General features: G+C 43.1%; 107 protein-coding genes and 7 tRNA genes (2 of these 114 cut by a window edge). 42 read left to right on the forward strand and 72 right to left on the reverse strand.

All coding sequences use genetic code 11. The features are described from left to right. From BT127_RS06785 to nudC, 3 genes are all read left to right on the forward strand, one after another. Window positions 1–1160 carry the 3' portion of a Y-family DNA polymerase gene (locus BT127_RS06785; protein WP_075424410.1) on the forward strand. 358 nt of this gene lie to the left of the window's left edge, so 1160 of the gene's 1518 nt are visible here — the last part of the coding sequence; its start codon lies off the left edge, out of view; it ends in the stop codon at window positions 1158–1160. 130 nt (window positions 1161–1290) lie between these two features. Further along, entirely contained in the window at window positions 1291–2679 is a 1389-nt protein-coding gene (locus BT127_RS06790; RefSeq protein ID WP_075424277.1) for an MATE family efflux transporter, read from the forward strand. A 4-nt stretch (window positions 2680–2683) separates the two neighbouring features. Beyond that, the gene (nudC, locus tag BT127_RS06795) at window positions 2684–3514 is read left to right on the forward strand and encodes an NAD(+) diphosphatase (RefSeq protein ID WP_075424278.1); all 831 of its coding nucleotides are present in this window, start codon (window positions 2684–2686) and stop codon (window positions 3512–3514) included. A 64-nt stretch (window positions 3515–3578) separates the two neighbouring features. Here nudC and BT127_RS06800 read toward each other — a convergent pair whose 3' ends face one another. The 5 genes from BT127_RS06800 to BT127_RS06820 all read right to left on the reverse strand — a co-directional run bounded on the left by BT127_RS06800 (window position 3579) and on the right by BT127_RS06820 (window position 9392). After that, the gene (locus BT127_RS06800; RefSeq protein WP_075424279.1) at window positions 3579–5756 is read right to left on the reverse strand and encodes an HD domain-containing phosphohydrolase; all 2178 of its coding nucleotides are present in this window, start codon (window positions 5754–5756) and stop codon (window positions 3579–3581) included. Window positions 5757–6017: 261 nt separating this feature from the next. Beyond that, window positions 6018–6944 carry a SufB/SufD family protein gene (locus BT127_RS06805; protein WP_075424280.1) on the reverse strand — a complete coding sequence of 309 codons (927 nt, stop codon included), beginning with the start codon at window positions 6942–6944 and terminating at the stop codon, window positions 6018–6020. Between the two features lie 14 nt (window positions 6945–6958). After that, window positions 6959–7687 carry an ABC transporter ATP-binding protein gene (locus BT127_RS06810; RefSeq protein WP_075424281.1) on the reverse strand — a complete coding sequence of 243 codons (729 nt, stop codon included), beginning with the start codon at window positions 7685–7687 and terminating at the stop codon, window positions 6959–6961. A gap of 142 nt (window positions 7688–7829) precedes the next feature. After that, on the reverse strand, window positions 7830–8678 hold the full coding sequence (locus tag BT127_RS06815) for an undecaprenyl-diphosphate phosphatase (RefSeq protein WP_075424282.1): 849 nt from the start codon (window positions 8676–8678) through the stop codon (window positions 7830–7832). 51 nt (window positions 8679–8729) lie between these two features. Then, the gene (locus tag BT127_RS06820) at window positions 8730–9392 is read right to left on the reverse strand and encodes a Crp/Fnr family transcriptional regulator (protein WP_075424283.1); all 663 of its coding nucleotides are present in this window, start codon (window positions 9390–9392) and stop codon (window positions 8730–8732) included. 110 nt (window positions 9393–9502) lie between these two features. Here BT127_RS06820 and nrdD point away from each other — a divergent pair, with 110 nt between their 5' ends. Both nrdD and BT127_RS06830 read left to right on the forward strand, forming a co-directional pair. Then, window positions 9503–9766 carry an anaerobic ribonucleoside-triphosphate reductase gene (gene nrdD, locus BT127_RS06825; protein WP_075424284.1) on the forward strand — a complete coding sequence of 88 codons (264 nt, stop codon included), beginning with the start codon at window positions 9503–9505 and terminating at the stop codon, window positions 9764–9766. Between the two features lie 65 nt (window positions 9767–9831). Beyond that, the gene (locus BT127_RS06830; protein ID WP_075424285.1) at window positions 9832–10383 is read left to right on the forward strand and encodes an NADH peroxidase; all 552 of its coding nucleotides are present in this window, start codon (window positions 9832–9834) and stop codon (window positions 10381–10383) included. 56 nt (window positions 10384–10439) lie between these two features. Here the strand turns inward: BT127_RS06830 and BT127_RS06835 are convergent, their stop codons facing one another. The 9 genes from BT127_RS06835 to BT127_RS06875 form a co-directional block, all read right to left on the reverse strand. Continuing rightward, window positions 10440–11066 (reverse strand): response regulator, encoded by a 627-nt coding sequence (locus tag BT127_RS06835; RefSeq protein ID WP_075424286.1) that lies wholly within the window; start codon window positions 11064–11066, stop codon window positions 10440–10442. Beyond that, entirely contained in the window at window positions 11063–12673 is a 1611-nt protein-coding gene (locus BT127_RS06840; protein WP_075424287.1) for a sensor histidine kinase, read from the reverse strand. Before BT127_RS06840 ends, BT127_RS06835 begins: the two co-directional genes overlap by 4 nt. 95 nt (window positions 12674–12768) lie before the next feature. Further along, window positions 12769–13455 carry an ECF transporter S component gene (locus BT127_RS06845; RefSeq protein WP_082334937.1) on the reverse strand — a complete coding sequence of 229 codons (687 nt, stop codon included), beginning with the start codon at window positions 13453–13455 and terminating at the stop codon, window positions 12769–12771. Next, window positions 13452–15083, reverse strand: coding sequence for an ABC transporter ATP-binding protein (locus BT127_RS06850; RefSeq protein ID WP_075424288.1), 1632 nt, complete (start codon window positions 15081–15083; stop codon window positions 13452–13454). The genes BT127_RS06845 and BT127_RS06850 overlap by 4 nt, the downstream gene beginning before the upstream one ends. Next, on the reverse strand, window positions 15056–15934 hold the full coding sequence (locus BT127_RS06855) for an energy-coupling factor transporter transmembrane component T (RefSeq protein WP_075424289.1): 879 nt from the start codon (window positions 15932–15934) through the stop codon (window positions 15056–15058). Before BT127_RS06855 ends, BT127_RS06850 begins: the two co-directional genes overlap by 28 nt. Window position 15935: 1 nt before the next feature. Continuing rightward, complete coding sequence (locus BT127_RS06860; RefSeq protein WP_175541928.1) at window positions 15936–17741, reverse strand: DUF4430 domain-containing protein; 1806 nt, start codon at window positions 17739–17741, stop codon at window positions 15936–15938. A 61-nt stretch (window positions 17742–17802) separates the two neighbouring features. Continuing rightward, window positions 17803–18762 carry an NPXTG-anchored protein gene (locus BT127_RS06865; protein WP_075424291.1) on the reverse strand — a complete coding sequence of 320 codons (960 nt, stop codon included), beginning with the start codon at window positions 18760–18762 and terminating at the stop codon, window positions 17803–17805. A gap of 398 nt (window positions 18763–19160) precedes the next feature. Then, window positions 19161–20852, reverse strand: coding sequence for a DUF2130 domain-containing protein (locus BT127_RS06870; RefSeq protein WP_075424292.1), 1692 nt, complete (start codon window positions 20850–20852; stop codon window positions 19161–19163). Window positions 20853–20915: 63 nt separating this feature from the next. Then, the gene (locus BT127_RS06875) at window positions 20916–21734 is read right to left on the reverse strand and encodes a TrmH family RNA methyltransferase (protein WP_075424293.1); all 819 of its coding nucleotides are present in this window, start codon (window positions 21732–21734) and stop codon (window positions 20916–20918) included. Between the two features lie 274 nt (window positions 21735–22008). Between BT127_RS06875 and cysK (BT127_RS06880) the strand changes: the two genes are divergently transcribed. Then, entirely contained in the window at window positions 22009–22935 is a 927-nt protein-coding gene (gene cysK / locus BT127_RS06880; RefSeq protein WP_075424294.1) for a cysteine synthase A, read from the forward strand. 46 nt (window positions 22936–22981) lie between these two features. Here cysK (BT127_RS06880) and BT127_RS06885 read toward each other — a convergent pair whose 3' ends face one another. From BT127_RS06885 to BT127_RS06900, 4 genes are all read right to left on the reverse strand, one after another. Beyond that, the gene (locus tag BT127_RS06885; RefSeq protein ID WP_075424295.1) at window positions 22982–23419 is read right to left on the reverse strand and encodes an RrF2 family transcriptional regulator; all 438 of its coding nucleotides are present in this window, start codon (window positions 23417–23419) and stop codon (window positions 22982–22984) included. Between the two features lie 160 nt (window positions 23420–23579). Further along, on the reverse strand, window positions 23580–24632 hold the full coding sequence (locus tag BT127_RS06890) for a dockerin type I repeat-containing protein (protein ID WP_075424296.1): 1053 nt from the start codon (window positions 24630–24632) through the stop codon (window positions 23580–23582). Between the two features lie 22 nt (window positions 24633–24654). Beyond that, window positions 24655–25695, reverse strand: a complete 1041-nt coding sequence (locus BT127_RS06895; protein WP_075424297.1) for a dockerin type I repeat-containing protein — start codon at window positions 25693–25695, stop codon at window positions 24655–24657. 22 nt (window positions 25696–25717) lie between these two features. Further along, on the reverse strand, window positions 25718–26758 hold the full coding sequence (locus BT127_RS06900) for a dockerin type I repeat-containing protein (RefSeq protein ID WP_075424298.1): 1041 nt from the start codon (window positions 26756–26758) through the stop codon (window positions 25718–25720). A 625-nt stretch (window positions 26759–27383) separates the two neighbouring features. Here BT127_RS06900 and BT127_RS06905 point away from each other — a divergent pair. Continuing rightward, window positions 27384–30506, forward strand: coding sequence for a leucine-rich repeat protein (locus BT127_RS06905; protein WP_075424299.1), 3123 nt, complete (start codon window positions 27384–27386; stop codon window positions 30504–30506). Window positions 30507–30604: 98 nt separating this feature from the next. On the opposite strand, the gene uvrB is transcribed toward BT127_RS06905, so the two are convergent. Continuing rightward, window positions 30605–32566: an excinuclease ABC subunit UvrB gene (gene uvrB / locus BT127_RS06910; RefSeq protein ID WP_075424300.1), complete on the reverse strand. Its 1962-nt coding sequence runs from the start codon at window positions 32564–32566 to the stop codon at window positions 30605–30607. 208 nt (window positions 32567–32774) lie between these two features. On the opposite strand from uvrB, the gene BT127_RS06915 reads away from it, so the two are divergent. Continuing rightward, complete coding sequence (locus tag BT127_RS06915) at window positions 32775–35192, forward strand: hypothetical protein (protein ID WP_075424301.1); 2418 nt, start codon at window positions 32775–32777, stop codon at window positions 35190–35192. A gap of 80 nt (window positions 35193–35272) precedes the next feature. Here the strand turns inward: BT127_RS06915 and BT127_RS06920 are convergent, their stop codons facing one another. Further along, on the reverse strand, window positions 35273–36016 hold the full coding sequence (locus BT127_RS06920; protein WP_075424302.1) for an SDR family NAD(P)-dependent oxidoreductase: 744 nt from the start codon (window positions 36014–36016) through the stop codon (window positions 35273–35275). A 232-nt stretch (window positions 36017–36248) separates the two neighbouring features. On the opposite strand from BT127_RS06920, the gene BT127_RS06925 reads away from it, so the two are divergent. The 5 genes from BT127_RS06925 to BT127_RS06945 all read left to right on the forward strand — a co-directional run bounded on the left by BT127_RS06925 (window position 36249) and on the right by BT127_RS06945 (window position 43195). Further along, window positions 36249–36866 (forward strand): flavodoxin family protein, encoded by a 618-nt coding sequence (locus BT127_RS06925; protein WP_075424303.1) that lies wholly within the window; start codon window positions 36249–36251, stop codon window positions 36864–36866. A gap of 96 nt (window positions 36867–36962) precedes the next feature. Further along, the gene (locus tag BT127_RS06930; protein WP_075424304.1) at window positions 36963–37412 is read left to right on the forward strand and encodes a hypothetical protein; all 450 of its coding nucleotides are present in this window, start codon (window positions 36963–36965) and stop codon (window positions 37410–37412) included. 214 nt (window positions 37413–37626) lie between these two features. After that, entirely contained in the window at window positions 37627–38664 is a 1038-nt protein-coding gene (locus BT127_RS06935) for a phenylalanine--tRNA ligase subunit alpha (RefSeq protein WP_082334939.1), read from the forward strand. Between the two features lie 12 nt (window positions 38665–38676). Further along, entirely contained in the window at window positions 38677–41115 is a 2439-nt protein-coding gene (gene pheT / locus BT127_RS06940) for a phenylalanine--tRNA ligase subunit beta (RefSeq protein WP_075424306.1), read from the forward strand. 163 nt (window positions 41116–41278) lie between these two features. Beyond that, window positions 41279–43195, forward strand: coding sequence for a cellulase family glycosylhydrolase (locus tag BT127_RS06945; protein ID WP_075424307.1), 1917 nt, complete (start codon window positions 41279–41281; stop codon window positions 43193–43195). Between the two features lie 32 nt (window positions 43196–43227). Here the strand turns inward: BT127_RS06945 and BT127_RS06950 are convergent, their stop codons facing one another. Then, window positions 43228–43965 (reverse strand): N-acetylmuramoyl-L-alanine amidase, encoded by a 738-nt coding sequence (locus BT127_RS06950; RefSeq protein WP_075424308.1) that lies wholly within the window; start codon window positions 43963–43965, stop codon window positions 43228–43230. A 181-nt stretch (window positions 43966–44146) separates the two neighbouring features. Here BT127_RS06950 and BT127_RS06955 point away from each other — a divergent pair, with 181 nt between their 5' ends. The 8 genes from BT127_RS06955 (at window position 44147) to BT127_RS06990 (ending at window position 52134) form a co-directional block, all read left to right on the forward strand. Then, complete coding sequence (locus BT127_RS06955; RefSeq protein WP_075424309.1) at window positions 44147–45607, forward strand: glycosyl hydrolase 53 family protein; 1461 nt, start codon at window positions 44147–44149, stop codon at window positions 45605–45607. Window positions 45608–45774: 167 nt separating this feature from the next. Next, entirely contained in the window at window positions 45775–46041 is a 267-nt protein-coding gene (rpsO, locus tag BT127_RS06960; protein ID WP_075424310.1) for a 30S ribosomal protein S15, read from the forward strand. Between the two features lie 164 nt (window positions 46042–46205). Beyond that, window positions 46206–48320, forward strand: a complete 2115-nt coding sequence (locus BT127_RS06965; protein ID WP_075424311.1) for a polyribonucleotide nucleotidyltransferase — start codon at window positions 46206–46208, stop codon at window positions 48318–48320. Window positions 48321–48380: 60 nt separating this feature from the next. Next, window positions 48381–49169, forward strand: coding sequence for an HAD-IIB family hydrolase (locus BT127_RS06970; protein ID WP_075424312.1), 789 nt, complete (start codon window positions 48381–48383; stop codon window positions 49167–49169). A gap of 12 nt (window positions 49170–49181) precedes the next feature. Further along, the gene (locus tag BT127_RS06975; protein ID WP_075424313.1) at window positions 49182–49538 is read left to right on the forward strand and encodes a CidA/LrgA family protein; all 357 of its coding nucleotides are present in this window, start codon (window positions 49182–49184) and stop codon (window positions 49536–49538) included. Then, window positions 49535–50227 carry an LrgB family protein gene (locus BT127_RS06980; protein ID WP_075424314.1) on the forward strand — a complete coding sequence of 231 codons (693 nt, stop codon included), beginning with the start codon at window positions 49535–49537 and terminating at the stop codon, window positions 50225–50227. Before BT127_RS06975 ends, BT127_RS06980 begins: the two co-directional genes overlap by 4 nt. A gap of 98 nt (window positions 50228–50325) precedes the next feature. Next, window positions 50326–50991 carry a dTMP kinase gene (locus BT127_RS06985; protein ID WP_075424315.1) on the forward strand — a complete coding sequence of 222 codons (666 nt, stop codon included), beginning with the start codon at window positions 50326–50328 and terminating at the stop codon, window positions 50989–50991. 321 nt (window positions 50992–51312) lie between these two features. Next, complete coding sequence (locus BT127_RS06990) at window positions 51313–52134, forward strand: sugar transferase (protein ID WP_082334941.1); 822 nt, start codon at window positions 51313–51315, stop codon at window positions 52132–52134. Between the two features lie 106 nt (window positions 52135–52240). Here BT127_RS06990 and BT127_RS06995 read toward each other — a convergent pair whose 3' ends face one another. From BT127_RS06995 to BT127_RS07010, 4 genes are all read right to left on the reverse strand, one after another. After that, a complete protein-coding gene (locus tag BT127_RS06995) occupies window positions 52241–52711 on the reverse strand; it encodes a peptidylprolyl isomerase (RefSeq protein ID WP_075424316.1) in 471 nt (156 codons plus the stop codon). Between the two features lie 48 nt (window positions 52712–52759). Further along, complete coding sequence (locus BT127_RS07000) at window positions 52760–53302, reverse strand: hypothetical protein (protein ID WP_075424317.1); 543 nt, start codon at window positions 53300–53302, stop codon at window positions 52760–52762. A gap of 91 nt (window positions 53303–53393) precedes the next feature. After that, window positions 53394–55103 carry a GDSL-type esterase/lipase family protein gene (locus BT127_RS07005; protein WP_075424318.1) on the reverse strand — a complete coding sequence of 570 codons (1710 nt, stop codon included), beginning with the start codon at window positions 55101–55103 and terminating at the stop codon, window positions 53394–53396. Between the two features lie 24 nt (window positions 55104–55127). Beyond that, window positions 55128–56813, reverse strand: coding sequence for a putative bifunctional diguanylate cyclase/phosphodiesterase (locus BT127_RS07010; protein ID WP_075424319.1), 1686 nt, complete (start codon window positions 56811–56813; stop codon window positions 55128–55130). A 232-nt stretch (window positions 56814–57045) separates the two neighbouring features. Here BT127_RS07010 and BT127_RS07015 point away from each other — a divergent pair, with 232 nt between their 5' ends. The 3 genes from BT127_RS07015 to BT127_RS07025 all read left to right on the forward strand — a co-directional run bounded on the left by BT127_RS07015 (window position 57046) and on the right by BT127_RS07025 (window position 61171). Beyond that, window positions 57046–58665, forward strand: coding sequence for a spermidine synthase (locus tag BT127_RS07015; RefSeq protein WP_075424320.1), 1620 nt, complete (start codon window positions 57046–57048; stop codon window positions 58663–58665). A gap of 142 nt (window positions 58666–58807) precedes the next feature. Further along, window positions 58808–59734 (forward strand): cysteine synthase A, encoded by a 927-nt coding sequence (gene cysK / locus BT127_RS07020; protein WP_075424321.1) that lies wholly within the window; start codon window positions 58808–58810, stop codon window positions 59732–59734. A gap of 33 nt (window positions 59735–59767) precedes the next feature. Beyond that, window positions 59768–61171, forward strand: coding sequence for a sodium-dependent transporter (locus BT127_RS07025; RefSeq protein WP_075424322.1), 1404 nt, complete (start codon window positions 59768–59770; stop codon window positions 61169–61171). A 48-nt stretch (window positions 61172–61219) separates the two neighbouring features. Here the strand turns inward: BT127_RS07025 and gltX are convergent, their stop codons facing one another. Next, a complete protein-coding gene (gene gltX / locus BT127_RS07030) occupies window positions 61220–62671 on the reverse strand; it encodes a glutamate--tRNA ligase (RefSeq protein ID WP_075424323.1) in 1452 nt (483 codons plus the stop codon). 202 nt (window positions 62672–62873) lie between these two features. Here gltX and BT127_RS07035 point away from each other — a divergent pair, with 202 nt between their 5' ends. Together BT127_RS07035 and BT127_RS07040 are read left to right on the forward strand one after the other, a co-directional pair. Beyond that, window positions 62874–63536 carry a metallophosphoesterase family protein gene (locus tag BT127_RS07035; RefSeq protein ID WP_075424324.1) on the forward strand — a complete coding sequence of 221 codons (663 nt, stop codon included), beginning with the start codon at window positions 62874–62876 and terminating at the stop codon, window positions 63534–63536. Between the two features lie 59 nt (window positions 63537–63595). Next, window positions 63596–64075, forward strand: coding sequence for a TspO/MBR family protein (locus tag BT127_RS07040; RefSeq protein ID WP_175541929.1), 480 nt, complete (start codon window positions 63596–63598; stop codon window positions 64073–64075). A 203-nt stretch (window positions 64076–64278) separates the two neighbouring features. Here BT127_RS07040 and BT127_RS07045 read toward each other — a convergent pair whose 3' ends face one another. Genes BT127_RS07045 through rsxC form a run of 7 tightly spaced genes read right to left on the reverse strand, consistent with a single transcriptional unit; the run spans window position 64279 to window position 69578 of the window. Further along, entirely contained in the window at window positions 64279–64725 is a 447-nt protein-coding gene (locus tag BT127_RS07045) for a hypothetical protein (protein WP_075424326.1), read from the reverse strand. A 19-nt stretch (window positions 64726–64744) separates the two neighbouring features. After that, the gene (locus BT127_RS07050; RefSeq protein ID WP_075424327.1) at window positions 64745–65554 is read right to left on the reverse strand and encodes an RnfABCDGE type electron transport complex subunit B; all 810 of its coding nucleotides are present in this window, start codon (window positions 65552–65554) and stop codon (window positions 64745–64747) included. Window positions 65555–65566: 12 nt separating this feature from the next. Beyond that, complete coding sequence (locus BT127_RS07055; RefSeq protein WP_075424328.1) at window positions 65567–66145, reverse strand: electron transport complex protein RnfA; 579 nt, start codon at window positions 66143–66145, stop codon at window positions 65567–65569. After that, the gene (gene rsxE, locus BT127_RS07060; RefSeq protein ID WP_075424329.1) at window positions 66142–66828 is read right to left on the reverse strand and encodes an electron transport complex subunit RsxE; all 687 of its coding nucleotides are present in this window, start codon (window positions 66826–66828) and stop codon (window positions 66142–66144) included. The genes BT127_RS07055 and rsxE overlap by 4 nt, the downstream gene beginning before the upstream one ends. After that, window positions 66815–67348, reverse strand: a complete 534-nt coding sequence (locus BT127_RS07065; protein WP_075424330.1) for an RnfABCDGE type electron transport complex subunit G — start codon at window positions 67346–67348, stop codon at window positions 66815–66817. Before BT127_RS07065 ends, rsxE begins: the two co-directional genes overlap by 14 nt. Beyond that, window positions 67338–68288, reverse strand: a complete 951-nt coding sequence (locus tag BT127_RS07070; RefSeq protein ID WP_075424331.1) for an RnfABCDGE type electron transport complex subunit D — start codon at window positions 68286–68288, stop codon at window positions 67338–67340. Before BT127_RS07070 ends, BT127_RS07065 begins: the two co-directional genes overlap by 11 nt. 12 nt (window positions 68289–68300) lie before the next feature. Continuing rightward, a complete protein-coding gene (rsxC, locus tag BT127_RS07075) occupies window positions 68301–69578 on the reverse strand; it encodes an electron transport complex subunit RsxC (protein WP_075424332.1) in 1278 nt (425 codons plus the stop codon). 356 nt (window positions 69579–69934) lie between these two features. Between rsxC and secA the strand changes: the two genes are divergently transcribed. From secA to guaA, 8 genes are all read left to right on the forward strand, one after another. Further along, on the forward strand, window positions 69935–72697 hold the full coding sequence (gene secA, locus BT127_RS07080) for a preprotein translocase subunit SecA (RefSeq protein ID WP_075424333.1): 2763 nt from the start codon (window positions 69935–69937) through the stop codon (window positions 72695–72697). Window positions 72698–72755: 58 nt separating this feature from the next. Further along, window positions 72756–73739 carry a hypothetical protein gene (locus tag BT127_RS07085; protein WP_075424334.1) on the forward strand — a complete coding sequence of 328 codons (984 nt, stop codon included), beginning with the start codon at window positions 72756–72758 and terminating at the stop codon, window positions 73737–73739. A 63-nt stretch (window positions 73740–73802) separates the two neighbouring features. Continuing rightward, complete coding sequence (locus BT127_RS07090) at window positions 73803–74561, forward strand: class I SAM-dependent DNA methyltransferase (RefSeq protein WP_075424335.1); 759 nt, start codon at window positions 73803–73805, stop codon at window positions 74559–74561. 10 nt (window positions 74562–74571) lie between these two features. Continuing rightward, entirely contained in the window at window positions 74572–75459 is an 888-nt protein-coding gene (gene hslO / locus BT127_RS07095) for an Hsp33 family molecular chaperone HslO (RefSeq protein WP_075424336.1), read from the forward strand. Further along, entirely contained in the window at window positions 75456–76112 is a 657-nt protein-coding gene (locus BT127_RS07100; protein ID WP_075424337.1) for an XAC2610-related protein, read from the forward strand. The genes hslO and BT127_RS07100 overlap by 4 nt, the downstream gene beginning before the upstream one ends. Before the next feature lie 15 nt (window positions 76113–76127). Next, window positions 76128–77378, forward strand: a complete 1251-nt coding sequence (gene hflX, locus BT127_RS07105) for a GTPase HflX (protein WP_075424338.1) — start codon at window positions 76128–76130, stop codon at window positions 77376–77378. A 99-nt stretch (window positions 77379–77477) separates the two neighbouring features. After that, window positions 77478–77566 (forward strand) — tRNA-Ser (locus tag BT127_RS07110). Window positions 77567–78076: 510 nt separating this feature from the next. After that, window positions 78077–79627 (forward strand): glutamine-hydrolyzing GMP synthase, encoded by a 1551-nt coding sequence (guaA, locus tag BT127_RS07115; protein ID WP_075424339.1) that lies wholly within the window; start codon window positions 78077–78079, stop codon window positions 79625–79627. Between the two features lie 165 nt (window positions 79628–79792). On the opposite strand, the gene BT127_RS17165 is transcribed toward guaA, so the two are convergent. From BT127_RS17165 to pyrH, 28 genes are all read right to left on the reverse strand, one after another. Next, a complete protein-coding gene (locus BT127_RS17165; protein WP_318257189.1) occupies window positions 79793–80203 on the reverse strand; it encodes a hypothetical protein in 411 nt (136 codons plus the stop codon). 123 nt (window positions 80204–80326) lie between these two features. Continuing rightward, window positions 80327–80575 carry a GIY-YIG nuclease family protein gene (locus tag BT127_RS17170; RefSeq protein ID WP_318257190.1) on the reverse strand — a complete coding sequence of 83 codons (249 nt, stop codon included), beginning with the start codon at window positions 80573–80575 and terminating at the stop codon, window positions 80327–80329. A gap of 2 nt (window positions 80576–80577) precedes the next feature. Next, window positions 80578–80718 (reverse strand): hypothetical protein, encoded by a 141-nt coding sequence (locus tag BT127_RS16765; RefSeq protein ID WP_175541930.1) that lies wholly within the window; start codon window positions 80716–80718, stop codon window positions 80578–80580. 20 nt (window positions 80719–80738) lie between these two features. After that, window positions 80739–81077, reverse strand: a complete 339-nt coding sequence (gene hisE, locus BT127_RS16250; protein WP_082334942.1) for a phosphoribosyl-ATP diphosphatase — start codon at window positions 81075–81077, stop codon at window positions 80739–80741. A gap of 3 nt (window positions 81078–81080) precedes the next feature. Beyond that, window positions 81081–81425: a phosphoribosyl-AMP cyclohydrolase gene (gene hisI, locus BT127_RS16255; RefSeq protein ID WP_082334943.1), complete on the reverse strand. Its 345-nt coding sequence runs from the start codon at window positions 81423–81425 to the stop codon at window positions 81081–81083. Between the two features lie 9 nt (window positions 81426–81434). Next, on the reverse strand, window positions 81435–81836 hold the full coding sequence (locus tag BT127_RS07130; RefSeq protein WP_075424340.1) for a GNAT family N-acetyltransferase: 402 nt from the start codon (window positions 81834–81836) through the stop codon (window positions 81435–81437). Next, window positions 81829–82230 (reverse strand): cytidine deaminase family protein, encoded by a 402-nt coding sequence (locus BT127_RS07135; protein WP_075424341.1) that lies wholly within the window; start codon window positions 82228–82230, stop codon window positions 81829–81831. The genes BT127_RS07130 and BT127_RS07135 overlap by 8 nt, the downstream gene beginning before the upstream one ends. A 5-nt stretch (window positions 82231–82235) precedes the next feature. After that, window positions 82236–82991 carry an imidazole glycerol phosphate synthase subunit HisF gene (gene hisF, locus BT127_RS07140; RefSeq protein ID WP_075424342.1) on the reverse strand — a complete coding sequence of 252 codons (756 nt, stop codon included), beginning with the start codon at window positions 82989–82991 and terminating at the stop codon, window positions 82236–82238. Window positions 82992–83004: 13 nt separating this feature from the next. Continuing rightward, a complete protein-coding gene (locus BT127_RS07145; RefSeq protein WP_075424343.1) occupies window positions 83005–83199 on the reverse strand; it encodes a hypothetical protein in 195 nt (64 codons plus the stop codon). A gap of 1 nt (window position 83200) precedes the next feature. After that, window positions 83201–83926 carry a 1-(5-phosphoribosyl)-5-[(5-phosphoribosylamino)methylideneamino]imidazole-4-carboxamide isomerase gene (gene hisA / locus BT127_RS07150; RefSeq protein ID WP_075424344.1) on the reverse strand — a complete coding sequence of 242 codons (726 nt, stop codon included), beginning with the start codon at window positions 83924–83926 and terminating at the stop codon, window positions 83201–83203. 12 nt (window positions 83927–83938) lie between these two features. Then, on the reverse strand, window positions 83939–84625 hold the full coding sequence (locus tag BT127_RS07155) for a tyrosine-protein phosphatase (protein WP_075424345.1): 687 nt from the start codon (window positions 84623–84625) through the stop codon (window positions 83939–83941). 82 nt (window positions 84626–84707) lie between these two features. Continuing rightward, the gene (locus BT127_RS07160; protein WP_075424346.1) at window positions 84708–84944 is read right to left on the reverse strand and encodes a hypothetical protein; all 237 of its coding nucleotides are present in this window, start codon (window positions 84942–84944) and stop codon (window positions 84708–84710) included. A gap of 34 nt (window positions 84945–84978) precedes the next feature. Then, the gene (gene hisH, locus BT127_RS07165) at window positions 84979–85584 is read right to left on the reverse strand and encodes an imidazole glycerol phosphate synthase subunit HisH (protein ID WP_075424347.1); all 606 of its coding nucleotides are present in this window, start codon (window positions 85582–85584) and stop codon (window positions 84979–84981) included. Further along, window positions 85584–86168, reverse strand: coding sequence for an imidazoleglycerol-phosphate dehydratase HisB (gene hisB, locus BT127_RS07170; protein WP_075424413.1), 585 nt, complete (start codon window positions 86166–86168; stop codon window positions 85584–85586). The genes hisH and hisB overlap by 1 nt, the downstream gene beginning before the upstream one ends. Window position 86169: 1 nt before the next feature. Further along, window positions 86170–87228, reverse strand: coding sequence for a histidinol-phosphate transaminase (gene hisC / locus BT127_RS07175; protein WP_075424414.1), 1059 nt, complete (start codon window positions 87226–87228; stop codon window positions 86170–86172). Between the two features lie 33 nt (window positions 87229–87261). Then, window positions 87262–87570 carry a hypothetical protein gene (locus BT127_RS07180; protein ID WP_075424348.1) on the reverse strand — a complete coding sequence of 103 codons (309 nt, stop codon included), beginning with the start codon at window positions 87568–87570 and terminating at the stop codon, window positions 87262–87264. A 1-nt stretch (window position 87571) separates the two neighbouring features. After that, window positions 87572–88858: a histidinol dehydrogenase gene (gene hisD, locus BT127_RS07185; protein ID WP_075424349.1), complete on the reverse strand. Its 1287-nt coding sequence runs from the start codon at window positions 88856–88858 to the stop codon at window positions 87572–87574. After that, complete coding sequence (hisG, locus tag BT127_RS07190) at window positions 88858–89487, reverse strand: ATP phosphoribosyltransferase (RefSeq protein WP_075424350.1); 630 nt, start codon at window positions 89485–89487, stop codon at window positions 88858–88860. Before hisG ends, hisD begins: the two co-directional genes overlap by 1 nt. After that, window positions 89484–90680, reverse strand: a complete 1197-nt coding sequence (gene hisZ / locus BT127_RS07195; RefSeq protein ID WP_075424351.1) for an ATP phosphoribosyltransferase regulatory subunit — start codon at window positions 90678–90680, stop codon at window positions 89484–89486. Before hisZ ends, hisG begins: the two co-directional genes overlap by 4 nt. A 91-nt stretch (window positions 90681–90771) precedes the next feature. After that, window positions 90772–95106: a PolC-type DNA polymerase III gene (locus BT127_RS07200; RefSeq protein ID WP_139275463.1), complete on the reverse strand. Its 4335-nt coding sequence runs from the start codon at window positions 95104–95106 to the stop codon at window positions 90772–90774. Window positions 95107–95109: 3 nt separating this feature from the next. Continuing rightward, window positions 95110–96147 (reverse strand): flavodoxin-dependent (E)-4-hydroxy-3-methylbut-2-enyl-diphosphate synthase, encoded by a 1038-nt coding sequence (gene ispG, locus BT127_RS07205; protein WP_075424352.1) that lies wholly within the window; start codon window positions 96145–96147, stop codon window positions 95110–95112. A 33-nt stretch (window positions 96148–96180) separates the two neighbouring features. Next, window positions 96181–97095 (reverse strand): ribonuclease Z, encoded by a 915-nt coding sequence (locus BT127_RS07210; RefSeq protein ID WP_075424353.1) that lies wholly within the window; start codon window positions 97093–97095, stop codon window positions 96181–96183. A gap of 1 nt (window position 97096) precedes the next feature. Continuing rightward, window positions 97097–98155 carry a M50 family metallopeptidase gene (locus BT127_RS07215; RefSeq protein WP_075424354.1) on the reverse strand — a complete coding sequence of 353 codons (1059 nt, stop codon included), beginning with the start codon at window positions 98153–98155 and terminating at the stop codon, window positions 97097–97099. A gap of 51 nt (window positions 98156–98206) precedes the next feature. Further along, window positions 98207–99349 (reverse strand): 1-deoxy-D-xylulose-5-phosphate reductoisomerase, encoded by a 1143-nt coding sequence (locus BT127_RS07220; RefSeq protein WP_075424355.1) that lies wholly within the window; start codon window positions 99347–99349, stop codon window positions 98207–98209. 108 nt (window positions 99350–99457) lie between these two features. Next, complete coding sequence (locus BT127_RS07225; RefSeq protein ID WP_075424356.1) at window positions 99458–100327, reverse strand: phosphatidate cytidylyltransferase; 870 nt, start codon at window positions 100325–100327, stop codon at window positions 99458–99460. Further along, on the reverse strand, window positions 100327–101067 hold the full coding sequence (uppS, locus tag BT127_RS07230; RefSeq protein WP_075424357.1) for a polyprenyl diphosphate synthase: 741 nt from the start codon (window positions 101065–101067) through the stop codon (window positions 100327–100329). Before uppS ends, BT127_RS07225 begins: the two co-directional genes overlap by 1 nt. A gap of 9 nt (window positions 101068–101076) precedes the next feature. Beyond that, a complete protein-coding gene (frr, locus tag BT127_RS07235; RefSeq protein ID WP_075424358.1) occupies window positions 101077–101631 on the reverse strand; it encodes a ribosome recycling factor in 555 nt (184 codons plus the stop codon). Between the two features lie 34 nt (window positions 101632–101665). Then, window positions 101666–102373: a UMP kinase gene (gene pyrH / locus BT127_RS07240; protein WP_075424359.1), complete on the reverse strand. Its 708-nt coding sequence runs from the start codon at window positions 102371–102373 to the stop codon at window positions 101666–101668. Window positions 102374–102656: 283 nt separating this feature from the next. On the opposite strand from pyrH, the gene BT127_RS07245 reads away from it, so the two are divergent. The 3 genes from BT127_RS07245 to BT127_RS07255 all read left to right on the forward strand — a co-directional run bounded on the left by BT127_RS07245 (window position 102657) and on the right by BT127_RS07255 (window position 103594). Next, window positions 102657–102745, forward strand: a tRNA-Ser gene (locus BT127_RS07245). Window positions 102746–102790: 45 nt separating this feature from the next. Continuing rightward, a tRNA-Ser gene (locus tag BT127_RS07250) sits at window positions 102791–102880 on the forward strand. Between the two features lie 81 nt (window positions 102881–102961). Further along, on the forward strand, window positions 102962–103594 hold the full coding sequence (locus tag BT127_RS07255) for a glycerol-3-phosphate acyltransferase (protein ID WP_075424360.1): 633 nt from the start codon (window positions 102962–102964) through the stop codon (window positions 103592–103594). Window positions 103595–103697: 103 nt separating this feature from the next. On the opposite strand, the gene BT127_RS07260 is transcribed toward BT127_RS07255, so the two are convergent. Both BT127_RS07260 and BT127_RS07265 read right to left on the reverse strand, forming a co-directional pair. Then, window positions 103698–104855 carry a hypothetical protein gene (locus tag BT127_RS07260; protein ID WP_075424361.1) on the reverse strand — a complete coding sequence of 386 codons (1158 nt, stop codon included), beginning with the start codon at window positions 104853–104855 and terminating at the stop codon, window positions 103698–103700. A gap of 11 nt (window positions 104856–104866) precedes the next feature. Continuing rightward, window positions 104867–105430 carry an RNA polymerase sigma factor gene (locus BT127_RS07265; RefSeq protein WP_075424362.1) on the reverse strand — a complete coding sequence of 188 codons (564 nt, stop codon included), beginning with the start codon at window positions 105428–105430 and terminating at the stop codon, window positions 104867–104869. 221 nt (window positions 105431–105651) lie between these two features. On the opposite strand from BT127_RS07265, the gene BT127_RS07270 reads away from it, so the two are divergent. Further along, window positions 105652–107634, forward strand: coding sequence for a hypothetical protein (locus tag BT127_RS07270; protein ID WP_075424363.1), 1983 nt, complete (start codon window positions 105652–105654; stop codon window positions 107632–107634). A 44-nt stretch (window positions 107635–107678) separates the two neighbouring features. Here BT127_RS07270 and BT127_RS07275 read toward each other — a convergent pair whose 3' ends face one another. Then, the gene (locus tag BT127_RS07275; protein WP_075424364.1) at window positions 107679–107981 is read right to left on the reverse strand and encodes a DUF6514 family protein; all 303 of its coding nucleotides are present in this window, start codon (window positions 107979–107981) and stop codon (window positions 107679–107681) included. A 129-nt stretch (window positions 107982–108110) separates the two neighbouring features. Next, a complete protein-coding gene (locus BT127_RS07280; protein ID WP_075424365.1) occupies window positions 108111–108929 on the reverse strand; it encodes a DNA-3-methyladenine glycosylase family protein in 819 nt (272 codons plus the stop codon). 204 nt (window positions 108930–109133) lie between these two features. Between BT127_RS07280 and BT127_RS07285 the strand changes: the two genes are divergently transcribed. Further along, the gene (locus BT127_RS07285; protein WP_075424366.1) at window positions 109134–110054 is read left to right on the forward strand and encodes a TPM domain-containing protein; all 921 of its coding nucleotides are present in this window, start codon (window positions 109134–109136) and stop codon (window positions 110052–110054) included. 46 nt (window positions 110055–110100) lie between these two features. Then, complete coding sequence (locus BT127_RS07290; protein ID WP_075424367.1) at window positions 110101–110790, forward strand: GTP pyrophosphokinase; 690 nt, start codon at window positions 110101–110103, stop codon at window positions 110788–110790. Between the two features lie 54 nt (window positions 110791–110844). Here the strand turns inward: BT127_RS07290 and BT127_RS07295 are convergent, their stop codons facing one another. The 6 genes from BT127_RS07295 to BT127_RS07320 form a co-directional block, all read right to left on the reverse strand. Beyond that, window positions 110845–111636: a class I SAM-dependent methyltransferase gene (locus tag BT127_RS07295; protein WP_075424368.1), complete on the reverse strand. Its 792-nt coding sequence runs from the start codon at window positions 111634–111636 to the stop codon at window positions 110845–110847. 132 nt (window positions 111637–111768) lie between these two features. Then, window positions 111769–111842 (reverse strand) — tRNA-Cys (locus BT127_RS07300). Window positions 111843–111847: 5 nt separating this feature from the next. Further along, a tRNA-Gly gene (locus tag BT127_RS07305) sits at window positions 111848–111923 on the reverse strand. A gap of 4 nt (window positions 111924–111927) precedes the next feature. After that, a tRNA-Asp gene (locus tag BT127_RS07310) sits at window positions 111928–112001 on the reverse strand. A gap of 2 nt (window positions 112002–112003) precedes the next feature. Beyond that, window positions 112004–112079 (reverse strand) — tRNA-Val (locus BT127_RS07315). 123 nt (window positions 112080–112202) lie between these two features. Further along, window positions 112203–112835 carry a class I SAM-dependent methyltransferase gene (locus tag BT127_RS07320; protein WP_075424369.1) on the reverse strand — a complete coding sequence of 211 codons (633 nt, stop codon included), beginning with the start codon at window positions 112833–112835 and terminating at the stop codon, window positions 112203–112205. Between the two features lie 138 nt (window positions 112836–112973). Here BT127_RS07320 and BT127_RS07325 point away from each other — a divergent pair, with 138 nt between their 5' ends. Beyond that, entirely contained in the window at window positions 112974–113546 is a 573-nt protein-coding gene (locus BT127_RS07325) for a TetR/AcrR family transcriptional regulator (protein ID WP_318257194.1), read from the forward strand. A gap of 14 nt (window positions 113547–113560) precedes the next feature. Then, window positions 113561–114076: a cysteine hydrolase family protein gene (locus BT127_RS07330; protein WP_075424370.1), complete on the forward strand. Its 516-nt coding sequence runs from the start codon at window positions 113561–113563 to the stop codon at window positions 114074–114076. A 59-nt stretch (window positions 114077–114135) separates the two neighbouring features. Here the strand turns inward: BT127_RS07330 and BT127_RS07335 are convergent, their stop codons facing one another. Continuing rightward, window positions 114136–115343, reverse strand: partial view of a pectinesterase family protein gene (locus tag BT127_RS07335; RefSeq protein WP_075424371.1) — the 3' portion only. Its footprint extends 2203 nt past the window's final position; only the last 1208 of its 3411 coding nucleotides appear in the window; its start codon lies off the right edge, out of view — the gene reads right to left on this strand; its stop codon occupies window positions 114136–114138.

The raw sequence follows: 115343 nt of genomic DNA on the forward strand, positions 1-115343 counted from the left end.
AGGTCAGTTCCCGTATATACAATATTTACCTTAGACATATTTCTCCCGATGATATACACGTCTATTCCATAGATGAAGTATTTATCGATGCAACAGAATACCTTAAAACTTACAGAATAACTGCTCATGAGCTTGCTATGATGCTGATAAGGGAAGTGCTTAAAGAAACGGGTATAACCGCTACTGCAGGTATCGGTACTAATATGTATCTGTGCAAGATAGCTATGGATATAGTGGCAAAGCATATGCCTGCGGATAAGGATGGAGTTCGTATTGCAGAACTTGATGAACGTTCATACAGGGAAAAACTGTGGGATCACCGTCCACTGACTGATTTCTGGAGGCTTGGACGAGGATATGCTGAAAAACTCGAAAAATATGGTATATATACCATGGGAGATATCGCAAGATGTTCTTTGGGACGAAAATACGATATTCTTAATGAGGACCTTCTGTATAAGCTGTTCGGAGTCAATGCGGAACTGCTTATCGATCACGCATGGGGTTGGGAAAACTGTCTTATCAGTGACATAAAACAATACAAACCCGAGAGCAGCAGTCTGAGTTCGGGACAGGTACTTAAATGTCCATACAGCTTCCATAAAAGCCGCATCGTTATCCGTGAAATGGCTGATGCACTTGCGCTCGATATGGTAGAAAATAAACTCGTCGCAGATCAGATAGTCATAACAGTCGGTTACGATACCGCAAGTCTGAATACGGGAATAGAATATAAAGGTGATATCGAAACGGACTATTATGGCAGAAAGATCCCCAAAACTGCTCACGGTTCGATAAATCTCGGAGAGTATACCTCATGTTCCAATCTTATGATAAATGCTGTTACTGAGTTTTTTGACAGAATAGTTGATCCCGAACTGATGATACGAAGGATGTATGTAGTCGCAAATCACGTAATACGTGAACAGGATATCCCCGAAGCTGAACCAATCCAGCTGGACTTTTTTACGGATATCATCGAAAAGCAGCGTGAAATCGTACTTCACAGAGAAAAATCCTTAAAGGAAAACAGCCTTCAGAAGGCGATAATAAATATAAAAAACAGATACGGAAAAAACGCTTTGCTTAAAGGCATGAACTTTGAACAGGGTGCTACCGCGATCGAAAGGAACGCTCAGATAGGCGGACATCTTGCGTGATATCCATATTATTCTACATATAAGGTTACTATTTTTGGTATTATTAACAACTATGTCCTGAAATGTTGCAATTATCGTTAAAATGCAGTATAATTATTAAGTTGTAAAAAATAATCAAGAAGGTAATAATATGGAGAAAAAGAATAATCAGCTTGGTACAGAATCAGTATCAAAGCTAATGATCAGGTTTTCGATACCGAGTATCATCGGTATGCTGGTCAGTGCATTGTATAATATTGTGGATCAGGTGTTTATCGGACAATGCGTCGGTACAAACGGAAACGCGGCTACTACTATAGCCTTTCCTTTTACTACTGCATGTATGTCACTCGCACTTCTGTTCGGTATAGGCGGAGCTTCATGCTTTAACCTGACAATGGGACGAGGCGACAAAAAAAGAGCAGGTTACTTTGCGGCTAACGCTATAACTATGCTGATACTCAGCGGTGCTGTTGTATCTGTTATAACACTGCTTTTCCTGACTCCCCTGCTGAATTTCTTCGGAGCAGACTCGGATTCTCTCCCGTACGCACAGGAGTATGTCCGTATAACCGCAATAGGATTCCCGTTTCTTATTCTGACGACCGGCGGAGGTCATATTGTACGTGCGGACGGAAGTCCTAATATGACTATGGCATGTAACCTTACAGGCGCAGTAATAAATACGGTTCTTGATGCGATATTCGTAAAATTCATGGGTTTGGGCATGACAGGTGCCGCAGCTGCTACAGTCATAGGACAGGTCGTATCGGCTATAATGGTAATAGTTTATATGCGCGGTTTCAAGACTGTTCCCCTCACGCTCGGACACTACAAGCCGCAGTTTTCCGCAGTTAAAAGAGTTGCTTCCATTGGAATGGCTTCATGCTTTAATCAGCTTGCAATAGCTATAGTTCAGATAGTTATGAACAATTCGCTCAATCATTACGGGGCACTTTCGATATATGGTGCTTCCGAAGCTAAAGCTTGTTCGGGAATAGCACTTAAAGTAAATATGATAGTATTCTCGATAGTTATCGGTCTCGCTCAGGGTACTCAGCCGATAGAGAGCTATAACTATGGCGCTAAACAGTATGACAGAGTCAGAAAAGCTTACCGTCTTGCAGTATGTGCAGGTATGGCAGTTTCACTCGCAGCATTTGCAGCATTTCAGTTATTCCCGAAGCAGATATTCGCTTTATTCGGCTCAGGAAGTGATACTTACCTTGAGCTGGGCGTTAAATTCTTCAGAATATTCCTTTTCTTCACATGGATAAACTGTCTCCAGCCTATAACATCAACTTTCTTTACCTCTATAGGCAAGCCGATAAAAGGTGTTTTCCTTTCATTGACAAGACAGATACTGTTCTTCATCCCGTTTCTTCTTATCCTGCCGCTGTATTTCGGTATCAACGGAATAATATATACAGGTCCTATCGCAGATGTACTGTCCGCTATAGTGGCTATATCAATGGCAGCTTATGAGTTCAGAAAAATAAAAAAGCTTGAATCACAAGAAAAATCATCAGTAAAGGAGTAGTATAATGCTTCAGGATATTCATCCACATAATCTCGATATTGCCTATTCGGCTGACTATCATCCCGACGAAACAAGTATAATTATGCACTATAAAAACGGTAAGGTGCTTGCTTGCACTGATAATGAACATCCATTCCTGTTTTATTCTCAGATAGAAAAACCGCAGAAATGCGTATATCTCTTTTCTGTAGATGATACAAAGTACTTTCTTGCCGAAGATGAGGACGTTATTGCTCCGGGAGGTTATATCTATCAGGATATCAAAAAGCTCCGTCACAAGGAAGGTATGCTAAAGGTCAACATAATGGTCATGTTCACTTCTTATCACCTGTGGAGCTGGTATACAAATAACAAGATATGCGGATACTGCGGAGGTAAAACAGTCACAGACTATAATGAACGTGCCCTGTTCTGTAAGAATTGCTGTCGAGTTATATATCCTCGCATAAATCCTGCAGTTATAGTGGGAGTAATAAACGGCGATAAGCTTCTTGTAACAAGATACGCTAAGAACCGTGGTGTGTCTTACGATGCACTTGTTGCCGGCTTTACCGAAATAGGAGAGACATTTGAGCAGACTGTAGCTCGTGAAGTCCATGAAGAAGTTGGACTTAAGGTAAAGAACATCAGATACTACAAATCCCAGCCATGGGGATATTCAGGAGGTATACTTGCAGGTTTTTACTGTGATCTGGATGAAAGCGAAGAGATCACAATTGACAAAACTGAACTTAGCTGCGCTGAATGGAGAACTCGTGACGAAATAACAGGTCAGCCTGATGATCTGAGTCTCACTAATGAAATGATGATGAATTTCAAGAACAACATGAAATGAAAAATTTTCAGATATAAAAAGGGAAGAAACTGCTTAAGTTTCTTCCCTTTTACTTTTCAGATATTCACTGTGATTCGTCAGATGTCATGCGATTGAAGCGTCCTGTTTCATCTGTAAGGAGCTTAAAATTATTGGCAACTTCTTTAACTTCCGCTTCTTCACTTAAAAAAGCCTCTACAACAAGCGGATCAAAATGTTTTCCAGAACCTTCCCTGATAATTTTCATTGCTTCGTCAAAAGTAAAAGGATCTTTGTAGCTTCGCTTTGAAACAAGTGCATCAAAAACATCAGCAACTGCCATAACTCTTGCGGAAAGAGGAATATCTTCACCTGAGAGTCCATAAGGATAACCTGTGCCGTTCCATTTTTCATGGTGATACGCCGCAAGATTCCGGGCTTCTGAAAGATATCCGGAATTCGGAACAAGTGAAATCGCCTGAGAGATGATGTTATGTCCTGCCGTAGTATGCTTCTTCATTATCTCGAACTCTTCATCAGTCAGCTTTCCGGGTTTATTAAGTATAGCATCAGGGACCTGTATTTTTCCAATATCATGAAGAGGAGCTGAATGAACTACATCCGATATGAACTGATCTGTAAGTTCATCGTTATAATATCCCTTCTTACGAAGTGAATTCAATATTATCTCTGTATAACGGGCTGTTTTACGTACATGAGCTCCTGTATTCTCGTCGCGGCTCTCAACTATATCAGCAAGAACTATGATCAGTGCATTCTGCATCTGAGCAAGTTCCTGAGTCTTTTTCTGAACATCCGCAACGTACTTCATACTGTCATCCGACGTCTTTGCAATAGCGTGATAAAGATTTTCAACTTCATCACCTGTGTGTATTTTCAGATCATGAATACGTTCAATACTGTTTACACGGGCATTTTCACTGTCATAGGCAAAAGTACCGGTACTTAAAGCGATTGAATTAACAGGAAGTACTATGTGATACTCAACGAGCCATCTTACAAATACGAAAATAAGTATGAAGAACCCAAGGAAGAGTGAAAGCATCTCAACAAAGAATTTTCTCTCAATAGAACCGATCATGTCCATTGATACATCAGCGGCTGCATAGCATACACAGTTTCCGCTTTTATCCAGAACAGGCTTGTATACTGTTAGAAGCCATCCGAACTGATCGTTTGATATTATAGGATCTATTTCCTTGCCTTCGAGCAGATCTGGGACTAATGGAATGAAAGTTTTATCAAATGAAAGCAATTCACCGTGCTCAGAACCCATATCTTCTCCGTTATCCACATCGAAAACAACCCGACAGCCTTCCTTTTCTATTTTGTAGACATAAAGATACTTTATATCAGTTGAACTCTCTCTTATCCTTGTGAGAATCTTTTCAGTTTCGATATATCCTTCCGAAGACTCGCCGTTTTTTATGTATTCATCGACCATTTCTGTATCGATAGTACTTGCCGCAATATTGGCTGCTCCTTCTGCTATTTTGATATGGTCCTTAATAAGAGCGTTACGATAAAGCTTCATACTTATGCCTGTAGCAGCAACAGAAACAGCTATAAGAGAAATACTGAGTGCAAGCATTATCTTTGTTCTCAGCGATATAACTCTGAAATTCGTCTTTTTAGCTGCTTCGGAGTCTTCTTCGGAAAGCGGAGTCTGCATCCATCCGATAAACCGGCAGCTTCTCTTTAAGGATCCGGGAATAATACGAAGGATTATCAATGCCATGATAACTGAGATAGTCTTATCTAACAGGTCAACAAGAACATTGGAAATAATCAGAGCAGTCCGCTCATTCATTATTCCCGTATCATACAGCATGGATTGAAGAATTCCGCTGTCATTCGGTACATCATCAAGATAAATAGGTATAAACGAACCTATTCCGCCACCGATAAGTGCGAAAACGATGATCGCTGCAATTGTTTTGAGAGGCTTCTTGAAGAATCCTTTTTTTGTTAAATATGAAGCTGTTACGGAAATAAGTACATTCAGAACACCGTAATACAATGCCGAAGTATCCGATATACTTTTAAATATATTAGTCGAAAAACCGACTATAACGCCCGGAAGAAATCCGCCGATTATCGATGCTACGATGGTTCCGACTGTATCGAGATAAAGAGGTGCTCCGCTTTTCTCAGCGATAGTTCCGAAAAAAAGATTAAGAAAAATGCCGATCAGGCACATCAAAGCAGTTATAAGATTCCTCTTTTTTACAGAAAGTATATTATTAGTATTAGAATCACTCATTTGTTTTCCCTCATTAACTGACATTACTATATGTTATATGTCTGTTTATATATTTCTTTATTACATTATAACTCTTAGCTTTCAGTAATTCATCAATTATTTGTTAAAAATGCAAAGAGAATTAAAAAAGTATATAATATACAATAAATTTCCAAACTAATAAAAATCACCAGATTACTGTATTTGATTAAAAAAACAGCCTGACAAGTATCTCCTTTAGAATCGGAGTTCAAACCTGTCAGGCTGAAATATTATTATCGCTTATTTAAGGAACCCGTTGATTATCTGCTCTTCAGCTTCAGCTTCGGTAAGTCCGAGAGTCATCAGTTTTGTAAGCTGTTCTCCGGCGATCTTTCCGATTGCCGCCTCGTGAACAAGTGCAGCGTCTATGTTATTGGCTTCCAGTGAAGGCACTGCAAGTATTCTTCCGTTATCCATAATTATAGAATCACACTCTGTATGTCCGCTGCATGCTGCGCTACCAACAATACACAGATCAAGCTTCTGATAAGAGTTGTCTCTTGCTACTGAACGTGAAACAATGTCTGCACTCGAACCGTCCCCGTTAAGTTCAACCTTATATGTACTGAAAGCTTTCTGCTGACCGTGAGTCATAAGTCTCTCACGTATAATAAGCTTTGCATCTTCTTTAAGTTCGGCAATGGTGGAACGATCAGTAGAATCTACTCCCTTAATCTGTACCATTTCCATTTCCATTGTGCTTCCGCAATCCATATGAACTTCTGTAACAGGATCAAGGATACGTTTTCCGCTTCCGTCGCCTGAGCCATAGTGTTTTTCTACGTATCTGATGCGGGAATTCTTGCCGATGAAGAATCTGTGTATACCGTTGTGCTGCGAATCCTGATTTCCACAGTTGTCAATTCCGCATCCAGCAACAATCAATACGTCACAATCGTCCTCAACAAAGAAATCGTTGTATACCGTTTCCTTGATACCACTTTCACTGAGAACCACGGGGATATGTACGCTTTCGTTCTTTGTGCCCTTCTTTATGGTAATATCGATACCATTTCCCTCTGGCTTGGACTGGATATCAATATTTGCAGTAGTGTTTCTGCCTATGGACTGACCGTTTGCTCGAAGGTTATATGCGCCTTCCGGAACATCATGAAGATCAGCAACTTCCTGGAGCAGTCTCTTCTGTACAGCATCTATTTCTTTCATTTCAGAACCCTCCCTTAAGACAGCTTTTTACAGAGATCAGAAGCATATTGCGTTCCGATTATTTCAGGAAGTATCTTTTCCTTTGTTCCCTGCTTTATTATCTTACCGTCAGCAAGAACAATTATCTCGTCTGCAATATTGAGTATACGCTCCTGATGAGAGATAACTATTATAGTTCTGTTGCTGTCAGATGACTGCATCTTCTCGAAGATGCGTATGAGGTTATTGAAGCTCCAGAGGTCGATACCTGCCTCGGGTTCATCGAATATGGCAAGCTTTACATTTCTTGCGAGTATGGTTGCGATTTCGATTCTTTTGAGTTCTCCGCCTGAAAGCGAAGCATTGACCTCACGCTTTATATAGTCCTTTGCACAAAGTCCGACTTCTGAAAGATACTCGCAGCCCTCTGAGAGCGAAAGACTTTTTCCTGCGGCAATATTGAGCAGATCAAATACAGTTAGTCCTTTGAATCTTACAGGCTGCTGAAATGCAAAACCTATACCAAGCCTTGCACGTTCGGTAATATTCATATTTGTGATATCTGTACCGTCAAAAATGATATTTCCGCCTGTAACGTTTTCGATTCCCGCGATCAACTTGGCAATGGTGGATTTACCTCCACCGTTAGGACCTGTGATTACTATGAATTTATTATCATCAAATTTAAGACTTATATCATTTATTATATCAACAGTTTTGCCTTCGTTTTCAGCACTGAATGATAAGTTTTTGATTTCAAGCATTATAAAACTCCTCTCTTGCTTTATACTTCTATAATTATACACTTATGTAACGAAAAAATCTGTTGCTATTGCAACAAATAAACCTCGGTTAACTAAATAATATCACCATAAAAAACGGCAGTTTAAAACTGCCGCGTTATATTTACTTAACTGCAAAATAAATAAGTACCAGTATTCCGAGTATTATTCTGTACCAGCCAAATGCCTTGAAATCATGTTTTTTGATGTAGCTCATAAGGAACTTGATAACAAAAAGTGATACAAGGAATGCAACTATCATACCTGTTGCAAGTATTGCTATCTCATGTCCGCTGAATCCTCCGTCGTACTTAACAAGCTTAAGAAGACTTGCACCGAACATTACAGGTATTGCAAGGTAGAATGTGAACTCAGCCGCAACAACTCTTGATATACCTATGAGAAGTGCTCCGACTATTGTTGCTCCCGAACGTGAAGTTCCGGGGAAAACAGCTGCGAGCACCTGGAATGCACCGATAATAAGTGCCGACTTGTATGTAAGTCCGTCAATAGAGTTAACTTTAGGCGTTCTGTTCTTGTTCCAGTTTTCAACGATTATGAATGCTATACCGAATACGATAAGAGCAATTGCAACAACCCACGGATTATAGAAATGTTCATCTACCCAGTCATCAAGAATAAGTCCGATAACTGCGGCAGGAAGACATGCCACGATAACCTTGAACCACATAACGAATATATCGGTCTTTACCATTTTTCCGAATGGTGTTTTGTTAAGCGGAGCGTTGTTGTTTTTTCGTCCAAAGGGCCAAAGTTTGTTCCAGAATATGACAACTACTGCAAGTATTGCGCCAAGCTGTATAACGACATCGAACATTTCCTTGAATTCTGAACTTACTTTCAGCTTTAGCAATTCGTCAACAAGAATAAGGTGACCCGTACTGCTTATTGGCAGCCATTCTGTAATACCCTCGACTATACCGAGGATTATGGCTTTGATTATCTCTGACATTTCATTAATTATCCTTTCTAAAGTAAAATACCAGTTAATTATATCACATATTTATACCTGTGTCAACTTTATAAGCTTGAATTTTCTCTTTGAAATTGTCAGAGTTCCGTTTTTTTTCAATTTTGCTATCTCACGCTGAAGTGCGCTCCTGTTCACGCAGAGATAATCCGACAGCGCAGTAGTGGAAAAAGGGATCTGAGGAACCTTACCTGAGGGGGTATTGTCCTCAGTTATCTGTAAAAAACTGATAAGTTTGTCCTCAATGGAACGCTGACTCAGCACCTCGATTCGTTCACTGAGAGATATGAGCTTTTCGGACATGAGCTTCAGCAGATTCTCAACAACACGTGAGTGGCATGAACAAGCATTTTCACAGCGCTTCAGTATCTCCTCACGCCTGAAGAACATTATCTCACAGTCTGTATCGGCAAATATCTGTATTACATTTCTATGAGAACCTGAAAAAGTAAAGAATTCACCGAAAACTCCCTGTTCATTAAGAGTTTCGATAATTGTCCTTACTCCATTGATATCATATCTTACAAGACAAGCCGAACCTTTCAGTATTATACCAACTTTACCTCTGAAATCGGACAAATCAGCAATACAGCTCCCCGAGCGGTACTTCTTTATCTCTGTATTGAAGCATGTTATCATTCTTTTACAGTCTTCATTATCTATCCCACTGAAAAGGATGTTATTTTCTGGTAACATAAATTTCACTCCTTGTTGCAATTGCAACAGTATTTTTTACATTTCTATGATACAATATACTCAAACAAAAGTCAAGTGTTTTGTTGGTTATTTTTTTGGAGGTGTTCTTAATGAAGGTCAACGTTATAGGTGAAAAGATCTCTCAGCAGGAGATCGATGCGTATATCGACTATGGAAAGAAAAAGTACAGTGATAAGGATATCACAGAAATGACTGTAAAAACTGACGGCGATTATGTTGATCTGCAGTTCAAATTTGCTGATATTCCCTTTGACAGAATAAGAAGGATCACAGGCTATCTTGTGGGAACTCTCGACAGATTCAATAACGGCAAGAGAGCTGAGGAGCACGACAGAGTCAAACACACGGTATAAGATGCAGGGAGACTGCTCCCTTGAAGTCTATATAAAATATTTTTTAATAATCGGAGGTAACTATTATGGCAAAGTTTGTATGTTCAGTATGCGGATATGTTCACGAAGGAGATGCACCACCTGAGAAATGTCCTCAGTGCGGAGTTCCTGCATCAAAGTTCAACGAGGTAAAGGAAGAGGGCGAACTCGTTTTCGCTTGCGAGCACGTTCTCGGCGTTGCTAAGGATTGCAACGATGCTGAAATATTAGAGGGACTTCGTTCAAACTTCAACGGCGAATGTTCAGAAGTAGGTATGTACCTTGCAATGGCAAGAGTTGCATACAGAGAAGGCTATCCTGAGATCGGTGCATACTGGGAGAAGGCTGCTTATGAAGAGGCAGAGCATGCTGCAAAGTTTGCTGAACTTCTCGGCGAGATCGTTTCCGACTCTACAAAGGTAAACCTTGAAAAGAGAGTTGCTGCAGAGCATGGTGCTACAGAGGGTAAGCTTCAGCTTGCTAAGAAGGCTAAGGAGCTCGGTCTTGATGCTATCCATGACACAGTTCATGAAATGGCTCGTGATGAGGCTCGCCACGGTAAGGCTTTTGCAGGTCTTCTTAAGAGATATTTCGGCTGATAAGTATACATTTAAATAATATGAGGGACTTCTTTAACGGAAGTCCCTCTTTTGTGTTATACGATATTGTTCTTTATTGCAAAAACTGCCAGCTGAGTTCTGTCCTTAAGATTTAGCTTGTCCAGAAGTCTTGATATACCGTTTCTTACCGTACCTTCCGCAAGAAAAAGCTTTGATGCTATTTCCTTATTATCGCAGCCTTCACATATAAGACGCAGAAGATCAGTCTCACGTTCGGTTAGATCAAAGTTCTTAGGCGGCTGCTGTACAACAACGTCCTGCTTTATCGATCGGAATATGTTGTCGCAGAATACGTTTATACCGCCGGCTACAGCCTTTATTGAATTGATTATCTTTTCGTTATCCATCTCTTTTAGTATGTATCCGTCCGCACCGCTTGAAACTGCTTTATCAACGGTCTCTTTGTCGTCAAATGTAGTCAGTACCAGAACTTTTATATCCTCAAAATTGTCCTTTATCTTCCTTATTCCGTATCCGCCGTCATATTCAGGCATCCGCATATCCATTAGCACCACATCAGGATGCATGCGTATACATAATTCATAGGCTTCCTTTCCGTTTGAAGCCTCCCCTATTACGTGTATTCCGCTGTCCTGAGAAAGAATTGCTTTAAGTCCGCTTCGCAGTATAGGTATATCATCGGCTATGATTACATTTATCATATTTTCACTCCTTTATTTATCGGTATTTTTATAACAGTTGAAAAACCTTCTCCTTCAACAGATGTGAATCTGACTGTTCCTCCGAGTTTTTCTGTACGTTCCCTTATTCCTCTGAGGCCGTTGTTTTCGTGTATCTCACCGCAGCCTCTGCCGTTATCCAGTATGTACAGTTCCAGTCTGTCATCAAGGAATTTCAGAATTACATCTATCCTGCTTGCATCGGAGTATCTGACTGTATTGGTAACAGTCTCGCGAAAACTGTCATATACTTCTCTTATACAAAACGAATATCGCTCGTCCTCCGTACCCTGTATGCACAAGTCTGTTTCAGTATTTCTCAGAGCGTCAAGAACAGTCCTGACTGCACCCGTTATACTCGTCATGAAGCTGTCCTCACGCAGATTATTTATGGTACATCTTAGCTGTGTTACACCGCTTCTTGAAAGTCCGTCTATCTCGGAAATGTACTCCTGAGTTTCGGAAATATCGGTGTTCTTATCTGAGATTCGCTGCTTAAGTATCCTTGCAAGGGAACTGATCATCGTAAAAGTATGTCCCGCAGAATCGTGCATTTCCTGAGCTATCCTGTTACGTTCCTGTTCGAGACTCAACTTCTTTTCAGCAGCTGCAAGGTCATAGAATTCGGTTATATCGTTTATCGTAACCACTTTTGCGACCTTGTTTCCGCTTTTCTCACATACATCAGAGAATACTACATTGTAGTACCCTGCACCGATATGAATATCAGCCGACTCCTTTGAATCTGTATCGTTTTCAGTATATTTGCCAAGGGCTTCGCAAAAACTGCTATAATCATTATACTGACCTTCAAGGAATTTCTCCGCATATTTGTTTCTGAACGACATTACGCCATCATTATCGAATACAAGCACTCCGCTTTTTATGTTATTGATAGTGTCATTAATAGCGATTCGGTTGATGTTCAGAAGTCCGTATCTGCTGAGTGCGAGAATGATCATCAATCCCGAAAAAGCGAAAAACAGCGGAGTAAGTTCGATACCGATATCTATGACATGTGTCAGCGTAAGTGTATTTATCGCAAGCGGAACAGCTGTAGAGAGTGTAAGAAGAGCCGCCTGACTTGTAGTCTGTTTGCTTTTCTGTGTCTGCTTCAGGCACAGAAGTGTTATTCCGGAGATTATGCACACGTAATAAATGATCTGGAAAATATAAAAGAATACTGCATACTCTATATGTCCGAATTCAAACATTGAATAATACAGTCCGTGTATAGGATTTGAGAGTACGATAAGGACTGCTGAAACAGATATGACAGGCAGTACGTACATAAGCTGTTTGTATTTTGCTCCTATTCCGGAAAATTCTGCCGAAAACATAAGCCATAGCGGTCCGAAGAAAGCTATTCCGACGTTTCCTATGAGATAGCTTATCCAGAGCTGATGTGTACTTTCGGAAAACAGTATAAGGAACTGAGAAATAAGCCATGCCACTACAGAACACTGACATAGTACGAATATACGTGTCATTCTGTTATTATTGCCCTTCCTAATTACCCATGTAATGGTTCCGCTCATACAAACAAGTCCGACAAGCAGCAGAATGACCGAAAATGCAGTTTTTACCATATCTCACCTCCTGATATTATAGATAATTATACCACATTCCTTTTGATTTGTAAATGATTCTTTGATTAAAAGCAAAAGGAGCGCTGATGCACTCCCTATACCCCGTATTTGATTTTGATACGTCCCAGTTTTTCACCGAAAGGTTTGGCAAGCACCACCAGAAACATTACATTTGATATCATGTATGAAAGAGTGTATGGAATTGCTGTTACGAGCGCTGAAAGATACAATCTGGTATCAAATCCGTTATTATACCACAGAACCGTCCATATATCCATGATAAAAGAGTAAGCTATACCTGCTGCTGCACCATAGATCAGAAGAAGCAGTTTATTGCGTTTAAGCGGTTCGGAAAGAAATCCTGCTATTAGCCCGATAAGTCCCCATGCAAGCATCTGGAATGCAGTCCAGGGACCGTGCCCAAAGTAGATGTTTGAAAGTATGGCAGTCATTGCACCTACAAGAAAACCTGATTCTCCGCCGAGATACAAGGCTGTTATTATTGTAAGTGCTGTTATTGGCTTAAGAAACGGAATAAACCTGCCAATAAAACAAAGTGCGGTCATGACCGCAGTAATAACAAGCCTTCTTGTACCGACCGATTTTTTTTCAAATCCTGATATAAAAACCATTAGTGCAAAGAAAGCCGCTGCAAGCGAAATAATTATATGTTTTTTCCTGTCAAATGCGATAGAACCGAAAAGCGCCAATGCAGGTATCACGAAAAACGGGACGGCTACGCGTATAAAACTGCGTACAGAACGATTCTTTATTACTATCATCCCGTTCTCCTTCCGTTTAACGTGCAGATCTCGACTGCATCTTCAAGAGTGACAATTTTATCGTAGACTCCGCGTGTTATCCTGCTTATAGCTGTAGTATAAAAAGTGTTCTCTGAGAAAAAGTCATCAGGCGTTCCCGAAGCTGCAATACGGCCATTGAAAAACATAGCACATCTGTCACTTGACATTGCTGCAAATTCAACATCATGGGTAACTGATACAACAGTAACATTTTTTTCTTTAAGATCATGAAGAACTCCTGATATTTTCTGCTTTGCAGCTGCATCAAGTCCCTTTGTCGGTTCATCAAGCAAAAGGAGATGCGGATTGGCTGCAAGCACTTTTGCAAGAGCAAGAAGCTGTTGTTCGCCGCCTGAAAGATCATATGGATGCTTTTCAAGCAGGTAAGAAAGATCAAATGGCAGATTTTTAATATCTGTACCAGAATCATCAAGTTCCTCTCTTACAGTATTTTTAAGAAATACAGTCTGGACGTCCTGCGGAAGCATTGCAAGACCATTCTTATAGAGTGAACGATTTTTGTATTCTTTGGTTTTCTTTCCGAAAATACGTATCTGTCCGTTGTATATCTTAACAAGATCGGCTGCCGCTTTCAGAAAAGTTGTCTTTCCTGCGCCGTTTCCACCTAATACGCTGAAAAGTTCTCCTTTATATACCGTAAGATCGAGTCCTTTGAGAATATCCCGTGAATCTCTGCTGTATCTGAAGGAAACGTCCTTGAATTCCAGTGCTTTTTCATCGCTGTGTCCGTATTTTCTCTGAGGCAGTGATCTTATTTCGTTTTTGTAATTGAACTCAATATAATCCTTGCCTTCTCTTATCGTCAGCGGTGATTCACTGCCGTTGTCAAGCTTATAGTAAAGCCTGGCAGCTGAGGGCATTCCCAATTGTACCTGTGGTAACTCTCTTATATATGGCGCTGCTTTTTTCGGTTCGTCAAAGTAAACCACCTTACCTTTATCCATTACCATAAGTCTGTCGCAAACGGGAACAAGTTCTTCAAGGCGGTGTTCAGATATTATTATCGTTATCGAAAACTCACGGTTAAGACGTTTGAGTGCAGCAATAAATTCAGAAGCTGCGATAGGATCGAGCTGTGAAGTTGGTTCGTCCAGTATAATGATATCAGGATGAACTGCAAGTATAGACGCAAGATTAAGAAGCTGTTTCTGTCCGCCTGAAAGTTCTTCCGTGTTCTTTTCATACCACTCTGACATTCCGAAGTAACTTGCTACTTCAGCTGTGCGTCTTGCTATCTCATCACGTTTAAACCCGAGGTTTTCAAGTCCGAAAGCAAGCTCATGCCAGACTTTATCCGTAACTATCTGCTGTTCAGGCCTCTGCATGACGAAACCGATGGCTGAAGCAGATGTTCTTTCATCCAGCTCATCAATATTTTTTTCGTTGTACTCTATCACGCCCTCTTTATCACCGAGTGGCGTAAGTTCGCGTTTAAGCATACGAAGAAGTGTAGTCTTTCCGCTGCCTGTAGCTCCGCAAAGTACAATGAACTCTCCCCTGCTGACAGAAAAAGTTATATCATCCAGAGCTTTGTTTCCGCACTGCGGATATGTGAAGCTCAGACCTTTGACATTAAGTATTTCCACCTGATATTCCCCCTTATCTCTATATATACAGGAAGCATCAGCAATATCCCGTACGCGATCGATCCGATGAGACCGATCGTATCATGTCCCGAATAAGAAACCGACGGATAAAAATTGAAATCAAGATGTCCTGAGGCACTCACGTAAATTACAATGATAAACAGCAATATATCGGTAATAAGCAATACGATGTCACTCCTTCCGAATCGGTAGTCCGAGAAGTTGGTTCTTTTACCTGTACCGTAACCTCTTGCTGACATACTGTCCGCAGTTGTTATGCCGTTTTCAAGTGCCCATGTAACTACGATCGAGAAAACCCTCATGTTGCTCCTGATATCATCTATGATATTGTCATCGCTATATAATCCCATTGCTTTCTGTGCATCCTTTACTCGCTCTGCCTGATTGCGGAACATCGGTATGAACCTGAGTGCCATTGATAAGATCAGGGACAGTTTAGGCGAGAAGATACCGAAAACATAGAGCAGTTTATCGCTTGTCATTATCTGAGTGAACGACCTGAACCAGTAAAGAACGCCTACGATCATCATCGCCGAGTTGATACCGTAGAGGAACGCCTCCAGCGTTACAGGATTGTTATTGATGACAAAAAGTACTGTTACTCCGTTATGCGAAACAAGCGGATTTGCAACTGCAAGTATTACGAATAACATGGCGAAAAACAGGTGCGACCTGATATGCTTCTTTCCGTTTCGTATAATATAAAAAAGGATACCGGTGATAAACGTCAGAAAAACAACAACAGGATGAACACTGAACATGGCTATTACAATGACTGATAAAAAGAAAACGGTTATTACAAAAGGCTCGTATTCTTCAAATCTACGCATCCTATTCTTCCTCCAGATCGTAACCGAGTTCGCAGGTATACAGCCATTCTATCTCATCACCGTCTTTAAGGATGTACTCTCCGCAATTGACTGAGGGTGAAACGCCGTTTACGTGGTATATCCAACCCGACAACTCCCCGTACTGCATTTCATAGAGATAGTTTATAGCGGAAATATATACCATTCCATGTGCATTTCCCGCACTTCCCGAGTTCTCAACCTGTATTCCGTAAACCTGAGCGGCTTCGTTAAGGATATCATATACTGTATCGCCCTCTTCGATATCAAATGAAGTGACGTCAAGTATAGTTCCGTCCTCGGGAATATACTCCGAATCAGCCTTATCCTTTATTGTATCGCATCTTATTGAAAGTGTGACCGTACCTACCGAGTCAGTTTTGACGGTAGATGTACCATTATAGTAGTCGCTTGCAGACTGAATGTCGGTGAAATGGATAAAAGCCACTACGCCAACTGCAACTGCTCCAACTGCGATAAAATTCTTCGGATGACGTTTTCCAGCAGCAAATAATACTGCGCTTATGAGAACTGCTGCTCCGCAAGTTATGAGCATAGCAATACCTTTGTAACCTCCGCTTCCTGTGTTTGGAGTAATTGCAGAAGTTACAATACTGTTTGTGCGGAATGTTGTGTTTGTTGAAGTTTTTGCAGTGAAATTCAAAGATGTTGTATTTACAGTTGCAAGAGTACTCTGATAAGAAGAGCTTACTAATGTAACTGATGAGCTAACAGTTGTCGGTGAAGTTTTTTCCGTTTTTGCTGTTGTTGAACGAACCGATTCCTGGTTTTTTTCATCGCCTGATGCATCCGTTTCAGATACAGTTACTTCACTGCTGTCTGTATTCCGGGGTTTGTCGTTAATATCACTGTTTTTATCCTGAACAGGCTTCTTTCCGTCACCTGTATGGTCATCCATTACATAAAGCGGACTCTTGCCTTCGGACATACGGATATATGATACAAGCGAATACATTGCCTGAACAGTTGCACTTTCATTCTGAGGTCCACCAAGGGTGTGACAGAAGCTTCCATCGGCATTTCTGAACTTAAGAATACCGTCTATGACAGTATTGCCGTTTTTTATGAACCTTTCATCAGACTGACAGTCAACTCCCATTGAAGAAAGCGCCAGAAGTACCTGTGCCGCACTTTCGGGATTATCTGTACCAAAGCTTGTATAACCTCCGTCATCGTTCTGTTGCGAAGACAGGAAATCGAATCCTCGTTCAACCGCATCATATACGTCCTGACGTTCAGCGTGTGGAGCGAGGGCGGTTATCGTCATAGCGGTAACGTCGATATCGCCGTACTTGCCCATTATAGCCCAGCCGCCGTCCTCAAACTGAGACGAAAGTAGTTCATTGACAACAATGTCCGTATCGTACAGGTTTCCCGTAAATCCGTTGTTAAGTAAATGAAGTCCATATATCCAGCTCATAAGTCCAAGCTGATCGATCGAATCGTCTATAGTACGTGATATATACTCATTTGTACTGCCTGAAGCTATAAGTGCAAGTGCAAGTTTTTCCCTGCCTGTAGCTGAAGATACATTCGTATTTTCAGCATATCTTTCCAGTGCATCACGGTAAGAAGACATATCATAGCTTCCGTACTGAGCGATAGTTATTGCATACCACTCAGATGAAGTGCCTGCGCCGTTTGTGACAGGTCCGTCAATCCAATCCTGTATGTCACTGCTTCCACTTTCATCAAGCTTATATGAAACGATACCGTCGACGAGGGATCGTATCTCATCGACGGTATGCTCTGATGCGGATGCGTTCATTCCGACGCATCCAATGCACATTAAAAATACAGTAAATATTATTACGGACCTGCTGAGAAAATTATTCCTCATTGCGGCGTCTTGATACTAAAAATGCAGCTGAGGATACACCGATAACTGCCATTACTGCGCCTACGCCGTTGTCGCCTGTCTTAGGGCTTGATGACTTTGAAGTTGTCTTGGCTGTAGTTTTGGCAGTTGTCTTTGCAGTGGTTTTAGCTGTTGTAGTTGTGGTCATTGCTGCTTCTGTTGTAGCCTCTGTAGTTTCAGCTTCTGTAGGTGCTTCAGTCTCCGGCTCTGTAGGAGCTTCTGTAGCTTCCTGTACTTCGCCTACTACTGCAACAGATACAGGTGCAACGAGATTGAGTGTCTCGGATTTTGCGCTGATTATGTATTTTCCGTCATTGTCGATCTTTATTGTTACATTACCATCCTTATCTGTAACAAAATCTGTTGTTTCACCGTTTAATGTGATAACTGCTCCCTCAACCGCTTCGGAAACAGGGTTGCCGTCCGGACCAAATGAGATATGTTGGAGATTAAGAAGAATATCTGAGCCTGCATCATATTTATGATCAGCTACATCAAAGAAGCTGTATGTATCGGAATATGTTTTTGTATCTGTGTATATGTAACCATTGAGATAATCGTCATTTTTTATCTCATCATTAAGTGACATTGCCATGTTGTTGTTGAGATAGAAACCATAGCTTCCTCCATTCTCAACGCCCCAGAGCTTGTCGAGCCATACGCCTGTATCAACCGCATGTGATGCATAACCTGCTTCTGCTCCGCCTTCAAAGAATTTATCATGAGTTGTGATAAATGCATCATTTATGGTGAGCTTACCGTCGTTATCTGCGTCAGAAACAGATACTTCTTCCTGTGCAACTACGATAGCACCCTTGTCATCAACGATGCTGACCTTGACGTTAACTGCATTATCTTCTGCAAATGCGTTTGTTCCTGCAAGTGATGCTGCCATTATAGCGGCAGCTGTAAAAGTGATCAATTTTTTCATTACATACCTCTCCTTAATAACATGGAAACAAATACGCTGAAGAATTTGTCAGGATGTACCCTGTACAAAAAGAAAAGCTTTTTTGCTGTACACAAAAAAGCGCTATTCCGCTGTAAAAACATCGGAACATAAAAATATACGGCTGCGCTTTTCGTTTCCAAAAACGTTTTGACCTGCTTTGTCTGACGAGCGACCCGACTCGTGCATACGCACTCACGGTAGTGAACGCTGCGACGGATTTTCACCGTACTTCCCTCTTTCAGATAGCTTTTTTAATAATGTAAATTATAGCACCATTTTTCAGCGATGTCAAGCCTGAAAATACCTGTTATAGGATTATTTGCGTAATTTGTTGAATTATAATAAAAAGAGTACAGCTATACCGTACTCTTTTTAGGTTATTCCTCATTATCAAGCTCATCAAACATGTTGATCATAGTCGGATTGTCCTTAGCCAGCGATTTGATTGTGAGCTGTGACTGTGCCTTATCATTTGCAAGTCTCAGATTATTCAGGGACTTCTGAAGATTATCCTTTACCTTGTTAAGATGATCTATAGTCTTGTCGATCTCTTCTATAGCTGTGTTGAACTGCTTTCCTGCAAGATTATAATTTCTCGAAAAATCAGTCTTGAATTTGTCGATACGCTCTTCAAAGTGAGTTATATCTATCTCCTGATTCATCTTTTCAGCAAGAAGTCGTTTATACTCCATAGAATTCAGAGCTGCATTTCTAAGTACAGTTATCATTGGTATGAAAAACTGCGGACGTATAACATACATTTTCTCAAAGTCATACGATACATCCACGATACCCTGATTGTAGAGCTCACTGTCAGCTTCAAGCATGGAAACAAGGACTGCGTACTCGCACTTTTTGTTTTTCCTGTCCTTGTCAAGCTTTGCGAAAAAGTCCTCATTCTTGTGCTTTGTAGCTGTTGTATCCATTTCGTTTTTCATTTCAAACATAATGGATATAAGTTCGTTGCCGCTTTCGTCCTTTTCGCGGTATATGTAGTCGCCTTTGCTGCCTTCCTTTACATCGTTGTCCTTACCGAATTCAGCGTTTCTGAAAGCAGTGGCTCTGATCATATTAAAGGAGTTCTCGCAGTGCTGTTCAAGCGTTTCGCCTATCATTTTTGTAGACATTTTCGTTTTCAAGTCCTTATAATAGTCGATACTCTCCTGCTGAAGTTTGAACTTAGCCTCATATTCGGCTTTCTGTGCAATAAGGCGGTTTTCGACCTCTGATACAGCGGTTTTCAGTTCGAGCTCATTCTTATTTGCAGCATTTTCCTTCTCCATGTTAAGGCGGAGTATTTCTTCACGTTTGCTGCTGAGTTCTCTTTCAGCATCAGACAGCAGTTTGTCATACTTCTTTCTTTCAGCATTTAAAGCGTCATTAACAGCTATGGTTTTGTCAGCATCCTTCTGGTCTATTGCAGCTTTTGCACGTTCAAGCTCAATATTAAGTCTGCTGATCTCTTCGTTCTTTGCAGATACAGCCTTACCGACTTCCGCAGTCTGATTTGCAGCAGCAGACTCCGCAAGATTTTTAAGTTTTTCTTCAAGCTTTACTATCTCGCTTTCCTTCTCTGCAACAGCTTTCTGTACCTGATTATCAAATTCCAGTTCTTTTTGTTCAATCTCCGCTTTAGCTTTTGCAAGTTCGATATTGAGTTTGCTTATCTCATCATTTTTTTCGGAAACCGCTTTTCCAACTTCTGCTGTCTGATTTGCAGCTGCTGACTCAGCAAGATTCTTAAGTTTCTCTTCAAGCTTTACTATCTCGCTTTCCTTCTCTGCAACAGCTTTCTGTACCTGATTATCAAATTCAAGTTCTTTCTGTCCGATCTCTGCTTTAGCCTTTGCCAATTCGATATTCAGTTTATTTATTTCGTCGTCCTTTTCTGCCTTGGCTTCGCTTAATTTCAGTTCAACTTCCTTGCGGCGGTTTTCTTCCAGCATTTCAAGCTGCTTGTGTACTTCCTTGTCAAATTCCTTAGTGCGGACCTGATTCATAATATCAGCGTAACCCGAATTATCAAGTTCAAAAGATTTTCCACAGTGCGGACATATTATCTCATTCATATGATTCCCTCCCTTATGGGTATATATTTATATAGTATATTATAGGACAATCTGTCCTAAATGTCAAGCATTATTTAATCCGAGCTGCCAGAAGGCAACCGCACTCGCAGCTGCAACGTTAAGCGAATCAACTCCATGTGCCATTGGTATGCATACTGTATAATCAGCTGTATTTATCGTCTCGTTTGAAAGTCCGTCACCTTCAGCGCCAAGTATGACAGCAAGTTTTTCTTCGGACATAAGATTCCTGTCATTGATATTTACCGAATCTTCACGAAGTGCCATTGCTGCTGTTCTGAAACCAAGTCTGTGAAAGAAATCGGTATCAACGGTATCGGAATCAAGATAAGTCCATTCGATCTGGAAAACCGTTCCCATACTTACACGAGTTGAACGTCTGTAAAGAGGATCACAACATCCTTTTGTAAGAAGCACAGCTTCCATGTTCAGTGCTGCAGCAGATCTGAATATAGCTCCTATATTAGTGGGATTAACTACGTTTTCAAGTACAGCAATACGGGTTTTATTACGGCAAAGTTCCTCAACGAAAGAAAAATTTTTCCTTCTGAAAACGCAAAGTGCTCCTCTGATAAGCTTGAAACCCGTAAGACTTACTATAGTGTCCGTATCTCCTGTATATAAAGGTATGTCTCCGCACAGTTCAAGCAGTCCGTCATTATCACGGCTGATATCATCACGCTCCATAAGCAGCGATATTGGTTCATAACCTGCGTTAAGTGCGCGGATAATTACTTTCGGACTCTCTGCTATAAAAACTCCTTCCTGCGGTTCAAACCAGTGCAGAAGCTGCGGCTCAGAGTTACATGAAAAGAACTGTAATTCAGGTGCATTAATGTCGTTTATTTCTCTTATTTCAGGCATAATTATCCTCCGTCTTTCCAAAATATAATTGGCATAAATATATTATAACATATATATCACCTATCATCAAGAAAAAATATTCAGAAAAGGTATTGACAAACCGATAATTGGGTGATATAATATATACATATCAAACAGATAGGAAATATGGGTATAAAAATCATGTATAAGTCAAGGAGATGTATACTATGTTTATTTATTCTTCACGATGTTGGCACTAATTCTGACAAAAGCTCACATCATTTAAAAAATATTTCAAAAGGAGTTAATTATTATGGCTATTTATAAGAATATAACAGATCTCATTGGAAATACACCTATTCTCGAATTAACAAATACAGAGAAAAACAACGATCTCGAGGCTACTATCCTCGCAAAATTAGAATATTTCAATCCCGCAGGCAGTGTAAAGGACAGAATCGCCAAGGCTATGATCGATGACGCAGAATCTAAGGGACTTCTCAAAGAAGGAAGCGTTATTATAGAACCTACAAGCGGTAATACAGGCATCGGACTTGCTTCTGTTGCAGCTTCACGCGGATACCGTCTTATCATTACAATGCCTGAGACCATGAGCGTTGAGCGTCGTAATCTGATGAAGGCATATGGTGCAGAACTCGTTCTTACCGACGGCTCAAAGGGCATGAAGGGTGCTATCGCTAAGGCTTCTGAGCTTGCTGAAGAAATTCCAGACAGCTTTATCCCCTCTCAGTTCACAAACCCTGCTAACCCTGCTATCCACCAGAAAACTACCGGCGTCGAGATCTGGGATGCAACTGACGGAAAAGTTGATATTTTCGTTGCAGGCGTTGGTACAGGCGGTACACTCAGCGGTGTAGGTGCATACCTTAAATCCAAGAATCCTGATGTAAAGATAGTTGCTGTAGAGCCTAAGAGCTCGCCTGTTCTTTCTGAAGGCAAAGCAGGTCCGCATAAGATACAGGGAATCGGTGCAGGCTTTGTTCCTGATACTCTCAATACAGAGATATATGACGAGATCATTACTGTTGAAAATGAAGACGCATTCGATACAGGCCGTTCGATAGCAAGAAGCGAAGGCGTTCTTGTCGGTATTTCGTCAGGTGCAGCAGTATGGGCTGCTATACAGCTTGCAAAGCGTCCTGAGAACAAGGGTAAGACTATCGTAGCACTTCTTCCTGATACAGGTGAGCGTTACCTGTCAACTCCTATGTTTGAATAATAATAGTAAAGGGACTGAATCATCAGTCCCTTTTTTATATATTGTTTTATATGCAGTAATCGAATCCGCTCTGTTCGGATATCTTTTCAACTATTTCACTTATCGTGATATTATCAAGATAATCTGTTATTGTTTTGAAGAGACCTTCCCATATATATAATGTAGAACAGCTCTCCTGTCTCGGGCAAGTGTTCGGATTATCGTCAAGACATGATACAGGCGCAAGGCTTCCTTCTGTTGCTCTGAGTATATCACCTACACTCAGCTGCTCGGGAGATTTTGCCAGCGCATATCCGCCTTTATTTCCGCGATTAGTACGCAGAATACCGCTTTTATTCAGCATCGGCACTATCTGTTCCAGGTATTTTTTTGATATTTCCTGACGCTCTGCAATATCCTTAAGTGAAACGAAACCGTCATCCTGATGAAGGGCGAGGTCGATTATCATACGAAGAGCGTATCTTCCTTTTGTTGAGATCTTCATGGCTGTTCTCCTTATAATGATGTTATAATACTATTATACCATAGGTTTAATATGTTTTCAAGTCTTTTCTTGGAAAAAAGTCGATTTTTTAAAGAAAACGGGACTCTGTCAGCAGATAATCGCTTACAGAGTCCCGAATTTATATAACTATATCATGATTTTATGGATTTGGTTTATTTGCTACTGCCTGTCTTAAAAGAATGAGGTCGAAAGCATTAACTTTCTCGTCATCGTTCATATCAGCATAATAGAACAGGCTCTTGTTGAAGTCATTGTTGTTCAGGAGATATTTCTGGAGCGCAACAAGATCTGCTACAGTCAACAGATTATCAAAGTTGAGATCGCCTTTGAGTACATCTGTGCTCTCCATTTTCCAGATGCCCTTTTCAGTATAACCGTCTATAGTTCCATCTGTTATAATACCATTGAATACGGCGAAATCAAAGTTATTCGGTCGTTCAATCCATTCATTTCCTTTTATGTATATTTTTCCAGACTTTTCATCTATATTTCCTTTGAAGTAATAGCTGCCGTCAACAGCAAACTGAGCATCAGCTTTATCGGAAGGAGATATGATGCCGGTTCCTTTTATTTCGCCGTTATCAGTTATTTCTGTAATCGAGAACTTTATATTTCTTCTGACTATATCGTCGTCCCAATATCCGTCATATTCTCCATACCAGTTGCGACTAACTTTTGAAATATCTATAGAATAATCAATGCACTCATCTGACGCCTTCTTGATTGTAAATGTTTTTTCTTTATTGTCTGCAAGCAATCCTGTTATCGTTTTTTCTTCGGGATCATAGTTTCCATTGAATTCAGAGAATCCCCAGCCATTTACATTAATTATCCAATCGGTTCCTTTTAGTTTAAATCCTCCTGTCTGAAAATCGAATGAACCTTTAAAAAAATATCTCTCATTTTCAGAAGATGATATATTCGCTATACCACTAAAAGTGCCTTTTTCGTCACACTGATCTACGCTGAAAAGAATAGTTCTTTCAACCAAGGTATCATTAGAACCACCTGTATTTCCAACATATGAACCTTCCCATACACCGATAATTGTTTCTGCACTGTAGGAAGCAGTTTCGGCAGTCTCTTCACTTGTTGTTGCAGTGTCTGCTTCTGCGGCAAAAGCTGTGAAGCTTCCGCATGATAACATCATTGCGGCTGCTGTAACTGCACTTAAAAAAACTCTCTTTTTCATTATTCTTTTCCTCCTGTGTATGTTACGGTCTCTTTGCTACTGCCTGTCTCAAAAGAATGAGGTCGAAAGCATTAACTTTCTCATCATCGTTCATATCTGCATAGTAGAACAGGCTCTTGTTGAAATCATTTTCAGTCAGGAGATATTTCTGGAGCGCAACAAGATCTGCTACAGTCAACAGATTATCAAAGTTGAGATCGCCTTTGAGTACATCTGTGCTCTCCATTTTCCAGAGTCCTTCTTCGGTATAACCGTCTATAGTTCCATCCGTTATAATACCGTTAAATACGGCAAAACTAAAGTTACTGCTCGGGCGATCTATCCATTCATTTCCTTTGATGTATATTTTTCCCGACTTTTCATCAATATCACCTTTAAAGTAATAGCTGCCGTCAACAGCATACTGAGCCTCAGCTTTATCAGAAGGAGATATGATACCTGTTCCTTTTATTTCGCCATTATCTGTTATATCAGTAATCGAGAACTTTATATTTCTTCTAACTGTAATATCACCATCAGTTCCATCGTATTCTCCATACCAGTTACGGCTCATTTTGCCCAAATCAACAGAATAATCAATAAAGCTATCGGATGTTTTCTTAAGAGTGAATTCTCTTCCGCTTTCTCCGTCTATAAGACCTGCGATCTGTTCGAGTTCAGTATCATATTTTCCTCCGAATCCAGCGAATCCCCAGTTAGAATCATTAAATATCCATTTAGTTCCCTTAAGATTGAAATCACCCGTTTCAAAATCAAAAGTTCCCGAAAAATAATACCTTTCATTTTTTTCAGATGTAACTATGGCTATTCCGCTGAATGTTCCATTTTCATCACACTGATCTACGCTGAATGAAATTTTTCTTTCAACTTCCGTGCTGCCTGTAGTACCTATGTATGTACCTTCCCACACACCAATAATTGTTTCTGCACTGTAGGAAGCGGTTTCGGAAGTCTCTTCACTTGTTGTTGCAGTGTCTGCTTCTGCGGCAAAAGCTGTGAAGCTTCCGCATGATAACATCATTGCGGCTGCTGTGACTGCACCTAAAAATACTCTCTTTTTCATTATTCTTTTCCTCCTGTACATGTTATGGTCTCTTTGCTACTGCCTGTCTTAAAAGAATGAGGTCAAAAGCGTTAACTTTCTCATCATCGTTCATATCTGCATAGTAGAACAGGCTCTTGTTGAAATCATTTTCAGTCAGAAGATATTTCTGGAGCGCAACAAGATCTGCTACAGTCAACAGATTATCAAAGTTGAGATCGCCTTTGAGTACATCTGTGCTCTCCATTTTCCAGATTCCATTTTTTGTATATCCATCAATAACTCCGTTTGTTAAAATACCGTTAAAAGGAATAAACTCAAAATTAGGATCGGGTTTTTCAATGAATTCGGTTCCCTTATAATAGATTTTTCCGGATTTTTCATCTATTGTACCGGAAAAATAATAACTGCCGTCTAATGCATATTGAGCCTCTGCTTTATCAGAAGGTGAAATGATCACAGTTCCTTTTATATCACCTGACTCAGAAAGATCAGTGATCGCAACTTTAATATTTCTTCTTACAACAGTTTTATCAGAACTATGACCATCATATTCTCCGTACCAATTGCGGCTTATTTCGCTAATATCTACAGAATAATCTACAGCTTTGTCAGATGTTTTCTTCAAAGCAAATGGTCGGTCATTATTTCCGCCAACAATGCCTGTTATACTATTATCAACGTCATACGATCCTTTAAATTCATTCAAACTCCAACTTCCGCTATCAAGTATCCATTTTTTGCCTTTAAGTTTAAAATCACCTGTTTTAAAATCAAAAGTACCCGAAAAATAATATCTTTCATAATCTTCAGATGTAACTATAGCAATACCGCTGAAATCACCATTTTCATCACACTGATCCACATTTAACGAAATAGATCTTTCAATCGTTGTGCTTCCTGAATAACCTGTATATGTTCCTTCCCAAACACCGATAATTGTATCTGCACTGTAGGTAACAGTTTCAGCGGTCTCTTCACCTGTTGTTGTAGTGTCTGCTTCAGCGGCAAAAGAATTGATACATGTGCCTGAAAGAAGCATTGCAAGTGCAGCAGCTGCACTTATAATTTTTTTTCCTTTCATGAAAAAATCCTCCTCATCCATATTGTTAACTGAACTTATCATATCTACATATAAAAAATATATACGCAGATATAAATATAATAACACAAATAATGGAAACTGTCAACCATAAAAGCAATTACATTTTAAAGTAAAAAGCTGCCGTAATGGAAAACCACCTGGCAGCTTCATTCTGATTTGTATTCCCTTTCAAAGGAATCCACCCAATTGCATGCGGAATATCCGATCAGTTGAAAAAGCTGAAACAGATGACCGCATTAAAGGATCAAGATCTTCATTTCAAAAATGTGCAGATACAAAATGCTGATTTTCATCCTTGCAACTTATTTTACTATACTTTGCACCGCATGTCAAGTATTAACTCATTTAACATGCATAAATCTTTAATTAGTCATAAAAAAGAAACTATTTGCACAAAAAACTTATAACATATTTATGCATAGTATAAGAATCCGCATTAAATGACTTGATTACTTTACGAAAGCGTGGTATAATATGGATAATTGTTCAGCGTACAAGCTGTACTTTATATTATAATTTTTACATATTGATCGGTTGTGTTAAAATTTCATTTATTTTTCATGGCGGTCAATCAAAATTTCAGATTTGAAAGGATGGAATTAAAATGAAGAAACTGATTGCATCAGTTATGGCTATTCTGTGTGTAGCAGGAGGTTTAGCTGCATCACAGACATTTGTAAGTCCAACTACAAACTCGGCAGTATCTTTCACTGCTATGGCAGCAGACGAGATATACCCTGAGGTCGGTATCTACGCCGGCAAGTATAAGAACAAGTATGCTGATACTTCTGTTTATACTTACGAGTTCAAGAAGATGAACGGAACAACTACCGAAGCCGACGGAAATGTTTATGATATTTATAAATTAGATATTTCTAATTTAGATTCGAACAACAAAAAAGTCATTCTGACTACTAATTACGTTCTCGGACTTACAAAAGCAAAGTCTACAACACTTGATTATACATTTGACGCTGTTACACTAAGCGACGATGCAAAGGCTTACATAAAAAACAATAAGCTTGAGAAGCAGATCACCGACTCGAAAGTCAGACTTATTGCTGATAGTGCTTTTAAGGGCTCATATCTTAAGAGCATTGATCTTTCAGGTATAGAATATATTGACAGAAATGCTTTTGCAAATTGTCCTTATATAACTGAATTTGAAATCCCTTCTACTGTTAAATACGTCGGAGCAAGTACTTTCCAGAGCAGTGGCCTTAAAACTCTGAATGTAAATTGTGAACTGCCTGTAATTCCTGATAATTTCTGCCAGAAAACTCAGCTCACAGAGATAAATTTCTCTAATCCCGAAATGATCAGGAAAATTGGCGCTAGCTCATTTGAAGCAACACCTATTAGTGAGCCGTTTTTCAATGAATTCGGCGAAGCTAAGAACTATGAAGCTCTAATGATCGATAACAGAGCATTCAAGGATTGTACATCAATTAAGTCTGTAAAGATGTCTGATAATATAGTTACTCTTGCGCAATATGTATTCAGCGGTTGTACAAATCTTCGTGAACTCCAGTTTGGCAAGAAAACAATATACGCAGACAAGAACAGTTTTGAAAATTGTACTGCTCTTGATACAATCAAGTTCAACGATGTTCTCGAAGCTCTCGGCGGTGGATGCTTTAGCGGCTGTACAGGTCTTAAGGAAGTAAAGGGATTCCCTGATACTATCAAGGACTGGGTTGCATATAGCGGAAATACAGGTTATGGTTTTGGTAATTGCATGTTCCAGAACTGTAAGTCACTCGTTTCATGCGATCTTCCTAAGTCCATCACACGTGTTCCCGAATCTGTATTCGCAGGTTGTACTTCACTCAAGACAGTTTATAACGGTGAAAATATAACAGCTATCGATAAGGATGCGTTCAACGGTTGTACAAATCTCCTCGAGGCAGTATATCCTGAAGTTACAAAGATCGGCGAAGGAGCTTTCAAGAACTGCTCAAGTCTCATCACATTTAAGGTTGGCAAGTGTACAACAGTAGGCAATTACGCTCTTGAGGGTTGCTCATCACTTAAGGCTATCACTCTTCTTGCAGACGAGTATGGTTCACCTGATAATAGCTATGTATTCAAGAATTGTAAGAATGCTGAAAAGATCACTGTTTCACTTGGTCAGTATACTCAGCTTCCTAAGGGACTTTTCTCTGGCTGCGAAAAACTTAAGACTGTGGACGGAGACCTCTCTAAGATCTCTATAAGCGGTAAGGAGACATTCTCAGGCTGTACTGCTCTTGAAAAGCTCAGTCTTCCTGCACTCAGGATCATAGAGGATAAGGCTTTCTATAACTGTACTAACCTCAAGAGCATTTCTGACTCTTCTGCTTTAGCAGCTGAAGACTATGGTACATCTTGCTTCGAAAATTGTACAAACCTCAAGGCTGAAGTTACAGGAACTATTTCTACTATCGGTGCAAGTGCTTTCAAAAAGAGTGGTATAACTAAGGTTACTATAGATGGCATGAAGGGCGGTACTGTAGTTATCGGTAATAATGCATTCTCAGATTGTCCTAACCTTAAAGATGCAACTATAAAGTCACAAAATGCAGAGACATTCTCAATCGGAAGTGCTATTTTCCAGAACTCACCTGTTCTTGCAAGTGCTGTATTTGAAGGTCCTTCAATAACACAGAACATGTTTAATAATTGTCCTGAACTCACTTCTGTAACTACAAATGCAACTAATATCCAGTCAGGTGCATTCCAGAAGGATGTAAAGCTTGCAAAGATAACAAGTCTCGCTGACAGCAAGAAGACTATAGTCGCTAAGGAGATCGGTGCAAACGCATTCAATGGATGCAGCGCTCTTACAACTACACATTGTGATGCTAAGACTACATTCACAGGCACAAGCCAGTATACAGGTTGTAGCTCTATAAAATCTGCTTCGCTTGGCGCTCTTACTCAGAACATGTTCAAGGATTGTACTGCTCTTGAATCTGTTACGCTTTCAGATGTAACTATAATTCCTGATTATGCTTTCCAGAACTGCTCTGCACTTAATAAGCTTGATCTTTCAAATATTATTTCTATCGGAAACAATTCATTTGCTAACACAGGATTTACATCTGTAAAGACAGAAAACGCTCAGACTATTGGTTCAAGCGCTTTCAATGGTTCACAGAATCTTAAGTCTGTTGATGTAGCTGCTGCAACAATCGGTTCAAGTGCATTCTCTAATTGTCCCGTTCTTGAAGACGCAGTTATTTATGCTTCAACAATCGGTTCAAACGCTTTTGCAAACAACGCTATACTTTCTACAGTTACACTCCAGAGCAATGATCAGAGAAAACTTGAAAAGATAGATTCAAATGCCTTTGCAAATGATCCTAAGCTCTATGAAATAGTAATCCCGGGAAGCCCTGTTATAGGCACAAGAGCAATCGGATATAAGAAAAATACAGTTGATCCTGTATTCCTCATCGCAGGTGAACCCGGTTCAAGCTCGCATACTTATGCAACTGACAACAGTATTGCTTTCTGTGACGTTAAGGACTTTGACCTCACTGCTCGTCAGAACTCCAGAAAGACTCCCGGAGATGTTGACGGTAACTCTGTAATTTCTGTTGCAGATGCTGTTAAGCTTCAGTCATGGCTGTTCAACAAGCCTATTGAGGACTATGTTCCCGGAAATATGGATGTTAATAGTGACGGTAAGGTAAATTCACTTGACATGATCGCTATCAGACAGAAGCTTGCTAAGACCAAGTAATGTATCAATTTAACATCAGAGCCGACTCTGTTATCAGAGTCGGCTTTTTGCATAAAACAGCCTTCTGCAGAATCTTTATCCGCTGAAGGCTGTTTTTATTATTTGTTCTGAAGTTCTTTTATCTTGTCACGAAGATATGCCGCGTGTTCAAATTCGAGCATTTTAGCCGCATTTTTCATTTCGATCGTAAGTTTATCGATAAGCTGCTGCTTCTCTGCTGCTGACATTTTCTTCTTTCTGGTCTTTTCCTCGACCTTATTCTTGGAAGTTATCTCAATAACGTCCCTGACATCCTTTATGATAGTCTTCGGAGTTATTCCATGTTCCTTGTTGTAAGCCATTTGTATCGAGCGGCGGCGTTCTGTTTCCATGATCGCACGTTCCATCGAACCGGTTACACTATCGGCGTACATTATAACCTTACCCTCCGCATTTCTTGCGGCACGTCCTATAGTCTGTATAAGCGAGGTCTCGCTTCTGAGGAATCCTTCCTTATCGGCATCAAGTATTGCAATAAGACTCACCTCAGGTATATCAAGTCCCTCACGGAGAAGATTTATACCTATCAGAACATCAAAGACTCCGTTTCTCAGATCTTTGATTATCTCCATACGCTCAATTGTATCTATATCATGATGCAGATATCTGACCTTAACACCGAGATTCTCATAATAAGAAGTAAGATCCTCTGCCATTTTCTTTGTCAGTGTAGTTACAAGAACTCTCTCATGCTTTTCTACTCGGGTATTTATCTCAGAAAGCAGATCGTCGACCTGTCCCTGCGTTGGTTTCACTATTATCTCAGGATCAACAAGTCCCGTCGGACGGATAACCTGTTCAACAATTACATCTGTTTTCTCTCGTTCAATAGTTCCCGGTGTTGCGCTTACATATATTGCCTGATTTATATGTTCATTGAACTCATCAAAATTCAGCGGACGATTGTCCATTGCACTCGGTAAACGGAATCCATAGTCGACAAGCGTAGTCTTTCTTGCTCTGTCCCCTGCATACATCGCTCTAACCTGCGGCAGTGTTACGTGGCTTTCATCGACAAACAAAAGGAAATCATGCGGAAAATGGTCAAGCAGAGTAAGCGGAGTACTTCCTGCAGGTCTGCCCGCAAGGACTCGTGAATAGTTTTCGACACCGCTGCAATAGCCTACCTCCCTTATCATTTCCATGTCATACTGTGTACGCTCCTTGATACGCTGTGCTTCGATAAGCTTGTTGTTAGCGGTGAAATAATCTATGCGTTCTGCAAGTTCACGGTCTATCTCCTGCAGAGCGGATTCGATCTTATCATCCCCTACTACATAATGCGAAGCAGGGAATATAGCAGCATATGACACAACAGCCTTAACAGTTCCATTGACAACATTTATTTCAGAGATGCGGTCAATCTCATCCCCGAAATACTCAACTCTTATTGCTGTATCCGATGATCTTGCAGGGAATATTTCTACTACATCCCCTCTTACTCTGAAACGATTTCGCTCAAAAGCAATATCGTTACGTTCATATCTTATGCGTACAAGTTCATCGATGAGCTGCTGACGCGGTTTTTCGGTGCCCTGACGTATAGCGACCATCATAGAGCGGTATTCCTCAGGACTTCCCAGTGAGTAGATACATGATACACTGGCAACGATTATTACATCCCTGCGTTCAGCAAGTGCAGTAGTAGCTGAATGGCGGAGTTTATCTATCTCGTCGTTTATTGATGAATCTTTCTCAATATAGCTGTCTGTACTCGGAACATACGCTTCAGGCTGATAATAATCGTAGTATGAAACAAAATACTCTACAGCGTTATCAGGGAAAAACTCTCTGAATTCGGAACAGAGCTGAGCTGCAAGAATTTTGTTGTGGGCAAGTACGAGAGTAGGCTTATTGACACGAGCAATAACGTTTGCCATTGTGAATGTTTTTCCCGAACCTGTAACTCCAAGAAGTATCTGTTCTTTTCTTCCTGAGAGTATCCCCTCTGTCAGTTTATCTATAGCCTGTGGCTGATCTCCTGCAGGAGCGTACTGAGAATGAAGTCTGAAATGATCCATGTATCTTTCTCCTTATTATTGTATGAACTTCGATTGATATATCCGAATATAATTATATATCATGCAGCTATTATTGTCAATGTATAAAGTCATCCATATTGTTACATTTGTCACTCTCAAAGTGACGCTGTGCATCTTACTAACTCCCCTTTTATGTGTTATCATATAGTTACAGTAAAGGAAACCTCCTCATGAAAGGATGATGGATATGTTGACACGTTTTTCACTTATTATGCTTATATCTCTTGCTATTGCGATACCTGTTCTACTGCCGATGTTTATTGTACTGGCTGTATTCGCAAGGAAAAAGCAACATACAGCTTCTGTACCGATGTACGATACAGCAGAAAAAGGAAGCACACTGCCTGATTCAGTCGAATCCCCCGATTTACACAAAGAGATACCTTCTTCAGAGAAAGAGAAAAAAACTCATAACTTCAATTCATCTCAGCTTCTGCTTCTCATTGGTACCGCTTTCGTAGTACTGTCCGGAATCGCATTCGGAGTAGCAAGCTGGGTAAAGACAACTCCTACAGGAAGAGTTGCAATTATAGTAGCTGCAGCCGCTGTATCTTTCTTAATAAGCTTTTTCTTCCGCAAAGTTCTTAAGCTCAAAGGAACTTCCGCTTCATTTTACTCTGTTGGCTCTATATTCTCCTCGATAGCACTTCTTACTGCCGGCGCATATCAACTTATGGGAGAATGGTTCTCATTCAGCGGCGATGGTCTTTGCATGCTTCTGACTCTGTCCTCACTGCTGATAGCAGCGCTTTCGATAATCGGCTATAAGCTCTATGATATCAAGGCTTCGGGCTACGTCGGCCTGTACGCAGTTTCACTTTCTATTATATTTGCAGCAGCTCAGTTGACAGACGAATTCATGTACTTTGCAGTTCTCATGATACTGATACAGGCAGTTATCACCGCTCTGTTCAATATTTTCGAGTTCCATAAATACATTCCTCTTCAACTTAAAGTCAGAACAGCTGCAAACATAACTTCGATCACATACGCAGCTATTTCAGTAGTTTACGTCGTAAGCAAACTCTGGAATCCTACTCTTGCTTCCTTTGCAATCCTTGCAGCTATCATCTTCCAGATGATCTTCTACGGAATTACGTTAAAAAACCGCTCACTAATACTTCTTCAGTGTATCACAAGTATATTCTCATCAATTGTTGTAGGCAATTGGTTCGGATATAAATTTGAAAATAACATCGGACTTCCTGTATTCGGTTTATGCCTTATTCTCATATTCCTTGCCAACAAATTCATACCCGCATTCAGAAACGGAATCAACAGCAAGATATCTCTCGGCGCTGCTTCATTTGCTGTACTTGCTTTATTCCTCCAGTTCGGAAACGATGTACCGTTCTTAGGCTACTTTGTTACACTCACAATGGCTTGCATTTACCTCATATATACATTCAGCAATAACACTTCAGCTCAGTATCTCTGCGGCATAGCTGCTCCTGTAACATTCATCGCTAACGCTTTCATGTTCTATGAGGATAAACTTGCAGCTCTCTATAATGACGATTCAAGAACTTTATACTACTGCTTCTTCGTATGCATAATGCTTGCAGTTAACGCTATGATCTGCTATCTTCCACAGATATCATTCCGCCTTTACGTTAAAACTCACCGTGAATCAGATGTTTTACTCTACACAAATCTCATTCTGACTGCAATTGTTATGATAGCTCTCTCAGGTGAAGAATACGCACTCTGTTTCATACCGGCTATAATCGCTCATTATATTCTTTCACACAAGGTCAAGAATAATTTTGCAGGCATGGGTTCAGTATTCGCAATACTCTCAGTGATATTCAATTACCTCAGCGGATACACAGACCTTATGACAAGACCTGTTTCCTACATAATGCTCGGACTCCTTGCAGTTCTTACTTTAGTTTCAAGAATAATGTACAGCAAAGCCCTTGTTTATCATACTGATAACAAAGTTCGCATCGATGTTATACAGCTTACTTCATGGCTTGCTATATTCTATTCATTCACGGGCTACCACACACCATTATCTATAAAGCTTCTTGCTATAGCACTCTACATTGCTAACTTTGTACGTAAAAATACAAAGCCGAACACTTCAGCTGCTATCCTTACAATTTCAACCCTCATCACCATGCATGCACTCATCATAAGACCATTCTTCGTATTCGATTCAGATATTATATCAAGCAAGATGAACCTCGCAATAATAGCTCTTACAGGTTTTGCTTTCAGCATTATCTGGAAAAAGCATACTTCAGCTGCAAGACTTTTATCAACAGGTATCTACATCTTCTCATTCGCTTCACTTATATTCGACGCAATGAAGTATCACTCAGCAGGAAATACGATTTTTGTACTTGCAGTTACAGCACTTATACTCATAATCTCATCTTCAGTCAAGAGCAAAACATGGTTCGCAGCATCGTCCGCAGCACTGGTTATCATTACTCTCTACTCCACAAAGAAGTATCTCATGACTCTCAACTGGTGGGCATATCTCTTCATAGTAGGACTCCTCCTCATTGGCGCAGCTGCATTCAACGAATTTTGCAAGAGCAGAAATATCTCACCTAAAGAAACTGTAAAAGCTAAATTTGCAGGCTGGAAATGGTAATATCACTTCATGAATGAAAACGCCCGAAAGTGGTCATAAGGACTGCTTTCGGGCAAAATTAATTATATATTATTATAGTATCAGTATGGTGAAACAACAGTCTCAGCCTTCTTGACAGCTTCTTCAAGAGAAAGTCCTGTAAATTCCTGAGCTCCGAAAAGTCTTCCCGACTTCTTGTCATCTATAAATGCACCAACTACCACACCGGGTATTGCACTTTCAGGAGCATTCGGAGCCATTTGTCCACCCAGATCAGTTCTGCACCATCCTGGATCTGTAAGACTGATAATAACATCAGTGCCGTTAATCTTTGCAACAAGATCTCTCGTTACCTTATCAAGAGCGGCCTTACTTGCAGAATAACCTGCCTGTTCGGGCTCACGGTCTATACCGCTTGTTGTATTTACTATTCTTCCGAATCCTCTTTCTATCATCTTTGGCAGGAAGTGATAGCATATCATCATAGGTGCTATCGTATTGATCCTGAAGCTTATATCATAATCGGACATCGGAGTCTTGAGGTATTCAGTGCGGTATGCTATCTGAAGGCCTGCGTTGTTAAGAACTATATCTATCTGTGTGCCCTTTTTATCTATCTCATCAAGCATTGCCTGTACAGATGCTGTGTCTGAAAGCTCCGCAGATACAGCGTAAGCTTCAACGCCTCTCTTTTTTACTTCACTCAGAACCTTTTCACAGTACTTTTCGTCTCTGCTGTGAAGTACAAGATTGCATCCCTGTTCAGCCATAAACAATGCTGCAAGATAACCGATCCCTCTGCTTGCGCCTGTAATAAGCGCCCATTTTCCTTTTACATCGACCATATTGTAATTCCTCCGTTTCAGATCTGCTATGCGAGAACTACAGACCTGTTTTTCTATTCTATCAACACTGATGCTATTATATCACATTTTTCTCTATAATGCAAGATATTTGACTTATTTTAATGTTTATGAATAGTTATATAAATCAAAAAAGCTATTTAGAGATCTGAAACAATATCTATTTGACATAAGTTGATTTTTAGTGTATAATGGATAAAAAGGAGATGATCCAATGAATGTACTTATCATAAACGGAAGTCCGAGAATCAACGGAAATACTTCCATTGCACTTAACGAAATGACGAAGATTTTTGATGCTGAAGGTATCAGCACAAAGGTCGTTCAGATAGGAAACAAGGATATCCGAGGTTGTGTTGCATGTGAAAGCTGCCACCAAAGCGGAAAGTGCGTCTTCAATGACGTTGTGAATGAATTAGCTCCAGAGTTTGAAGCTGCTGATGGTCTGGTGGTTGCAACTCCGGTATATTATGCTTCTGCCAATGCGACATTAATCGCCTGTCTTGACAGACTTTTTTACAGTACACACTTCGATAAGACAATGAAAGTCGGTGCAAGTGTTGCTGTTGCAAGGCGCGGAGGATGCTCTGCTGCTTTCGATGAACTGAACAAATACTTTACAATATGCGGTATGCCTGTTGCTTCAAGCCAGTACTGGAACAGCGTTCACGGCAGAGAAAAGGGCGAGGCTGCACAGGATGACGAGGGCCTTCAGACAATGCGTGTCCTCGCAAGAAATATGTCTTTCCTTATGAAAGGTATCGCACTTGCAAAAGAAAAGTACGGTCTGCCTGAAGCAGAAGAATGGACTCCGACTCATTTCATCAGGTAAAGCAATAATTGGTCAGTCCGCAAAAAAATACTTCTTGCAAATATGCATCATATATGTTATAATGATAAAAATCATACCCGTAAAGGAGTGATCGGTATGTTAGCTGATAAGAAAAGTTTCGATCGTGTTGAGGAAATCCTCAGAAATAACGGTACTATTGAAAACTTTGAAAAAGAGAACGGTGAACTGCGCGGCAGAATGATGATAACTCTCGGAGAACTTCCCGAGAATCTTAAAGCAGATCTTCCGCTCAATAAAACAGATTTTGTTTTCATTGCAACTTTTGATTTCTTCGATACCGCTATAGGAATCGCTGTTGATACAGTCAACAGAGCACCAAAGGGCGATGCTTTCTACATTAAGCAGACAGAGTCCGCTGCAGAGCCGCCTATGGAATGGGTAACTTACTTCATAAATACACTTTCGGAAAACATTCGTCCCGACGGTAGCTTCGGCGTTCCGATACTCGTCTTCATGAGCGAGGAATCAGGCTTTACTGTTGTGCCGACTCCCCCGGAGAAAGAACCTGAAATAAAGATAGAATAAAAAAGAATATGCACTTCATGCCGTATTTTTCTGCTCAGATGAACAGAAAATACGGCTTTTATTTTTCATTTACTGTTTTTCTTGACACTTTCAAATAAGTGTGATATAATTGTTTTATTAATGTACTGATGTTCGCGTATACGGACTAAAGCATTATTTGACCTGTTTGATACAGGTCGTTATGTTGTTAACTTGTTTTAAGGAGGAATCACTTGTGAAAGAAAAACTTGAGGCTTTGCTCAATGAAGGTATCGCTAAGATCACAGGAGCAAAATCAGAAAGTGAATTGCAGGAGGTCAAGGCTTCCCTTTTAGGTAAGCAGGGCTCTCTCACTGGAATTTTAAAAGAAATGCCAAAGCTTGATGCTTCCTTACGTCCGGAGATCGGCCGTATGGTAAATCAGCTTAAAGAGCGATTTACCACGCTGATCGATACACAGCGCGAAACTATCAGCTTGAACGCTTCTAAGATACCTGAGGATTTCGACTGCACAGTTCCCGGTATAAAGCCTTTCAAGGGCGGACTTCACCCAATTACCCAGATGTGCTATGATCTGAATGACGCTTTCAGATCAATGGGATTCGAGATATTCGATGAAGCTGATATAACCAGCGAACTTTATGGTTTTGATAACCTTAACTTCCCGCCTAACCACCCTGCAAGAGAAAGTATGGATACATACTGGCTCAAGGGACACGATACAGGCAATGCTGCAGACAAGCTCTGTCTTCGTCCTCACCTTACAGGTGCAAGCGTAAGATATATGCAGACTCATAAGCCCCCTTACCGCTTCGTTTACCCCGGAAGAGTTTACAGAAACGAAACTACAGATGCTCGCCATGAACGTGCTTTCTTCCAGTACGAGGCTCTTATCGTTGATAAGGACTTCACTTTTACTGCGGGTAAGGTGATGATAAAGAGCATCCTTTCTAAGGTATTCGGCAAGGATGTACCTGTAAGAATGAGAGCAGGATTCTTCCCGTTCGTTGAACCAGGTTTCGAGATCGATATGGGCTGTCTCGTTTGCGGCGGTAAAGGCTGCAGTGTTTGTAAGCAGGTTGGCTGGATAGAGATCATGCCGGGTGGAACTCCTCATCCGAACGTTCTCCGTGCTGCAGGACTCGATCCCGATGAATACACAGGATTCTACGTTAATATCGGTCTGGACAGACTCGTTATGATGCGTTACGGCGTTGATGATGTACGTTTGTTCCATAGTGCTGACCTCAGATTCCTGAGTCAGTTCTGTTAAGGAGGTTAGGAAATGAAGTTATCACTTGATTGGATAAAGGATTATGTTCAGCTGCCTGATGATATGGACCTTAAGCGCCTTTCCTATGACCTTACAATGTCAACTGTAGAGGTAGAGGACGCTGAGGATCTCGGTGCAGCTTTTGACAAGCTCATCGTTGGTGAGATCAAGGAAGTTCTCCCCCACCCTAATGCTGACAAGCTCAGAATATGCAAAACTGATATAGGCGGAGAAATAAAAGACATCGTTTGCGGAGGTGTAAACCTCAGTAATGGTATGAAAGTCGTTGTTGCATGCCCAGGTGCTATGGTACGCTGGCACGGCGAAGGCGAGCCGGTAGAGATAAAGAACGCTAAGCTCCGCGGTGTTGAGAGCTTTGGTATGATATGTGCTTCATCAGAAGTCGGACTTGCCGATCTTTTCCCTGCTGCTGAAGCAGAGATAATGGATATATCTGCATTTGATGCTCCTGCTGGCACTCCCATTGCAGATGCGCTCGACCTCAATGATATCATTCTTGAAATAGATAATAAATCAATGACTAACCGTCCAGATCTCTGGGGACACTACGGTATCGCTCGTGAGCTTGCTGCTCTTTACGATCTTCCTCTTAAAGAACTGAAGCCTTTTGATCCGGCAGGACTTCCTCAGCTTACCGTTGAAGTGCGTGACACAGAACGCTGCCCGAGATACATCGGAAGTGAGATACAGGGACTTTCAGTTAAACCTTCACCATACAAGATGCAGAACCGTATCTGGAAGGTCGGCATGAGACCTATCAACGCTCTCGTTGACGTTACAAACTACGTAATGCTTGCAACAGGTCAGCCTACACACGCTTTCGATGCTGATAATATCTCTGACCATATAATCGTCAGAAAAGCCGAGGATAAGGAAAAGCTCCTTCTTCTCAACGATCAGGATCTTGAACTCACTACTGATGACCTTGTTATCGCTGATTCAGAGTCCGCAGTCGGTCTCGCAGGCGTTATGGGCGGTGCCAAGGACTCGGTTCTTCCAAAGACAAACAGAGTAATCCTTGAAGTTGCAAACTTCAATGCAGCAGGTATACGCCGTACAGCTCTCAGATACGAAAACCGTACAGAGGCTGCTGCTCGTTACGAAAAGGCTGTTGATCCAGAGAGATGCGATCAGGCAGTATCAATGGCTTTAGAGCTTTTTGCAGAGTTATACCCCGAAATGAAGGTAGTTGCTTACTCAGATACATATCCTGTAAAACTCCAGAAGAGCGAGATAGACGTTCCTATGGAATGGCTTAAGCGCAGACTCGGCAAGGAAATGTCAAATGACGTTATCCTCAACAAGCTCGGACGCCTCGGCTTTGAAGTAAAGTTCACTGAGGGCAACATGCACATCACTGCTCCTACATGGCGTTCAACCGGTGATATATCTATCAAGGACGATATCATGGAAGAAGTTGCTCGTATGTACGGCTATGACAACTTTGAGCCTACACTTATCACAACTTCATTCGAGGGTGCTATAAATCAGCTTGATATCGACCTTGAAAGAAAAATAAGAGAGTACCTTGCTTTCCGCTGCGGTATGCAGGAGATATTCACTTATCCGTGGATGACAGATGAGTACGTTAATGCTATCCTTCAGACTACAGAAGGAATGTTTGAACTCAGTTCACCTCCTTCACCTACAGAGAGACTTGTAAAGAACTCTCTCCTTCCAAACCTTGTTAAGGCAGTTTCAGAGAATCTCCGTTACTACAGTGACTTTGCTATATTCGAGGCTACAAAGGTTTGCTTCGACAGGAACTATACAACTCCTTACGACGAACGCGAGAAGCTCCCCGAGATGCGCAGAAATGTTGCAGGTGCAATGACCGGTGACTATAAAGATATTGAAGGCCTTTTCCGCCGCATGAAGGGTATTCTTGAACCAATGGCTCGTTACACTCACATGGAGGAGCTAACTTTCGATAAGCTCGAAAAGCCTGTATGGGCTGATGATGTTGTTTGGATGAATATACTTCTCAACGGCAAGATCGTAGGAAATTTTGCACTCCTTGCAAAGAAGGCGTCAATGGACTGCGGAATCAAAAACAACGCAATAATGCTCTTCGAGCTTGATATCGACAGCCTTGTTCCTTACAAGTCAAGAACGAACAAGTTTGAGCATCTCCCTGAGTACCCGATGAACGATTATGACGTTTCCGTGCTCTTCGACAGCTCTGTAAAGTGGAATGATATCCACGATGTTATTATGAGCAAGAGCGGTCCTGACAGTCTGCTTAGATCTGCTTCATTCGTTGAGGAATACAAGGGTAAACAGGTGCCTGACGGTAAGAAGTCCGTAACCATCAGGCTCGTTATCGGCTCGCTTTCAAAGACTCTTACATCAGATGAGATCGAAAGCTGCGCTAACAGCGTTACAAAACGTCTCGTAAAGCAGCTCGGAGCAGAACTCCGTTTCAAATAATCATCATAAGCACATCCTTCTTCGGAGGGATGTGCTTTTTGTGCGAATTAAGCAAAAAATGCGTTGACATTTCTGCAATATTGATGTATAATAAAGAAAATATATGTGAACGTTATTTGCAGTTCGTGCATAGCTGCATATCGTTCGAAAGAGAGGGAACATTATGCATTTATCAAAAGTCAAAAAAGCTGTTGCACTGCTCATGTCAGCTGTAACACTTGGAGTGGCTTCAAGTAACGGCTTTCCTGCCGTGATAACTACTAACGCCGCTCCCGATGAATACCATGACGACTGGCTCCACGTAAACGAAAACGCTGAAGTTGTCGATATGAACGGAAATCCTGTATGGATGACCGGATGCAACTGGTTCGGTTATAACGCAGGACGTCAGGTTTTCGACGGTGTCTGGTCCAAGAACATGCACAGCATGCTTAATCAGATCGCTGACCACGGATTCAATCTTCTCCGTGTGCCTATGTCCACACAGATACTTCTCCAGTGGAAGAATCACGGTCCTGATTCAGGCGGCGGTGTCGGCGAAGTTACTATGATGGTCAATCCTTATGAGAACCCTGAACTCACTGTCGGCGGCGGTGTTGACGGCGCAGGTCAGTACGAACTGAAGTACAGCTTCGACATCTGGAACATGGCTGTTGACTGGTGTCGTGAGAACGGTATGAAGATCATGATCGACATCCACAGCGCTACCACAGCTGCTATGGGACATCAGAAGCCGCTCTGGTACGATGATAACTTCTCCGAAGATGACTGGCTCGAAGCTCTCGAGTGGTTCGCTGATTATTACAAAGATGACGATACTATCATTGCTATCGACCTTAAGAACGAGCCTCACGGAAAGCCCGAGGAGGGTACTTTCGCTAAATGGGACGACTCTAAGGACAAAAACAACTGGAAATATGCTGCTGAAAAGGGTGCTATGGCCTGCCTTAAGCAGAATCCTAATCTCCTCATCATGATCGAGGGTACAGAATGCTATCCTGATTTTGAAAAGGGTGCTGACTGGAACACTCCTGCTGTAGACTATGCACACTATGATGAGCCTTCACTGATATTCGGCGCATGGTGGGGTGGTAATCTCCGCGGTGTAAAGGATCACCCTGTTGATATCGGAGAGTTCGACAAGCAGATCGTTTATTCACCCCATGACTACGGTCCGCTCGTATGGAAACAGAAATGGTTCTATATGGATGATCCTGACAAGACATTCACACGTCAGACACTTCTTGACGATTACTGGATGGATTCATGGGCATATCTCGTTGAAGAGCACCGCTATCCCCTTCTTATGGGCGAGTGGGGCGGATTTATAGACAAGGAGCACGATCCTACAGGCGAAAACAAGCACTGGATGCAGGAACTCCGCGATTACATGATCGACAAGCGCATTCATCACACATTCTGGTGCTTCAACGAAAACTCCGGCGACACAGGCGGACTCGTTTACGACGACTTCGGCAAGTGGGATGAAGACAAGTATGAATTCGTAAAGCCTTCACTCTGGCAGGACGAAAACGGCAAGTTCATCTCTCTTGATCATAAGACAAAGCTCGGTCAGGGAGGCAACGGTATATCACTTTCCGATTATTACGGCGGTGGAAGCTCTGGTCCTTCAACTCCCACTCCCACGCCTACACCCGCTGCCACAACCGCTGCACCTACAGCACCTGCAACAACAGCTCCCGAAATTGTTACTACAGCCGCTGTTCAGACTACAACTGCTCCGATCCAGACAACAGCAACACCTGTTCAGACAACTGCTGCACCTGTAGTTACTACAGTTCCTGTAACGGCAACTCCGAATCCAGGCGTTGTAAATGATCCTCAGAACAGCGCTTCTTCTGTTAAGTATGGCGACGCTACTCTTGATGGTGATGTAACTCTTTCCGACGCTCTCGCTATACTACAGTATGTTGCAAACAGTAACAGGTATCCGCTTACCGACGAAGCTATGGCAAATGCTGACTGCTATAACACAGGCGACGGAATCACAGGTAAGGACGCTCTTGCTATACAGATGCTCGATGCTAAGAAGATCACTTCACTTCCTTACACTGAATGATACTAAATGCTCCCTTTTTAAGGGAGCATTTTTTATATAACGATATAATCTGCACTTGAATAACCTACCGTTCCCTGATGATCCACAACAAACCAGTCCCCCGTTCTTCCGTTTATCATAACTCTGCTTCCATTCGGTATCGAACCGATTATCCTTCCGCTAAGAGACGGGTAACTGCGTATATTAAGATTTGAACCGTCCGTAACCACAGTTCCCCACGTTATCGCAGAAGGCTGAATAAAAGGAATACCAAAGTAATCACACAGCGATCTTGCAAGATTTTCAGCTATAACGCTAAGGTTCTGCTTCAGCCAAGCCTCGTCCGCAAAGTTGTCGTGATAACCTATTTCACACAGCACTGCAACAGCTTTTGTACGAAGCACCTCACCGAGATTCGTTGCAGGTACTGCACTTACTTTATCTGGGAGAGGATATATAGATTTGAAATTGTTCGCAATTATATTCGCAAGTCGTTCACTGTCAGAGCTTCGTGGTGCAAAATATATATCTATCCCTCGTATCTTGCCTGACAATGACTCCGGTGCAGCATTGGAATGTAGTGCCAGGTGTACATCATAGCTGCCTGCATTGGAGTCCTGTATTGCACCCTGTACATTTCTTTCGGGATCATTTCTGACAAACTTTATACCGCATGATCTCAGGTAAGGCTCAAGTCTGTCCGCAAGCCGATTCATATATAATTCTTCATTACCCTCTGTGGCGTACTGATTCCACTCCTGAGTTGAGGGGCTTAAAAATATTATAGGCATTTCTCTGTCCTCCGTTTAATATTTTTGAACTGCGTTTCTTAGTTCAAATGAGGGGGCATACCTCTCCTTACATTATATTTGTACTCATGTATTTTTGCTACATTCAAAGCTGTTGACAACCATTTCATAAGACTGTATAATTAAGATATACTATACTATTCGTACTGGAGTGATCGTAATTATGCTGAAAAAAGCCATTTCTCTTTTTCTGTCCGCAGCTGCCTGCGCTTGTCTTTGCGGTACACCTGTAACTGCCTACACAGCTGACAATAACCAACAAATCGTTTTCAGCTCTCTGGATCCGAATTTCAACGGTGGTGAACCGATAAGAGGAGCTGATATTTCATCAATTGTATCCCTTGAAAAATCAGGCGTTAAATTCTACAACGAAAACGGCAAAGAGGACGATCTTTTCCGTATTCTTGCCGAAAAAGGTGTGAACTATATCCGTGTCCGTGTCTGGAATGAACCCTGGGACAGCAACGGAAATACCTACGGCGGAGGAAATAACGATCTGTATACTGCTGCCGAGATCGGAAAACGTGCAGCACAATACAATATGAAGCTGCTTGTGGATATACAGTATTCAGACTTCTGGGCTGATCCTGCAAAGCAGACAAGACCAAAGTACTGGCAGAACCATGACCATGAAAAACTGAAAACCGAGATCTATAAATACACCAAATGGGTGCTTGAAACTATTTCCGAAGCAGGAGCAGACATCGGAATGGTGCAGGTAGGTAACGAAACTAACTGCTTTTTTTGCGGTGAAAAGGACATGTACAAGATCTGTGACCTCTTTGCAAGCGGCAACAAAGCGGTAAGAGACTTCGATAAAAATATCCTTATCGCACATCATTTCGCAAATCCTTCCAAAACTGATCACTATGAATGGTATGCCGAAATAATGGACAAATGCGGACTCGATTATGATGTCTTCGCCACGTCCTACTATCCCTACTGGCACGGTTCAACTCAGAACCTTACATATATCATGAAGAAAATCGCCGACCGCTACAACAAGTACGTTATGGTAGCTGAAACAGCTTATCCTTATACCAGTGAAGACGGAGACGAGTTCGGAAACACTGTCGTTCCTCGCTACAGCGACCTTGATTTCGCTTACGACATCTCTGTTGAAGGTCAGGCTGATTCTTTCAGGGATACTTTCAAGGCTATTTCAAATGTTGGTCCAAAGGGAATAGGCGTATTCTACTGGGAACCTGCTTGGATAGGAGTTGAAAACATCTCATACAATGAAAGAGTAAAAAAATGGGATGAATTTGGTTCGGGCTGGGCTACAAAATACGCTGCTGAGTACGATCATGAAGTCAACGCTACAGGTGGTTCTTCCTTCGATAATCAGGCACTATTTGATAAAAACGGAAGGCCTCTTAAATCCCTTGACGTCTTTACTGAGATATATCCTCGTAATGAGATCTTTACTCCACCAACCGAACCCGTTCTTCCGCCTCTGACATACGATCTGAATGGGGACGGATATGTAAATGTTTTCGATATAGTTGTTCTTCGTCAGATAATTGCTTCAAAGCATCAGGAAAAACGTGCTGACTACAATTCAGACGGTGAAACAGGTGTAGCTGACCTTGTTATGATGTATGATTTTCTTATCTGTAAATGATAATAAAGCAATATTGAAAAAGATTTCAAAAAAATTTCGGAAAATACTTTACATTTCCTTTTTAATGTGGTATAATTATTACACCGTGTACTTGGAGTCGGGCATGTCCTCGTTTATCGATCACCCTTCTCTATGTAATCGGAATATATTTTTTAAGAGGTGCTTTCATGTTACTGAAAGAAGAAAAAACAGCCGTTATCGAGGCTAACAGAACACACGAAAATGACACAGGATCTCCTGAGGTTCAGATCGCTATTCTCACAAAGAGAATCAACGACCTTACTGCACACCTCAAGACCCACAAGAACGATCACCACTCAAGAAGAGGTCTTCTTAAGATGGTTGGTCACAGACGTAACCTTCTCGGCTATCTCAAGAAGAAGGATATCAACAGATACCGTGCTATCGTTGAAAAGCTCGGTCTCCGTAAGTAATCATACGTCCGATAAGGCAGAGGGGTATCCCCTTCTGCCTTTAAGTCTTTAACAAACACATGCAGTCACGGCTATTAGCATTAAGCTGTAGTTCCTGATTATTCGGGTGCCAGAGCTTATTGCTAAAGCCGCTGCAAAAATATTTTACAGGAGGCATTTTCCCTATGTTTGAAAATTACAGAACATTTGAAACTACATACGCAGGCAGACCACTTATCGTTGAGACAGGTAAGACATGCGGTCTCTCAAACGGTTCTTGCTGGGTTAGATACGGTGAGACTGTTGTTATGGCTAACGTTACAGCAAGCGCTAAGCCAAGAGAAGGTGTTGACTTCTTCCCTCTCTCAGTTGACTACGAAGAGAGACTCTACTCGGTAGGCAAGATCCCCGGCAGCTTCACAAAGCGTGAGGGTAAGCCAACTGAAAAGGCTATACTCACTTCACGCTGCGTTGACAGACCTATTCGTCCTCTCTTCCCTAAGGATATGAGAAACGATGTTTCTGTTGTTATGACTGTTCTCGCTGTAGAGCCTGATAACTCACCTGAGATCGCAGGTATGATCGCTACTTCTATTGCTATATCCATTTCAGATATCCCATGGAATGGTCCTATTGCAGGTATCAACGTTGGTCTCGTTGACGGTGAGATCGTTCTTAACCCAACACTTGAGCAGAGAGCTAAGACTGACCTCGTACTTACTGTTGCAGGTACAGCTGAAAAGATCGTTATGATCGAGGCTGGCGCTAACGAAGTACCTGAGGATACAATGCTTGATGCTATCCTTAAGGGACACGAAGAGATCAAGAAAATGGTCGCTTTCATCAGTGATATCAGAGCTCAGATCGGTAAGCCTAAGTTTGAATTCGAGTCTCAGGAAGTTGATCACGATATGTTCGATGCTATCGAGGCTTTCGCTTCAGACAGAGTAAAGGTTGCTCTTGATACAAACGATAAAAACGTTCGAGACGAGAGACTCGCTCCTATCGTTGACGATATCCACGCTAAATTCGATGAGCAGTATCCCGAGCAGATCGCTATGATCGATGAATGCATCTACAAGCTCCAGAAGAAGATCGTTCGTGCATGGCTCTACGAGGGCAAGCGTGTTGACGGACGTGGTATCGACGAGATACGTCCTCTTGCTGCTGAGGCAGGCGTACTTCCACGAGTTCACGGTTCAGGTCTCTTCACAAGAGGTCAGACACAGGTTCTTACAATTGCTACACTCGGTCCTGTAAGCGATGCTCAGCGCATTGACGGACTTGATGAGGAAGAAACCAAGAGATATATGCATCAGTACAACTTCCCGAGCTATTCTGTTGGCGAGACTAAGCCAAGCAGAGGCCCCGGACGCCGTGAGATCGGTCATGGTGCTCTTGCTGAAAGAGCTCTTGCTCCTGTTATCCCATCTGTAGAGGAGTTCCCTTATGCACTCCGCCTTGTTTCTGAGGTTCTCTCATCCAACGGTTCAACTTCACAGGGCTCTATCTGCGGTTCAACACTTGCTCTTATGGATGCAGGCGTTCCGATCAAGGCTCCTGTTGCAGGTATCTCCTGCGGTCTTATCACTCTTCCCGACAGTGATGACTTCATGACTATGGTCGATATTCAGGGACTCGAAGACTTTTTCGGCGATATGGACTTCAAGGTTGGCGGTACTCACAAGGGTATCACTGCTATCCAGGTCGATATCAAGGTTGACGGTCTTACGCCTGCTATCATCAAGGAAGCTTTCGAGAAGACAAGAAAGGCTCGTATCTATATACTTGACGAGGTCATGCTTAAGGCTATTCCTGAGCCAAGATCAACTGTTAACAAGTACGCTCCTAAGATGCTTCAGACTAAGATCCCTGTAGAGAAGATCCGTGAGGTTATCGGTTCAGGCGGAAAGGTAATCCAGAAGATATCTGCTGACTGCGATGTAAAGATCGACATCAATGATGAAGGTAACGTATTCATCAGCGGCATCGACGGAGATAACACAAGAAAGGCTATGCAGATAGTTGAGACTATTGCAAACGGTCCTGAAGTAGGTGCTATCTATCGCGGTAAGGTCGTAAGGATCATGGAATTCGGCGCATTTGTTGAGATCGTTCCGGGTATGGATGGACTTGTTCATATCTCCAAGCTCGATAAGTCAAGAGTTGAAAAGGTAGAGGACGTTGTTTCTATCGGCGATGAGATCGTTGTTAAGGTAACAGAGATCGACCGTCAGGGAAGAATAAATCTCTCACGCAAGGATGCTCTTGCTGACATCGAAGCTAAGAAAAAAGCTTGATTTGTTGACCTCACATCTTCGGGTGTGAGGTCTTTTAATAAAGACTCAGGAGTTATTTTTATGCAAAATATTATTTTTTTTGACATCGACGGCACTATAGTGACAGAAGACAAAGATATGATAATTCCCGAAAGTACAGTTGAGGCAATTAAACTCGCTCAGAAAAAGGGAAATCTTACGTTTATTAACTCAGGACGCCCTGCTTTCAACATCAGTCCGAGGATCCGTGAAATGGGATTTGACGGCTATATCTGCGGATGCGGAACGTATATAGAGTACAAAGGCGAGGAACTGTTCTACGCTTCTCTTGATACAGATTTTTGCAGAGAAATCGCTCTTAAACTCAGAGACAGCAATGTAACTCCTGTTTACGAGCGCAAAGACCGTTACTATTTCGACGATAAAGCTGTATCTACTCCAGAACTTGAAGAATTCAAGGAAATATTTATCAGCGAGGGAATACGTACAGACGGTCTTGTAGAGGACGATGATTTCAGCTTCGATAAGCTCGTTTTGTGGACAAACGAGAATTCCAATACAGCTATGTTCCGAAAAGCCCTTGAAAAAGATTTCGATATAATTGACCGTGGAAACGGTTTCTTTGAGAACGTCCCGAAGAAATATTCCAAATCAACAGGTATACAATATATCCTTGACAAGCTAAATATCCCAAGAGACAACGCATACGCTATCGGAGACAGTACAAATGACCTTCCGATGCTTCGCGCAGTACCTAACAGCATTGCTATGGGCGGTGCGGAGAAGCTATATCCATACGTTTCCTACATTACAACGCCGATACTCGAGAACGGTATTTACAATGCTCTCGATCACTTTGATCTTATATGAATTGAGGTAATTATGGCATATATCAGACAGTTCTGTATAATTCTCGCTTTCTCATTTGTTGGTGAGATACTTCATTTCTTCATTCCCCTGCCTATACCTGCAAGTATATACGGTATAATCCTGCTTTTTGCGGCATTGCAGTCCGGACTCGTCAAGCTGCATCAGGTAGAAAAGACAGGACAGTTCCTTATCGACATCATGCCTGTTATGTTCATTCCTGCGGCTGTAGGGTTGATAGAAGTATGGTCAGATATGAAAGGTTCTCTTGTACAGTTCGTAACAGTAATGGCAGTTTCAACTGTCGCGGTAATGGGAGTATCAGGAAGAATAACTCAGTTTTTCATCAGAAAACGGAGGAATGATATATGATATCATTACTTGAAAATTCAGTGTTCTTCGGTTCACTTCTGAGTCTTTTCGCTTTCATGATCGGTGAATTCCTGAAAAAGAAAACAGGTAAGGCATTTATGAATCCCCTGCTGATCTCGATCATACTTGTGATAATTGTCCTTAAAGTACTAAAAATAGAATATCAAAGTTATAATGACGGCGCTAAGTATATAAGCTATCTTCTGACACCTTCTACAGTCGCACTTTCCATTCCGCTTTATAAACAGTTTGAGCTTCTTAAGAAAAATACAGCTGCTATATTATCAGGAATACTCTCAGGAGCTTTCACAAGCTTCATAACTGTACTCGTACTATCAGTATTGTTCCGTTTTTCCCACAAAGAATATGTGACCTTCCTGCCAAAGTCAATAACTACAGCTATCGGAATGGGAATATCTGAGGAACTTGGAGGTTTTGTACCGATAACTGTTGCTGTAATAATCATAACAGGGATCTTCGGAAACGTTATAAGCGGTGTAGTATTTAAACTCTTCCGTATAAATGAGCCTGTTGCAAAAGGTGTTTCGCTCGGCACAGCCTCTCACGCAATAGGAACCGCAAAAGCTATGGAACTTGGTGAAGTTGAAGGTGCCATGAGCAGTCTTTCCATAGTAATTTGCGGTATATTCACAGTTTTCGGAGTTATGTTATTTGAAAAAATATATTGAATAATACTGACACGGCAAAAATTGCTATTTTACGACTTGACAAATCGTTCTATTATGTGTTAAAATGATTTGCATGCTACTGTAAAGGAGTAAGAGTTATGAAAGGAAAAATGATAGTTATAGAAGGTCTGGACGGAAGCGGTAAAGCAACTCAGGCTGAATTACTTACTAAGCGTCTTGAAAATGAAGGAAAAAAAGTGATGAAGGTCTCTTTCCCTGACTACGACAGTCCCTCATCTTCGCTCATAAAGATGTATCTTGACGGTCAGTTCGGTACAGATCCCGATTCTGTCAACCCATATGCAGCATCTACGTTCTATGCAGTAGACAGATATGCAAGCTATAAGACCAAATGGGCTGAACACTACAACACCGGCGGTATAATAATAGCCGACAGATACACAACTTCCAATGCAATACACCAGTGCTCAAAACTCCCGAAGGAAATGTGGGACGAGTACCTTGAATGGCTGTTCGAGTTTGAATACAGCAAGATTGGATTACCGACTCCCGATGAAGTTATCTATCTATATGTCGAAACATCAATAAGTCAAGAGCTCATGATGAAGAGGTATGGAAACGACAAGAAAAAAATGGACATACACGAAAAATCTGCCGACTATCTGAAAAGATCAGAAGCAGCTGCTGCATACTGTGCAGACAGACTGAACTGGCTGACCATAAATTGCGTTGAAAATAATGCTATGAGGTCAATTGACGACATTTCAGACGAATTATTTTCAGCTGTACTTAGAAAAATCTAATGGTAAATATATCAAAAATTGATATAGCTATTGATTTTTTCGCGAAAGTATGCTATAATTATTAATATCGTGATCACGCATGCTGTTTTATTTGAAAAATGAATAATTTGGATGAAAAAAATAGCAATAAAGTGATTGACAGTAAATATCAGAGTATGATATAATTCTATTTGATGTATGTTTACATCGTGTTTATACAATAATAATTAAGCTGATCCAGCTTTGATTCTTCTTTGAGGATTAGAAAAATAATCCCATAGCTATCCGACATGTGTCTCCTGTGGGAGTATTCATCTTTCAAACAAAAAGAGGAGGTCAACAATGCAGACTGTTAATCTCAAAATCAAGCCTAACGCTCTTACTGAAGAACAGGTTACTCAGGAAACGCTGAAAACCCTTGAAGCTTCAGAAAATAAGAATATTAAACAGGTAGGTGTTACAGAATACCCTATCCTTGATTTTGATATCCGTTCATTAAATCTCCTGTATACAGGAGTTAGAGAAACTTTAAAACATACTAAAGTTAAGGTTAACGGCAGTAAATTATACGAATTTTTAAAGAGAGCTTTCGACCTGTGTGCTGCAAGTTTTGCTCTTCTCATCCTGCTTATACCGCTTGCCGTGATCGCTGCTATTATATACATAGATGATAAGGGAAACCCGTTCTTTTCTCAGGTTCGACTTACAAAACAAGGTAAGCCTTTCAGAATGTATAAGCTTCGCTCAATGTGTGTTGATGCTGAAGCAAAGTTCGCAGAAGTACAGAAAGAAAATAAGTCAGATGGACTCGCTTTCAAAAGCGACGACGATCCGCGAATCACAAAAATCGGTAAATTTATCCGTAAAACTTCTATCGACGAACTTCCGCAGCTTTGGAATGTTATAAAGGGCGATATGTCCATTATCGGACCACGTCCCCCTCTCCCCCGTGAGGTTGTGCTTTATACTCCGGAACAAATGGAGCGTCTCCTCGTTAAAGGCGGTCTGTCATGTATTTGCCAGACTGAGGGCAGAAGCGATATGGAGTTCGACAAATGGGTAGAAAGTGATATAAAGTATATCAAAAACAGAAGTGCTGCTCTTGATTTAAAGCTTATGTTCAAAACAGTAAGTGCCGTTATTCAGAGAAAAGGCGCAAAATAAGGCTAATTTGAATTTTTCTGATTCCGTTCTTCGGAATCAGTTTTATTTTATATAAATAAAACAGGGAGGAATACATCAGTATCCCTCCCCTTCTTATGCAGATAAATCAGTCGATAGTTACTTTTTTCATAACCTGTGCCTTTAATGGCTTATCGTTGTAATCTGTAGCTGTTTCAGCTATCTCATCAACGACCTCCATGCCCTCAATAACCTTTCCGAAAGCAGCATACTGTCCGTCAAGATGAGGTGCATCATCATGCATGATAAAGAACTGTGAGCCCGCTGAATCAGGCATCATTGAACGTGCCATTGAAAGAACACCTCTTGTGTGCTTGAGATCATTCTTTACACCATTTGAAGCGAACTCTCCCTTAATAGTCCAACCCGGACCGCCTGTGCCTGTACCGTTTGGACAGCCGCCCTGTATCATAAATCCCGGGATAACTCTGTGGAATGTAAGGCCGTCATAGAAACCGCTTTTTACAAGCTTCTCGAAGTTCTCACATGAGATAGGAGCAATATCAGGATAAAGCTCTATCTTTATCTTCTTTCCGTTTTCCATTTCGATAGTTATCATAATTTAATACCTCCATATATTCTGAAAGCAGTGTACAACCGCTTTGATTCAGCGAACTTCTATCACCCAGTCGGCAGGAAGAGTAGCATTAGGATCTACAGTTCCCACAGGGACCGTTGCCTGTTCATCAGAAGATGTTTTTTTCTTTTTCTTGTGCTTATATCCGCTCATCAGACTATTTTCATCATCCTCACTGTTATAATCGTCGAACAATGAACCCTTAGTCGTAGGCTGAGGCTGCACAGGAGCTTCACTCTCCTTTTCCTCTTTTGGTTCAAGAGTAACTATCTCAGTCGACACAACATTACCGAACAAATTGGTAACTTGCTCTATCTTGACATTTTCATCAGGGACTTCCTGATCGCCTTGTGTTTGTTCTTCCTCAGCGTCAATATAACCGTCCGGAGGAGATTCAGGCTTCTGATTGTTATATCCGTAGTTTTCAAGAGTAGCTAATGCGGAATTTGAAGCCGAAGAACGCCGCTTTCTTGAATTATTTGAGGTATCCGAAGTGCAAGCCTTTCCTGCAAGCATAACAAGAATGGCTGCAACTGCTGCCATGACTAAAGCAACACTTCTTCTGTTATCCAATTGATCTCCTCCAATCAAAAAATGATTTAATAAAGTTTATACTAAACATCAATATATTAATTATACATGTTTTAACATGAAATGTCAAGCATTAACCTATACGCACCATTTTAAGTTCATAGATACTAAGTCTTAAGTTATCAATACCGCCCATGGTAAGTACTATCTCGGAGTCTCCTGCAGCGGAAGCTGTAAATTCAGCTGAATAAGCCGATTTAGTTCCTTTTCCCTTTATTTCATCATCAAAAATAAGAGTTTTTCCTTCAGCCGTTTGTACCTTAAGAGGAACAGTTACACCTTCCGGAGCTTCAAACTGGAACTGTAAACGATATTTTCCGTCCTTCTTAAGTCCTATACCAGAAACATGAGCAGTGATCGAATCTGCTGAATCTCCGCCCTTTACAGTTGTGATGTGATACGATCTGTCCCAGTCTGAGAAGTAATCCGACATATTGGCAGTGCTGTCAGTGGTAACGCTGTACTTTGCATCGGCAGCAACATCTATACCGTACTGATCGGACTCTATTCCGAGTGCCTGACATATCTTGTCAGCAAGTACGTAAGCGCTGTTCTGATGAGTTACAGCTGATGGATGCCAGTCCGAACCGAGACCATCGGCGGTATTCTGCGTTGCAGACTGATATGCCATTACCTTAGTATCACCTGTTGCCTTTTTGAAGTTCGCAACGGCCTTTTCGATAAGCGGATATTCATCAGTACAGCCCATTGTACCAAGGGTACATATGATCTGTGCATCAGGATTCTTCTTTCTTATAGCACCGAGGAAGTCTTCATAACCCTCAACATACTCAGGCGAACGTTTTTCAAAGTCTTTATCGATATATCCCGAATCGTTGGTACCAAGATTGATAACAACAACATCGGCAGGTCTTTGTGAAGAATCCCACGCTTCCTTATACTTATTCGGACCACAATAGTCATAAAGTGGCGGAACAAGTGAATCGGTGTTCTTGTCACCTGAAGAAGTGTATCCTGAAATAATGCCGTATCCGCTGTAGCAAACAGCACTGTAGTCAGCACCGAGCTTTTCAGCTGTCAGGTACGCATATGACTTCATAAAGTTTTCGGTGGAAGTTTTGAAATTCTCGTACTGATCCTTGCCTTCTACGCCGTAAGCACAAGTTATCGAGTCGCCTATAAACTCAATAAGCATGTCTTTTTCAGGCGTCGGAACAACAGGTGAAGGTGAATCAGAATCCACAGTTATGCCGCCAACACATACTGCACCGTTGTTCGCTTCGGAAAGGTGGATAACTTTAACAGTTGCCGTTCTGTTCTCTGTACCTTTGAAAAGCTCTACACTCTTTTCGGATACACTAAGAAGTTCATCGAGAACGATCTCTCCGTCAACTATAACCGCATACCTGGGACGTGAGGTCTCTCCATTCTTTTCAGAACCGTCACCAAGTATCTGTATCTCCGCAGATTTTCCAGTTACAGTAAATTCTACTGCTGCACCACTCTGGATAAGAGCGGTTTTACCATCCTTGAAGATATTCCTTCCTATGAATTTCACATTGTCTTCGGAAGGTGCAACAGTTGATTCTGTGAATTCGCCTGTTGACAGCATCGCCTGTCTCATTGCAACAAGATCGAATACGTTCAGAACACCGTCAGAGTTGACATCGTTGTATTCCGCTGTAGTCGTCTTGCCAAGGAGAAGATCATTAAGTGATCTCAGGTCGGTGGCAGAGTACTTACCTGCTGCAAATGCAGTCATACCTGTGAGGGCAGATAAGGCTGTAAGAGAAGCGGTAAAACGTATGATTGTTTTTTTCATGTTCTCATTCCTCCTGGTTTATGATCAGTCTATATAGTAAGCAGCATTATCAAGCCGCTTTTCAAACTCATCAACAGGGAGAGGCTTATCAAAATAGTAACCCTGTATCGTATCACAGCAATGTGATCTCAGCAATTCAAGCTGCTGACGTGTCTCTACTCCCTCCGCAACACACTCGAGTCCCATGTCTCTTGCCATCGCAACAACGTGCTTGAGCATTATCATTTTCTTGGGATCATAAGGCTCATTAGAATCGGAAAGGAAACTTTTATCTATTTTCATCACATTCCATGGGATATCTTTTATCAGTGTAAGAGACGAATAGCCAACTCCGAAATCGTCAACTGAAGTGGAAATACCTTGTGATTGAAGTCCTTTTATAAATGTCTTAAGATCCTGGAATTCAAGATCCGAAGTGGTTTCAGTAAGTTCTATCTCTATGTACTCGTGCGGTATGTTATTTCTTTCGATAATTTCGATAACATGCTTAAGAAGTTCAGGATCGGCAAGATGCCTTCGTGAAAGGTTCACTGATATCTTGACAGCCTTTCTTCTTTGATCAAGCCATCTTCTGATATCCTTGCAGACTTTTTCAAGAACATAGAAATCAAGTCTGCATATATTCATATCTCTTTCAAGAGTTTCGATGAAATCTCCAGGATAGACAATCTTATCACCGCGTTTCCAGCGCGAAAGCGCCTCAGCTCCGACTATTTCAAGTGTAGATGTCGAGATCTTAGGCTGATAGTATACAAGGAACTCGTTGTTTTCGAGACCGTTCTGGAAATCAGCTGTTATCTTAAGAGACTTTTCATTATTTTCAAGCATTTTCCTGTCAAAAAACGCAATATGTTTGCTCTTCATTGCCTTTGCCTGAACAAGGGCAACGCTGATTCTGTCCATGATCTCTGTAGGAGAATCTGCAGAAACATCTCCGTTTAATTTGTAAATACCCGCTGATGCAGAGATATTTATGTATTCCCAAGGTTCTTTTCCGTAGACTATGGATGTACCATTGAAAATATCAATTATCTCGTCAAGCTTTTCCTCTTTAATTATCAGAGCGAAGTTGTCACCGCCGATCCTGCATATAAGCTCGTCCCCTGATATTTTGGATGTTATCAAATCAATATACTTTTTCATGGACTCTGTACCATTTACTCTGCCTATCTGCATGTTAACTACGGAAAACCGCCTGAGATTGAAGTATATCGCAGCATAACCGAGAATTATTTTCCTGTCTATCATTTCGCCCAGATGACGAAGGAAATACTTCAGATTATAGATATTCATATCCGCATCGAAAAATGTCATAGCATGATTCATCTCGATAAGCCGAAGTCTTCCGTGGAAAACAAACAGCATCGATGCGAGAAGATTAATCGTCTTTTCCTCATCATTGGACCACTTATAGCTTTCATCGGACCTGAAAAAACGATAAAATACAATGTTCCCTATCGGTGTCTTCTTACGCACAACTACAGAAGGTTCATCTACAGATACGTGGCTGTCATAAACTTCAAAAACAGCATAGTCCTCTGTGCCTTCCTTTTCGGGTGAATCATAAAAAAGAACATCCGCTTTACCAACACGAAGACTTTCGCATATTTTTTTACACGCTTCATCTGTTCTTGGTTCACGACTTTCGGAAAGTTTGCTCATGTTTATAAGGAAATCCTCAAAAGCACTGAGAATATCATTTTCATTCATGTCAAGATTACCCCTCTCACAATTAGTAACGGTAAGAGATTACATAAATTGCTCTTAACTAATATTATATCATATATTGCGATAATGTAAAAGAAAAATTGTTCAATTTTGTATGAATAAACAAAGAACAAACACTAACTTTAGTGATAAAAACAGGAAAAAACTTTACTTTTTTTATACTTGATGATATAATTAATGAGAAAAATAAGTAAAAAACATTCAGAGGTGCTTTATGAGTAAAAATAATAAATCAAATCCGCCAACCAAAAAAAGAGCAGCAATACTTCAGAATAAATGGTATCTTTATCTGACTGAATTTTTCGCAGGCATGTCCGTAATGGCAGTGGAACTCGGTGCGAGCCGCCTTCTTGCACCGTATTTCAGTTCGTCGCAGATAGTCTGGACGATCATAATAGGTACTATCATGATAGCTATGGCTCTTGGTAATATCTACGGCGGTAAGAGTGCAGACAAGAACCCTGATCCCGATAACCTTTATAAGCGTATTCTCGTTGCAGCAATCTGGATAGCTGCTATCCCTTTCCTCGGAAAATTCGCCGTTATCGGAGTATCTGCACTGCTTGTTGTAACCGTAAATACTAACTTCCTTATCTGGGCTGCTTTTATAACCTGTATGGTAGTATTTGTCTATCCCCTATTCCTTCTTGGTACTGTTACACCTTCACTTGTAAAATACACCGTTGATAGTCTCGACGAAAGCGGAAAAACAGTTGGAACTCTCGGTGCTTTTAACACTATAGGCAGCATCATCGGAACATTCATCCCAACTTTTGTTTCTATACCCACAGTCGGAACTTCTGTAACTTTTCTGATATTCGCAGGGATTCTGCTTGCACTTGCTGTTATTTATTTCATTTCCGCACACAGAGGTGCTGTTAAAACAAGTTCGGCAGCTGCACTTTTCCTTGTATGCTGTCTTGTCGGCAACAAGCTGAATTTTGCTTTCTGGGAAAAAGATCTGGCCTATGAAGGTGAATCGGTTTACAACTATCTTCAAGTAAAGGATGATGATTATCGGACAGCGCTCTCTACAAATGTGCTCTTCGGAGTACAGTCTGTGTATATGAAATCAGGCGAACTGACCGGTATGTACTACGACTATGCAATGGCTGCACCTCTTATGTCAGGAGCCGAAAACTGCGATATGCTTATCCTTGGTATGGGTACAGGCACGTATGCTACTCAGTGCATGAGATATTTTGATAATGTAAAAGCTGAGGGCGTGGAAATTGACGACAGGATTACCGATCTTGCAAGAGAGTATTTTGCTCTTCCCGAAAGTGTTAAAGTTACAACCTATGACGGACGAGCTTTCCTTAATGTATCATCAAAGCAGTATGATGTTATTATGGTAGACGCTTATCAGGATATAACTATCCCTTTTCAGATGTCCTCTAAGGAATTCTTTGAACTTGTAAAGGCTCATCTAAAACCCAATGGAGTTATGGTCGTAAATATGAATATGCGTTCAAAGAAGTCCGACGGAATCAATTCCTATCTCTCTGACACTATAGCTTCCTGCTTTGACAACGTGTACACCGTAGATGTTCCGAATTCAACTAACAGAGAGCTTTTTGCATCCTGTTCAGATGACATGATCTCCAATTTCACACAGGGAGCTGCTGAAACGGAGAACTCCGAACTCTATGAGCTTATGAGCAAAGTGAACGACTCACTCGTGCCGTATAAAGGCGGTGATCTCATCCTTACAGACGACAAAGCTCCTGTTGAACTTCTTGGCATGAGCGTTATAGATGACCTTATACAGGATGAACTCGTCTACTACAGAGAACGTTTCAAGGAGGAGGGCATCCAAGGAGTCATAGGTTGACACTGTCTGTAAATCTGACTGTGACCACTTTTTTCCTCAAAACCCTGTGTTTTGTAGGGAATAGTATTGATTTTGATATAAATTCATGTTATAATAAAAATGTTGGTCTTAAACGAAATAAAATGAAACGGAGACGTATGTAATGATCTATAATAACATTCTCGAAGCTATGGGACATACCCCTATCATAAAACTCAATCGAATGAATAAGCCCGGTAATGCGGATATTCTTGTTAAATTCGAGGGACTTAATGTAGGCGGCTCGATCAAAACAAGAACTGCTTACAATATGATAAAGCATGCTGAAAAAGAAGGCAAAATCAAAGATGATACCATAATCGTAGAGCCTACAAGCGGAAATCAGGGTATCGGTCTTGCACTTGTAGGTGCAGTTAGAGGTTATAAGACAATAATCATTATGCCTGACTCGGTGAGTGAGGAAAGAAGAAAGCTCGTACAGCATTACGGTGCAGAAGTCATTCTCATCCATGATGACGGCGATATCGGAGAATGCATCCAGAAATGCCTTGATACTGCCCTTGAAATGGCCGCAAACGATGAAAGAGTGTTCGTTCCTCAGCAGTTCGAGAACGTAAACAACACCCGTGCACATAAATACTATACTGCACTCGAGATCCTTGAACAGACTGCCTGCAAAATAGACGGTTTCTGCTCAGGTATCGGTACAGGCGGAACTATTACAGGTATTGGTGAAACTCTCAGGTCACAGAACCCCGAAATGGAAATATGGGCTGTTGAACCTGAACACGCTGCGATACTCGCAGGCGGTACTATAGGTACTCACCTTCAGATGGGTATTGGTGACGGAATCATCCCTTCTATTCTCAACCGCGAAATATACAATCATATCCACATTGTTACTGATGAAGATGCAATCAGAACAGCCAAAGAACTTGCAGAGCTTGAAGGTATAATGTGCGGAATATCAAGCGGTACAAATGTTGCGGCTGCTCTTAAAATGGCAGAAAAGCTCGGCGAAGGCAAAACAGTTGTAACAATTCTCCCGGATACAGCTGAGAGATATTTCTCGACTCCTCTGTTCGACTGAAGACATTCATAACTGACGAAAGGAAGATTTGATATGAGTAGTGACACTAAAACAGAAAACAGCAGAGGAGGATTCGGTTCAAAGATCGGTTTCATACTTGCAGCCGCAGGATCTGCTGTCGGACTCGGAAATATATGGCGATTCCCCTATCTTGCTGCCAGATACGGCGGAGGTATCTTCCTCCTTATCTACCTTATACTTGCCATTACATTTGGTTTTACAATGATGCTTACTGAGATAGCCCTCGGACGTAAAACAGGTAAAAGTGTTCTTGGCGCATACAAGGAAGCGGACAAGCGTTTTGCTCCGCTTGGCTGGCTTGCTGCCGCAGTTCCTGCGATAATCCTTCCATACTACTGCGTTATAGGCGGATGGGTGCTTAAATACATGTGCATGTTCATTACAGGTAACGGCGGAGATGCAGCAAATTCGCAGTTTGCTGCTGGTTCAGGATCATCTCTCACATTTTTTGAGCATTACATAAGCCTACTGGGACAACCTACGCTTTTCTTTGTACTGTATGTCCTTATAGGTTCTGTTGCTGTTCTTCTCGGTGTTGAAAAGGGAATAGAAAAAGTCAGCAAGATCCTTATGCCTGTACTTCTGGTACTTATCATCATCATAGCAGGTTATACACTCACTATGGACGGTGCTATGGACGGTCTTAAATACTATGTTCTTCCTGATTTCACTGATTTTACTGTTACTAAACTCCTTAAAACGATCGCTGCCGCAGTCGGACAACTATTCTACTCAATGTCACTTGCTATGGGAATCATGGTAACTTACGGTTCTTATATGCGTAAATCAGATTCACTTGAAGGTTCTGTAAGACAGATAGAAGTATTCGATACAGCTGTTGCCTTCCTTGCAGGAATGGTCATTGTTCCTTCTGTGTTCGTTTTCTCAAAAGGAGATCCTGCTGCACTTAATGCCGGTCCCGGACTCATGTTTATAACTCTTCCTAAGGTATTTGACAGTATGCCCGGTGGTCAGATCATAGGTGCTGCATTTTTCCTTCTTGTTTCACTTGCTGCTCTTACTTCATCCATTTCACTTATGGAAACAGTTGTTGCAGCAGTTATGGAAAAAACAAAGATGAGTCGTTCGGTAAGCTGCTTTGCTGTTATCGCTTTCACGATTATCGTTGGAATGCTTTCTGTAATGGGCTACAGCGTATGGTCAGATTTTGAACTCATGGGTATGCAGATACTTGATTTCTTCGACTTTATCTCCAATAACATCTTCATGCCGATACTCGCCTTCTTTACTTGTATTCTCTTCGGCTATGTTATAAAGACAAAATACGTTGAGGACGAAGTAAAAGTTAATGGTGACAAGTTCCGTTCGGTTCACCTCTACCGCATAATGATAAAAGTATTCTGTCCGATATGTATGATAATCATACTGCTCACGCCATTCGTTACAGATATCTGATATAAAGCGAAAGAGCCTCTTTAAAAGAGGCTCTTTTTTATGCATTTTTTACTGAAGTTCATTTATAGCTTGCTCTATTCTGGAAACTGTTTCGTCCTTGCCGAATACTTCCATAAGCTCTGTAGCACCGCCAGGAGTTATTCCCTGACGCGCGATAGCAACTCGTACAGCCCACATTACTGCGCCTGCCTTAAGTTCCTTTTCAGCTGAATAATCCTTAAGAAGTGCAAATAACGTATCGTTGTTCCAGTCTGACACTTCCCTGAGCTTAGGCAGACAATCTTCAAGTATACCCTTGCAAAGTTCGGGAGTGGTCTTGTTCTTCTTGTTTGTATATAGATCATCAGTCATTTCAAGGCGTGATGTAACAAACCTTACCTGATCCTTTATCTCACTGAATGATGAAATACGTGTATGGAGGAGCTCACCAAGCTTCCTTGTATTGATGTAGTCTTCGCATAACTCGTTAAGGATAGGAAGCGCCTTCTCGTTATACTCGTCATCAGGAAGCTTCTTTATGTACTCGGAATTGAACCACTTCAGCTTCTCGTAATCAAAAACAGCAGGAGATTTGCTAAGTCCTTCTATAGAGAAGTTTGCTTTTAATTCATCCATTGTGAAGAACTCCTGATTTGTATCCTTTGGGCACCAGCCGAGAAGTGCAATGTAGTTCACGATAGCTTCGGGAAGATAACCGTCATTTACAAGATCCTGGAAGCTAACTGCGCCGTGGCGCTTTGAAAGCTTGGAAACATTTCCGTCCTCATCCTTACCCATGAGAAGCGGTAGATGTACATAATTCGGACGTTCCCAGCCGAACGCATCATAAAGAAGACAGTATTTCGGTGTGGATGTAAGATACTCATTTCCGCGTACTACATGAGTTACGCCCATAAGATGATCGTCCACAACATGACAGAAATTGTATGTCGGATATCCGTCAGCCTTAATCATGATCTGATCTCTAAGCTCAGAGTTATCCATAACTACTTCACCATATACAAGGTCTACATATGAAGTTGTTCCCTCATCAGGCATCCTCTGACGGATAACATAAGGCTTTCCCTCAGAAAGATTCTTCTCTATCTCCTCTGCGGAAAGATCACGGCAGTGTCCGTCGTATCCGCCTATTCCCTTGTCATCCTTAAGGGATTCAAGCCTTTCCGGAGTACAGAAGCAGTAATAAGCGTGACCGCTCTTTACAAGCTGCTCAGCGTATTCCTTGTAAATAGGAAGTCTCTCGCTCTGTATATAAGGACCATTTTCCCCGCCTACTCCGGGACCTTCATCGTAATCGATACCTGTCATTTCAAGTGTCTTGATTATAACATCTGTAGCTCCTTCAACAAGGCGTTCCTGATCGGTGTCCTCTATTCTCAGGATGAATTTTCCTCCCTGAGACTTGGAAAGAAGGTAAGAATAAAGTGCAGTCCTCAGATTTCCGATGTGCATATAGCCTGTCGGTGAGGGGGCAAAACGTGTTTTTATTGTATTTGACATGTTAGCATCCTTTCATAATGTGTTTTGGTACAACTTAGATTATATCACAAACCGCAGAGTATTTCAAGTCATAATCGTCCATAATCTAAAAATAAGTGTACAATGTCAATATATTTATTTTATATTTTGCCGCTCTCCCCCTTTACCTTTTAGAAAAAATATGGTACAATATTATACAGAAAGAAAACGGAGGTAACAAAACATGATCTATGCAACCGGTGATACACACGGCGACTACAGCCGATTCAAAGATCCTCAGATAAAAAAACTCGGACGAGGCGACACACTGATAGTATGCGGTGATTTCGGTTTCTTCTGGGATGGTTCAAAAAAAGAAGAACAGGTACTGAAAAAACTGCGCAGCAAGGATTTTACCATAGCTTTCGTTGACGGATGCCATGAAAACTTTGATATACTTGAAAAATTCCCCGAGTCCACATGGAACGGCGGAATGGCAAGAGTTATCGCTCCGAATATAGTCCACCTTATGCGAGGACAGATATACACTATCGAAAACAAGAAGATATTTACTTTCGGCGGCGGACACAGTCAGGATATTGATTTCCGCCGTAATCAGGACTGGTGGGAACGTGAACAGCCTACCCATGAAGAGATAAAGGAAGCAATGCTCAATCTCGAAAAGCACAACAACACTGTTGACTACATCATCACCCATGAGCCGCCTGCATCACTTAAGGACTGTCTCGGAGTTGATGTTTTTCAGCGACTGGAAGTACACGCTTTCTTCGAGGATATTATCAAGACCTGCAAGTACGAAAAATGGTTTTTCGGCAAATGCCACATCGATAAACATATACCTATCAAGTTTTATGCGCTCTTCAATAATGTAACTCCGCTCAAATAATATACAAGTATATTTCATCCTTTTCCTGCATATTCTATATCAGGAAATGAGGTGAGATAATGAAAAAAGTAAAGTGGAGCGACCTGATAATTTTTATCGTTTCTGCCGAACTGGTGGGAGTTGTATCCGCACTTCTGTCAAGAGGATACTCCGATTTTTTCGACAGTCTTACAAAGCCGCCCCTTTCCCCTCCTGCTGCACTGTTCCCGATAGTATGGGCGGTGCTGTACGCGCTTATGGGTTGGTCGGCTTATCTTATATACAGTAACGAACACGATCCAAATCGTTCAAAAGCTCTGATAGTCTATGCAGTACAGCTTGCGGTAAATTTTTCCTGGAGCATCATATTTTTCAGGTTTCAGAATCTTGGCGCAGCAGCATTCACAGCAGTTCTGCTGAGTATTCTCGTAGCGCTTATGGTGATCGTATTCAGGAAGGTCAACCGTAAAGCTGCACTTCTGAACATTCCCTATCTGTTGTGGAGTCTGTTTGCATCGTATCTTGCGATCGCAAATTTTATCCTCAATACGCAGAAATAAAAGGAAATTATTTTCCCAGCATTTATTCATTGATTTAACTCAGATACTCTGGTATAATGTAATTGTCCCCGAAAGGACAATACTTATCAGGAGGTAAAGAATATGTGCTTCAATAATTTGTTAAAGCTCTTCAGCTGCTTCTTCGGAAACTGCTGCGGCGGATGCAGATAACAGAAAAATCTCCCCTTATCGGGGAGATTTTTTTATTCGCGGGTAACATAATCGTTAAGGTCGATATCACCGAAAACCGCCTGCATCGTGAAATTATAGAACATGAGGATATTGTCTTCAACTCCGTTTATTATGCGCTTATAGGCTTTGCGTACAGGTGCAAGTGACATATCCTTGTCATCCTGAATAAATGCATTTCTGTCGGGAGTCCAGTGAAAACCTTTTTCAGCAAGACCGTTTCTCAGCATTATCTCGCCTACCATTACTCCATACAAACACGCAAGATTCCATGCAACTTTCTGTTCCATTTTGTTCTGCGCATATTTTTCATGGCACTCGTTAAGTATCTTTTCGATAACGATGACATCCTCGGGTTCATATCCGAGCTTTACATTCATCTTTGCTGCAAGATCTATTGCTTCATTGCACATGTCTTCGATATTAAGCGGGACTTTCATGTTTTCTTCCATTAAACTCATTTATTTATCCTCCTTTTTATCAGTCTTTTTGTTCGGCTGCGACCATACAGCTGTGAATCGCCTTTACAGGACAGACCTTTACGCACTCGCCGCAGCTTATACATTTATTATAATCAATTACGGCATGAAAATCAATAACTTTTATTGCTTCCGACGCACATTTTTTCTCGCACATCTTACATCCTATGCATCCGTTGCTGCAGGACTGCTTTGTTACCTTGCCGTTATCCTTCGAGCTGCAGAGAACGTCAACATGTCCTGAAAGAGGCTTTATAGATATAAGCTTATTTGGACAGACTTCTGCACACTGTCCGCATGCACCGCATAATGAAGGTGTAACTTTTGCTACGCCGTTAACAATTGATATTGCGTCTTGCTCGCATATGTCCATACAGTCACCGAGTCCTATACAGCCATATTTACATGTACCGCTGCCGTTATAGAAACGCTTTACAGCCTTACAGGACTGTACTCCATCAAAGTCAAACTGCGGAGATGTCGCATCGCAGTTACCGTTGCAGTGAACTACTGCGGTCATTGGAACTACGTCAGCCGCAGCTACACCAAGTATCTCAGCTATCTTTCCTGCTGCATCAGCACCTCCCGGTCTGCACAGATTAGTTGCTGCGCCACTGTTTACTACAGCGTTTGCGTAATCCGAACATCCTGCATATCCGCATGCGCCGCAGTTAGCCTGTGGAAGAGCATCACTAATTCTTGCAACTCTCTCATCGGTCTTTACGTAAAACACCTTTGCTGCAATAGTCAGAAGCACACCTGCCAGCAGTCCGCAGCCTGCAAGAATGATTATTGGTATCAGATAAGTCATAGATGCACCTCCTTAGCTGAAAAGTCCAGAGAAGCCCATGAAGCTTACTGAAACTATCGATGCTGCTATGAGAGTTGCAGGAACGCCTTTGAAAGTCTCGGGAATATCTGCATACTCCATTTTCTTTCTTACACCTGAGAATATAACCAGTGCAAGCATGAATCCGAGACCTGCTCCCAGTGCATTAATTATTGACTGGATAAAACTATAGTTATTGTCTATGTTGAGGACAGTAACACCAAGTACTGCACAGTTTGTAGTAATAAGCGGAAGGTAAACGCCAAGTGAACTGTAGAGTGAAGGAATGCATTTTTTCAGCATTGTCTCTACCAGCTGAACGAAAAGAGCTATAACAAGGATGAATACAACTGTATCGAAGTACTCAAGTCCGTTTGGTACGAGTATACCGTGATGTATGGGATAAGTTACCATTGTGGCGCATATCATTACGAATGTTACAGCAATTCCCATTCCCGAAGCGCTGTCCAGTTTTTTCGATACTCCAAGAAATGGACATATACCCATGAATTTCGCAAGTACAAAGTTATCGGTCAGCATTGCTGAAAGAAGTATTATAAGAAGTGATCTCATTTTTCAGCACTCCCCTTTCCGCTGCAGTTTTCTGCCATTGGACAGGATTCACAGCCTCCGCAGCTTATCTCTGCAGGCGGCTTTTTATTGGTCAGTTTATTGACTGCGGCTATTATCATGCCAAGGGTAAAGAATCCTCCCGCAGGCATAATGAATATCAGCATCGGATTGCTGTGTATAACAGGTATATCCATTCCCAGCCACTGTCCCGAACCGATTATCTCTCGTACAGAACCCATAATAAACAGCGCAAGTGTGAAACCTATGCCCATACCTATAGCATCACAGGCTGAAGCGAATATCCCGTTCTTGCTTGCGAACATTTCCGCACGTCCGAAGATTATACAGTTAACGGTAATGAGTGTGAGATATATTCCGAGACTTTCATACAAGCTCGGTACGAAGCCTTCAAGAAGGAATCCGATAAGTGTTACGAAGCTTGCGATAATTACGATGAAGGAAGGTATCCTGACCTTATCAGGTATCACGTTTCTCAGCGCAGATATTACTATGTTTGAACCGAGAAGCACGAAAGTTGTTGCAAGTCCCATGCCTATACCGTTTGCTGCCTGAGTTGTGACAGCAAGTGTGGGACACATTCCAAGAAGCATCACCAATGTCGGATTCTCTTTGATTATGCCTTTGGTTATCTCCTGAATTGGAGTCTTTTTATTTTCCGCCATTTATGATCGCCTCCTTATTGTTATTGTACACTTCAAGTGCAGTACTTACAGCAGTCTGCATACCCTTTGATGAGAAAGTAGCGCCGCTGATCGCATCCACTTCGACGGGATAAGCAGACTCGCCGTAGAACTGCTCCCTGAAATCAGGGATATCTCTTACTTTGGAGCCAAGTCCGGGAGTTTCACCAAGTGATACGAATTCGATACCTGAAACCGCTCCATTCTCGTCGATTCCTACGAGGATATTAATGCCCTCTTTTGAGTAGCCGTCAGTGCAGACCTGTACAGCAGTCTTTCCATCAGGAGTAACCGCAATGGCTTTTATGCTGTCATTTCCGAAGTTGTCATCGATAAGACGGCTTTCTGTTTTACCGAAAAGGGACTCAACACTGCTGTTGAAACGCAGTGCTTTCTGCTCGGCGATATTCGTCTTTGTAAGCTCATGTGCAAAAGTAAGCAGTACAGCCGCTATAATACAAATGAGCGTAAGAACTATTGATGGGATGATATTATCCTTCATTCTTCTCCGCCTCCTTTGCACCAAGTACCTTTGTACGTGTAAGCTGTTCGATATAAGGCGTAAGAACATTCATAATAAGTATAGAGAATGATACGCCCTCAGGATATGAGCCGAACTGTCTTATTACAAAAGTGATTATACCGCATCCGATACCGAAAACTATCTTGCCTTTGCGTGAAATAGGAGTAGTCGCGTAATCGGTAGCCATGAAAAAAGCACCGAGGAATACACCACCTGCAAGTATCTCGTAAAGAGCATAGTCAAAAGAATCGTAATAGAAAAGTGAAAGCAGGAACAGTACACCGATAAATGAAAGCGGAGCGGCAAGTGAAATTATTTTTCTTGCGGCAAGGTAAAGACCGCCGATGAGTAATGCAAGAGCGCAGGTCTCGCCAAGACATCCGCCGCAGTTGCCGAGGAAAAGATCAAGTACACGGTATTCATTGGTAGTTCCCGAAAGCCCAAGCGGAGTAGCACATGAAACAGCGTCCGCAGTTTTGTACCAGAACGGAGCTACCCAGTTGGTCATAGCTGACGGGAAAGATACCATAAGAACTATACGTGCTGTTATCGCAGGGTTAGCGAAGTTCTGTCCTATACCGCCGAATAACTGCTTTACAATGACTATTGCTACGAATGAACCGATAACTGCTATCCACAAAGGAAGTGTTACAGGAAGATTCATTGCTAATATGACACCTGTTACAACAGCCGAGAGGTCACCGATAGTGTTTTCTCTCTTCATCATCTTGCGGCAAAGAAACTCAAATACAACACAGCTGATGACACATACAGCTGTAACCAGCAGTACACGAAGTCCGAAATAATAGCATCCCGCTGCAAGTGCAGGTAAAAGCGCTATTATAACATTCAGCATTATAGTGGAAGTTTTTGTGTAATTCTCGTCATGAGGTGACGGTGAAACGATAAGTCTGTTCATATATCAGCTGCCTCACTTTCTCGGGATAAGTGCCTTGGCAAGCTGATTCGTCTCTGCAAGCTTTCTGTTCGCAGGACAGACATATGTACAGCTTCCGCAATTCATGCACAACATTACTTTTAAAGCTTTTAATGATTCTATGTCCTTTATCTTGTATGCTCTGTCTATTTCCGCAGGCATAAGTCCCAGAGGACAGACGTTCACGCATCTTCCGCATCTTATGCAGTTTGATGTCTTTCTTTCATCATAGGTCTTTATCGCAAGAACTGCGTTTGACGTTTTAACTACAGGCATATCTAAATCAGGTATGGACATACCCATCATAGGACCTCCGCCGATGAGTTTCTTTACAGCATCTATATCAGTCTTGCAGAATTCAAGTATCTCCCTGAAACTCGTACCGATTATTGCTCTTACGTTCTTGGGTTCTCCAACTGCATTGCCGTCAACGGTAAGACGTTTCTCGGTAAGCGGCATACCCGTCTTTACATATCTATAAAGAAAAGCAAGGGTTGACACATTTATAACAATTACACCCGTATCTGATGGGAGTTCACCTTCCTTGACTATCCTCCCTGTGGAGTTATAGATTATTACCTTTTCAGCGCCCTGAGGGTAAGACGAAGGAAGCGTTACAATATCTATCGTGTCGTCATTAGCAGCCATTTCCGTGAAATTCTTTATCGCAAGAGGCTTATTGTTCTCTATTGCAAGCTTAGCGTTCTTTATACCGAGTATATCTTTTATGTATTTTATACCGTTTATTACGTCCTCGGGAGATTCGATCATCTCACGGTAATCTGCTGTTATATACGGTTCGCACTCTGCCGCATTGATTATAATAGTGTCCACAGGTGTTTTAGGATTCAGTTTTATATAAGTCGGAAAACCTGCGCCGCCGTGTCCGCATGCACCGCTTTCACGTACAGCTTTAAGAAAGCTTTCCTTGTCGGTTATTACGGGAGGTTTTACCTCGTCGGATATAGTCTGCTCTCCGTCACAATCTATCTCAACTGCCTTACAGACACTTCCTACAGCTGTCTGGTAATCCGTTACAGCGGTTACTTTTCCGGATACACCTGAATGTACAGGCACGCTGAAGGCAGCTTCCGCTTCGCCTATCTTCTGACCAACACATACCGTATCTCCGACCTTTACAAGAGGCTGACACGGTGCGCCCATATGCATCGACATGGGGATCTTTACATGCTTCGGAACAGGAAGATCAACGGTCGCACTGTTTTCCGTATTTTTACGGTGATTAAGCTTTAATCCGTTTAGTTTCTTCATTATTTCCTCCTAATTATGAGTCTTGATTCAATTGTATGATAAACCCATACTTTTTTATTATATAATATCTGCGACTTTTTTTCAAGTCCTTTTCACATAAAATTTCAAAATAGTACCACAATCTTTGTGAAAGATATATCAAAATATTGTTTGCTCCGATTTCTGAATAATCGGTTGTTCTCCGTTTTTTCAGCGCCCTATCTGCTTTGAATTCGACTTTCTGAATCGTCTATAGTTATTATTTCGTTTATTTTTTTATTTGCTATTGACAAATTGTACTATTTGATGTAAAATAGATTTATATGTATACCAATTTTATTGTAGCATAACAATTTTAATGTAAAGGCGGTAAATAAATGGGATTATTCAAAAGTGTGTTCGGCGCTAATGCCTACAGCAACAGGGAACTGAAGCGTATCGAACCTATTAAAAATAAAGTTCTTGCTCTCGATGAAGAGTATCAGCAGCTCTCAGATGCCGATCTTAAGGCAAAAACCCAGGAATTCAAGGACAGACTCGAAGCAGGTGAAACTCTCGATGATATACTCCCCGAGGCTCTTGCTACTGTAAGAGAAGCTGCTTGGCGTGTACTCGAAAAGAAGCCTTACCCCGTTCAGATCATCGGTGCTATCGTTCTTCATCAGGGACGTATCGCTGAGATGAGAACCGGTGAAGGTAAAACTCTCGTTGCATGTGTTGCTTCATACCTCAATGCACTCTCAGGCAAGGGCGTTCACGTTGTTACAGTTAACGACTACCTCGCTAAGACTCAGGCTGAGGAAATGGGAAAGGTTCTCAGATACCTCGGTCTTACTGTCGGATGTATCCTACACGGTCTCACAAACGATCAGAGACGTGAGGCTTATGCATGTGATGTAACTTACGGTACAAACAACGAGCTCGGATTCGATTACCTCCGTGATAACATGGTAACTCATAAGGAGCAGCGAGTTCAGCGTGAACCTAACTTTGCTATCGTCGATGAGGTCGACTCTATCCTTATCGATGAAGCTCGTACTCCTCTTATCATTTCAGGAAGAGGCGACAAGTCCACTGAGCTTTATTCTATCGCTGACAGATTTGCTAAGATGCTCACTCCTATCACTGTAGTTGAAATGGACGATAAGGCTGACCAGGATGAGATAAGCGAAACTGCCGACTATATCATCGATGAAAAGGCTAAGACAGCTACTATCACTCAGCGCGGTGTTAAGAAGGCTGAAAAGGCTTTCCAGATAGATAACCTTATGGCTCCCGAGAACATGACTCTTCTCCACCATATCAACCAGGCAATCAAGGCTAACGGTATCATGAAGAAAGACATCGATTATGTTGTCAAGGACGGCGAGATCGTTATCGTTGATGAGTTCACAGGACGTATGATGATGGGACGTCGTTTCAATGACGGTCTGCATCAGGCTATCGAGGCTAAGGAAGGCGTTAAGATCAAGAGCGAATCAAAGACTCTTGCTACTATTACTTTCCAGAACTTCTTCCGTCTTTACAATAAACTCTCAGGTATGACTGGTACTGCTATGACTGAGGAAGACGAGTTCAAGGAGATCTACAAACTCGACGTTATCGCTATACCTACCAACAAGCCTGTAATCCGTATCGATCACAACGATCAGGTTTACAGCTCAGAAAAGGGTAAGTATTCAGCTATCATAGACAAGATCATCGAATGCCACGAGAAAGGTCAGCCTATCCTCGTTGGTACCGTATCTATCGAAAAATCAGAGCTCCTTTCTGCTATGCTCAAGAGAAAGGGCATTAAGCACGAAGTCCTCAACGCTAAGCACCATGCTAAGGAAGCTGAGATCGTTGCTCAGGCTGGTAAATACGGTGCTGTTACTATCGCTACAAACATGGCAGGACGTGGTACCGATATCATGCTCGGCGGTAACGCTGAATTCCTCGCACGTGCTGAAATGCGTAAGCGCGAGATCCCCGAAGAGATTATTTCTGAGGCTATCGGTTATGCAGATACAGACAATCAGGAAGTTCTTGATGCAAGAAAGCTCTACAGAGAGCTTTATGATAAGTTCAATGCAGAAGTTAAGGAAAAGGCTGTTCAGGTCCGTGAGGCAGGCGGTCTTTATATCCTCGGTACAGAGCGTCATGAATCAAGACGTATCGACAATCAGCTCCGCGGACGTTCAGGACGTCAGGGCGACGAGGGTGAAAGCTGCTTCTTCCTCTCTGTTGAAGATGACCTTATGCGTATCTTCGCAGGCGACCGTCTCGAGTCAATGATGAAGACTCTCAACGTTGACGAAGGTATGCCTATCGAAAGCAAGGTCCTCACAAAGATCATCGAGTCTTCACAGAAGAAGGTCGAGGGACGTAACTTCAGCATCAGAAAGAACGTCCTCAGCTACGATGATGTTATGAATACTCAGCGTGAGATAATCTACAAGCAGCGTTCACAGGTTCTCGACGGAGAAGACCTCCACGAGAGCATCCTGAAGATGATGGAAGACCTTATCTCCACTACAGTCGATACTTACCTTGTTGACGAGGATAACAGAGACGACTGGAATATCGTTGGACTTAAGGAATACTTCAACGGCTGGCTCATCGGTCCTGATGATCTTTCATTTGAGGACGATGAACTTCCAAGCGTTACAAGAGAAGATATCAAGAACGCCCTCAATGAAAAGTGCGGCGAGATATACCAGGCTAAGGAAGCAGAATACGGCAGTGATGTCATCCGTGAGCTCGAGCGTGTTGTTCTCCTCAGAACTGTTGATACAAAGTGGATGGCTCATATCGACGATATGGAAGAGCTCAAGAAGGGTATCGGTCTTCGTTCCTACGGTCAGAGAAACCCTGTTATCGAGTACAGATACGAAGGTTTCGAGATGTTCGATGCTATGGTCGACTCTATACGTGAAGACACTGTGCGTGCTCTCCTTACTATCAGATTACAGAAGAATGAAGCTCCCGAGAGAGAACAGGTCGCTAAACCCGATGCTCCTAATGCAGGCGCAGGTGACGGCAGTTTCAGCGATGAGCCTGTTCGCTCAAAGAAAATCGGCGATAACGATCCATGCCCATGCGGAAGCGGTAAAAAGTATAAAAAGTGCTGTAAAGGAAAGGATAAGGCTAACAGCTAAGCCTGTCTGTCCATAAAAACAGGGCGGCTGCGGTCGCCCTTTATTTTGAGGTGACAATATGAAAAAATTTGCTTTAACATTACTTTGCCTTGGTCTTCTTACAGGCTGCGGACGTGTTGAACCAGATATCCACTCATCCGAAGCTCCTGTGATCAATGATACTACAGAATCAGCATCTACCGACGAAGCAGAGGATCCTGCACGTACCACTTCAGCAGATAAAGACAAGAAAGAAAAGTCAACCAATACAACAAAGGCTAAGACTTCCTTTACAACCCGCAGTCCCGAGGAGCTTGCAAAACTTACCTCAGCTGCTGCAAAGGGTAAAACTAATAACAACACAAAAACCGGCAGCGTTTCGTCAGGCGGACGCATAATCACCAATCAGGGCGGAACCAATAAACAGCCTGCTACTGCCGCTCCGACACAGCCGCCAACTCCTGCACCTACTCAGGCTCCCACAGAGAGAGTTATAACCGACAAGTTCGTTGTAGGCACTGACGGTGTTGCATTCTATGTTAACGGAGAGAAAAAACAGCTCCTTAACGTTGACACTGCTGCTATTCTCAATACAACTCAGCCTCCTCAGACTTATATAATCGAGGAAGACTTTGATTTCGACCTTAATAAGGACGTCTTCGTACCTACTCAGATCGGTACATCTAATGTTCCGGGAAAATACTTCAGGTATGATCCTAATACAGATTCCTATGTTGAGTGGGATCAGCTGAACGCCCTCAACAATCTTGTCCAGACAAACGCTAATGACGGCGTACTCACTGTACACGATAAAACTAATGCTGTTGAGTATGAGGACAAATACTACAGCTGGGAAGGCGGTTCTCTCGTTCTTAAGGGAAGAGATAAACAGTATACAGGCGTTGACGGTCAGGTATACAAGGATTTCTATACCATCGAAAACGGTGCAGAAAAACTGTACATGAAGCAGCACATCCTTCTCGGAGAGGATAACTCTTACCTCGGAGCCGAGGACATCACTCCACAGGAAAATGCTCCGCAGGATAACACTACACAGGAATAATCTTGATTCAGGGCGGATATACTGATCCGCCCTGTGATTTACGGAAAGATCGGAGGAGATCAGGTGTCGGGCTATAACGCTTTTGCAAGATATTACGACGAACTGACTGCTAATATCGACTACAGAAAACGTGCCTTGTATTTCAACGAGATAATAAACCGATACAAGACAACAGAAGGAATGATACTGCTGGATCTCGCCTGCGGTACGGGAAGTATATCCGAGGAAATGGCGCGACTCGGCTATGACGTTATCGGTGTCGATAACTCGGATGAAATGCTTGGTATCGCTATAGAGAAAAAATTTGACAGCGGTCTGAATATACAGTACCTCTGCCAGGATATGCGTAATATCGATATGTTCGGTACTATAGATGTTACTGTCTGCGCTCTTGACAGCATCAATCACCTTCAGTCACTTGACGATGTCAGAAAGGTCTTTGAGAAGGTCGCTCTTTTTGCCGAACCGCAGGGACTCTTCATTTTTGACATCAATACCGTTTACAAGCACAGATGCGTCCTTGCGAATAATACCTTCACTTACGAGACCGATAACGTTTACTGTGTCTGGGAGAACTCTCTTGATACTTCAACGGATTCAGTAAAGATGCATCTTGAATTCTTTGAACGTCTTGAAAATGGTCTTTACGAGAGAAGCTCCGATGATTTCTCAGAAGCTGCATACAGTGAAGCGGACATCGAAGCTATCCTCGACGAAGTTGGAATGGATATTATCGGAAAATTCGGCGACGATTCCTTCGACTCCCCCGTTGATAATACTCAGAGGATAGTCTACGCCGCAAGAAGCAGAAAAAAAGTTTAAGGAGTTATTTATGGGTTATTTATACAGAGCAATTTCAGAGGACGGTTCTGCTTTTGCAGCTGTTCTCGATGCTAAGGACATTGTTTCGGAGATCGAAAAGATACACGGCACTTCCGCTGTTGTTACTGCTGCTCTCGGCAGACTCTCAATCGCCGCTTCACTTATGGGATATATGCTCAAAGGCGATGAGGACAGCATTACTCTTCGTATAGATGCAGATGGTCCTACAGGTCAGCTTGTAGCTGTTGCTGACAGCCGCGGAAACGTTAAAAGCTGCGTCAATAATCCTGTAGTGGAGATCCCGCTCAACTCAAAGGGTAAACTTGATGTTGCAGGCGCAGTCGGAAGAGACGGTACTCTCTCGGTTGTAAAGGACATGGGACTCCGTGAACCATATGTAGGTGTTATACCGCTTGTATCAGGTGAAATAGCCGAGGATATCGCAAGCTACTACGCAACAAGTGAGCAGATACCTACCGTATGCGCTCTTGGTGTACTGGTCGATACAGATCTTTCTGTTAAATCAGCAGGCGGTTTCCTTGTACAACTTCTGCCTTTTGCCGATGAAAAATGCATTGACCAGATTGAACAGAACGTACAGAATATGCGTCCCGTATCTGCACTTCTCGATGAGGGTGTAACTCCTGAGGAGATCGCTGATATGCTGCTTAAAGGTCTTTCACCTAACGAGCTTGACACTGCAAGACCTGCGTATAAGTGCGACTGCAGCCGTTCACGTACAGAAAAAGTACTTATCAGTATCGGAAAGACCGAACTAAACAGTATAGCTGCCGAGAATAAGGACACTACTGTGTCATGCCATTTCTGCGGCAAAGACTACGTATTTACTCCCGATGAGATCAGACGACTCGCTGAAGGAGCAGCTTCCGAAGAATGAAAAAATATACTATACTTATGTCTTTTCTCCCTGTATTACTTTGTTCTTGTTCATCAAAAAACGTAAATACAGAAGAGCATGTCGATGCAAGAAATTTCAAGGTCTATAATTCCACAACACCATCACCTGATGCTATCACTCCCCTTCTGACCGAAACTACAACTGCACCACCACCCAAAAGACTTTCCTACGCTTTTACAGGAAATGAGCTTGAGCTTCTCCTCGATGAACAGGTAGTCAAAACCATTGATCTTCAGTTTCCTGCCGAGGATCCGCCTACCGAAAACGACGTTGTTATCAGCGATTTCGACCTTGACGGCTACTACGATGTATTCGTGTACTATTACGGTCATCCCGATAATCTCGGAGATTATTATACCTTTGATCCTTCATCAGAGACATTCAAGGAGTCTGAGTCCCTTAACGAAGTTGGCAGATTTATGGTAGTCAATCCCGATAATACCCTGAGTGCTACATATCCTGTTGGAAATATCGAACGTACTGTTCTCTATAAATGGGAGGATAAAAAGCTGAAGGCTTTTGAAAAAAGAGAAGTCTATCCCGATATTTTCGATAATACAAAAACACATACTGATGTTTACAAATACAATAAATTCGATCAGCCATATCTCGATGAAACAATTATCGAGTGATACAGGAGGTAACTGATGTACGAGAATAAAATAGAGGACGTTCCTGCAAAAGCTGTTCTTGCCTGTGTAGATACAGGTGAATTTGATGCAGAAGCTTCTATGGATGAACTTGCTGAACTTGCTTCATCTGCAAATGCTGATGTTGTAGGTACTATAATCCAGAAGCGTCCCAACTACGATCCTGCTACATGTATGGGTTCCGGAAGACTCGAAGAGCTGAAGGAACAACTTGATGCTCTCGAAGCAGATCTCGTGATCTTCGACCACGAACTTACTGGTGTACAGGTCCGTAATATCGAGAACATCCTCGGTATCCGCGTAATAGACAGAACTACACTGATACTCGATATATTCGCTCAGAGAGCCAAGACAAAGGAAGGTAAGATACAGGTCGAGCTCGCACAACAGAAGTACAGACTGCCTCGTCTTACAGGTATGGGTGCTTCCCTGTCAAGGCTCGGAGGCGGTATAGGTACACGAGGTCCCGGAGAAACAAAGCTCGAAACAGATAAGCGCCATATCCGCAAACGTATTTCCTACCTTGAAGCAGAACTTGAAGAAATGAAAAAACACCGTGTTTTTTCCCGTTCAAGAAGAAAAAAGGACGGTGTTCTTTGTGCTGCAATTGTCGGCTATACAAACGTTGGAAAATCCACTCTGCTCAACGCTTTGACCGATGCAGGAGTTATTGCCGAAAATATGCTCTTTGCTACGCTTGATATTACTTCACGTTCAATAGAATTACCCGATGGCAGAAACGTAATGCTCATCGATACGGTCGGACTGATAAGAAGACTCCCCCACCACCTTGTAGAAGCTTTCAAGTCAACTCTTGAAGAAGCCGCTTCCGCTGACCTCATCCTTAACATACAGGATCTGTCATCTCCTGACAGAGAACAGCATGCAGAAGTTACTTCACAGCTTCTTTCTGAACTCGGTTGTGACGGTATACCGCAGATAATCGTTTATAATAAAGCTGATGCTGTTCCGGATACTGATACAGTTTTCGAGGATGATAACCACGTAATCATTAGCGCAAAACATCACAGCGGTTTTAATAAACTTATGGACTGCATTATAAAAAATCTCCCGGAAACAGCAAGAAGAATGAATCTTCTCATCCCCTATGACAAGTCCTCTCTCATCAGCAGAATAAGAGCTGAAGGTAAAGTTTTTACCGAGGAATACACCGAAAACGGTACTCTTATCGATGCCCTTGTAGATATAAAGCTTATCAAGGAAGCGGAACAGTTTCTTCATCAGTAAGCATTATCCGTATTTAGTTATAATTTTATTTTTTATTTTAGCACTTGATTTATCTTGATTATTATGTTATAATATTAAAGTCGATTTACGACTTTATATGCAGTGGTATCGAAGTGGTCATAACGGACATGACTCGAAATCATGATGCCCCTTGAGGGACGTGGGTTCGAATCCCACCCACTGCGCCAAGCCAAATGCGGAGTATTCCGCGTAGTTCCGCCTTTTTGAGAGGCGGATTTTTTTTGTTATAACACAGTTGATTGAATAATGACCGACTGTTTTGTGAGGAAACTGATAGTGCCTTTCAGTTAATGTTATACGGCTGTTGATTCGTTTGAAGGCGATTTAGCTGTCATCTCCGCACTATGCTCTTTTTGCTTTCGCTGTACACATAACTGTACACGTTGATGGCAGTCCCCTTGCCAAATTGTAACACACTTTCGTATGGTCGATAGATAACGAAAGAGTGCCTTAAAACAGTTTTCTCTTTTTACTTCCGTTCGTGGTGTTGTTCACCATATCCTCTCTCCCCTGTCCGCATTGTCCAGATGTTATCCTTCGCCGCAGTATCAACACTTTTTTTATATATACTGACAAATTTCACCAAACCACTTGCATCCTTCCGCAAAATATGGCATAATAAAAATATACATTTCGGTTTCCGCAGCCGTAATGCGGTAAGTTTAAGGAGGATGTGTATGGCTAATCAGCTTTGTATCGTTCTCGATTTCGGCGGTCAGTACAACCAGCTCATCGCAAGACGAGTTCGTGAGTGCGGCGTTTACTGCGAGATCAAGAGCTACACTACACCTATCGACAAAATAAGGGAACTCAATCCTACAGGCATCATCTTCACAGGCGGACCTAACAGCGTCTATGACGAGACCTCTCCACATATCTCAAAGGAGATATTCGAGCTCGGTATACCGATACTCGGTATCTGCTACGGATGTCAGCTTATGGCTTATACCCTCGGCGGCAAGGTCGAAAGCTGCGAGAAGAGTGAATACGGTAAGATCGATATTAACCAGAACGGCGGCGTCCTCTTCAAGGATGTTCCCGAGACCAATACAGTGTGGATGAGTCATACCGACTTCGTAAGTCAGCTCCCGGAGGGCTTCACCGTTACCGCACACTCCGAGGACTGTCCCTGTGCAGCTTTCGAGAATATGGACAAGAAGCTCTGCGCTGTTCAGTTCCACCCCGAAGTTACTCACAGTGAATACGGTAAACAGATCCTCCATAACTTTCTTTATGATGTCTGTGGATTTACAGGCGACTGGGTAATGGACGATTTCATTGAAAATACAGTCGCTAAACTCCGCGAACAGATCGGAGATAAAAAAGTCATCCTCGGTCTCTCTGGCGGTGTTGATTCTTCTGTTGCTGCAGGTCTCCTCAGCCGTGCCGTTGGTAAGCAGCTTACCTGCGTGTTCGTGGATCAGGGACTTATGCGTAAGGACGAGGGCGACTTCGTTGAAAACACATTCACTAAGCTCTTTGATATGAACTTCGTCCGTGTCAACTGTAAGGAACAGTTTCTTAAAGCTCTTAAGGGCGTTACAGATCCGGAACAGAAGCGCAAGATCATTGGTACCGAGTTCTATAATGTTTTCTGGGATAAGATACGTGAACAGGGTACCGACGGATTCTTTGCACAGGGTACTATCTACCCCGATCGTATAGAATCAGGCAAGGGCAACGAGGCAGGTCACGGCAGTACCGCTGTTATCAAGACTCACCATAATATGGTCAAAATGCCAGATGATATCAACTTCGCAGGCGTTATCGAACCCCTCGGCGACCTCTTCAAGGACGAGGTAAGAAAAGTCGGAGAAAAGCTCGGCATCCCTCATGACCTTGTATGGCGTCAGCCATTCCCCGGTCCCGGACTCGGTGTTCGTATTCTCGGTGAAATAACTGAAGATAAAATAAAAGTCCTTCAGGAAGCTGATGCAGTCTTCCGCGATGAGATACGCAAAAGCGGTATAGAAGATCAGCTCAGACAGTTCTTTGCTGTCCTCCCCGACGTCAGAACCGTCGGCGTTATGGGTGACCACCGTACTTATGACCACCTTATCGCTATCCGCGCCGTTACTACCGACGACTTCATGACAGCCGACTGGGCTCGTATTCCTTATGATGTTCTCGCTCGTGTTTCTAACCGCCTTACAAATGAGGTCGAACACGTTAACCGCGTTGTGTACGATATCACTTCAAAACCTCCGGGAACTGTGGAGTGGGAATAATAAGCAAAACCTCAGAAACGGCGTAATACCGTGCTTTTCGTGACATAGTTAAGCTGAATGGCAACGTTTTGGCAACATTTCTCGATTATCGGCAACAGTTATAAATATTCTGTCTGAAAAGATAAGAGCTATCTGATTCATATTGGAATCGGATAGCTCTTTTTGTTATACTATAAGTTTTTTATTCATATATCCTTCGGAACACATTCGATGATACCAACCAAATGAATCATGCTCATTATGGAACTTTAGAGCTTCATAATAATCCATTCCAAATAATAACACGCACATTCTAACAGCATGAAGAAAACTCTCAAAGCCTTCATATGTTGGATTATCTGATAGTTCCCTAATAGTTGACCTTGAAACAATTGGATTCATCTCAAACAATTGAGGATTGCTAAAGCTTTTCACAATATTTATATTATGTTTCATTACACGCTGTTGTCCTTCTATTGAACCTCCTACCTTATTCCATTTTGGAAAGTGTCCGTAGCTTTTTCTATATGCCTCGATCAGGATACCTTCAACTCTTTTTATATCTTTAATTCCTTGTTCGGTTGTATAATTCTTCAAATCGACGTGGTTCTCTGCGGCAAATTGTTCATAGTAATCTTTATTTCTATGAACAATAGGTTGTGATAACGGTGATTGAACAAAAATAGAATAACCGAGCTTTGTATGAGACTTAAAGTATTCTTAGATTTGTTCGTATTTACATCCTTCGTTCTGCATAGGTAATAAACCATTATGTTGTCTAAAGCGTTCATATAAATCACTGGCTAACCCAATGTACAAGACTTCATGAGTATTATAATCCCAAAAACAGTAGATTCCTGCTGAAGCCCATCCGTAATTATCGTTAGGGCAACAAATATCATCTATTGCATTTGCAAGTGCTTCTGTTTCATCTTTTGAATAGGCATCAATTATAACGGTTCCAAACATATTTACTCCTCACTGCTTTTTGAGTTAAGTTTTACTCTGTATGCCTCCGATCTCAGATACCTGTATCTCCACTGGTCGTATTTCTTACGGCTGAACTTCCCATTGCGGTACTTCTGAGCCATTTCCTCCCAAGGTTCAAGCAAACTTGACATCTTTGCGGAAATCAAGTATTCTTGTCTACTTCGTGGAACTTCTTAAGATTACCGATCTTCTCGTTTCTCTCATCGAGAACTCTCTCAACATCAGTCCATTCAAGTCCCTGATTAGCGCAGAGGACCATTACGTGGTAGAGAAGATCGTTTATCTCATTCATAAGCTCGTCGTTATCGCCGTTCTTTGCAGCTATAACTGTCTCTGTAGCTTCCTCGCCCACCTTCTTGCATATCTTGTCAACGCCCTTGTCAAAGAGATAGCATGTGTATGAATTTTCAGCAGCTGTACCGTTTTCGTACTGCTTTTTTCTTTCTTTTATTACCTCAAATATTTCCTGATATACTGTCATTTTTTATTCCTCCGTATTATATAATTCATTGAAGAAACAGCTGTAGCTTCCTGTATGACAGGCAACTCCCGTCTGCTCTACGTTAACCAGAAGTGTATCGTTATCGCAGTCGCCGTATATCGAGATCACCTTCTGCAAGTGTCCCGAAGTTGCGCCTTTATTCCAGTACTCCTGACGCGATCTGCTCCAGAACCATGTATAACCTGTTTCCAATGTCTTTTTAAGACTTTCCTTGTTCATATAGGCAAGCATCAGCACTGTTTTTGTGTTGACCTCGTAGCATATCGCAGGGATAAGCTCTCCCTTTACGAAGAATTTATCCAGATCGTTCATATCAACTTTTATCATAGTTCCTCCTTACGTCCAGAGGGACGTTATAAACATCGGCGAAGCATCATCCGCCTTCTTGAAACCGCAGTTCTCATAGAAGTGCATCTCGTTATTATAGGCGATGACAGCAATGCGAAGGTATTCCTTGTAGTGCTCCTTCATCATGTCCACGAGAGTACGTCCAACGGTCTGACCGTGATACTCGGGATCCACGAGAAGATAGTGTACATAGGCATTCATTATGCCGTCATCCATTGCACATATCATACCGATAAGCTTTTCGCCGTCCCATGCGCTGTAGACTGTACTGAAGTTCTGCATGGCAATTTTCAGCTTATCGGGGAAATGTCCCGACGACCACTCCACTGAAAGGAACAGTCTTTCAAGCTCTCTTTCGCTGAAATCGTGAGTGTCTCTGTAATCAATCATAGTCGATCCACCACTCGGGAGTAAGTTTACCCAGAGTTGTCACCTTTCCTGAGTTGTAATCGAGCATTATCTCGATGTCCTTGTAGTTTTCGGGCATGAGCTGAACCATAAGCTCACGGCAGGCTCCGCAGGGAGCACCTTTTCCCTCATTCGGAGGGATACAGAGCAATTTGTCGATCTCATACTCACCGTTTGTTATCATATTGAAAATCGCATTTCTCTCGGCGCAAATGCCAAGAGTTGAACAGGTGTCGATACAGACTCCCGTATATATTTTTCCTGATTTGCTGAGTACAGCCGCAGAGACCTCCCCTGCTGTAACGTACTCAGAAATACGTACAGGTCTGAGCACTGCCTCGGCAGCATCGTGCATTTCTTTCCATATTCTGTCCATTTTACTTACCTCACTATAACGCCCTTGCCGCGGCAGTAGTCCTTTACTTCTCCTACGGTCAGCTCCTTGAAGTGGAAAAGTGAAGCCGCAAGTGCCGCAGTTGCTCCTGTTTTCTCGAAAACTTCATAGAAATCGTTTATCTTTCCTGCGCCGCCGCTTGCTATGACAGGTATGGAACAGTTATCGCATACTGCCTTTAGCATCAGGATATCAAATCCTTCCTTGGTACCGTCAGCGTCGATGGAGTTAAGGCATATCTCACCTGCCCCGAGCTTCTCGATAGTGTGTACCCAGTCGATAAGGTCGATCCCCATGTCCTTGCGTCCGCCGTTTATATAGACGGTCCATTTATTCTCGGCTACCTTCTTGGCGTCGATGCCTACGCATATGCACTGACTGCCGAAAATGTCCGCACCGTCCTTGATGAGCTGCGGATTCTGTACAGCCTGTGAGTTTACGGATACCTTGTCCGCACCTGCACGAAGTGCCTCACGTATGTCGTCAACTGTCTTGATTCCACCGCCTACTGTAAGGGGCACGAATACTTTTTTCGCTGTATCACGAACTACGTCCAGAAAGACTCCTCGTCCCTCGAACGAAGCTGTTATATCGTAAAAGACCAGCTCGTCCGCGCCCTGCTTGTTGTACTCCTCAGCGCACTCTACAGGATCGCCGACGTCACGGACTCCTTCAAAATTGACTCCCTTTACTACCTTTCCGTTTCTGACGTCAAGGCACGGGATTATTCTTTTTGCAAGCATTATTTCACTTCCTTTATTTATCTTTGAACATCTTTGCCGTTGTATATGCCAGAACAGGTAATGCTATAATATCCAGCACTCCTACGATACGCTTTACAGCATCAGGAACTGCTATACCTGCTATGTAACTTACCATTATCAGAATTGTGCAGACACTTATGACCAGAAGCGATATCGTCCACGCTTTAGACGGTTTTACATTTTTCATATCACTTCACCGCATACTCAATGGCTTCTCGGAGGTCGAGTGTGCCCTTGTAGATGGACTTTCCGCAGATAGTGCCATAGAGTCCCATTTCCTTACATGCAACTATATCATCCATTGTGTGGACTCCGCCGCTTGCTACGATATTTGCACGGCCCTCTGTTGCGTCCGCAAGCTTTTTCAGCTGTTCACTGTTAACGCCTGAGAGAGTTCCGTCCTTGGAAATATCGGTGAAAATGAAGTATTTTACTCCAGATTCTATCATCTTGTTGGCAAGATCGATATAGTGGACGTCCGAGCTTTCAAGCCAGCCCTCCGTAGCTACCATTTCATTCATTGCATCTATCCCTACCACTATCTTTTCACTGCCGAATTTCTCAACAGCGTCACATACAAGCTTCGGGTTTTTAAGTGCGACTGAACCGAGAATAACTCTCGTTATTCCCATTTCAAGGTATTCCCTTATGGTATCGAGAGAACGTATACCGCCGCCCAGTTCAACTTTCAAATCAGTCTTCTCGGCAACGTCTGTGTATATCTTTGTGTTTACGGGACGGCCTTCCTTAGCGCCGTCCAGGTCGACCATGTGTATCCACTCCGCTCCTGCCGCCTCGAAGCTTCTTGCAGTTTCAAGGTAGTCGGAAGCGACCTTTTCAACGGTATTGAAATCGCCCTTGAAAAGGCGGACGCAATTGCCGTCCTTAATGTCTATTGCAGGGAAAATTATCATTTTACTTTCTCCTTAAATCAGTTTATTCCGTATCATATCCGCATGAGCGACAGTAAGTCCGATAGCTTCAAAATAGCCATCAACAGTTCCGAAGCGGTCGGTAAACAGCTTCATAAAACCTTTCATGCTCTTTTCGTTTGCAAGTACGATATTTTTGTCAACTTCGGGATGTGCCGCAAGAAATGCCGCAAGACGCTCCTTGTTGTATTCACGGCTTATCACATAGTCATGGACTATGCTTTCCTCATCGACTCCGCAAGCCATGAGGATAATTGCCGAAACTACGCCTGTTCTGTCCTTGCCTGCGGTACAGTGAAAAAGAATTCCGCTTTCCGCTTCGGCAATAGTCCGCCACACATTATGCATATTTTCAGCCGTGGCTATATCCATGTATGAATACGGTACAGCTTCAAGACTTTCGGGAACTCCGCTTCCCTCGGTTATGGGAAAATGATGATAGTCAAAGCCGTCCATGTCAGCAAATCCGTCAGGATTCTTCTTACATTCCACTTCAGTCCGCATATCGATTATTGTCGTGATATTCAATTCACGGAGCTTTTCAGCGTCCTCCGCTGTGGGAGTACTGAGAGTATCGCTTCGCCAGATAACTCCGTATTTCGTAGCCCTGCCGTCAGCCGTTCTCATGCCGCCAAGTTCCCTTGTGTTGTATGAACAAGTAAGCAGACTTTTGCGTTCCATAATGTCCTCCGTCATTTATGTGACCTGTTATATGCCTCTCTGCCTGTCAGAAAAGCGATTATTCCGAACACAGTTGAGAACGTCATGACAATATAGCCGTATTTCGTGATCTTTCCGTCCTCTGTACGCAGATCGTTGTTTTTTCCGAGCTGTCTGTACCGTTGAATTTCTCCAAATCCGCATAGTAACCGTCGGAATTGATCTTTCTTTCTTTAGCGCCTGATGTAAAATTATATGCGTTGTCCCAATACAGAAATCTGCCTGCACCTGCTGCTACAATTACACCTGATATGATTATTGCTGCTTTTTTAGTATTCATTTCTGATTTCTTTCCTATATCATGTTTATTCTTTTTATTTTATTAAATTGCCGAAGCTTTTAAGTATCTTCAGACCTGTCTCGCCGCTCTTTTCCGGATGGAACTGTGCGCCGTAGACGTACTTTCCGTTGTACACCAGTGCCGGAACACGTCCGCCGTATTCGCTGTATGCGGCGATATTGCTGTCATCGCAGTCAGCCTTGTAGGAGTGAACGAAGTAAACATACTCGTTGTCGCCTATATTTTCAAGAAGCGGACAGTCGTTGAGCTTTTCCAGCTTGTTCCAGCCCATGTGAGGGATTATAAGGTCCGGTTCTTCCATTTTTATTACAGAACCGCCGATAAGTCCGAGACCGTCAGTCTCCTCAAACTCATAGCCCTTCTCGAAGATGAGCTGCATTCCGAGACAGATACCAAGGAACGGCTTTCTTGCAGCTTCTTCCTTTATGGTGTCGATAAGTCCCGTAGCTTCGAGCTTTTTCATAGCCGCAGGGAATGCACCCACTCCCGGAAGTATAACTGCATCTGCGGACTTTACCGACTCTGCATCCGAAACGAGACTGCTTTCCAGTCCCAGGTGGTCCAGTGCGTTTTTAACGCTGAAAATATTTCCTGCGCCGTAATCGATTATCGCTATCATCAGAGAACTCCTTTCGTTGAAAGAGTTGAACCGTCCGAATTAAGGGTAACTGCGGTTTTCAGTGCGTGAGCGACTGCCTTGTATACCGCCTCTGCCTTGTGGTGATCGTTTGAACCGTAAAGCAGGTTGATATGCAGTGTCATGCCCGAATTAAAGGCAAATGCACGAAAAAACTCCTCAGTCATGCAGAGATCATACTGTCCGCAGGACTGGTTGGTGAATTCGCAGTTGAATACAAGAAACGGACGGTTGCTGAGGTCCAGACTTGCCATAGCAAGCGACTCATCCATAGGGATGTAGGCTGTGCCGTAGCGTACAATGCCCGACTTTGCCCCGAGTGCCTGACCTAAAGCCTGTCCCAGGGCGATACCTGTGTCCTCGATAGTGTGGTGACAGTCAACGTAAAGGTCACCCTTCACCTTGATAGTCATACTGATGCCGCTGTGTACGGAAAGAGCTGTTAGCATATGGTCAAAGAAGCCTATGCCTGTGTCAATGTCAGCTCTGCCCTTGCCGTCTATGTCAACTTTTGCCGAAATATCTGTCTCTTTGGTAGTGCGGACTACTTCTCCGAATCTCTTCATATCAATCATTGAGTATTTCCTCCAGCGCCTTGAACAAACTGTCCATCTGTTCTCTTGTACCGATAGTAATGCGGAGATATTCGCTTATTCTCGGCTTGTTCCAGAACCTTACGAATATCTTTCGCTTTTTGAGTTCAGTGAAAATATACTCTGCGGACTTCTTATCAGATCTTGCGAAAATGAAATTGCTCTTTGAGTCGCCGAAGCTGAATCCCAGTTCGCTGAGACGCTTCTTCGAGTATTCTCTTGTTTCGATTATATCATTTATAGTCCTGCGGAAGTATTCGTCGTCCCTTACAGCCGCCGCACCAAGCTCCTGTGTGAGCCAGTTCATGGTGTATGAGTTGAAGGAGAACTTCACGTCATTAAGGTACTGTATCAGCTTCTTGCTTCCCATTGCATAACCGATGCGAATTCCTGCCATTGAGCGTGATTTTGAGAAGGTCTGTATAACAAGCAGGTTATCGTACTTGTCTATAAGCGGAAGACAGCTTTTGCAGCCGAAATCCACATAAGCCTCATCTATCATGACAACTACATCGGGATTCGCCTTAAGCACTTCCTCTATCATTTCGAGACTCTCCTCAATACCTGTGGGAGCATTCGGATTCGGGAAGATTATACCGCCGTTACCGCCCATGTAGTCCTTCGGATCGATAGTAAAATCGTCCCTCAGAGGTTTGGTCTCATATGGTATACGGTGGAGTTCAGCCCACACATCGTAAAACGAGTAGGTTATATCAGGGAAGAATATCGGCTTATCCGAGTTGAAAAATGTCATGAAAGCCATTGACAGTACATCGTCCGAACCTACTCCCACGAAGATCTGATCCTCGGGGACGCTGTAATGTGCTGAAAGCTCCTTTACAAGCACCTTAGCCTCTGTATCAGGGTAAAGTCTGAGCTTTGCTGTATCGAAGTCCCTTAAAGCCGCTTCAACCATAGGTGAAGGCGGATAGGGATTCTCATTTGTATTAAGCTTGATAACTCCGCTTTCCTTAGGCTGTTCGCCCGGAACATAGGGTACTACCCTGCGGACATTATCCTCCCATTTATTCATGGAACTCATATTTATCGCTCCTTAATGTAGATTTCAGTGCTGAGGCGGAAAAACGTTACCGCCGGTGAGTGACATTATGCACAGGGAAATAATTACTATGAGCATCAGTATTGCAAGTATCGTATCGAATATCATGACTACCTTGTATATCCATTCGATATTCTGGTGCTCTTCGGACCACTCCTCGCGTTTCAGGGCATAGACGATCAGTGCTGCCTGAAAAAGAATGAAAAGGATGTAAAATAAGCCGTTTGTGACACTCGGCAGTGCGATCAGTATAAGTAACGCAGGCACTGCATAAGGTATCAGCTTTTTGATGAAAGCTTTTTTATCGTCCTTCATATCAGTCCTCGAATCTTACCTTTATAGCATTAGCGTGTGCTGTAAGTCCCTCTCTTTCGGCAATTAGAACGATATCGTCCTTAGCCTGACGGAGAGCATCTTCTGTGTAGTATGTGTAGCTTGTACGCTTTGTGAAGCTTGCTACGCCAAGAGGTGAGAAGAAACGTGCAGTGCCGCTTGTAGGAAGAACGTGGTTAGGACCTGCAAAGTAGTCACCGAGAGGCTCGGAAGCATAGTGTCCCAGGAAGATCGATCCTGCATTGTCCAGTGAACCAAGAAGCTCGAATGGATTCTCCATAAGTACCTCAAGGTGCTCGGGAGCGATCTTATTCGCAAGTTCTACGCACTTTTCACGGCTGTCTGCAATGATTATCACACCGAAATCGTTAAGCGACTTCTCGATTATTTCCTTACGTGAGAGATACTCCTTCTGACGGTCTATCTCCTTAAGTGTAGCGTCTGCAAGCTTCTCGCTTGTTGTTACCATAATAGCGGATGCAAGTACGTCGTGCTCAGCCTGTGACATAAGGTCGGCTGCTGCGAACTTCGGCTCTGCTGTATCGTCGGCAATTACAAGTATCTCACTTGGTCCTGCTATCATGTCAATGTCAACTACTCCGTAAAGCAGCTTCTTTGCAGTTGCAACGTAGATATTTCCCGGACCTACTATCTTGTCGCACTTCGGTATCTCATCAGTACCGTAAGCAAGTGCAGCAATAGCCTGTGCGCCGCCTGCCATGAACACTCTGTCCACTCCGCAGATAGCCGCTGCTACGAGTATATCCTTGTTTGGAGTTCCGTCCTTAAGAGGAGGAGTTACCATTATTATCTCTTTAACTCCTGCTATCTTTGCAGGGATAGCATTCATAAGTACGCTTGAAGGATATGCTGCCGTACCGCCCGGTACGTAAAGACCAACTCTTTCAAGACCTCTTACACGCTGACCGAGGATAACTCCGTTGTCCTTAGCGTTGATGAAGCCCTGTTCCTTCTGTCTGTTGTGGAAATCAGCTATATTCTCCTGAGCGTTAAGGAGTGCGTTTATGAACTCGGGATCAGCATCAGTCATTGCATCGTTGATGACATCACGGGGAACTTCGTAATACTTAGGAAGGTTGCCGTCGAACTTAAGTGTATAGTTCTTAACAGCCTCGTCACCGTTCTCCTTTACATCCTCGATGATAGCTGAAACTGTCTCGGTAACACGCTTGTTTGTCTCGCCTGCGCGCTTGCTGAGTTCATTAAGGAATGCTATTTCATCTTTACCGTTTGCATATATCTTCTTCATTACAGATTCTCCTCTATCAGCTTAATAAGTTTCTCTATCTCTGCCTGACGCATTTTCAGGCTTACTGTATTTACTATCAGTCTTGCGGAGATAGGTGCTACATCCTCGATAACTTCAAGTCCGTTCTCTTTGAGCGTAGTACCAGTCTCAACGATATCAACTATACCGTCAGCCAGTTCAAGAAGCGGTGCAAGCTCAACAGAACCCTCTATCTTGATTATCTCTGTATCCATGCCCTTCTTCTCAAAGAAGCTTCTTGCAACGTTCGGATACTTTGTCGCAATTGTCTTGATGCCGTATCCGCTGTAGAAATCGTAACCCTTCTTGGTAGCAAGAGCAAATTTACAGCGTCCGAAACCGAGGTCCACAAGCTCGAAGAACTTGCCCTTCATCTCCATAATGGTATCCTTGCCGACTACGCCCATATCGCACACGCCGTGCTCAACGTATGTTATAACGTCGTTTGCCTTTGCAAGTACAACCTCAAGGTTAGCATCTGGTACGGGAAGTATAAGCTTTCTGCCCTTTTCACGTACTGCTGTACAGTCGAAGCCGAGCTTTTCGAGAAGTCCGACAGTATCCTTTTCAAGTCTGCCCTTTGTAAGAGCTATTCTAATAGGTTTGCTCATGCTTCTTCCTCCTCGTTTTCACCGTCTATAACTACTACCTTGCCTATCTTTCTTTCCTTTGCGTACTCTCTTACGGATTCAAGATCGTCAAAGAGTGCCATTTCAACTACCTCGCCCTGTTCACGAAGCTCCTGAGCAGTTCTCAGTGCCTCTACCTCGCATCCGCTCTCTGCGAATACTATTGCATCGGGAGAAGGTACAGCAGGGAAAATACCGCTCTTTTCAACTACCTTGCAAATTGCGTTTACGTTTACTGCGAAGCCGATAGCAGGGATGTCATAGCCGAATTCAGATATGAGCTTATCATATCTTCCGCCTGAGATGACTTCGTCACCGTGTCCCTCAAGGTAGCCCTTTATAATGAGACCTGTATAGTAGTCGGTCTTGTTTACGAGTCCAAGATCAACGGTAATATTGCCGTCATTGCCGCAAAGCTCTGCTGCATCCTCGTATATCTCACGAAGCTCGTCAAGAAGTCGCTTGATATTCTCATCAGGCATGAGTTCCTCAGCCTTCTCGAATACCTCTGCACCGCCGAAAAGTGCAGGGAGCTTCTTAAGGGCATCAGTTATATGGTTAGAACCGAATGTGTCAAGAAGGTCATTGAGTGCAGGGAAGTTCTTGTTCTCGATGAGCTTGCGGATGCGCTCCTTTTCCTTGTCTGTGGCTTCAAGACGTCCCACAAGCTCCTTGAAAATACCGATATGTCCGATCTCAAGGGAGAACTCCATACCTAAAGCCTTCATGGAGTCTACGGCTGTTGAAATTACTTCAAGGTCAGCTATCTTAAGCTGTGAACCGATAAGTTCGATACCTGTCTGTACTATCTCGTCGCTTCTGCCTTTGAGTGCAGGCTCTGTACGGTATACGGTCTGGTCATAGCAGAGCTTAAGAGGAAGTACTGCATCACGGAGTCTTGTTGCAACTACTCTTGCAATAGGCATTGTTGAATCAGGACGCATTACAAGGAGACGTCCCTTGCTGTCTGTGAGCTTGTAGAGGTTCTCCTGTGGGAAGTAACGTGAATTAAGGTTGAACACGTCATAGAATTCAAGTCCCGGAGTTATCATTTCGCTGTATCCGCGGCTTTTAAAGAGTTCAAGAAGTGTATTTTCAATTTTTCTCCTGATGATACACTCTCCGAAAAGGAGATCTTTAGTACCCTCGGGAGTTATAAGATCATAATTTCTCATATTCATCCTCCTGTAAGAACGATATATTTACGCAAACACTTTAGTCTGCTAACATGATAATATGATAACATATTACCATAAAAAAGTCAAGTCAAAAGAACGACATCTGTGAAGATTCGGGTAAATCACCGAATGCTCCTATGGTTTTCAACATATCAATTGTTGTTTTTGACGCTCCGCTTATCTGCTGGAACTCCTCTATTGATATGAATCCGCCCTTCTGTGCCGCCTCGTATATGCCCTGTGCGGCGTTGTCACCTACTCCCGGCATCGCCGAGAAAGGTATCCTGAGTTTGCCGTCCTCGGGGAGATAGTCCACTGCATGGGATTTAAACAGGTCTATTGGCAGGAACTCGTATCCTCTCGACAGCATCTCATTGGTGATAAGAAGGATATCGTAAAGGTCGTTTTCCTTCTTGGAGCGGTCGTTTCCAAGCTCACGAAGCTCCTCGATACGCGCTCTTACTGCGCCTATACCCTTTACAGCCAGCTCCGCATCGAAGTCCTCACCACGTACAGAGAAGTAAGTGGAGTAGTATTCCAGCGGTTTATGAAGCTTGAACCAGCCCAGCTTGATTGCAGCGATAACGTATGCGGCAGCATGAGCCTTCGGGAACATGTACTTTATCTTAAGACAGCTGTCGACGTACCACTGCGGTACATTATGGTCAAGAAGCATCTGTATTATCTCGGGAGTGAACTGCTTCGGCGCTTTTCCCTTACGTGTCCACTCCATTATCTGGAACGCCATTTTCGGCTCAACACCCTTGTAAAGCAGATATGTCATGATAGAGTCACGGGTACCGATAACCTCTGAAATAGTGCATACACCCTGGTCGATAAGATCCTTTGCGTTGCCCAGCCAAACGTCTGTACCGTGGGAAAGTCCCGAAATCTGCAGGAAGTCGCTGAATTTGGTCGGCTTAGCGTCCAGAAGCATCTGTATTGTGAATCCGGTACCCATTTCAGGGATACCCAGTGAACCTGTCTTGCAGTATATCTCCTCAGGAGTAACTCCCAGTACATCGCAGTTGGTACACATACGGATAACATCAGGATCAGATGTGGGAACATCCTTTATCTTAATTCCTGTAAGGTCCTCAAGGTGCTTATAGAGTGTAGGCACCACATGTCCCAGCTCGTCCAGCTTAAGTATAGTATCGTGGAGGGAATTGAAGTCGAAGTGGGTTGTTATTACCTCAGAATCAGGCGAATCCGCAGGGTGCTGAACGGGAGTGAAATCGTAAACCTCGTAGTCCGAAGGCACAACGACCATTCCTCCGGGGTGCTGACCTGTTGTACGCTTGATACCAGTGCATCCGATAGCAAGTCGGTTCATTTCGGCATTATTGAGCGTTATGCCGTTTTCCTCGCAGTACTTCTTTACATAGCCGTAAGCGGTCTTGTCAGCAACGGCGGAGATAGTACCCGCCTTGAAAACGTTCGCCTTACCGAATAGCTGTTCTGTATAGCGGTGAGCCCAGAACTGGTACTCGCCCGAGAAGTTAAGGTCGATATCAGGCGCTTTGTCGCCATCGAAGCCAAGGAAGGTCTCGAACGGGATATCGTGACCGTCACGGAGCATCTCAGTTCCGCACTTTGGACACTTCTTAGGCGGAAGGTCAAAGCCTGAGCCGTATTTACCGTCCAGCAGGAACTCGCTGTACTTGCACTCGTGATTCGGACAGATGTAGTGGGGAGGAAGCGGATTAACCTCGGAGATTCCTGCCATAGAAGCTACGAAGGATGAACCGACCGAGCCTCGTGAACCTACAAGGTAGCCGTTATCCACCGAGTTCCACACGAGCTTCTGTGCGATGATATAAAGAACCGAGAATCCGTGCTTTATAATAGAGCCAAGCTCTCTGTCAAGGCGCTTCTCTACCAGCTCGGGGAGCGGATCTCCGTATATCTCGTGCGCCTTATCGTGGGTTATTTTTACAAGCTCTTCCTCAGCTCCGTCGATAGTCGGAGTAAAGGTGCCCTTCGGGATAGGTCTTACTATCTCTATCATATCTGCAATGGCATTAGTATTAGTTATTACAACTTCCTTTGCCTTGTCCTCTCCGAGATATGCGAACTCTTTCATCATCTCCTCGGTAGTGCGCAGATAGAGCGGAGCCTGATTTTCGGCATCCTTGAATCCCATTGTGGTAAGGATTATCTTACGGTAAATAGCATCCTTGGGATCAATGAAATGTACGTCGCAGGTAGCACATACGGGAATGTTGAGTCTCTCTCCCAGTTCGATTATGTACCTGTTATAGTTTCTCAGATCCTCGTCATCCTTTGCAACGCCGTCACGTACCATGAACTCGTTGTTGCAGATAGGCTGTATCTCCAGATAGTCGTAGAACTTGGCGAGGTTCTCGATATACTCGGTGGGACGCTTTGCAACTATCGCCTGGAATAGTTCTCCTGCTTCGCAGGCACTTCCGTAGATAAGTCCCTCACGGCGCTCAACCAGCACCGACTTCGGTATAAGCGGCTTTTTATAGAAGTAATCCAGGTTACTGTAGGATACAAGACGATAAAGGTTTTTAAGTCCTGCCTGATTTCTTACGAGGATTATCTGGTGGTAGGACTTGAGCTTCTTTACGTCTATCTCCCCTACCAGTTCGTTTATCTGATTGAGATTGGTAAAGCCTCTGTCACTTTTCAGCCTTCCTACCAGCTCTATGTATATCTTCGCAAGCATGAGTGCATCATCGGATGCACGGTGGTGGTCGAACTTTCCGAGCTTAAGGTTCTTGGCTACAAGATTCAGCTTATGTCTTCCCATTTCAGGGAGCATAGCCTGACACATTATCAATGTATCAAGCCAGTTATAGCTGAAATCTATCTCCTGTCTCTTACACGCCTCGTTTATCATAGTTGTATCGAAGCTTGCATTGTGCGCAATGAGTATCGGAGAATCTCCGCAGAACTCCATGAACATGCGGATAGCTTCCCCCTCTTCGGGAGCATTTGCAACGTCCGCATCGCTTATTCCCGTAAGCTCTGTGATATGCTCGGAGATATGCATTTTCGGATTGACCTTTGTATTGAAGCTGTCCACTACCTGAAGGTTCTTCAGCTTGACCGCACCTATCTCCGTAAGCCTGTCATTTGCGAAGCTGAGACCTGTTGTTTCTACGTCGAATACTATAACTTCCTCGTCGAAGCCTCTGTCGTCAGGCTCTTTAAGTATCATTTCACGGTCGATATCGTTGACTACATAAGCCTCCATACCGTATATGACCTTGAAGTTCTTTGGCATATTGTACATACAGTCGGGAAATGCCTGTACGCATCCGTGGTCTGTAATAGCAATTGCCTGATGTCCCCAGTCAGCGGCACGGGTTATCATGGTAACGGGATCGGTAACAGCGTCCATTGCGGACATGTTGGTGTGACAGTGAAGCTCTACACGCTTTTCGGGGTAGTTGTCCATTTTGGGTATTCTCTTTACCTTGATGAGCGACATTGGACTGATGGTAATATCATGTGCGAAATTATCATAGTCTATTTTGCCGTTAACAAGGATAGTTGCGCCCTTCTTGATGCCCGAATACTTAGATACCTCATCCTCGTCACTTGTCTTTGCAAACAGCTTCACAAGGAGTGAACCGCTGTAATCTGTGATGCTGTAGGTTATAACGGTCTTGTCATTTCTCAGTTCTTTAACTTCAACGGCGAAAACGTCACCTATAACAACTGTTTTCTGTCCCAGCATCTGTACAGCATCGGAAATTGCCGACGGCTTTTCACGTATTGCCTTGCCCTTGATTATCTCAGCGGACTCTGCGTCAAACTCCGTATTCAGTGAACCGATATCAACTGCCTTTGTAGGTACGGAAGCAGCCGCCTCCTCACGCTTCAGCTCCTCGGGAGTCTTTTCGGGAATGAGCTGATTGCTGTAATCAGGCATATCCGCCATTATATCCTCTACCATCTGCTCGAATTCAGTTGATGAAAGTGGTTCGCCGCCTTCCAGTCTAACCTTTACGCTTACTCCGAACTGATTGTATATCATCTGGGAAAGCTTTGTACAGAAATCATAGCGTTCAAGAATGTCCCTTCCGCCGTGTTTCAGTGAGATCTCCATTTCGCCTTCCTTTATCCTTATTTCGGAATCGTCAAGAAAACCGTTGACCACCGATACCTGACGCTTCAGCAATTTCAGAAGAGCTTCACAGCAGGAAAGTCCGAAGGCCTCAGCAGGATAGCGCGGATGAAGTCTTATATTATCCACCTGCAGAGTAGTCTCCATGAGCTTTTCAAAAGAAAAGATGTCCTCTGCGGGTATAACCGCAGGGAACAATGCAAAAAACGCAATATTCTTAAGGTCGTTGGAATACGTGATCTTATAGACCTCACCGCTTCTTACCGCTTCGGGAAGCTCGGAGGTATATTCTTTAAGAAATTCTGCAATATTTATATTCATCTCTTACAGCTTGTCCACCTCTGCAAGGAGCTCGCGGACAATGTCCTCCTCTTTAATCTTGCGCTGTGTGCCGTCTTTCTTGAAAATAACTGCACAGCCGTCGCCGCCTGCGATTCCGACATCAGCTTCTCTTGCTTCTCCGGGACCGTTGACTATACATCCCATTACCGCAACGGTTATGGATTTTTCCGAGTCCTTAAGAGCTTCCTCGACCTTCTTCGCTGTACCGATAAGGTCGATACGTGTTCTTCCGCAGGTGGGACATGATACGATCTTTACGCCCTGACGCTTTCCGATGCATTTGAGTATGTCCTTTGCAGCTTCTATCTCCTTCACAGGATCATCCGTAAGTGAAACACGTATAGTCTCGCCGATGCCGTCACAGAGAAGCGAACCGATACCAACTGCCGACTTGATAAGTCCCATACGCTCCGTGCCCGCCTCGGTAACGCCGAGATGCAGAGGATAACTGCACTTCTCAGCCGCAAGTCTGTAAGAAGCTATCATTCGGTTTACGTCTGAGGATTTGATAGAGATAACGATATCGTTGAAATCAAATCTTTCAAGAAGTGCTGCGTGTCCCATTGCGCTTTCCACAAGTGCCTCAGGAGTCGGTGAGCCGTACTTTGCAAGGAGCTCCTTTTCAAGTGAACCTGAGTTCACACCTATACGGATAGGGATATTGCGTGAACGGCAGGCATCTGCTACTGCCTTTACTCTGTCCATGCTTCCGATGTTTCCCGGGTTTATCCTTATCTTGTCAACTCCTGCGGCAGCGGCTTCCAGTGCAAGCTTATAATCGAAATGTATGTCAGCTACAAGAGGGATGCTTACAGCCTCCTTGATAGCAGGGATGAGCTTTACAGCCTCCTTATTAGGGATAGCAGCACGGATTATCTCGCATCCTGCCTTTTCAAGTTCAACAGCCTGCTTTACGCTTCCTTCGATATCATCCGAACGAGCGTTGAGCATGGACTGTATGTATATATGTTCTCCGTCAAGGACACAGTCCCCGACTTTTACAGGTCTTACGTTTCTCATTTTTTAACTTCCTTTCTGTCTTTCAGGATAGGTTTACAGTGTAAGCTTCATACCGTCCGAAGAAACGGCAACTCCTTCAAATATGGTTTTCAGCTCATCGGTGAACTTCTCGGGTTCCTTTTCGGCAGGACTATAGTGAGTGAGCCACAGACGCTTGGCATTCGCCTTTTTTGCCAGTTCACAGGCATCCTGCATCAGCATATGGCCCTTTTCCTCCATGGACTGCTTTTTCTCCTTATCGCCGTACATTCCTTCGCAGATAAATAGGTCGGCATTTGCTGCGAACTCAACTATGCTGTCAAGCGGTCTTGTATCGGTGGTATAGGTAATCTTCAGCGGTCCGCGCTGTTCACCTGTTACCTGTGCCTGAGTTATCTCACGTCCGTCCTCCAGAACAACTGTCTCACCTGCATGAAGAAGCTTCCACTGCTGTACGGGTACTCCGAGAGCCTTTGCCTTCTGCGGATCAAACACGGGTTTACGGCTGAATTCAAGGCTGTAACCGATACATTCGGTACTGTGCTGAAGCGGCAGCGTATTTACGGTAAGCATGGGATCTATTCTTTCGATGCGGAAGCTCTCCGGCTTATCAGACGAAAGAGTATTCAGCCTGACTTCATAAGGCAGATATCCGCACACGGACATCAGCGACTTTACCGCTTCCACACAGCTTTCGGGAAGATATATGTCCAGTGGTTCGGTGCGTGAACAGTTGCCGATAGAAAGAAGAAGTCCGGGAAGTCCAGTAACATGATCGGCGTGGTCATGGGTAATGAGCAATGCTTCTATGCGGCTCATTTTCAGTCCGTGGACTCCCATTGCTACCTGAGTTCCCTCTCCGCAATCTATGAGCAGAGCCTTACCGTTCTGCTCGACGTACAGGCTTGTGAGGAAGCGGTCCTTAAGGGGCAGCATACCGCCTGTACCAAGTAAACAAATGTCAGCCATTTCAGCCTCCTGTGATAAGTCTTACGATGTCATTGTATGTCGCAAATATCATTATTCCGAACAGAAGTATCATTCCTGCAAGGTGGACATATCCCTCGTGCTCGGGTTTGACGGGTTTGCGGCGGATAAGCTCGATAAGGCAGAAGAGAAGACGTCCGCCGTCGAGTCCGGGGATGGGGAGAAGATTGAATATGCCGACGTTTATTGTGATGAGAGCAGCCATATATATAAGGTTGAAAATAGCGTCCTCAGTGGACTCGCTCTCCTGAGTGGACTCGTTTATTGCGGTAACTACACCGACAGGTCCCGAAACATCCTCTTTCTTGGCCTTGCCTGTGAGTATCTGTTTCAGAGACATTCCAACAATGTGTCCCATAGACTTGAAGATGTCACTTGCACAGCCTGTAACCGTCAGCGGATTCTTGTCTTTGGTGACAAGTCCGAAATCAAGAGTCTCTCCTGTCTGGTCATCGTGGAAAACAACGCCGTCAAGGGTAACTCTTTTGCCGTCGCGCTTTACAACAACCTCATGGACATCTCTGTCGGTTGTGGCAAACATGTAGTTAAGGTCCAGTATACTGTATATGGCAGTTCCGTCCATTTTTACTATCTTATCGCCGTGACGGAGTCCGGTTTCGTAACTCTGAGCGTAGTAGGTAACAGTATCGTCATCGTTGCGGACTCCGCTGAATCCCTTTATTACGGTAGTAGGAACAGCATCGAACATCGAAGACATTACAAGTAGAAGCAGAAATCCAAGTACGAAGTTCATGAAAGCGCCTGCCGCAAGTACGATCACTCTTTTCCACAGTTTTGCGTTGCGGAAGCCTCTTTCATCGTCTGTCTGAGCGTCCTCGCCCTCCATAGCGCAATAGCCTCCAACGGGAAGTGCGCGGAGAGAATACATAGTTTCGCCCTTTTTCTTCTGGATTATCTTCGGTCCCATTCCTATTGCAAATTCAAGAACTCTTATTCCGCTTAATTTTGCGCAGATAAAGTGTCCGAACTCGTGGACTGTGACGATAAGTCCGAATATGATAAGAGCTATCACAATACTCATATTCAATTATCCTTTCATTGAAAAAATGTTCAGCCGTCTGCACCGAATGTGTCAGATCAGCTTTCTGACGTACTCTCTTGCTATCTTATCCGAGATGATAACGTCATCGTAACTCTCTATCTCGGAGAATGCGAATTTGTCAAGTACCGATGAGACTATCTCACCTATCTGTATAAAGCTTATCTCGTCGTTGAGGAAGGCTTTTACCGCTTCTTCGTTAGCCGAGTTGATAAGGCAGGGGTAAGCTCCGCCGCGTTTTATCGCCTCTATTGCAGCACCAAGACACTTGAAGGTCTCTATATCGGGCTTACCGAAGGTGAGAGTGCCGTAATCGGTGAGAGAGAGTGGCTTTGTGGGACACCTCATGCGGTCGGGGTAGAGCAGAGCGTACTGTATCGGTATTTTCATATCGGGTACGCCAAGCTGTGCGATTATTGAATAGTCGTTGTACTCGACTGCCGAGTGTACAACGCTCTGACGGTGGACTACTATCTCTATCTGTTCGGGTTCAAGACCGAAAAGCCACTTTGCTTCGATAAATTCAAGTCCCTTGTTCATGAGCGTAGCAGAATCGATAGTTATCTTGTTGCCCATATCCCAGTTGGGGTGCTTGAGAGCGTCCGCCTTTGTAACTCCTTTAAGCTGTTCATAGCTGTAGCCGTAGAAAGGTCCGCCTGATGCAGTGAGTATGACCTTGTGGAGCTGTTCTCTGTCATTACCCTGCAAACACTGGAATATAGCCGAGTGTTCACTGTCAACGGGATAGATATTAACTCCCTTTTCCTCTGCAAGGGACATTACCAGCGAACCGCCTGCAACAAGTGTCTCCTTGTTTGCAAGGGCAACATCCTTACCTGCCTTGATAGCAGTGAGAGTCGGAAGGAGTCCGACCATGCCGACTACGGAATTGAGCACGATATCGTTCTCTTCAAGAGCAGCTATCTTGCAGAGTCCCTCCATTCCGCAGAGAACAGTAACAGCTGTATCTGCAAGACGCTCTTTCAGCTCGGCGTACTTATCCTCGCTGAAAACTGCCACGTACTGCGGAGAATACTTTCTTGCCTGCTTTTCCAGCATATCGATACTGCTGTGAGCCGCAAGGGCAACGATATCCATATGGTGCTTTTCGCAGACTTCAAGAGCCTGAGTACCGATAGAACCAGTTGAACCGAGTATGGAAACTTTCTTATTCATAATCATTATTCCCCTTTACATAAGGATATTCATTATATCCGATTAAATGCGAAAGGGACTAACACGATGTCCTTGCACGTTTAGTCTCCTTTCAAAAATATTTATGTTTCATCCTATATTGAATGCCGAGATAAATGCGTAGAAGGTCGGAAGGACAAAAAGTACGCTGTCAAAGCGGTCCATAAGTCCGCCGTGACCGGGCATTATCTTTCCGTAGTCCTTGAATCCTATCTGACGCTTTACCATTGATGCGGAAAGGTCTCCCACAGTACCAATAACAGCGCAGACTGCTCCCGTAACGAAGGCAAATAATGCATTGCCGACCGTAAAGCCGTCATGTACCGAAAAGGCAACAGCGTAGACTATCCCCGTAGTGAGGATTCCGCCGACAAGTCCCTCAACGGTCTTTTTGGGGCTTATTTCGGGGCAGAGCTTGTGTTTGCCCAGTGCAACACCAGAGAAATATGCACCCGTATCAGCTATCCACGCTCCGCAGAGTCCCATAACGAGGTAGAAAAGTCCGCTCATTCTTTCGATGCGAACCATAGTCGTCATGGCATTGGGAACGAGTACCATTACAGCAAGCACGAAGAATACCTGTTCGTAGCGTATCTCTTTGTGCTTTTTCAGCCATGTTATAAAGATAACAAATGCACACAACAGCGTTACCCCAAAGGCACAGGTACTATAAGTGTGACAAGTCTGCCATGCCAGAAACTCATATTTCGGTATGACATTGTTGCCATCATATTCTATCTTAGTAAGAACGCCGTAAATGATCGGTATAGCAATACTGCAAGCCTCTGCCGCAAGAAGTACAGGCACACACTTGTGGAGCTTCACTGCACGGAGAAGCTCGAACAGCATAACGGCGATTATAGCCGCAACTGCTATAGGCAGAACTATAGTGTCATGGAAGTATAAAACCGCGGAAAGGAGCAGTACTCCGACTGCTCCCGATATGATACGTGTACGCATCAGACACCTCCGAAGCGGCGGTTTCTCTTTGCGTATTCTGCAAGAGCCTTATCAAGCTCGTCAGGAGTGAAATCAGGCCACAGAACATCTGTATAGTAAAACTCCGCATAAGCGCACTGCCAGATAAGGAAATTCGAAATTCTCTGCTCGCCGCTGGGACGGATAAGCAGATCCACATCAGGATATCCTGCTGTGTAGAGATTGTCGGATATGGACTGCTCGGTAATGTCCTCGGGCTTTATCTCGCCCTTAGCAGCCTTATCCGCAAGTATCTTTGCGGCGTGCGTTATTTCGTCACGTCCGCCATAGTTGACTGCCATAAGTATAGTCATCTCATCGTATTGCGCAGAATCAGCTTCGAGTTTTTCCATCTTCTCACGGATATCGTCAGCAAAGGCAGATTTATCTCCGAGGAATACCATACGTGTATTCTCGCTGAGGAAATTCCTAACATCTGCCAGATAGTCACGGAAAAGCTCCATGAGAGCACCGACCTCGTCAGCCGAACGCTTCCAGTTTTCAGTGGAGAAAGCATAGAAGCTGATAGTCTTTAGTCCGATATCCTTGCAGTGACGTACTATTGTCCTGAAATTCTTTGCACCTTCCCTGTGTCCTAATGAACGAGGAAGTCCGCGCTTCTTAGCCCATCTGCCGTTGCCGTCCATAATGAAGCCGACATGATCCGGGAGCTTATCGGGAAGGATTATCTCTTCTTTATCTTTTTTTCCAAATAATGCCATATCTCACCATTAAACTGTCATGATCTCTTTTTCCTTGTCCGCAACTGCCTTGTCGATATCGTCGCAGAAACCGTCTGTGAGCTTCTGGACCTTCTTCTCGCAGTCCTTAAGGTCGTCCTCAGTGATCTCGGAGTTCTTCTGCATCTTCTTCAGCTTATCCATTGTATCACGGCGGATAGAACGTACAGAAACCTTGCTTTCCTCGCCGAGCTTCTTGATCTCCTTAGCAAGTTCCTTACGTCTGTCCTCTGTGAGCTGAGGGAAAGCAAGTCTGATTACGTTTCCGTCATTTGTTGGATTGATGCCGATATCTGAAGCCTGTATAGCCTTCTCGATGAGCTTCAGTGTGGACTTGTCCCATGGCTGGATAACGAGTATTCTTGCCTCTGAAACAGATACAGCTGCCATCTGGTTAACAGGTGTGGGAGAGCCATAGTAGTCTACCATTACCTTGTCAAGAACAGCAGGATTAGCTCTTCCTGCACGGATAGAAGCAAATTCGTTTCCGAGTGCGTTAAGACTCTTTGTCATTTTTTCCTTTGCGTGATCAATAGTTGCTTTCATTATAAAACATTCCTTTCCATTATATAAGTTATCGTTATTCCGAAACTACTGTACCTACGTTTTCGCCCATTACAGCATCGTAAATATTATCGGGGCGAGAGAGGTCAAATACCAGCATCTTCATGCCGTTATCCCTGCACATTGTAGCAGCAGTGCTGTCCATAACACCGAGCTCGTCGTTGAGTACCTGAGAGAAAGTGAGAGTATCGTACTTCTTTGCATCGGGATACTTATGAGGATCCTTGTCGTAAACGCCGTCCACAAGAGTAGCCTTGAGGAAGATATCAGCCTCTATCTCAACTGCACGGAGCGAAGCCGCTGTATCAGTAGAGAAGAAAGGATTACCTGTACCGCATCCGAAGATGACTACCCTGCCCTTGTTAAGATGCTTGACAGCCTTGTTGCGGATATAGGGTTCAGCGACCTGCTGCATAGTTATAGCAGTCTGAACTCTTACATTGCATCCGAGAGCTTCAAGGGAATCAGCTATAGCGAGAGCGTTCATAGCAGTAGCAAGCATACCGATGTGGTCTGCACGAGTTCTGTCCATAGCACCGCTTGAACGTCCGCGCCAGAAGTTTCCGCCGCCGCATACGATACCGACCTGAACGCCTGCATCGACGCATTTCTTAACGCTCTTGCATATCTCGTTGATAACATCGAAGTTGAGACCTGTCTTGTTATCGCCTGCGAGAGCTTCTCCGCTTACTTTTAATAAGATCCTTTTGTATTTTGGTTCCATATTGCACCTCACAAATATATTACTGTATATATTTTACACTAAAAACGTGAATATGTAAAGTCCATTTTTGAAAAAAACTGTATTTTTTCAATTTTTTCTTAGTTTAACTTATAATAATAGGTAAAAACAAGGTGTAATATCCATTCTTCAGCAACATGCACAAAAATGTTGAAAATTTATTGTTAGAAAAATTTTGCATTTTCTCTTGACTCAGCACCTCGTTTGTGCTATAATATAAAAGCTGACTGAGACAGACAGTCACAGGGCAGCAAAAACAATATACGGAGAGGTATCGAAGCGGTCATAACGAGGCGGTCTTGAAAACCGTTTGACTTAACGGTCACGTGGGTTCGAATCCCACCCTCTCCGCCAATTTTTTTATAATGAGTAAGCGGATTTTCTCTTGCTCGTCAGTTTGCGGATTTACCCAAGTGGTGAAGGGGCTCCCCTGCTAAGGGAGTAGGTCGGGAAACCGGCGCGAGAGTTCAAATCTCTCAATCCGCGCCAAGCAGAATAAAATTCTGCGTGCTACGGATGAAGTATTGCTTCATCCGTTTTTCGTATTTTATATTGTTAGGAGGAACTAATATGCAGATCGTTTTGTGTTCGCTTATCGGTTATCTTTTCGGTAACATCAACCCTGCATATATTATTTCCAGATGCCGCGGTTTCGACATCAGGGAACGCGGTTCGGGAAACGCAGGAGCTTCAAACGTGATGATGACCATGGGCAAAAAAGCAGGTGCCTTCACAGCTCTTTTCGACATCGCTAAAGCAGCGCTCGCATCTATAATCGCCTTCCACCTTTTCCCGCACCTTAAGTACGCCAAGATCCTTTCAGGATCAATGTGCATACTCGGTCACATTTTTCCCGTACTTATGAAGTTTCACGGCGGAAAAGGTCTTGCCTGCCTTGCAGGTACTATAATCGCATTTGATCCGAAACTCTTCATCACTTTACTGCTGTTCGAGCTTATTATCGGACTTACACTCGACTATGTATGCGTTGTTCCCATGACCGGCTCCTTGATATTCACTACTATCTACGCTCTAAGTACAGGTGACGCAGTAGGAACTATTGCTCTTGCAGCTGTCTCTGTGATAATCTTCATCAAGCACATTGAGAACCTGAGACGAATACAGAACGGCACCGAAGCCCACATCAGCTTCCTATGGCATAAGGATCAGGAGATCGAGCGCATCAAACACAACGCCAACTAAAAAACTTCCGTATCACGGTAAATATACATTAATCATCAAAGGGATGCCTCACTGAGAAGCATCCCCTTTTTATATCTGTATTTCTTTTGTTCCGAAGTCAGGATCAGTACGGGAGCTTGAACTTGCCTATCTTCCACTCGCCGTCGCTTCCTACTATTACCGAAAATTCATTGTATTCAGTCCACGGAGCAGTTCCGTCAAGACCTGTACCATCATAGTTATTGGCAACAGTGAAGGTTATTTCGTCCCCTTCTTTTTTCACAACATCAGTAACCACAGAGTCAACGTAGAATATATTTCCGCCTCTCTGACCGTACTTCCAGTAAACATTTCCCTTGTACTCAACGAAGTAATCACGGTAGCCGTCATTATATCTGCTGTCAAATGTACTTTCGTATAACTTCATTATATCATCAATGCTTTTTATTCTTGGATCAGTCACCGGAACGCCTAAATAATTGCCGTTATCATCATAAGCCGTCTCATACCTGAAGCCTGTATCATCCTCCGAAAATCCTAAGGGTAATTTCGAAACCTCAACATAATCACTGAAGTTATATCTGTATCCCCAGTAAAGTTCGCAAGCTTTCCCATAATACCCCTGTGCTTTCTCAATAAGAGCAGCATCCTCAGCGCTGACATTATTCTTTGTTGTCGGTTCTGCTTCTGCGGTGGAAGCTGCAGCATCAGCAGCTTCGGCTGCTTCACTTGCTGCCTTTGCGGCTTCTTCGGCTTCCTTGCGCTTCTGCTCTTCCTCGTATGCCTTCTGAGCTTCTGCTGCCACTGTCTCGATCTGCTGACGTATCTTTTCTTCATCCGAAGCAAGCTTAGACTGCATCTCAGCTGCATTCGCTGTTGTCACCGTATCAGCAGTGTAAGTACCTGTACCTGTTGTAACTGTTACCGCAGATGTTGTAACTACGCCTGTTGCAAGCTGTACTACAGCATCGTCGGGAGAAGTGTGCTTCATATTGTGAGCCACGTAAGCTGCTCCGCCTATACCGCCCACTACCAGCAGAGCAGCAGCTGCCATTCCTGCAAATCTTGTCAGTACCGGTCTTCTGTAGGTTTCAACTCCGTTAACTTTATCCTCGCCCATATCTGCGGAAACGCCGTTCTTCATATTCTCAAGTTTCTTCTTACTCATAGCAAATATCCTCTCTCTCTCGGCATCTGTCATGACTCTTTTGCCCTCCGTCAGCCTTTCGATGTTTACATCTTCCGATTTATCGAGGAGATCTTTTAAATTATAGTTCTTCATATTGGTCCTCCTTACAGCGTAATACCGACCTGGGTAAGTTTCTCACCGAGTCTGCTCATTGCTCTCTTGCAGCGCATACGTACTGCCGATGCTTTCATCGAAAGCATTTCTGCAATTTCGTTCGAGTTGCGGTCGAAATAGAATTTCTGTATTATAATAGTGGAATCAGGTTCGCCAAGCGCTTCTATCTCGCGCATGAGTATAGTCTGAACTTCCGCAGTATCCGAGTCCTTTTCGATATCGTTGTCTGAGCTGATACCGAGCATTGCGTCCTCGTCCGCTGAAATGCGGTTCTGATAAGTGGAAGTCCTGCGAAATGCATCCACTGCTGTACGCTTTGCGATAGTACCTATGTAACCTTTCATATCGCCGCTGTACTCTGCACTCGTATCATAGCTGAAAAATATCTTCGCAAACACATCACTGACGCACTCCTCGATGTCTTCACGGGAGCCGCTGTTGTGAAGCTTGCTGTAGACTATCGTATAAACATAGTCTCCGTACTCGTCAAACAATGCGCGGTAGGCTTCGTCCTCAGACCGCCTGAATAATTCGCTGTATTCTGATCCTGTCATAAATGATCTCCTTTGAAAGTTGTTTTCCATGGATTTTTGCTTTCATACAATACATTCCGTCAAAACCTCGAAAGTGTCACACAAAATCACAAATTTTTTCCCGATTACGTATCCGCCCTTGATTTGTTAACTGCTTTGTGATATAATGTTCAATGTTCATTGCAATAAACTATAACAGACTGCAAAAGCAGTATCTGAAATAACATAAACAGGAGAACATCATGAAGACCAAAAAGCAAATGACAAAACCAAAGGTTTCGAGAACCGATCGCTGCTTCTATCTGCTGTCCTTTGCAGCCCTTGCAGCCGTCCACCTGCTTCTGCTGATATTCATACATCGGAAAATACCCGTTCTGCTGGATTCTGACATGTCCAGCGAGATGATACTCGGTAAGATACTCTGTGAGGAAGGAAGGATAATGACCGATTCGTGGTACTACTCCACGGAGCTGAGAGTAGTCAACACCCAACTTATCTACGCCCTATTCTTCAATTTCACGGATAACTGGCATACCGTCCGTATGTTATCCACATTCGTGCTGCACCTTATATTGTCATGCAGTACATTCTTCCTATGCAGACAGGCAGGCTTCAAAAAATCAGCTCCTGCCGTTGCCTGCGGACTGCTGATACCATTTTCGCCTCAGTATTTCTTAATAATACTAATGGGATGCTACTATATTCCACACATCGCAGTTTCTTTCCTTACGGTCGGACTGCTGTTCCTGTACGGGAAAACAGAGAAAAAGCCGTTACACTTAGCATCAGTCGCAGGCATCTCTGCTCTCGCCTTCATCTCGTCCCTTGGCGGACTGAGACAGATAGTCGTTACCTATCTTCCGCTCATTATGGCGGTATTCACCATCTGCCTTTACCTGTTCTTCGCCAAGGGCTGGGAAAAAGTCAGAAAGTCCGAATACTTCCGCTATCTGATACTCTCGGCAGTATCACTCCTCTTTGCAGGAATGGGCTACATTATTAATGTAAAGGTGCTTCTGGAGCGCTACCACTTCAAAGAATGGGACGATATGCGTTTCACCTCATTCAACACTGAACGCTTTGCAACTACAGTATCCGATATGTTCGTAACTCTCGGCTACAAGGCTGATACAGTCGGTGCATCCTCACTTGCTTCAAACGTTCTTTGCTTCGTTATAGCGGCACTGCTTACAGTCTTCATCGTCCAGGCGATACACCGTGCAGGTAAAGTAAGCACCGAATTCACACTGATAAGTGTTTTTTTTCTCTGCGGTATCGTTCTCCTCATCCTGATATTCTCCCTTACAGATATGGACTACACCGCAAGATACAATCTTCCTGTCATGGTGTTTGCGCCCGTTATACTTGCACTTGGTATACGTGAGGCAGACTTCGGAAAGGCTCCGAAGCAGACTTCCTCCGCGGTTGCTGCAATATGCATCGCATCAGTTATCGGACTCGGCTTCATCAACATAAACAGCATGAGAACTCTCCGCCGCCAGTCGGGACTGGAGGACTGTGCAGCGGCAGTTACCGAACAGGGCTACACAAGCGGTTACGCCACCTTCTGGCACAGCAACAAGCTCACGGAGCTTTCCAATGGCAGGATCGATATGTACTCGTGGAAGGACGGCGGCAATGATGGTACACGATTCAAGGCTACAGGAAGCGTAAATTCACTTTTCCAGTGGCTCCAGAAGGTCTCACACACCGAAAAGGCTCCTGAGGGTAAAGTCTTCCTGCTTATGAGCAGAAAGGAAGTGCCTAACTGCATGTGGGGTGACAAGCTTGCAGATGAAGATATCATCTACAGCAACGAGCAGTACGTCATTTACGGCTACGAAAGTTATCAGGAAATGGTAAATCTTTTCGCTGACTTCGATTACGATATGGACAGCTCCGACTGGCTCATCAACGGCGAGCCAAAGAACGGAAAACGCATCCTTCACAAAGGCGGCATATCATACGGTCCCTATATCACTTTCTTCAAGGGCAGCTACGAAGTGACCGTCAAGGGCAAGGGACTCTCCCACGCAGACGTTACCCCTCGCAACAATGATCTTATGTACACTTTCCCATTTGAGGTGATAAGCTCCGATGACAGGGAAATAGTTCTTGATTTCACAAGTCAGGACAGTATCGACGGTTCGGAAATAGTCATAAGAAACACTTCCGACGAAGATATTTCTATCACAGATATAAGCATCAGATGGTGCGGAGAATAACAGACAAGGGACGCTTCCGCGATCGGAGGCGTCCCTTTTTAGCTTCAGATGGATATGTAAAGGTATTTCAAAGCCATTGCGTAAAGCTGCTGAGGCATACACTGCTCACTGACGAGAAGCTCCGCAAAATCAACTGCATCCTCGATATCCGCAGAAAAATCCATGATACTTGCAGTCCCGCCGCTATTATGATCCTCTATCTCAACTCCGTAAGTCTTCGATTCAGAACCATACCTCATCATCTGTCCCGACGTCACCCTGTAGGATACCTTATTGCCGCCGTAGATCTCCATATAAACCGTCCTGCTGTTCACTGAACGTTCTTTTACATCAATATATCCAAACATCTTTTTGCTCCCTTCTTCTTACGGTTCTTTTTCCCGTACATATGTTAACATTATATCATATGTTCCTGTGCCTGTGAACGGGTATAAATTGTTAGTTACCGTAATATTATGAAGGAAGGAGTCGAACGATCATTTTTTCTCAACTCCGTGCCTGATATAGTGAAACAGATACTGCTGAGCGATACCTGCGTTCTCTGAAAGATACTCAGGGAAGCCGTTAGGGTAGTATTCACCCAGAACACGCTTTATCCACACATCTATAGGGAATGCCTCTGTTCTGTGCATACCGAAAAGCAATATGCATTCCGCAACCTTTGGTCCGACGCCCTTGATAAGCTTAAGTTCTCTGCGTGCCTCCTCTATCGGGAGTGTACTTATTGCTGAAAGGTCAGTAATACCGTTACCGACTCTTTTTGCCGCATCTTCAAGATACTTAGCGCGGAAGCCGCTCCTGAGATATGCAAGGGAATCTGCATTTTCCTGCGAAAGCTGTTCTGCATCGGGAAACATTCCACCGTAATTGTCACAGAGCCTGTCGATGATACCCTTTATACGGGGGATATTGTTATTCTGGGAAATAATAAAGGAAATAAGACATTCCCAGCTGTTCTGCCTGAGAAGTCGGATGCCGCCTGCGAACTTGCATGCCTCCGAAAGAGTTGCATCCTCAGAGAACATGCGTTTCAATTCCGAGTAGTCGGTGTTGAAGTCGAAGTAATCAACCCACTTGCTCAGGAAATCCTCTTCGGAAATATTGTGGAAAATAAATTCACCCTCGCCGCTCTTTGAAACAGTCAGCTCATCGTTGTAGAAACTGCCCTGATATGTACAAAGGTAGTCGGAATCTATCTTCTTCCAACGGAAAGCCTGTCCGCAGTCGAGAGTCTCATCCAGGTCGAAATCGGGAGTGCTTACAAGAATGTCTCCGCCTTTGACTGTATAATCCATTTTACATCACCTCATGATATGTTGATTTTATAGTGCAAAATAATATTTACAAATATATATTATAGTATATAAAAGTCAATTTTATTTTACAAGATTAGTCGCCGTAAAATATAAATCGTACCATATACGCTTTTGCACTTGATTTTTCTATTAAATTATACTAAAATATAATTAGAAATACAAGTGCAAGGAATGATTATTTTCATGAATAAATGTAAATTTTTTGTTGCAGTTATCGTTACTGCAATGCTATTCTGCGGATGCTCAAACAAAGTAAGCTCCGACAACAGTACAGCTGAGGAAGTTCAGGAGATCACAGAAACTCCTACAGAAGAACCTGTTATAGAGCCCGAACCCACTGAACCACCTACAGAACCGGAGGTAAAAATACCTGCCGACTCTGTTACCAAACAGGACGGCGTGTACGTTTATGATAACGCTACCCTGTTCACTGACGAAGAAAAGCAGCAATTGACAGAAAAGCTGAAGTCCCTCTACAACGATCGTCTTATTAATGCAGCCGTCATAACTGTTGAACACATCGGTGAGGATATTCCCTATTCATACACAGAAAAGGCTTACGATACTCTCTACGGCAGCCGCGGAAGCGGACTCGTTCTCCTTATCAACAACGATACGGACACAGACTGCCTTTACAAAACAGGCAGCTGCTCGAAGTTCATCTCCGATGAGACCGAAAAGAGCGAGTTCTATTGGGCTACAAAGGATATCGTCAGCGGACAGTTCTACAGCGCTGCAGACAGGATGATAAGTCTCGGCGAAAGGTGTCCCGAACATATTTTCGATAACCTTGGACTTTTCGAGAATGACGTTATTACCGAGCTCGAAGGTAAGTTCAAAGAACTTAAGTCCGACGTTTCACTCCTTATCACCACCAATCAGACAAGCAGTTCCAATAAGGATATCTGTACGGAGTATTTCAAGCGAAAATATCCCGACGGTAAGGGCTATATGTTCATGATAGACACTGAATCCAAAACCATTACCCTCGTCACCGAACAAAAAGAGTCCTCGGACGTAAAAAAAGCACTGGAAACAGCTTCAAAGTCCGCACAGAAGGGCGAATACAAAACAGCCGCCGAAGAGCTGCTGAAAGGCTTCTGAAACCACATATAACAACAAATCCCCACAAAGAAAGGATGTATCATATATGAGCGAAATGGATTTTCTTATTGAAAACATTCAGCATCTTCCTGCCATAGTCGAAAGTGAAGAGTCCATACAGGATAAATTTGCCGCTACCTTTATCGAATTCATGGAGCTCTCTCACCTTTACGAGTCCGCCATCGAGATAGTTAAAACCTATCTCAACAATCTTGCAGGTGAATTCAACGTAAAGTTCCAGCGAAATCCGATCCACAACATCGAAAGCCGACTTAAGTCCGCAGAATCCATAGTCGGAAAACTACAGAAAAAGGGACTTCCCATAACTCCAGATTCCGCAAGAAGAAATCTTCTGGATCTTGCAGGCATCAGAGTAACATGCTACTACATCAGCGACATCTACGCCATTGCGGATATGCTCCGCAGACGTGATGACTTCGAGATAATAAAACAGAAGGACTACATAAAGAACCCAAAGCCAAGCGGCTACAGAAGTTACCACATGATAGTTAACGTACCGGTTCACCTCTCCACCCGAAAGCACTATGCTCCCGTGGAGATACAGATAAGGACTATCGCTATGGACTTCTGGGCAAGTCTCGAACATCAGCTGAAATACAAGACCTCCGCTGCTCTCACGCCCGAGATATCCGAGGAACTTCGTGACTGCGCCGAGAGAATAGCTGAGACCGATATACAAATGCAGAAGCTGATGATGGAAATAAGTCAGCTCTGACCTCATGACAGAAAAAGATCCCGTAAGCGTTTATGCCTTCGGGATCTTGTTTTTTTATTTCACTCCAAGAAGTATCTTTGAACCGCTCAGTCCAAGTATTTTTGCCTCAGACTTTGTCATGAACATACCATTGTCGGTAGTTATAAGCTCAACACGTTCGTAGCCCTCTGATCTGAGTTTCTCCGCGAACTGTTCCATATCGCCGTATCTGCCGTTTGACATTATATCGTGTATAACAAAGCATCCGCCTTTTTTCAGAACTCTTAGAGTTTCATGAAGAAGCTCCTGCTTGTTTACCCCGTTAATGTTATGGTAAACGTAATTGCTTGTAACTGCATCGAAATACTCGTCAGGAAAATCAAGCTTCACTGCGTCGCCCTGTTCAAAGCTTACGTTGTCAACATCCTCTTCCTCCGAATTCTGTTCGCAGAGCTCACGGTTAAAGGAAGCGTACTCCTTTCCCCATCTGTCAATGCCTATGAAAGTACCCTGTGGATTGCGTTTCGCACAAGCTATAGTCAGCGCACCGCTTCCGCAGCCTACGTCAAGTCCCTTACCGTCTTTCGGAAGATATACATACGCTGCAACTTCGTCAACGATCTCTCTTGATAACTGACGCGAACCGTCGTAAGAGAACTTCTTGTGTGCCATTACGCTCCATGCCAGCGCAGCACTGCATGCGGCAGTACCGACTCCGGCAACTGCAACAGCAGCAGTTCTGATACGTGGATCGAGTTTCTTTCCGAATAAAGCGGTACCTGCGGTACAAGCAGCGAGAACTCCTGTTGCACAGCTAAGACCTGCGATCATGCCTTTAGGCACCCAGTTTTTATAATTAGCAGCCATTCAGGTCACTCCTTTACGTTAGTATATTATAACTATATTATCATATCTTCACCAATTTGTCAAGGCGATAAAAGACCATACGACGTATCGGTACAAAAAGAAAAAGTCTCCGATTTCGGAGACTTCATACTCTGGAGGCGCCACCCAGATTTGAACTGGGGATCAGGGTGTTGCAGACCCACGCCTTACCACTTGGCTATAGCGCCGTCCATGGAGCGGATTACGAGGCTCGAACTCGCTACCTCCACCTTGGCAAGGTGGCGCTCTACCAGATGAGCTAAATCCGCATAGCGACCCCGAACAGACTCGAACTGTCGACCTCCTGCGTGACAGGCAGGCGTTCTAACCAACTGAACTACGAGGCCATTGGTGGGGACTACAGGGCTCGAACCTGTGACCCTCTGCTTGTAAGGCAGATGCTCTCCCAGCTGAGCTAAACCCCCACGCTTTTTTGTATCGTCGACTGACGACTTATATATTCTACCACAACTTGAAGATTTTGTCAAGGGTTTTTTTGAAATTTTTCAAAAATTTTTTTTGTATCCAGACTTTTCACCTTTAATACGTTATTTTCGTCCCTCAGCACATATCCAGCTTGTATCATCTTTGGTGTGGATAGTCACATCAGTGAAGCCTGCGTTCTCCAGCAGTTCCCTGAACTCCGTTCTTGTTGGATTATATAACGAATACTTACGTATACCTTCAAGACTTTCCTCAGAAAGCTCTGCATCACCGTAAACGTCCGCAACGATCAGAAATACTCCCCCTTTGTCCAGAACACGATATACCTCGCGGAGGTTTTCCTGCGGATCAGGCCAGAAATAAAAGCTCTCCACTGTGATTATCCTGTCGAAACTGTTATCTGCAAAAGGAAGAGAATCTACTGAAGCTTCAACCACATTCATCTTACCAGTAGAAATATCATCGCTGTTGTTCTTACTGCTCAGTTCCACAGATACAGGTGAATAGTCCGCACCCGTAAGATGTCCCGATGTTATCTTTTCAGCCATACGGTGCAGTGTAGCTCCTCCGCCGCAGCCAATATCAAGCACTCTTTCACTGCCTGTGAAGGTAAAGTTCTTCAGCGCCCAGCCCGTCACTTCATAGTGGGAATCATTCATGCGTGTAAGCATTTCAAAACCTGCGCTTCCGTGAGGCTTTGCAGGATTGCCCATTTCGGTTATAGATCTTTCACTCATTGTTACCACTCCTAAATACATTCTGATTATATTATATCACTCTAAAAAATTTTTGCAACTTTTTTCGATCAGGTACTTGACAAAACTAATTAAACGCGTATAATATAATTAAACGTGTTTAGTTTGGAGGTGTTTACTTTGAAAAGAGATATCAACCGTACCCGTTCAGAAATTCTGTCTGCAACCGCAAGACTTATGACCTCCGCAGCAGATCCTTCCGAGGTCACCTCACGGCGTATTGCTGCCGAAGCGCAGGTCAACCTGGCCATGATAAACTACTGTTTCGGTTCAAGGGAGGCTCTCCTTGCAGAGGTTTTTTCAGGTATAATGCAGAAAGCAATGCAGTCAGACAGCCATTTGGGTGAGCTTCTTAAATCCGATATCCCTCCGAAGGAAAAAATTATAGAGGTACATATCACTATGATGCGCCTTATGCTTGATAATATGAACTACTCCCGTGCAATAACGAAGTACATACTTCTCGAACGAGACATGATACACGGCATGGAGAGTCTGCCCCTTGTAATTGCACATTTCAGCGGAAGCCGCACCGAAGAAGAATGCAGGATGATAACCTTCAGCCTCACAAGCAGCAATGAACTTGCTGTACTGAAAAGCGAAGAATTAAAAAAACACTGCGGCATCGATCTTACAGACAGTGATGTACTGCGGAAATTCGTAACCGATAACGTGAACAGGTATTTACCGTAATAAAGGAGGAAAATATGGAAAACAAAGCACTTCTCGTCATTGATATGCAGAATGACTATCTCTGGGAACAGAGAAAAGATATGTTCAGCTACAACACTCCGCGGCTTGTAAGCGAAGTTAACAAGACAATCAAGGAACATAAAGAAAAGGGATTCGACATTATCTATGTGGTTCAGCTCTTCCCTAACATCATAACCAACAGATGGATAATAGGTTTTTCCATAAAAGGCACGGAAGGCGCCGAGCTTTATGACGGCATGGACCTTGTCAACGATACAGTTGTCGAGAAAAATTTCCCTGATACTTTCACATCATCACAGTTCAAAAAGCTTTTTGCCGAGAAGAACTACAAGGAACTCCACCTATGCGGTCTTGACGAGTGCGGTTGCGTAGGAGCTACAGCAAAGGGTGCTATAAAAGCAGGATGCAGGACTGTACTGATCTCCGCTGCTACAGGTTCACGTTTTCCTGCTTCAAAGCAAGAAAAAACGAGGAGCACTCTCACTGCTCTCGGAGTTATATACGAATAAACAGCGCCCCCGACACGGATCTGACCGCATCGGGGGCTTTATCATTCAGTAAGAAAGTATTATTCAGCTGTAACAGGCAGGTCTTCAAGAGTGTAGACACCTGCATCTACCTTCTGTAATGTAAGGGAATCAAGTGGAGTTACACCGTCGCCTCTGTTATAAACGTCCGCATTGATGAGTCCCTGAGTATCGATCGGGAATTTTTTGCTGTTTGCGATGTACTGGAGTATCAGCAGTGCATCTGAAAGATTTACGTTGCCGTCGCAGTTAGCATCGCCGTAAACAACTTTCTCAGGAGCATCTGTAGGTGCTTCGGTTGGCTGCTCTGTAGGAGATTCTGTTGGCTCAGGAAGTGCTGAAGCAAATACAACATACTGCATTACACCTGAACTCTGTCCGTTTGTTCCGAGCTTTATCTTCTCCCCTGCACTTACATTCTTGCTGTACAGGTCGAACTGCTTCTGATCGGTCGCATCTGTTATTCCCACTGTCTCGCCTGTCTTTGTGTAGCCGGACATCCATGAAGGTACAGATGCCACACGGCTGTCCATTGCAATGTAAACTGTGGAATCCTTCTTTGCCTCCAGTGAAGCAAGGTCCGCATCATAGTTCTTGGAATCACATGCGGTAAGTACTCTCTCGCTGCCTTCGAGGGATGAAGGAAGTGCAGTAATAAGGAAATCACGGTCTGTGAAAGCCTTTGAACCGACCTTAGTATCATTTTCAACGCTCCATGAAATACCATTTGATGAGAGAACATTCTCAACTGCCACGGAAGCTATAGTGTCCGAGCCGTAAACAGTAACAGGTCCCTGCGGCTCTGTTGGTGTCGGATTTGAAGGCTGTTCGGGCTGCTGTGACGCTGTACCCTTGTTGTAGACCTTTGTCTGCATTGCACCTGCGAAGTTCATGACCTCGCTCTTTGCACTGTCAGGAGTCTGTGCGGTATAACTGTACATGTTAAGGTCGAAGTTATCGTAAGCATCTCCGCCTGATTTCAAGTTAGCTATGGATGCTGCTGCATTTCTGCTGTTCACTATGCTGTATGCAAGTCCGCTTCCCATATTGCAGCCCTCAAATTTATCGTTGTATGATTTGATGGTGCCTGAGTAAGCATCGCTGCCCATATTAACTGCATCCAGAGGGAGATATGTGTTCTCGAAGTAGTTAGCCTCTGAGAATATCTTTGAGTTGTATGAAGCGCCGATTCCGTACTGCTTGTTATCGCTGAAATAGTTGTTATAGCAGTGGATGTGAGCGTTTCTTG

This window comes from Ruminococcus sp. XPD3002, assembly GCA_900119535.1.
Lineage (GTDB): Bacteria > Bacillota > Clostridia > Oscillospirales > Ruminococcaceae > Ruminococcus > Ruminococcus flavefaciens_H.

What these genes read in the sequence shown, in the direction of transcription:
- BT127_RS06790 (WP_075424277.1), top strand. Translation starts at nt 1,291, where the DNA reads ATGGAGAAAAAGAATAATCAGCTTGGTACAGAATCAGTATCAAAGCTA.
- nudC (WP_075424278.1), top strand. Translation starts at nt 2,684, where the DNA reads ATGCTTCAGGATATTCATCCACATAATCTCGATATTGCCTATTCGGCT.
- BT127_RS06800 (WP_075424279.1), bottom strand. Translation starts at nt 5,756, where the DNA reads ATGAGTGATTCTAATACTAATAATATACTTTCTGTAAAAAAGAGGAAT.
- BT127_RS06805 (WP_075424280.1), bottom strand. Translation starts at nt 6,944, where the DNA reads ATGAAAGAAATAGATGCTGTACAGAAGAGACTGCTCCAGGAAGTTGCT.
- BT127_RS06810 (WP_075424281.1), bottom strand. Translation starts at nt 7,687, where the DNA reads ATGCTTGAAATCAAAAACTTATCATTCAGTGCTGAAAACGAAGGCAAA.
- BT127_RS06815 (WP_075424282.1), bottom strand. Translation starts at nt 8,678, where the DNA reads ATGTCAGAGATAATCAAAGCCATAATCCTCGGTATAGTCGAGGGTATT.
- BT127_RS06820 (WP_075424283.1), bottom strand. Translation starts at nt 9,392, where the DNA reads ATGTTACCAGAAAATAACATCCTTTTCAGTGGGATAGATAATGAAGAC.
- nrdD (WP_075424284.1), top strand. Translation starts at nt 9,503, where the DNA reads ATGAAGGTCAACGTTATAGGTGAAAAGATCTCTCAGCAGGAGATCGAT.
- BT127_RS06830 (WP_075424285.1), top strand. Translation starts at nt 9,832, where the DNA reads ATGGCAAAGTTTGTATGTTCAGTATGCGGATATGTTCACGAAGGAGAT.
- BT127_RS06835 (WP_075424286.1), bottom strand. Translation starts at nt 11,066, where the DNA reads ATGATAAATGTAATCATAGCCGATGATATACCTATACTGCGAAGCGGA.
- BT127_RS06840 (WP_075424287.1), bottom strand. Translation starts at nt 12,673, where the DNA reads ATGGTAAAAACTGCATTTTCGGTCATTCTGCTGCTTGTCGGACTTGTT.
- BT127_RS06845 (WP_082334937.1), bottom strand. Translation starts at nt 13,455, where the DNA reads ATGATAGTAATAAAGAATCGTTCTGTACGCAGTTTTATACGCGTAGCC.
- BT127_RS06855 (WP_075424289.1), bottom strand. Translation starts at nt 15,934, where the DNA reads ATGCGTAGATTTGAAGAATACGAGCCTTTTGTAATAACCGTTTTCTTT.
- BT127_RS06860 (WP_175541928.1), bottom strand. Translation starts at nt 17,741, where the DNA reads ATGAACGCATCCGCATCAGAGCATACCGTCGATGAGATACGATCCCTC.
- BT127_RS06865 (WP_075424291.1), bottom strand. Translation starts at nt 18,762, where the DNA reads ATGAAAAAATTGATCACTTTTACAGCTGCCGCTATAATGGCAGCATCA.
- BT127_RS06870 (WP_075424292.1), bottom strand. Translation starts at nt 20,852, where the DNA reads ATGAATGAGATAATATGTCCGCACTGTGGAAAATCTTTTGAACTTGAT.
- BT127_RS06875 (WP_075424293.1), bottom strand. Translation starts at nt 21,734, where the DNA reads ATGCCTGAAATAAGAGAAATAAACGACATTAATGCACCTGAATTACAG.
- cysK (WP_075424294.1), top strand. Translation starts at nt 22,009, where the DNA reads ATGGCTATTTATAAGAATATAACAGATCTCATTGGAAATACACCTATT.
- BT127_RS06885 (WP_075424295.1), bottom strand. Translation starts at nt 23,419, where the DNA reads ATGAAGATCTCAACAAAAGGAAGATACGCTCTTCGTATGATAATCGAC.
- BT127_RS06890 (WP_075424296.1), bottom strand. Translation starts at nt 24,632, where the DNA reads ATGAAAAAGAGAGTTTTTTTAAGTGCAGTTACAGCAGCCGCAATGATG.
- BT127_RS06895 (WP_075424297.1), bottom strand. Translation starts at nt 25,695, where the DNA reads ATGAAAAAGAGAGTATTTTTAGGTGCAGTCACAGCAGCCGCAATGATG.
- BT127_RS06900 (WP_075424298.1), bottom strand. Translation starts at nt 26,758, where the DNA reads ATGAAAGGAAAAAAAATTATAAGTGCAGCTGCTGCACTTGCAATGCTT.
- BT127_RS06905 (WP_075424299.1), top strand. Translation starts at nt 27,384, where the DNA reads ATGAAGAAACTGATTGCATCAGTTATGGCTATTCTGTGTGTAGCAGGA.
- uvrB (WP_075424300.1), bottom strand. Translation starts at nt 32,566, where the DNA reads ATGGATCATTTCAGACTTCATTCTCAGTACGCTCCTGCAGGAGATCAG.
- BT127_RS06915 (WP_075424301.1), top strand. Translation starts at nt 32,775, where the DNA reads ATGTTGACACGTTTTTCACTTATTATGCTTATATCTCTTGCTATTGCG.
- BT127_RS06920 (WP_075424302.1), bottom strand. Translation starts at nt 36,016, where the DNA reads ATGGTCGATGTAAAAGGAAAATGGGCGCTTATTACAGGCGCAAGCAGA.
- BT127_RS06925 (WP_075424303.1), top strand. Translation starts at nt 36,249, where the DNA reads ATGAATGTACTTATCATAAACGGAAGTCCGAGAATCAACGGAAATACT.
- BT127_RS06930 (WP_075424304.1), top strand. Translation starts at nt 36,963, where the DNA reads ATGTTAGCTGATAAGAAAAGTTTCGATCGTGTTGAGGAAATCCTCAGA.
- pheT (WP_075424306.1), top strand. Translation starts at nt 38,677, where the DNA reads ATGAAGTTATCACTTGATTGGATAAAGGATTATGTTCAGCTGCCTGAT.
- BT127_RS06945 (WP_075424307.1), top strand. Translation starts at nt 41,279, where the DNA reads ATGCATTTATCAAAAGTCAAAAAAGCTGTTGCACTGCTCATGTCAGCT.
- BT127_RS06950 (WP_075424308.1), bottom strand. Translation starts at nt 43,965, where the DNA reads ATGCCTATAATATTTTTAAGCCCCTCAACTCAGGAGTGGAATCAGTAC.
- BT127_RS06955 (WP_075424309.1), top strand. Translation starts at nt 44,147, where the DNA reads ATGCTGAAAAAAGCCATTTCTCTTTTTCTGTCCGCAGCTGCCTGCGCT.
- rpsO (WP_075424310.1), top strand. Translation starts at nt 45,775, where the DNA reads ATGTTACTGAAAGAAGAAAAAACAGCCGTTATCGAGGCTAACAGAACA.
- BT127_RS06965 (WP_075424311.1), top strand. Translation starts at nt 46,206, where the DNA reads ATGTTTGAAAATTACAGAACATTTGAAACTACATACGCAGGCAGACCA.
- BT127_RS06970 (WP_075424312.1), top strand. Translation starts at nt 48,381, where the DNA reads ATGCAAAATATTATTTTTTTTGACATCGACGGCACTATAGTGACAGAA.
- BT127_RS06975 (WP_075424313.1), top strand. Translation starts at nt 49,182, where the DNA reads ATGGCATATATCAGACAGTTCTGTATAATTCTCGCTTTCTCATTTGTT.
- BT127_RS06980 (WP_075424314.1), top strand. Translation starts at nt 49,535, where the DNA reads ATGATATCATTACTTGAAAATTCAGTGTTCTTCGGTTCACTTCTGAGT.
- BT127_RS06985 (WP_075424315.1), top strand. Translation starts at nt 50,326, where the DNA reads ATGAAAGGAAAAATGATAGTTATAGAAGGTCTGGACGGAAGCGGTAAA.
- BT127_RS06990 (WP_082334941.1), top strand. Translation starts at nt 51,313, where the DNA reads ATGCAGACTGTTAATCTCAAAATCAAGCCTAACGCTCTTACTGAAGAA.
- BT127_RS06995 (WP_075424316.1), bottom strand. Translation starts at nt 52,711, where the DNA reads ATGATAACTATCGAAATGGAAAACGGAAAGAAGATAAAGATAGAGCTT.
- BT127_RS07005 (WP_075424318.1), bottom strand. Translation starts at nt 55,103, where the DNA reads ATGAAAAAAACAATCATACGTTTTACCGCTTCTCTTACAGCCTTATCT.
- BT127_RS07010 (WP_075424319.1), bottom strand. Translation starts at nt 56,813, where the DNA reads ATGAATGAAAATGATATTCTCAGTGCTTTTGAGGATTTCCTTATAAAC.
- BT127_RS07015 (WP_075424320.1), top strand. Translation starts at nt 57,046, where the DNA reads ATGAGTAAAAATAATAAATCAAATCCGCCAACCAAAAAAAGAGCAGCA.
- cysK (WP_075424321.1), top strand. Translation starts at nt 58,808, where the DNA reads ATGATCTATAATAACATTCTCGAAGCTATGGGACATACCCCTATCATA.
- BT127_RS07025 (WP_075424322.1), top strand. Translation starts at nt 59,768, where the DNA reads ATGAGTAGTGACACTAAAACAGAAAACAGCAGAGGAGGATTCGGTTCA.
- gltX (WP_075424323.1), bottom strand. Translation starts at nt 62,671, where the DNA reads ATGTCAAATACAATAAAAACACGTTTTGCCCCCTCACCGACAGGCTAT.
- BT127_RS07035 (WP_075424324.1), top strand. Translation starts at nt 62,874, where the DNA reads ATGATCTATGCAACCGGTGATACACACGGCGACTACAGCCGATTCAAA.
- BT127_RS07040 (WP_175541929.1), top strand. Translation starts at nt 63,596, where the DNA reads ATGAAAAAAGTAAAGTGGAGCGACCTGATAATTTTTATCGTTTCTGCC.
- BT127_RS07045 (WP_075424326.1), bottom strand. Translation starts at nt 64,725, where the DNA reads ATGAGTTTAATGGAAGAAAACATGAAAGTCCCGCTTAATATCGAAGAC.
- BT127_RS07050 (WP_075424327.1), bottom strand. Translation starts at nt 65,554, where the DNA reads ATGACTTATCTGATACCAATAATCATTCTTGCAGGCTGCGGACTGCTG.
- BT127_RS07055 (WP_075424328.1), bottom strand. Translation starts at nt 66,145, where the DNA reads ATGAGATCACTTCTTATAATACTTCTTTCAGCAATGCTGACCGATAAC.
- rsxE (WP_075424329.1), bottom strand. Translation starts at nt 66,828, where the DNA reads ATGGCGGAAAATAAAAAGACTCCAATTCAGGAGATAACCAAAGGCATA.
- BT127_RS07065 (WP_075424330.1), bottom strand. Translation starts at nt 67,348, where the DNA reads ATGAAGGATAATATCATCCCATCAATAGTTCTTACGCTCATTTGTATT.
- BT127_RS07070 (WP_075424331.1), bottom strand. Translation starts at nt 68,288, where the DNA reads ATGAACAGACTTATCGTTTCACCGTCACCTCATGACGAGAATTACACA.
- rsxC (WP_075424332.1), bottom strand. Translation starts at nt 69,578, where the DNA reads ATGAAGAAACTAAACGGATTAAAGCTTAATCACCGTAAAAATACGGAA.
- secA (WP_075424333.1), top strand. Translation starts at nt 69,935, where the DNA reads ATGGGATTATTCAAAAGTGTGTTCGGCGCTAATGCCTACAGCAACAGG.
- BT127_RS07085 (WP_075424334.1), top strand. Translation starts at nt 72,756, where the DNA reads ATGAAAAAATTTGCTTTAACATTACTTTGCCTTGGTCTTCTTACAGGC.
- hslO (WP_075424336.1), top strand. Translation starts at nt 74,572, where the DNA reads ATGGGTTATTTATACAGAGCAATTTCAGAGGACGGTTCTGCTTTTGCA.
- BT127_RS07100 (WP_075424337.1), top strand. Translation starts at nt 75,456, where the DNA reads ATGAAAAAATATACTATACTTATGTCTTTTCTCCCTGTATTACTTTGT.
- hflX (WP_075424338.1), top strand. Translation starts at nt 76,128, where the DNA reads ATGTACGAGAATAAAATAGAGGACGTTCCTGCAAAAGCTGTTCTTGCC.
- guaA (WP_075424339.1), top strand. Translation starts at nt 78,077, where the DNA reads ATGGCTAATCAGCTTTGTATCGTTCTCGATTTCGGCGGTCAGTACAAC.
- BT127_RS17170 (WP_318257190.1), bottom strand. Translation starts at nt 80,575, where the DNA reads ATGTTTGGAACCGTTATAATTGATGCCTATTCAAAAGATGAAACAGAA.
- hisE (WP_082334942.1), bottom strand. Translation starts at nt 81,077, where the DNA reads ATGACAGTATATCAGGAAATATTTGAGGTAATAAAAGAAAGAAAAAAG.
- hisI (WP_082334943.1), bottom strand. Translation starts at nt 81,425, where the DNA reads ATGATAAAAGTTGATATGAACGATCTGGATAAATTCTTCGTAAAGGGA.
- BT127_RS07130 (WP_075424340.1), bottom strand. Translation starts at nt 81,836, where the DNA reads ATGATTGATTACAGAGACACTCACGATTTCAGCGAAAGAGAGCTTGAA.
- BT127_RS07135 (WP_075424341.1), bottom strand. Translation starts at nt 82,230, where the DNA reads ATGGACAGAATATGGAAAGAAATGCACGATGCTGCCGAGGCAGTGCTC.
- hisF (WP_075424342.1), bottom strand. Translation starts at nt 82,991, where the DNA reads ATGCTTGCAAAAAGAATAATCCCGTGCCTTGACGTCAGAAACGGAAAG.
- BT127_RS07145 (WP_075424343.1), bottom strand. Translation starts at nt 83,199, where the DNA reads ATGAAAAATGTAAAACCGTCTAAAGCGTGGACGATATCGCTTCTGGTC.
- hisA (WP_075424344.1), bottom strand. Translation starts at nt 83,926, where the DNA reads ATGATAATTTTCCCTGCAATAGACATTAAGGACGGCAATTGCGTCCGC.
- BT127_RS07155 (WP_075424345.1), bottom strand. Translation starts at nt 84,625, where the DNA reads ATGGAACGCAAAAGTCTGCTTACTTGTTCATACAACACAAGGGAACTT.
- BT127_RS07160 (WP_075424346.1), bottom strand. Translation starts at nt 84,944, where the DNA reads ATGAATACTAAAAAAGCAGCAATAATCATATCAGGTGTAATTGTAGCA.
- hisH (WP_075424347.1), bottom strand. Translation starts at nt 85,584, where the DNA reads ATGATAGCGATAATCGATTACGGCGCAGGAAATATTTTCAGCGTTAAA.
- hisB (WP_075424413.1), bottom strand. Translation starts at nt 86,168, where the DNA reads ATGAAGAGATTCGGAGAAGTAGTCCGCACTACCAAAGAGACAGATATT.
- hisC (WP_075424414.1), bottom strand. Translation starts at nt 87,228, where the DNA reads ATGAATAAATGGGAGGATAATGTCCGCAGGGTAGTACCCTATGTTCCG.
- BT127_RS07180 (WP_075424348.1), bottom strand. Translation starts at nt 87,570, where the DNA reads ATGAAGGACGATAAAAAAGCTTTCATCAAAAAGCTGATACCTTATGCA.
- hisD (WP_075424349.1), bottom strand. Translation starts at nt 88,858, where the DNA reads ATGAAGAAGATATATGCAAACGGTAAAGATGAAATAGCATTCCTTAAT.
- hisG (WP_075424350.1), bottom strand. Translation starts at nt 89,487, where the DNA reads ATGAGCAAACCTATTAGAATAGCTCTTACAAAGGGCAGACTTGAAAAG.
- hisZ (WP_075424351.1), bottom strand. Translation starts at nt 90,680, where the DNA reads ATGAGAAATTATGATCTTATAACTCCCGAGGGTACTAAAGATCTCCTT.
- BT127_RS07200 (WP_139275463.1), bottom strand. Translation starts at nt 95,106, where the DNA reads ATGAATATAAATATTGCAGAATTTCTTAAAGAATATACCTCCGAGCTT.
- ispG (WP_075424352.1), bottom strand. Translation starts at nt 96,147, where the DNA reads ATGAGAAACGTAAGACCTGTAAAAGTCGGGGACTGTGTCCTTGACGGA.
- BT127_RS07210 (WP_075424353.1), bottom strand. Translation starts at nt 97,095, where the DNA reads ATGGCTGACATTTGTTTACTTGGTACAGGCGGTATGCTGCCCCTTAAG.
- BT127_RS07215 (WP_075424354.1), bottom strand. Translation starts at nt 98,155, where the DNA reads ATGAGTATTGTGATAGCTCTTATCATATTCGGACTTATCGTCACAGTC.
- BT127_RS07220 (WP_075424355.1), bottom strand. Translation starts at nt 99,349, where the DNA reads ATGAATAAGAAAGTTTCCATACTCGGTTCAACTGGTTCTATCGGTACT.
- BT127_RS07225 (WP_075424356.1), bottom strand. Translation starts at nt 100,327, where the DNA reads ATGCGTACACGTATCATATCGGGAGCAGTCGGAGTACTGCTCCTTTCC.
- uppS (WP_075424357.1), bottom strand. Translation starts at nt 101,067, where the DNA reads ATGGCATTATTTGGAAAAAAAGATAAAGAAGAGATAATCCTTCCCGAT.
- frr (WP_075424358.1), bottom strand. Translation starts at nt 101,631, where the DNA reads ATGAAAGCAACTATTGATCACGCAAAGGAAAAAATGACAAAGAGTCTT.
- pyrH (WP_075424359.1), bottom strand. Translation starts at nt 102,373, where the DNA reads ATGGAACCAAAATACAAAAGGATCTTATTAAAAGTAAGCGGAGAAGCT.
- BT127_RS07255 (WP_075424360.1), top strand. Translation starts at nt 102,962, where the DNA reads ATGCAGATCGTTTTGTGTTCGCTTATCGGTTATCTTTTCGGTAACATC.
- BT127_RS07260 (WP_075424361.1), bottom strand. Translation starts at nt 104,855, where the DNA reads ATGAAGAACTATAATTTAAAAGATCTCCTCGATAAATCGGAAGATGTA.
- BT127_RS07265 (WP_075424362.1), bottom strand. Translation starts at nt 105,430, where the DNA reads ATGACAGGATCAGAATACAGCGAATTATTCAGGCGGTCTGAGGACGAA.
- BT127_RS07270 (WP_075424363.1), top strand. Translation starts at nt 105,652, where the DNA reads ATGAAGACCAAAAAGCAAATGACAAAACCAAAGGTTTCGAGAACCGAT.
- BT127_RS07275 (WP_075424364.1), bottom strand. Translation starts at nt 107,981, where the DNA reads ATGTTTGGATATATTGATGTAAAAGAACGTTCAGTGAACAGCAGGACG.
- BT127_RS07280 (WP_075424365.1), bottom strand. Translation starts at nt 108,929, where the DNA reads ATGGATTATACAGTCAAAGGCGGAGACATTCTTGTAAGCACTCCCGAT.
- BT127_RS07285 (WP_075424366.1), top strand. Translation starts at nt 109,134, where the DNA reads ATGAATAAATGTAAATTTTTTGTTGCAGTTATCGTTACTGCAATGCTA.
- BT127_RS07290 (WP_075424367.1), top strand. Translation starts at nt 110,101, where the DNA reads ATGAGCGAAATGGATTTTCTTATTGAAAACATTCAGCATCTTCCTGCC.
- BT127_RS07295 (WP_075424368.1), bottom strand. Translation starts at nt 111,636, where the DNA reads ATGGCTGCTAATTATAAAAACTGGGTGCCTAAAGGCATGATCGCAGGT.
- BT127_RS07320 (WP_075424369.1), bottom strand. Translation starts at nt 112,835, where the DNA reads ATGAGTGAAAGATCTATAACCGAAATGGGCAATCCTGCAAAGCCTCAC.
- BT127_RS07330 (WP_075424370.1), top strand. Translation starts at nt 113,561, where the DNA reads ATGGAAAACAAAGCACTTCTCGTCATTGATATGCAGAATGACTATCTC.